Raw genomic sequence first — 109,328 nt, 5'->3', positions numbered from 1 at the left:
TTCATCGCGCCACGGGTGGCGGCGATTTGCTGCAAAATCGGCGCGCAGGGCGCACCGCTTTCCAACGCACGTTCCAGCGCCTCACATTGGCCTTTGATCCGGCGCACCCGCGCAAGAATGCGTTTCTTGTCGTCCGGATTGTTGGGCATGAGGGGCTCCCGTGTCGTATACTCGGGTATAGTATATTTTCGAGCGGTCAGCGCAACCGGAAAATACCGAAAGCCTAGCAGAGGCGGAGAAGGGCGCCGCACCTCAGAGGGTGAGGGATGCTGTTCTTTTGCGTTTGTGAAGGCGGCACAAGGGGGGCGCGGGATCAGCCAAACAAGATCAGATGCGAGCGCAAGATCGCATAGATCGTCACCGCGCCAAAGGCGGCAAAGCCCGCCATCGCCCAAAGCGTGAGCCACTTCAGCACCGGGGGCAGGGGGGCGCGCAGGCTATCCCGGCGCTTGAACGGGGCCACCGCGCCCAACCCAAGCGCGAGCGCGGTTGCGCCAAAAAGCGGGATGTAGAACGCGTAGCCAATATAGCCGTATTCGCGCTGCAAGATGCAAAACGGGCAATGGTGGTTGGGGTTTTCATAGATGTAGAGCGAAATCACCGAGATGATCGCGGTCATCGCTACGGCAAAAAAGCCCGCCCCCGCTAGCGCAAAGGCGCCATGCCCGCGCCCGGTTTTGGCGGCATAGGCGCCAAGGCCCAACACCAAAGCCTCGGCCCCCGCCAAAGCCCAAAGCGCAAGCGCCGGATCAACGGCGGCCATCTCATCGGAGAGCCCCGCATTCGCCGGGGTGAACAGCTTCGAGCAGCAAGAGGTGATCACATCGGTTTTGAGGCCAAGGTAATAGGTCAGCTCCAGCCCGCCCGCCAACAGCACCAAAGGCGCAATCGCCAGCACCAGCGCATATTTGGCGCGTGTCAGCGGATAGTCGCGGCCAAGCCGGTCCACATGGTCGATCACCAGCCAAACGGCGGCGGCAAAGAAGACCCCGATCTTGGCGTAAAGCGCGGGAAAGCCATAAGCGTTGACGTTGAGCGTGCCCACCGCGCACATCGCGCCAACGAACAGGGCCGCCATCCGGTCCGCGTTGAAAACGAAAAGAAACAGCGCCACCGCCTCGGCCAGCATCACCATGGCAAACAGGGTCGAGATGAGTTCGGTACGCCGCTCCATCACCAATTGCGCGCGGCTGCCAGAGGCCAGATCCCAGTGCCGCAACACGCGTTGCCCAAACCACGCCGCGCCTAAGGCCACCAAAATGGCAAGGGCAGAAACCAAGAGCAGCGTTAGGATGGGCGTGCGGAAGATCATCCCCGCACCTCGACCACTTGGCCATCGCGCATCTCGACCACGGCGGTCACGGCACTGGCGGCGATGATCCGCGGGTCATGGCTTGTCAGGATCACGGTTTTGCCCTCATCCCGCAGCCCGGCGACAATATCCAAAAACCGATGCGTGAGCGCGGTATCAAGGTTGGCGGTTGGCTCATCGGCAATCAGCACCGGGGCATCGTTGACCAAGGCGCGCGCAATCGCGGCGCGCTGCGTTTCGCCGCCCGACAGCACCTCAACCGGCATCAAGGCTTTCTCGGCCAGACCCAAAGCCTCAAGCCGCATCATCGCGCGGGCTTGCACGGTTTTTGGCTCTTCGCCCAAGGGGGCGGCGGGCAGCATAACATTATCCAACACGCTCAAGCCGCGAATGAGGTTGAAGCGCTGGAACACAAAACCAAATTTCACGCGCCGCAACTCGGTCAAGAACCGCTCGGGCAGGCCCGAGACCGGCTCCCCATCCAGCGTGATCCGCCCGGTGGTGGGGCGCGCCATGCAGCCCACAAGGCTCAACAGCGTGGTCTTGCCCGAACCCGAGGGGCCCATGAACACCGTCACCCCCTCGCGCGCGATATCAAGCGTGACGCTGCGCAGCGCGGCCACCTCATTCGGGCGGCCCTCGTTATAGGTTTTGGAGACATCGGAGAGAGAGATCATCGCATCACCGCATCGGGGTCGGCACTCGCCGCGCGCCACACCGGCACCACGGTCGCGGCGGCATAGGGAAGCACGGTCAAAAGGAAAAGCGTCACCAGTTGCGCGCCGTCAATCACCGGGGCAAGCGCAAAGTCCGGGTAGATCACCGCCCAGCCCTTCAGCACCGGGGCAAAGAGTGACGCGCCAAACCAAAACACATGCGCATAGGCGGCCACAGCGCCGAGCAAAAACGCGCCGACCGAGACGAGCCCGCCTTCCCAAAGCTTCATCGCAATCACATCGCGCGTATCCCAGCCGATCGCTTTCAAAATGCCAATCTCGCGCGCTTCCTCGGCAGAAAGGCCCGAGGCTTTATCGGCCGCAAAAATCGCAAAAGCGAGCATCGCCATCGCGCCAAGGGCGACCATAAGCCCCTCGCGCCAATCAAACAGCTTCATATAGGTGCGGGCAATATCATCGCGGCTGACAAAGCGTTCATCGGGCATGAGGCTCGTGGCTTTGTCGATGATCGTGGCAAGCTCATTGGCGTTGCGCACCCGCGCGGCGATATCGGTATAACCCCCTTCGGGGACCGAGAAGAAGGCGCGGAAATCGGCCTCGTTCATCAGCAAGAGATCGGCGGTCAAAAGCGCGGAATCGCTGCTGTAGATCTGTGCAATATCAAAGCGGTTCAGATCACCCTGCTTGCGGCTTAGGAACAGCGGCGCGCCCTCCCAATCGAGCCCGCGCGCGCGGGGAATGCCTTCGCCTACAATCACCTGACCGGGAGGCGGCATCTGCCCGCCATCGGGCACCATCACCGTGTAATTCGCGCCGCTGACCCGGTCGTAATAATAGCCCCAAAGCCGCCCACGCACTTTGGAGACGCCGCGAATGCTTTCCAGCTCCGCAATCCGGTCTTCAGAGATCATCCCCTGACGGCCAAGGCTCAGGTGCTGCACAATCAAATCGGGCGCACCTTCCAAAGCCGCGCTCGCCTCATGCCGCAGCGCCGAAGCGAAGAACATGGCTGAGGCAAGCAAAAACACCACGAGCGAGAACACGCCCACAAGGGCAAGGTTCTTCACCTTGCGCCGTCCCAAAGCGGCGAGCGTGTAATCGGCGAGCGCGCGCTGGCGGCGCAGCGCTTTCATTGCGTGACCTCCTGCGGCGCAAACCCAAGCTTGGCCGTGCCCCAAGGGCCAGCGGGCGGCACGAAAGAGCCCGAGGGGAAATGTTCAAAACTGCCCGGCGCATCTTGGAAGGCCGAGGCATTATCGGCCAGCGCAGGGTGGCGGGTGTAGCGCGCCTCGGTGAAAAGCGCCAAATCGCTAAGCCCCAAATCGCGCACAATCTCGCGGTTGGCGGCGATCCGGGCCGCTTCGCGTGGCGCGGTGGAAAGCGCATGCACCGCCTGCGCGGCCCCTAAGGCGAGCAATAGGCCAAGGGCCGTGAAAACCGGGGTCGAGGGGCGGCGGTAAGGGCGCGGTTGGCTCACTCGAATGCGCCTTCATCAAGCTTGAAGGGCAGATCGGGCGTGACCTCGTCAAAACGCAAAAGCCGCTGGCCCTTATGGTCGGCCATGAAATCCGTGGCATCCGCATCCGAAGCAAGCGGCACAAATTCATGCCCCATGGGCCCGAGCACATCTGACCCCACAGCATAAACCGCTTCGCGCGCATCGACGAGGGCAACCTCGTAATAATCGCTCACTCCCATGCCGGTGATTTGCTCGCGCGTGCGGCCCGTGGCGTATTTGCCGGGGTCATGCAGGAATTTGAAGAAATCCTTCGCGCCATCAAAATGGACCGCTTCGCCATCGGCAAATTGGATTGTGGCCACCCAATCGGGGTAGCGGGCGACGAACATCCCGCAAACGGGGCAGGTGTCGCGCGGGCCGGGCGGCGGCAGGTCGATCGCGGTGGCTTTGGCGCGCGCGGCACGCGGCGCAAGGGGCAGGGCGGATGCGCCCAAAAGCAGCGCCAAAGTGGTGCGGCGGTTCGGGCGAGAGATGGTGCACATACGCGTTCCTCCTGAACCGGCCACGCCCTCGCAGGCGCGGCCAGCCATGTGATGGTGTCAGTTGCCCGCGGGCATTTCCATGCCCATCTGCTTGCGTTTTTCGCCGCGCCGCTTGCGGATGGCGAGCGTGTCTTTGGCCATATCCAAATAGGCCAAAGTCAGCGCTTCTTCAAAAGTCGCGGTCTTCGCACCTTTGCTCGCCGCCTCCTCGGCTTTGGCCGCATCGGCATAGGCCCATTTGGAGACCGCCGTCATCGTGCCGGGTTTGGCCGGGTCAATCACATAGGTCATCGCGGCGGTATCGGCGAGCGGTTTCACTTCGCCCTCGGCCCCGGCATCGCCCGCATAAATCGCCTTCGGCCCCGCATCCATATTGAGCGACAGCGAGATCGCCGCGCAATGCAGCGAGCAAGTGCCATCCACCGTGTCATTGCCATAAACGATCAGGTGGCGGCTGTGCGAATACATCTGCCGCATCATCCCGCAATAGGGGCAGCGCGGGTATTTGGCGAATTCGTCGTTCAGCGGATCGGTGTCGTGTTTCAAAAACCGGGTGAGCCCGTTTTCATCGGTCCATTGCATCGGGCTGACGGGCTTTTCGCCGGGGCTCATCGCCATTTCGGCATGCGCGGCGGCGGCCCCGAGGCTCGCAAAGGCGGCACCGGTGGTGGTGGTCAAAAGAAAATCGCGACGGTTCATGGAAATCTCCAAAATTTGGCTGAAAAGCGCCCAAGGGCGCAGGGTCTGGCTGAGACAAGAAAGCCTTTGCTGCACCGGCAACGCGGGACGCTGCGCACCGGTGCAACGGGCCTTACGCGGCCGGTGGTGCGCGGATCAGGCCAGAGCGGCGCGGCGCCGCGATAATGTCAAAGGGTATAAAAAGCGCAGTTTCTGCAACGGCTTGCAGCGTGAAATTGGGTGTGGGTGCCACCGCCCCCGTGGGCGCATCAAAGCTGCACACACCCGCGCTGGAACAAACCGCGCAATCGCCGTGGCTGGTTGGGCTGGGCAGGCTTTGGCCCGGTGCGGTGACCATCTTGCCAGTGGCGGGGTCGTAAAGCGCGATCCCTTCGCCGGTGCAGATTTGCAAGAACCCAAGCCGTTCGCCGGGCGTGACCGAGCCCATCGCATGAACCGCAGAGGCGCCCAGATGTTCAGCAAAGAACACCACCTGCACCAGCATCGCCAAAACCGCGAGCGCGCGCAGCACAGGGCTGCGAGACGGGCGCGAGGGGGCATGGCGGGCAGATCTCAAAGGGGCGGTCTTTCCGGGCGGCACGGTTTCGCGGCAGGTTCACCGCAGTTGGTTAAAAAAGCAACACCCTTCGCGGGACTTGCGGCGCGAAGCTGCGACATTTTCACCGCGCTAGCCGCTGCGTCCGCGCCTTTCCTTGACCGAAATCAAATCTGCCCCTCTGGCATGCGGGCGCGGCGCAGGCTAGAGCAGGGGCAGGAGACCCCCATGACCCCCAGTTCCACCGCCGCATTTGCTGGTTTTCGTCTTGGCCTTGGCCTGATTTTGGCAATTGGCGCGCAAAACGCCTTTGTGCTGCGCCAAGGGCTGCGGCGCGAGCATGTCTTTGCGGTGGCGTTGTTTTGTGCCGCCTCGGACGCGCTTTTGATCGCGCTCGGCGTTTCTGGCATGGGGACGCTTTCCAACCTTGCGCCTTGGGTGGCGGAGGCTTTGCGCTGGGGCGGCGTAGCCTTTCTCACTTGGTATGGTATGCGTGCAGCACTGGCCGCATGGCGTGGCGGGGAACGGCTTGAGGCAGGCGCGGGCGCGGCGCCCACGTTGCGCAGCGTGATGGTAACGGTCGCCGCACTCACTTGGGCGAACCCGCATGTTTGGCTTGATACGGTGGTGCTTTTGGGCGCGGTCTCGGCGCAGTTTCCGGGGCAGGGTTTGGCCTTTGGCGCGGGGGCGGTTTGCGCCTCTTTCATCTTCTTCTTTGCGCTCGCTTATGGGGCGCGGTTGCTCGCCCCGCTTTTCGCCAAACCTATCGCTTGGCGGGTGCTTGATGCGCTTGTCGCGCTCATCATGTTTTCGGTGGCGCTGAAGCTCGCGCTTTCGCCGCTGTAACGGGCACAATCGCGCACTTGCCAAGTGCCGGGCCGCACCGCAGAAAGAGCCATGACTTCTGCCCCTGCCGCCCCCGAAAAAAACGCCATGAAACCCGCAGCCAAACCTGCCCAAGACCGCCCGCTTGCCGGGCTTTTGTGGATGCTGGGCACCACGCTAAGCTTCACGGCAGTCAATGTGATCGTGCATTACCTCGGCTCCAACCTGCCCGCGACGCAAACCTCTTTTGTACGGTTTGCTTGGGGCTGGGTTTTTGTGGCCCCGGCGCTTTGGCATATTTTGCACATGAAGCTCTCGCCCAAGGTCTGGGGGCTGTTTGGCCTGCGCGGCCTGTTGCAGGCGATTGCGGTTTTGATGTGGTTTTACGCGATGGCGCGCATTCCGATCGCCGATGTGACGGCGATTGGCTATCTCAACCCGATTGTGGTGAGCCTTGGCGGCGCGCTTTTGCTCGGCGAGGGCTTTGCCTGGCGGCGCGGTGTGGCTGTGGTGGTGGCGCTCATCGGGGCGCTGGTGATCTTGCGACCCGGCATGCGCGCGATTGAGCCGGGCCATGTGGCGCAGCTTGGCGCGGCCTTCTTCTTTGGCCTCTCCTATCTGATGATGAAGCGGCTTTCGGGCCTAGCCCCCGCCACGGTGGTGGTGGCGCTGATGACGGTGGTGGTCACGCTCTGCCTCGCGCCGCTCGCCGTGCTCAATTGGCAGCCGATGACATGGTCGGAAAACCTTTGGCTCGGCGCGACCGCCTTGTTTGCCACTTTGGGGCATTATTGCATGACCCGCGCCTTTGCCTGTGCGCCGGTCACGGTCACGCAGCCGGTGGTGTTCTTGCAACTCGTTTGGGCGTCGAGCGCGGGCTATGTGCTCTTTGGCGAGGCGCTTGATCCGTTTGTCTTCTTGGGCGCGGCGATGATCGTGGGCGCGGTGAGCTATATGGCGTGGCGCGAAGCGGTGATCAAACGGCGCAAGGCCGCCCAGCAAAGCTAAAGAAAAGGCCCCTCGCAAGGGGCCTTTGTTTTTGGTGTTGGGGTTGGCTTATTCCGCCGCCTGCGCGCCGCGCGGATCAATCAGCCGCCCAATCACCCCCTCGCGGGTGATTTTGCGGCCATCGCTCAGCGCCACGGCGGGCACATGGCGCAATAATTCCATGATCTCGATCACCGGCAGCGACGGGTCGACCGGCGCGCCCTCTGCGGTGCCGGGTTCCGCCACATCGCCCGCAGTCAGCACACCGAGCGGGTTCATATGCGCCACGAAATCCTCGACATAATCATTGACCGGGTTGGCGATGATGTCGCGCGCGGTGCCGCATTGCACGATCCGCCCGCCTTCCATCAAAGCGATCCGGTTGCCGATCTTGAACGCCTCATCCAGGTCGTGAGACACAAAAACGATGGTGCGTTTGAGCGTGGATTGCAGTTCCAAGAGCTCATCTTGCAGCTTTGCGCGAATGAGCGGATCAAGCGCCGAGAAGGGTTCATCCATCAACAAAATCGGTGCTTCGGTCGCAAAGGCGCGAGCCAAGCCGACCCGCTGCTGCATCCCGCCCGAAAGCTCGCCCACTTTGCGGTCTGCCCAGTCTTCCAAATGGACAAGCTGCAATTGCGCATCCACCCGGTCGCGCCGCTCGGCCTTAGACATGCCGCCAAGCTCAAGCCCAAGGCCCACGTTTTCACGCACGGTGCGCCACGGCAGCAGGCCAAATTGCTGAAACACCATCGCCACACGGCTCAGCCGGATGCGGCGCAAGGTTTGTGCATCGGCATGGGTGACATCAACCAGCCCATTGCCGTCGCACACCTCCACCTTACCACGGCAGACCGGGTTGAGCCCGTTCACCGCGCGCAAAAGCGTGGATTTGCCCGAGCCCGAAAGCCCCATCAGCACCAAAATCTCGCCCTCGGCCACATCAAGCGAGCAGTTATGCACGCCCAAAACTTGGCCGGTTTGCGTTTGGATCTCGCCGCGCGACTGGCCCGCATCCATCAAGGGCAAAGCCCGCGCGGGATGATCGCCAAAAACGATCGAGACATTGTCAAACCGCACCGCAACGCCTGCGGTTTTGGCGGGGGTCATTTCCATGTTCATTTCTTGCCCCCCATGCGCAGCATCCGGTCAAGGATGATGGCCACCACGACGATGATCATCCCCGCTTCAAAGCCAAGCGCGGTATTGACCGAGTTGAGCGCGCGCACCACCGGCACCCCAAGCCCGTTCGCACCCACAAGTGCGGCAATCACCACCATCGACAGCGACAGCATGATCGTTTGGTTGAGCCCCGCCATGATCTGCGGCAGCGCATAGGGAAGCTCGACCTTCCACAACACTTGGCGCGGCGTGGCACCAAAAGCGCGCGCAGCCTCCAAAAGCGCTTGCGGCGTGGTGGAGACACCAAGATGCGTAAGCCGGATCGGTGCAGGCAGCACAAAGATCACGGTCGAGATCAGCCCCGGCACCATGCCGATGCCAAAAAACACAATGGCGGGAATAAGATAGACGAAGGTGGGCAGGGTTTGCATCAGGTCCAGCACCGGCTGCATCGCCATGTAAAGGCGCGGGCGATGCGCTGCCGCAATCCCAATCGGCACGCCAACAGCCATGCAAACCACACAGGCGGAAAGCACGAGCGTGAGGCTTTCCATCGTGGGCTTCCAATAGCCTTGGTTGAGGATGTAGAGGAACCCGGCCAGAACCAACAAAACCATTTGCCACTTGCGCTGGGTGACCCATGTCAGCGCGCAAAACAGCGCGACGATCACCAGCGGCGGCGGCGTTTGAAGCAGCCACAAGATCCCGTCGATCAGGGCCTGCATCAGTGCGGAAAGCATATCGAAGAAGCCCGAGGCATTCTCCTTGAACCAGTCGAAGACGTGTTTTGCCGTCTTGCCGACCGGGAGTTTGTGGTCCGTCAGCCACTCCATGTGGGGGGAGCTCCTTGCTCTGGTGCCGTTCCCCGGGGGCTTCGGGGAACGGCTTTGTCTCTTGGCGCTTAGTTCAGCGCTTCGGTCACGGCGGCCAGCGCATCACCACCATCTTTGGTGGTCACGCCGTCAAGCCACGGGCCCAGCACATCCGGGTGCGCCGACAGCCACGCTTTGGCGGCCTCATTCGGGTCTTCGCCGTCATTGAGGATCGCGCCCATGATCTCGTTTTCCATCGCGAGCGAAAACTCAAGGTTTTCCAGAAGTTTGCCAACATTCGGGCATTCCGCCACATAGCCCGCGCGCACGTTGGTCGCGACTTCGGCCCCACCAAAGTTCGGGCCAAAGAAATCATCGCCGCCCGCCAAATAGGTCATGTCGAAATTGGCGTTCATCGGATGCGGTTCCCAGCCAAGGAAGATCACCGGCTTGCCCGCTTTATCGGCGCGCTCGACCTGCGCGAGCATCCCTTGCTCGGAGCTTTCCACCACTTCAAAGCCCTCAAGGCCAAAAGCATTGGCGGTGATCATATCCATGATCAGACGGTTGCCATCGTTGCCGGGCTCAATGCCGTAAATCTGGCCATCCAGATCATCTTTATGCGCAGCGATATCGGCAAAATCCGTGATCCCGAGCGCGGCGCCAGCGGCATTGGTGGCCAGCGTATATTTCGCGCCAACAAGGTTCGTGCGCACGGTTTCAACGCTGCCATCTTCGCGATAGGGGGCAATATCGGCCTCCATCGTCGGCATCCAGTTGCCCAAGAACACATCCACATCGCCGCCCGAAAGCGCGGTGTAGGTGACCGGCACCGAGAGCAGTTTCACATCGGTTTCATAGCCAAGCGCATCAAGCACGGTGACGGTGGCGGCGGTGGTCGCGGTGATGTCGGTCCAGCCCACATCCGAAAATACGACCTTGCCGCAATCGGCAGAGGCGGGCAGCGCGAGCGTCAGGCTTGCCGCACCAGCAAGAAGGACAGAGCGAAGGGTCATCAGGGTCTCCCATGTGTTGCCCGGTTCCGGGTCAGACGTTTTTTGTTGATTGACGAGTCAATAAACTTTCAGGTAGCTCCAGAATGCAAGAGATTTCTTTGACGGAGTCGCAAAACACATGCCGAAGCTTGGGGCAGAGCCTATTCGACGGGCAGCCTTGGTGAAAGCCACGATTGAAACCGTGGGGGAGGCCGGGTCGCTGGAGGTGACGGTCGCGCAAATCGCGCGGCGCGCGGGCATGTCTTCGGCCTTGGCGCATCATTACTTCGGTTCAAAAGAGCAAATCTTTCTGGCCGCGATGCGCGCGATTCTGACCCTTTACGGGGCCGAGGTGCGCGGCGCATTGGCCACCGCCGACACGCCCGAAAGCCGCTTGCGCGCGATTGTGGCGGGCTCTTTCGCGCAGGGCAGCTTTCGGCGCGAAACGATCTCGGCTTGGCTTAACTTCTATGTGCTCGCGCAAACCAACCCGCAGGCGCATCGGCTCTTGCGGATCTATCAGCGCCGGCTGCGCTCGAACCTGCGGCACGAATTGCGCCCGTTGGTGGGGGCGCGTGCGCAGGCCGTGGCGCGTGGCTTGGGGGCTATGATCGACGGCGTCTATATTCGTGCAGCGCTGGCTGACGATGCGCCAGACCGAGACTATGCCCTTGATATCGTGAATGAATATATCGACCGTGAACTGGAGGGGACGCCATGAAGGCCCAACCGAAAGCCAGCCATTTCATTGATGGCAAATGGCATGAAGACAGCGCAGGCGAGGTGATCGAGGTCACCTATCCCGGCACGGGCGAGGTGATTGCGCGGCTGCATGCGGCCACGCCCGCCGTGGTGGATGCGGCGATTGCTTCGGCAGAACGTGCGCAAAAAGACTGGGCGCGGATGCAGCCGGTGGAACGGGGCCGCATTTTGCGCCGCGCGGTGGATATCATCCGCGACCGGGGGGCGGAGCTTGCGCATCTTGAAACGCTCGACACCGGCAAGCCGATCCAAGAGACCGAAGTGGCCGACTGGCCCTCGGGTGCCGATGCGTTGGAATATTTCGCCGGGCTTGCGCCGACGCTAACGGGCGAGACCATCCCCTTGGGCGGCGATTTCGCCTATACGATCCGCGAGCCTTTGGGGGTTTGCGTGGGCATTGGCGCGTGGAACTACCCCAGCCAAATTGCCTGCTGGAAGGCGGCGCCGGCGCTTTCGACCGGCAATGCGATGGTGTTCAAGCCCTCCGAAATCACGCCCTTGGGGGCACTGAAACTGGCCGAGATTTTCATTGAGGCGGGCATGCCTGCGGGTGTGTTCAACGTGGTGCAGGGGCGCGGCGCGGTGGGCGCGGCGCTTTCAACTGATCCGCGCGTCGCCAAGGTCTCGCTCACCGGCTCTGTGCCGACGGGCGAAAAGGTCTATGCCGCCGCCGCGGCGGGCATGAAGCATGTGACGATGGAACTGGGCGGCAAATCACCGCTGATCATTTTCGACGATGCGGATCTGGAAAGTGCGATTGGCGCGGCGATGCTGGCGAACTTCTATTCCTCGGGCCAAATCTGTTCGAACGGCACCCGCGTCTTTGTGCAAAAGGGCATCAAAGAGCGGTTCCTCGCGCGGTTGGCCGAGCGCACCGGCACGATCCTCGCGGGCGACCCGCTCGATCCGGCCACGCAATTTGGCCCGCTGATCACTGCGGACCAGCATGTGAAGGTGATGTCTTACATTGCCAAGGGCAAGGAAGAGGGCGCGCGGCTTATTTGCGGCGGCGCGGCGGGCAATGAAGGCCCGCTGTTTGTGCAGCCCACGGTCTTTGCCGATGTTACGGATAGCATGACCATCGCGCGCGAAGAGATTTTTGGCCCGGTGATGGCGGTGCTTGATTTTGAGACCGAGGAAGAGGCGATCGCGCGCGCCAATGACACGCAATTTGGCCTCGCCGCCGGGGTCTTCACCGCAGACCTCGCGCGCGGGCATCGGGTGATTGGCCAGTTGGAGGCGGGCACCTGCTGGATCAACGCCTATAACCTGACCCCGGTCGAAATGCCCTTTGGTGCGGTTAAAGCCTCGGGCCTTGGGCGCGAAAACTCGAAAGCGGCGATCGAGCACTACACGCAGGTGAAGTCGGTCTATGTCGGCATGGGCCCGGTCGATAGCCCCTATTGAGCCAACCGCCGGGGGCTTTGCCCCGGACCCCCAGGATATTTGTCGCAAGATGAAAGAGCACGATATGGAAGCGGATTATGTGATCGTTGGGGCGGGCTCGGGCGGCTCGGCGCTGGCCTATCGGCTCTCGGAAGCGGGCAAAAAGGTGGTGATCATCGAGCATGGCGGCTCCGACTGGGGGCCATTCATCCAGATGCCTGCGGCTTTGTCTTACCCGATGAATATGGGGCTTTATGATTGGGGCATGTCCACCGAGCCGGAGCCGCATCTGGGCAACCGCCGCTTGGTCACGCCGCGCGGCAAGGTGATTGGGGGCTCCTCTTCGATCAATGGCATGGTCTATGTGCGCGGCCATGCGCGCGACTTTGACCATTGGGCGGAGCAGGGCGCAAGCGGCTGGTCCTATGCCGATGTGCTGCCCTATTTCAAACGGCAAGAAAACTGGCATGGCGAGGATGATGGCGCCGATGCGGCTTGGCGCGGCCATCAAGGCCCGCTGCATGTGTCGCGCGGGCCCCGTGAAAACGTACTGTTTGAGCATTTCATCCAAGCGGGCGCGGCAGCGGGCTACCCGGTGACGATGGATTATAACGGCGAGCAGCAAGAAGGCTTCGGCCCTATGGAGGCGACGATCTGGCAAGGGCGGCGCTGGTCCACCGCCAATGCCTATCTGCGCCCGGCGCGCAAAAACGGCAATCTTGAGATCGTGCGCGGGCTTGCGCGCAAGGTGGTGATTGAAAATGGCCGCGCCGTCGGCGTGGAATATGAGCGCAAGGGTGAAGTGAAGGTGCTGCGCGCGCGGGCCGAGGTGGTGCTGGCTGCCTCGTCGCTCAACACCCCGAAGCTCTTGATGCTTTCGGGCATTGGCGATGCCGAGCATCTCAAGGCACATGGCATTGAGGTTTTGGCCCATCGCCCCGGCGTTGGGGCGAACCTACAAGACCACCTTGAAATTTATATGCAATTTGCCGCGCGAGAGCCGGTGACCTTGTTCAAATACTGGAACCTGTGGGGCAAGATCACCGTCGGGGCGCAGTGGCTTTTCACCAAAAACGGGCTTGGTGCCTCGAACCAGTTTGAGGCTTGCGGGTTCATCCGCTCCGACAAGGGCGTTGAATATCCCGATATTCAATACCACTTCCTGCCGCTTGCCGTGCGCTATGATGGCAAGGTCGCCGCCGAGGGGCATGGCTTCCAAGTGCACACCGGGCCGATGCGGTCGAAATCGCGCGGCAAGGTCACCCTGCGCAGCGCCAACCCGGCAGACAATCCGGTCATTCGCTTCAACTATATGTCTCACCCCGATGATTGGGCCGAGTTCCGCAAAGTGGTGCGGCTCACGCGCGAGATTTTTGCCCAAGCGCCGATGCAACCGCATGTGAAGCACGAAATCCAGCCCGGCACGGATCTGCAAACGGATGAGCAGATCGACAGTTTCATTCGCGACCATGCCGAAAGCGCCTATCACCCCTGTGGCACCGCGCGGATGGGCCGGGCCGATGATCCGATGGCGGTGGTGGACCCGGAGGGCCGCGTGATTGGGGTGGAGGGGTTGCGCGTCGCTGATAGCTCGATCTTCCCGCGCATCACCAATGGAAACCTCAATGGCCCCTCGATCATGGTGGGGGAAAAGGTCGCCGACCATATTCTGGGCCGTCGTTTGCCGGCGGAAAACGTCGAACCGTGGATCAACCCGAACTGGCAAACCGCGCAGCGTTAACGCTACATCTTGCGGTTGTGTTGAGTTTGGCCACAGAATTGGCTTGCGCTGGCGCGTGGGCGCGCTAGCGTCGCGCCATGGTGAAGTGGGTTTTGATAGCACTGCTGATGGCGCAGCCCGTCGCGGCTGAGGTCGTGCAAGGGCGCGCGCGGGTGATTGATGGTGACACGCTCGCCATTGGCGCGGTGCGGGTGCGGTTGCATGGCATTGACGCGCCGGAAAAGGACCAAACCTGCCAAGATCCGGCAGGGCGCGATTGGCGCTGCGGAGCGGCGGCGACGGCGGCTTTGGAGCGGATGACCGCGCGCGGCGACACCCGCTGCGAGGGGGAAGACTATGACCGCTATGATCGGCTGATTGCCGTGTGCCGTGCGGGTGGGCGCAATCTCAATGCCGCGCTGGTGGCGGAGGGCTATGCCGAGGCCTACCGTAAATATGCGCAAGATTATGTGGGTGAAGAACAGGCCGCACGCGCCGCGCAAAAGGGCATTTGGTCCGGCGCGCATCTGAACCCTGAAGCCGCGCGGCGGCAGGCGCGGAAGGGGGCAGCACAACAGCCTCCCGGCGCGTGTTTGATCAAAGGCAATATCTCGCGGTCGGGGCGGATTTTTCACACCACCGCCTCGCGCGATTATGCTGCGACGCGGATTGATCCGTCTAAAGGCGAGCGCTGGTTTTGCACCGAGGCAGAGGCTTTGGCGGCGGGCTGGCGTCCTGTGCATCGTTAAAAATGTTCGCGCTAAACCCTGGGGTGATTTGACACGGGTCAAAGTGCGCGGCGCGGGCTGCCCCTAGGCTTTCCTCATAAACACAAGGGAAGGGGAGCCCAATGTCCAACACGCCGCATACGCTTGGCGAAGATTTTCCGTATGAAATTGATAAGGTCCACAGTTTGAAAGTGGTCAACATCCACTTTGCAAAACTGCTGGAAGACTATGACCAGGTGAACGACAAAGTGCATCGGGCGGAAACGAATGTGGAACCGCTGGAGCATTTTGCCGAAGTCCATCTACGCAAACAGCGCGCGCATATCAAGGACGAAATCGCCTATATGCTGCATCATTCCTGAGCCTGTGAAACCGCCTGAAGCCCCGGTTTCCCGGGGCTTTTTTTGTTTTAGGCCCGAAGCCCCGGTGCTTCGGGGCGTCTTCTCTCAGGCGATATCATAGGGCAGCAGGCCGCGCCGGTTTGGGTCCACCCGTAGGCGGCGTTCCAGCGGCGGGACAGAGCGTTGATGGCAATCGCGCCGCTCGCAAATCCGGCACGAAATCCCAATCGGCTGATAGGCGCGCGGGTTCGTCAGTTCCATATCATCGGCATAAACCAGACCGCGCGCGTGGCTTACCTCACAGCCCAAGCAAATCGCGTAGCGGCGCACCGGGGCGGTGAAACTGCCCCCGGTTTTAGAGACATCGCGCGCAAGGCACAGATAGCGCACGCCATCGGGCGTTTCGGCCAATTGGCGCAAGAACTTGGTCGGTGTTTCAAAGGCTTGGTGCACGTTCCACAGCGGGCAGGCGCCGCCAAAACGGGCAAATTGCAACCGCGTGGCGGAGTGGCGCTTGGTGATCGTGCCCGCCTGATCTACCCGAACGAAAAAGAACGGAATCCCCTTCGCGCCGGGGCGCTGCAGGGTGGAAAGGCGGTGCGCCACCTGTTCGATGCTCGCTCCAAACATATCGGCGAGCCGCTCCAAATCGTGCCGGGTTTCCTGCGCGGCCTCAAGGAAGGCGCGATAGGGCAAGAGCGCCGCGCCCGCGAAATAATTTGCAAGCCCGATCTTGGCGATCTGGCGCGAGGTCTCGGATTGGAAGCGCGCCAAATCAAGCGTCGCCTCCAGCAGTTCGTTTTGCGTCATCAGCGCGACTTGGTGCAAAAGCTGAAACGCCTGCGTCGCGCGGTTGGCATGGGCGGAAAGAAGGATCTTGTCACCTGCACGGCTGCGCAGCTCAGAGATAGAAGCGAATTCCACCTCGATCCCGCGCGCGGCAAGCGCGGCAATCGCGCGGGCAATCGGGTCGCCACGGCTGCCTTGGGGGCAGGCGAAATGCTCTGCCGCGCGGTCCACCGCATCAATGTAGTTGTCGCAATAGTGAAAGAAGTCACGCACTTCTTCCCAAGGGCTGACAACGGTTTGCGCGCCCTCGCGCCCCAAGGCCTCATCCAAAGAGGCAAGCCGTTCATGCGCTTGGCGGTAGGAGCGGTGCAGTTCCAAAAAGGCCCGCGCAAGCGCAGGCGCGTTGGAGGCCGCCAGTCGCAAATCCGCCAAGGGCGGTGCGCCACCATCGGCAAAGACCGGATCGGCCAAAGCCTCGCGCATGTCACTCACCAACCGCTCGGCATCGCCTGCGGAAAGTTCGGTCACATCAAGGCCGAACTCGCCCGCAAGGCCCAAGACCACCGCCGCCGAAACCGGGCGGTGGTTGTTTTCCATCTGATTGAGATAGGGCAGCGACACGCCCAGCCTGTCGGCAAAGGCCTTTTGCGTCAGCCCTAGGCGCGCGCGCGTTTCGCGCAGCTTGACGCCCGCGTAAAGTTTTTGAGTTGCCATCCGCGCCTCCCCCGCGCTTTTGCAAAGCAATTCTACGCTTTGCAAAGCCGGGGCGTCAAATGCCGAGCGCGCGACGGCGGTGCAAAACCCACAGCATCATCAGCACCGAAACGAGCGAGGAGGCGAACATGATCGCCACCAGCCGTAGAACCGAAACCTCAAGCCCGACGAAGTGGGCTGTTAGGCTTGAAAGCGCCGCGCCGCAGCCGATCGACAGTGTTGCCCCAAGGCCCGAGGCGGTGCCTGCAAGTTCGGGGCGCACCGACATCATCCCCGCATTGGCCGAGGGCAGCGCGAGCCCGTTGCCGATGCCCGTGATGGCGACGGTGGTGAAGAAGAAAAGCGGCCCCAGCCCATCGGACAGGGCGGCAATCAGCGCGAGCGCCAGCGCTGCGGTGGCAAGGGCGGTGCCCGCCAGCACCATTTTATCCATGCCCAGCCGCGTCGCAAACCGGCCCGAGACCCAATTACCGATCAGATAGCCGACGGAGGGCAGGGCGAAGTAGTAGCCAATTTCAACGGGGCTCAGGCCAAAGGCTTTCTCGCCCACCAAAGGCGCGCCGCCAAGATAGGCATAAAAGAGCCCCGCAGCGGAGGCCGCCGAAAGCGCATAGCCCCAAAACCGTTGCGAGCGAAACAGCACCGGATAGGCGTTCAATTGCGCACGAAAGCCCAGCCCGCCGCCCGCGACCGTTTCCCCCATATCGCCCCAAACGAGCCAAAACAGCCCCACGCCAGAAGCCGCAAGCACGATCATGTTGGCTTGCCAGCCAAAGGCAGCATCCAGCACGCCGCCCACCACCGGGCCGATCATCGGCACCAAAGACATGCCCATTGTGACATAGCCAATGCGCGAGGCGGCTTCTGGCCCCGGAAACATATCCCGCACCGCAGCACGCGAAATCACGAAGGTGGTGGCGACCACCGCTTGCACGAACCGCGCGGCCAAGAAGGTCTGGGCGGTGGGGGCAAAAAGCGCGGCGACCGAGGCGAGCGTGAAGATTGCCACGACCACCAGCGTCACAGGGCGGCGACCATAGCGGTCTGAAATCGGGCCAATCAAGAACTGCGCCAGCGCCGACATCGCCAAATAGGCCGAGATCGTCAGCTGCATCACGCCATAGTCCACCCCGAAATGCCGCGCCATGCCGGGCAGCGAGGGCAGAAAGATGTTGAGACTAAGCGCCGCAATCCCCGTGGACAGCACGAGGGTGACGATATGCGGGGGCGTGGAGCGGTTGAAAAAAGCCATAAGAATGCCGCTAGGGCGTGCGCGGCAATTTGTCCATTGCGGAAATGTATGCGTCACAAGATTGCCGGGCAGGGGCGCTAAAGCTGTGATATGCCCTTAAAAATGGGGATAAAGGCCGCTTTTGCGGGCAAGGCGCTGGCGGACGGAGCTTTGCAGTGTTGCAATTCGCAATCGCCGGCTTGAGAATAATTTGCAAATTTTCGGAAATCCTCTTGGTAATAATGTTGCGCTCGATTAGGTTGCAGTGAAATTCTCGGAGGGGACCGAAATGAAAGATATTTTGAGCGAGCTGGAAGCCCGCCGCGCGGACGCGCGCCTTGGAGGGGGTGAGCGTCGGATTGAAGCGCAGCACAAGAAGGGCAAGCTGACCGCGCGCGAGCGTATTGAACTGCTGCTCGACGAGGGCTCTTTCGAAGAATTCGACATGTTCAAGGCGCATCGCTGCACCGAATTTGGCATGGAGAAAGAGCATATTCCGGGCGATGGCGTGGTGACCGGCTGGGGCACCGTCAATGGCCGCATGGTCTATGTGTTTTCTCAAGACTTCACCGTCTTTGGTGGCTCGCTGTCGGAAACCCATGCCGAAAAGATCTGCAAGATCATGGATATGGCGATGCAAAACGGCGCGCCGGTGATTGGCATGAACGACTCGGGCGGCGCGCGCATCCAAGAAGGTGTGGCTTCGCTCGCGGGCTATGCCGATGTGTTCCAGCGCAATATCATGGCCTCGGGCGTGGTGCCGCAAATCTCGCTGATCATGGGGCCTTGCGCAGGTGGCGCGGTCTATAGCCCCGCGATGACCGATTTTATCTTCATGGTGCAAGACAGCTCTTACATGTTCGTCACCGGCCCCGATGTGGTGAAAACGGTGACCAATGAGATCGTCACCGCCGAACAGCTGGGCGGCGCGAGCACCCATACCAAGAAAAGCTCGGTCGCCGATGGCGCCTATGAAAACGATGTGGTGGCGATTGCCGAGACCCGCCGCCTGATCGATTTCCTGCCGCTCTCGAACCGCGAAAAAGCGCCGGTGCGGCCCTTCTTCGATTCGGTGGATCGGGTTGAGGAAAGCTTGGATACGCTGATCCCGGCGAACCCGAACATGCCCTATGACATGAAAGAGCTGATCACGAAGATCGCCGATGAGGGCGATTTCTTTGAGATCCAGCGCGATTATGCGGGCAATATCATCACCGGCTTCATCCGGATTGAAGGTCAAACCGTGGGCGTGGTGGCGAACCAGCCGATGGTTCTGGCGGGGTGCTTGGATATCGATTCCAGCCGTAAAGCCGCGCGGTTCGTGCGCTTCTGTGATGCGTTTGAAATTCCGATCCTGACGTTGGTGGACGTGCCGGGCTTCTTGCCGGGGACGGGCCAGGAATATGGCGGCGTGATCAAACACGGCGCGAAACTGCTCTTCGCCTATGGCGAAGCGACGGTGCCGAAAGTCACGGTCATCACCCGTAAAGCTTATGGCGGCGCTTATGACGTTATGGCCTCGAAACACCTGCGCGGGGATTTCAACTACGCTTGGCCGACCGCCGAGATCGCCGTGATGGGGGCCAAAGGCGCGACCGAGATCCTTTACCGCTCGGAACTGGGCGATGTGGAAAAAATCGCCGCGCGCACGAAAGATTATGAAGACCGTTTCGCCAACCCCTTCGTGGCGGCGGAGCGTGGCTTCATCGACGAGGTGATCAAACCCTCGTCGACGCGGCGTCGGGTGGCGCGTGCTTTTGCGAGCTTGCGCTCGAAAAAGCTCACCAACCCGTGGAAGAAACACGACAACATTCCGCTCTGAGGGGCGCGGAATGGGGCGTGGGGCCGGGTATCTCGTCAAAGCCTTGCATGGCGCGGCGTTTGTCGCGCTTGCCTTGGCGGCTGCCCGGCCCGTTTTAGCACAAGAGCCGATCGCGGTGCCTTCGGGCGTGGCGGTGCAGTGGTTCGAGACCTTGCGCGACACGCAAGGGCCGAACGGGCTGACAATCCGGTTTCGCTTCATCGCGCCCGATGTCGCTGGCCCGGATTATGACCCGGATCAGGCAGGCGCGGACCTTGAGGCTTTGTGTAACGGCTATGTGATCCCGCGGTTGCCCGAGATGGGCCCGCAACCCGCCGAGATCGTGCTTGATCTCGCAGACCGCGAAGTGCCGTTTGGCGAACCAAACGAGGACGCGGTGCAATTCTTTGAGGCCTATTCCGTGCAAGACGGGGCCTGTGTTTGGGAGTTCTATTGATGTACGCGCGCGCGTCACAAGGGCAGGGAGGCAGGCAAGGTGCAATGCGCCGGGCCATGGCGCTTTACGCCTTTGGCGCGCCCGAAGCTGGCCGATGCCCGCCTATTGCGTGCAACACCTTGGAAAATCCCCTCTTCTGCGGCGCCGAAAGCCGCGATACGCTGATCCATGGCAGGAATCATTTCTGCCATCACGCCATCTCGGGGGAGGCGCAGGGGAAGACCTTTGCGCATGTCCTTCGCCCGATCAGGAGAGACACATGTCGAAAAAAGCTATCCTCGCCGTTGCGCTCGTTGCTTTCGTCGCCGCTTGCGCGCCGAAGCCGGAACCGGTTGAGCCGGTCACCATCGAGCCGGTTCAAAGCGGCAAATATTGATCTGCATCGGGGGCAAGGTTCGCGCCTTGCCCCCGGCGTTGCGGGGCTGAATCGCCCCTGCGCCTTGTCGAAGGCGGCGCTGATGTGCCATGCCCCCCGCAAAGGAGGCACATCATGCTGAAACACCGTGGTTTTCCGTCCCGTCTTCCGGGCACCGACTTCCAATTCACGATCCGGCGCGCCAATAAACAGGGCGCCACCAAGATCATTCGCCGCGAACGCTACAAAGACCGCAATGCCGCCGACCGGCGCGCAGATGCGGGGTTTGTGGCCGCGCTTTGGAACCATTTTGGCGAAGACCCCTTTGAACGTGGCAATCTGGATGCCGGGCGTCTGAGCTGGCTGATTGGCCGCGAAGTGGTCTGGGCGGAAGAGCCCGCTGATCCCTCTTCCTATGATCAACTCCTGCGGTTGGACCGCAAGCGCGCTGAAGCCGCCTTTCCTGAGGTGTTTGCGGCGCCTGAGTCCTTCCAATGGGAAGATGATGACGACGAGGATTGGGACTGATGCAGGCTGCGGCGCGTGATTTTGAGCAAGATTTTGCCGATTGCGGCAAAAAAGTGCATTCGCGCTTTTGCAATCGCGCCGCGCCTTCCCAAATGAAGGAAAGAGCGGTGCGTTTCGAAGCCGCGCCGCTTTCAAAAGCCCATGCTCTTGGTCTGCGGCCTGACGTGTTGGTCGGGCCGCAGCCTTCCAAAGCCTTGGCCGATGCGCAAGGGTTCGCCTATAGCGCGATTTTTGCCACGACATGTTGCGAAAATCATTTGAGTGAGTCGCGTTCCGCGCTAGATTTGGGGCAGAATACAACCCCGAACGGAGGCAGACACTCATGCGCAAATCCCCCTTCTTCTTCGCCCTTCTTGCCGCGACCGCTTTGGCCGGCTGCATGGAAACGCAAGGCGACCGCGCCATTGCGGGCGCCGCGGCTGGTGCCGTGCTCGCTGACGCGACCGACAACAACGTGCTCGCTGGCGCGGCCATTGGTGCGCTCGCTGGTGGCGCGACCTGCAACGCCGGCATCGGCGCGCCCTGCTACTAATCTTTTTACCGCCGCGCTTTGCGCGGATCGGCCTGTTACGCGTGCCACCGGGGCGAACTGCCCCGGTGGCCGTTTTATTTTCACCAATGACACTGCCATGACCAAGGGGGGCGCGGGGAGAGACGCGCCTGGAGGAAGGGACTGACCATGTTCAAGAAAATCCTGATCGCCAACCGCGGCGAGATCGCCTGCCGCGTGATCAAATCGGCGCGCAAAATGGGCATCCAGACGGTCGCCGTCTATTCCGATGCCGATGCGCAGGCGCTGCATGTGAAGATGGCCGATGAGGCGGTGCATATCGGTCCGCCCCCCGCGAACCAATCTTATATCGTGATCGACAAGATCATGGACGCGATCCGCCAAACCGGTGCGGAAGCGGTGCACCCGGGCTATGGCTTCCTGTCCGAGCGGATGGATTTCGCCGCCGCGCTGGAAAAAGAAGGCGTGGTTTTTGTGGGCCCGCCGAGCCCCGCGATTGAGGCGATGGGCGACAAGATCACCTCGAAAAAACTCGCCCAAGAAGCGGGTGTGAACACCGTGCCGGGCTATATGGGCCTGATTGCCGATGCCGATGAGGCGGTGAAAATCTCCGATCAGATCGGCTATCCGGTGATGATCAAAGCCTCGGCGGGTGGCGGCGGCAAAGGCATGCGGATTGCGTGGAACGCGCAAGAAGCTCGCGAAGGGTTTGAAAGCTCGAAAAACGAAGCCGCAAACAGCTTTGGCGATGACCGGATTTTCATTGAGAAATTCGTCACCCAACCGCGTCACATCGAAATTCAGGTGCTTGCCGACAAACACGGCAACTGCGTCTATCTGCATGAGCGGGAATGCTCGATCCAGCGCCGCAACCAAAAGGTTATCGAAGAGGCGCCCTCGCCCTTCCTTGACCCGGAAACCCGCAAAGCTATGGGCGAGCAAGCCTGTGCGCTGGCCAAAGCCGTGGGCTATACCTCGGCGGGGACGGTGGAATTTATCGTCGATGGCGATCGCAACTTCTACTTCCTTGAAATGAACACCCGCCTTCAGGTGGAACACCCGGTGACCGAACTCATCACCGGCATCGACCTTGTGGAGCAAATGATCCGCGTCGCCGCAGGCGAGCCGCTGCCGTTCACGCAAGAGGACATCACCATCAACGGCTGGGCGATGGAAAGCCGCCTTTACGCCGAAGATCCCTATCGCAACTTCCTGCCCTCGATTGGCCGGTTGACGAAATACAAACCCCCGGTCGAAGGGCCGACGGCGGGCGAGGGGCTCGTGCGCAACGATACCGGCGTCTATGAGGGCGGCGAGATTTCGATGTTCTATGACCCGATGATCGCCAAGCTCTGCACTTGGGGCGAAACCCGCGAAGCCGCGATTGAAGAGATGCGGCTCGCGCTCGATACGTTCGAAGTGGAAGGCATTGGCCACAACCTGCCGTTCTGCGCGGCGGTGATGGACCACCCGCGCTTCGTTTCGGGCAATATCACCACCGCCTTCATCGCCGAAGAATACCCCGAGGGGTTCCACGGTGTGACCTTGGGCATCAGCATGCTGCGCCGCGTGGCCGCCGCCACCGCCGCGATGCACCGCGTCGCCGAAATTCGCCGCACCAAAATCTCGGGCACGTTGGGCAACCATGAACGCCGCGTGGGCGACAAATGGATGGTCTGCTTGCAAGGCGAATGCTTCCCGGTCACCGTCGCGGCCGACAAAAACGGCTCCTCGGTCACCTTTGACGATGATGGCGCTTGCCTGCGCGTGGAAAGCGACTGGACCCCGGGGCAATCGCTCGCCAAGCTTTCCGTGGATGGCACGCCCTTGGTGCTTAAGGTCGGCAAAATCCCGATGGGCTTCCGCATCCGCGTGCGCGGCGCCGATCTTAAGGTTTGGCTGCAAACCCCGCGTCAGCACGAGTTGGCGCAATTGATGCCCGAGAAACTGCCGCCCGATACCTCGAAAATGCTGCTCTGCCCGATGCCGGGTCTGGTGGTGAAGATCGCCGTCGAAGAGGGCGACGAGGTGCAAGAAGGCCAAGCGCTCGCCACCGTCGAAGCGATGAAGATGGAAAACATCCTGCGCGCCGAGCGTAAGGGCGTGGTGAGCAAGATCAACTGCGCCGCGGGCGACTCGCTCAAGGTCGATGATGTGATCATGGAATTTGAATAAGGGCGGGGGGAGTTTTCCCCCTGCAAGACTGTCCAATCCCGGGTGGCGGGGTCCAACCCCCGCCCAGCCCGAAGCGAGGTTCGAGATGACCGACAAGATCGAAAACTGGCGCGCACTGGCCGAAAAAGAGCTGAAGGGCCGCAGCCCCGATAGCCTGAACTGGGAAACCCTCGAGGGGATCACGGTCAAACCGCTTTATACCGAGGCCGATACGGCAGAGCTGTCGCATATGGGCACGCTGCCGGGGATTGCGCCCTTTACCCGTGGGCCGCGCGCCACGATGTATGCGGGGCGCCCGTGGACGATCCGCCAATATGCGGGCTTTTCCACCGCCGAAGAGTCAAACGCCTTCTACCGCAAGGCGCTTGCGGCGGGCCAACAGGGCGTTTCGGTGGCCTTCGACCTTGCCACCCACCGTGGCTATGACAGCGACCACCCGCGCGTGGTGGGCGATGTCGGCAAAGCCGGTGTGGCGATTGACAGCGTTGAGGATATGAAAATCCTCTTCGATGGCATTCCGCTGGAAAAGATCAGCGTTTCCATGACGATGAACGGCGCCGTCATCCCGGTGCTGGCAAACTTCATCGTCACCGGCGAGGAACAGGGCGTGGACCGCAGCCTTTTGTCGGGCACGATCCAAAACGACATCCTCAAAGAATTCATGGTGCGCAACACCTACATCTATCCGCCTGAACCGAGCATGCGGATCATCGCCGATATCATCGAATACACTTCGAAAGAGATGCCGAAGTTCAACTCGATCTCGATTTCGGGCTACCACATGCAAGAGGCGGGCGCGAACCTCGTGCAGGAGCTTGCCTATACGCTCGCCGATGGCCGCGAATATGTGCGCGCGGCCCTAGCGCGGGGCATGGATGTCGACGCGTTTGCGGGGCGCTTGAGCTTCTTCTTCGCCATTGGCATGAACTTCTTCATGGAAGCCGCCAAGCTGCGCGCCGCGCGGCTGCTGTGGCACCGCATCATGTCCGAGTTCAACCCGAAGAAACCGGGCTCGCTGATGCTGCGCACGCATTGCCAAACCTCGGGCGTGAGCTTGCAAGAGCAAGACCCCTATAACAACGTGGTCCGCACCGCCTATGAGGCGATGGCGGCAGCGCTTGGCGGCACGCAGTCTTTGCACACCAACGCGCTGGATGAAGCGATTGCCCTGCCGACAGAGTTCAGCGCCCGGATCGCGCGTAACACGCAGCTGATCTTGCAAGAAGAAACCGGCATCACCAATGTCGTCGATCCGCTGGCGGGCAGCTATTACGTTGAAAGCCTGACCGCTGAATTGGCCGAAAAAGCTTGGGCGCTGATCGAAGAGGTCGAGGCGATGGGCGGCATGACCAAGGCTGTGGCCTCCGGCATGCCGAAACTGCGGATCGAGGAATCGGCGGCCAAGCGCCAAGCGATGATCGACCGTGGCGAAGAAGTCATTGTTGGGGTGAACAAGTATCGTCTCGCCAAAGAAGAGCCGATCGACATTCTCGATATCGACAACGTTGCCGTGCGCGAGGCGCAGGTGGCGCGGCTTACGAAAATGCGCAAGACCCGTGACGAGTTGAAATGTCAGGCGGCGCTCGCCGAACTGACGCGGCGCGCGCAAGAAGGGGGCAACCTTCTGGAAGCCGCCGTCGAAGCGGCCCGCGCGCGGGCCTCGGTTGGGGAGATCTCGATAGCGATGGAAGAAATCTTTGGCCGGCACCGCGCCGAGGTGAAAACGCTCGCAGGCGTCTATGGCGCCGCCTATGAGGGCGATGCGGGCTTTGCTCAAATCCAAGCCGATGTCGATGCTTTTGCCGAGGCCGAAGGCCGCCGCCCGCGGATGTTGGTGGTGAAAATGGGCCAAGACGGGCATGACCGGGGCGCCAAAGTGATTGCTACCGCTTTCGCCGATATCGGCTTTGACGTTGATGTGGGGCCGCTCTTCCAAACGCCGGAAGAAGCCGCGCAAGACGCGATTGATAACGACGTCCATGTGGTGGGCATTTCGAGCCAAGCGGCGGGCCATAAAACGCTTGCGCCGAAGCTGATCGAAGCGCTGAAGGAAAAAGGCGCCGAGGATATCTTGGTGATCTGCGGCGGGGTGATCCCGCAGCAAGATTATGACTTCCTGAAAAAAGCGGGTGTGAAGGCGATCTTCGGGCCGGGCACCAATATCCCCGCCGCTGCGCGCGAAATCCTTGATCTGATCCGCGCCGCGCGCGCCTGATCTGGTCCCAGCCAAAAAACAAAGGGCGCTCCGAACGGGGCGCCCTTTTTCTTTTTAAGGCCCGTGGGACAGGGGTCAGCGACCCCGGCTTATTGCGCCGGTTGCGCTTGTGCCTCGGCGATCTCTTCTTTGGCTTCCTTGGTAAGCGGCGCAAAGCGCAGCACAAAGAAGCCAATCAGCGCCGAGATGAGCGAGCCTGCTAACACCCCAAGCCGCACCGCATTCATCTGTGCGTCTTCTTCAAAGTTCAGCGAACCGATGAACAGCGACATGGTGAAGCCGATCCCGGCAAGCGAGGCGATGCCGTAAAGCTGCAGCCATGTGGTGGCGGCAGGCAACCGCGCAACGCCCGATTTCACCAAAGCATAGCTCGCCCCGAAAACACCAAGCTGCTTGCCGATCACCAGACCGGCGGCAATGCCCAGCGGCAAGGGGGCGAGCAAATCACCAAGCCCGATGCCCTGAAGGCTCACGCCCGCATTCGCCAGCGCAAAAAGCGGCACGATCATAAACATCACATAGGGGTTGAGCGCATGTTCCAGCGAATGCAGCGGCGATTTCCCATAGCGGTCTTTGAGCGGAATGAAGAAGGCGGTGATCACCCCCGCCAGCGTCGCATGGACGCCCGATTTCAGCACCAAGACCCAGAGCACCGCACCCAAGATCAGCGTGGGCGCCACTCGATGCGCGCCGGTGAACAGCCGCAGCGCCATCAGCGCCATCGGAATGAGCGCAAGCGCGAGGTAAATCGGTTTCAGTTCTGCCGTGTAGAAAAGCGCAATCACGATAATCGCGCCAAGGTCATCCAAAATCGCGAGCGTGAGCAGGAACAGTTTCAGCGCGGGCGGCACCCGTTTGCCCAAAAGCGCCACGACCCCAATCGCAAAGGCAATGTCGGTCGCGGTCGGGATTGCCCAGCCCGAAACATGCGCCGGGTCAGACCAGTTGAGCGCCAAATAGATCAACGCAGGCACCGCCATCCCGCCCAAAGCGGCAACGCCCGGCAGCGCCACGTTAGAGGGGGTGCGCAATGCGCCTTGGCGGATTTCATGCTTGAGTTCCAAGCCAACGAGCAGGAAGAAAATCGCCATCAAACCATCGTTGATCCATAAGATCAGCGGTTTGGAAAGCCCGGTATCCCCCAGCGCGATGGTGAACTTGAGGTGCAAAACCTGTGTGTAAAGATCGGCGTAAGAGGAATTGGCCAGCCCCAGCGCCAGTGCCGTGGCGATCATCAAAACGATGCCGCCCGCCGCTTCATGTTGGAATAATTTCTCGATGCGGCTGAGCACGCGCTTGTCCCTCCTGTTGTCTTTGTCTTGTTGAAAAATGGGGGGAAACGCCCGCGTTTCAAGGCAAAATCGACCAAAACGCTTCGGATTGGGGGCGATTTTGCTGCATGTGCAAAGGGGCGTTTCCCCTCAGGCAGCGCGCCTGCAACAGGCAAGAATTTCCTTTATTTTTGACCTGTTCCGCAGATGCAAAAGCCGTTGCGCGGCGCTAAAGTGGCGTTATGGAGCGCAAGCCATCATTATGGGCCCGCATTGGTGAGGCCGTTTCCTCGCTTACCCGCGCCGAAGGGTTGGCGGGCATTTTTGAGCGCACGCCGCCCGAACGCTCGGTGGCCTTCACCATCGCGATCATTGCGCTTGGGGCGAAACTCTCGAAAGCCGATGGGCAAGTGACCCGTGATGAGGTCTCGGCCTTTCGCAACATTTTCCAAATCCCGCCGGGGGAAGAGGCGAATGCCGCGCGCGTCTTTGATATGGCGCGCACCGATGTGGCCGGGTTTGATGCCTATGCCCGCAAGATCGCCGATATGTTCGGGCGCGGCGATCCGATGCTGCAAGACCTGCTGGAGGGGCTTTTTGCCATTGCGATGGCCGATGGCGAATATCACGAAAACGAAGATGCCTTCCTGTCCGAGGTCGCGCGCATCTTTGGCATTGAAGATCTGCATTTCCGCTCGGTCCGGGCTGCCTTTGTGCCAGGTGCGCCGCTCGACCCTTGGTCGGTTTTGGAATTGCCGCCCGGCACCGATATCGACACGGTGAAAGCGCGCTGGAAGACGCTGGTGCGCGAGGCCCATCCCGACCGGGCGATGGCACGCGGCCTGCCGCCCGAAGCGGTGAAACTGGCCGAAGAGCGTGTTGTTGCGCTCAACGAGGCTTGGGCGCAGATCGAAAGCGCCGCCAAGCAATCGGCGCTGTGAATGCGGATTGCCACTTATAATGTGGAATGGTTCACCGCGCTCTTTGATCGGCGCGGGCGGATGCTCGACGATAGCGAGCGCTCCTCGCGCTACGGCGTGACGCGGGCGGAACAATTGGGCGCGCTGGGGATTGTGTTCACCGCGCTTGATGCCGATTGCGTGTTGATTGTTGAAGCCCCCGATAACAACACGCGGCGCAAAACCGTCCCGATGCTGGAGGCCTTTGCCGCCAAATTCGGGCTACGCCAACGCCGTGCCTTGATTGGCTTTGAAAACGACACCCAGCAAGAAATCGCGCTGCTTTATGACCCCGATGCGGTGCAAATCTACCATGACCCCAACCCCGGCACGCCGCTGGCGCCGCGCTTTGATGACAAGCTGGAGATCGACCTCGATATCGACGACACGCTCGATACGGTGACCTTTTCCAAGCCCCCCTTGGAGGCCGTGATTGAGACCCGCACGGGCGGTGCGCTGCGGCTTATTGGCGTGCATATCAAATCCAAAGCGCCGCATGGGGCGCATGATCTGGATACCCAAGTCCGCATCGCAATCGAGAACCGCCGCAAGCAATTGGCGCAATGTCTGTGGCTGCGCCGCCGGGTGGATACGCTTTTGGATGCAGGCGAAAGCCTGATGGTGCTGGGCGATTTCAACGATGGTCCGGGGCTCGATGAATATGAAAAGCTCTTTGGCCGCTCGGGGCTAGAAATCGTTTTGGGCGAAGGGCTTGCGCGCAACCGCCAGCTTTTTGACCCGCATGCGCGGCTTGGCAAAGGCCAGACCGAGGCGCAGCCTGCCTCTGCGCGGTTCTTCATTCCTGACCCGCCGCCGGGCAAGTATTTCTCGGCTATGCTGGATTACATTTTGCTCTCGCCCGATCTGCGGCAGCGCGGCCCGAAATGGCGGATTTGGCATCCGTTTGATGACCCGGCCTGCTACAGCGCGCCCGAATTGCGCGAAGCTTTGCTGCAAGCCTCAGATCATTTTCCGGTCTCGGTAGATATTGCGCTGTAACGCGCTTATATTGGCGCCATGAAACAGCGCATTCTTCTTGCAGGTGTTGCCGCTGCGGCCCTTGGGCTGGGGGGCTGGTTTGCCTTTGCCCAAGATAGCGGACCGCAAATTTTGGAGCCTCCGGGCGAAGAACTAGATCTGCCCGAACCCTCTGGCCGTGATGATATGGCGGCGGGGAAGTCGCTCGTCGAGCGGGGCGCGGAATTGTTCTTGCGCGGGCTTTTGGATGAGGTCTCTCCGCATCTTGATGAGATGCAGCAAGGCTTGGGCGAAGCGGCAGAGGCTTTGGGGCCAAAGTTGAAGCAGGTTTTGGCGCTGATCGACGATATTCGCTATTACAATGCACCTGAGCGGTTGCCGAATGGCGATATTATCATGCGTCGGGTGCCCGGTGCGCCTGAACCGCCGCCGCTTTTGGCGCCCGATGACCGCGCAAAACCGAAAACCGGTTTGCGCGCGCCGATCACCGATCTTTAAGCCACGCCCGGTTAGTCACGCCCGGTGACTTAGGCGCGGCGGCGCGAAACAAACACCGTTTCATTGGCGGCGCCCTGATGCGCGTGATGCGCGACGGTGTTGGAAACCGCAGGTTGCGACGCGGGGGCTTGCATCCCTTGTGCGCTCAGCCGGAAGGCCGAAACCGATTGCGCCAGCGCGGTGGCCTCCCCTTGCAGCGTGCGCACGGCGGCATTCGTTTGCTCGAAGACGGCGGCGTTTTGCTGCGTGGTGCGATCAAGTTCCGTGGTGGCGTTCGAAATCTCGCCAATGCCCGCGGCCGTTTCGCGCGAGGCGGTGACGATCTCGGCAATCTTTTGCGCGACATCTTCCACACCCGCCACGATATCGCGCAGGGCAGCCCCAGAATCGCGCACCAGTTCCACACCGCGCCCGACCGATTGACCTGAGCTTTCAATAAGCCCGGCAATATCGCGCGCCGCTTCCGAGGACCGCTGCGCCAGCGCGCGCACCTCGGAGGCGACAACGGCAAAGCCGCGCCCGGCCTCGCCCGCGCGGGCGGCCTCGACCCCGGCGTTCAGCGCCAGCAGGTTGGTTTGGAAGGCGATGTCGTCGATCACCTGCAAGATTTTGGCGATCGCATCGGAGGAGGTCTTGATCTCATCCATCGCGGCCTCGGCGCGCGTCACAACCTCGCGGCCATTGCCTGCTTTGGCGGAAATCTGATCCACCGCGCCACGCGCCACTTCGGCAGAGCTTGCCGCCGATTTCACCGTGGCGGACATTTGTTCAAGCGCCGAGGCGGTTTGTTCGAGCGTGGCGGCATTGCGCTCGGTGCGCCGCGCAAGGTCATCGGTCGCGCCCGAAATTTCGTTCGAGGTCACATCGACCGAGGTGGCCGAGACGGTGATATTGGTCAGCGTATCGCTCAGGCTGTCGGTCGAATGGTTCATCACCTGCGCGATTTCGGCAAAAATGCCTTGGAAGCTTGTCGGCATGCGGTAGGTAAGATCGCCCTCAGCCAGATGTTCGAGCGCGGTTTGCACCGCAGCCAGCCCATCGGCAGCGGCCTCGCCGATCCGGTTCACGCCATGGCATAGTTCGGCGAAGACACCCTCTTTGTCATCGGTGCGCAGCCGTTGCGAGAAATCCCCCTCGGCGCAGGCGGTGACAACAGCGGCAATCTCTTGCGCGGCGGCATGTTCGCGGGCTTGGCGTGCAGCGGCGTCGCGGCGCTCGGCCTCGGCGGCTTCGGCCTTGGCGCGAGCTTCGGCGGCTTCGCGGTCGGCTTGGGCTTGGCGCTCGGCGGCAGCCCGCTCGGCCTCGGCGGCTTGTTCGGCCTCAAGGCGGCGGCGTTCCAGCATTGCATCGCGGAAGGTGGTCAAAGCGGCCCCGATGGATTGCACCTCGGTCACGCGCGATTGCGGCACAGAAATTTCGGTCGTGCCCGCGGCCAAAGTGCTGACTGCCTCAGAGACAGAGCGCAGCGGCAGCGCGGTGGCGCGGTAAAGCCGCACGGCAGAGATGGTGAGCAGCAAAAGCCCCCAAAGCCCCGCTGCGGCAATGGCTCCGCCTGCGATCATTTTTTGCTTGGCAGAAATCGCGGCGATTTCAGCCCCATCGCTGGTGATCCGGCCACGCAGTTGCGCCAGCGCGGGCAGAACCGTGTGATAGGCGGTATCGCTTGCCTCGCCCATCGCGCGCAGTTTCAACGTGAGATCGGCAAATTGATGGAAGCTGGCTTGATAAGCTTCAATCTTTTTCACCGCGCGGGCGCGGTGTTGGGCCGAAGGATATTTGCTTTCGGGATAGTCGAGGAAGGTCGCCACCTCGGCATCGACCTTGCCGATGTATTTCTGATCTTGCCGCATGATGAAGTCTTTTTCATGCCGACGCAGCATCAAGAGCGTGATCTGAACCTGCGGAACCCCAAGCGTGTTCACAATCTTTTCGGCATCATGGACGGCGGCGCGCAATTCGCCCTCAAGCCCGGTTTCGACGGTCAGACCCAGCGTGCGGCGGGCCTCGGCCAGCGCAGTGAAGCTTTGGCCATAGTCGCCAAGCGGAGCTTTGACCGCGCGCGCATCCTTGGCAATATCGTCATGGCCCAAGCGTTCGGCTTGACCGGCAATGCGGTCAAGCGCGGTGCCAATTTCGTCCAGCAATTCTTGTTGCTGCCCGATCAACTCTTCTTGGCGCAATTCGCGAAACCGCGCCTCGGCATCACGCGCCGCCGCGATATTGCGTTCAACCGCGCCAAGATCATCCTTGAGCCGCGCCACCGCAGCGGCTTGGTCTTGGCCGCGCATATCGACGTAAACCATCGCGCCAAGGGCCCCGGCGACGATGATCGCACACAGGACCACGGTCAGACCCATACGGATCAGGAAAGATGAGAAGGTTCTGGTCTTGCCTTTAGTCGACATACGCACGCTCCGAAAAACTGCGGTGATCGTGCGAAAAACTCGTTAAGACCCGGTGAAGCTAGGTAAGCCTTTTTGTGCGGCAAAACCGCTTTGACGATAAAATGCGGGCTTTTTCGAAGAGATCGGCTTAACCAAGCAGGGCGCAGATCGCGCACCAGCCCAGGATTTCAGCGCATTGCTGCGCCGCGCCAAGCACATCGCCGGTTTGTCCGCCCAAGCGCTGCATGGCGAGACGTGCCACGGCGAGCGCGGCGAGCGTTTCCGCCAGCACGATGGCAAAGAGCGGTAGCCCCAAGAGGAGCGGCCCGGCGATCCCAAGCGCCATCGCCCCCGCAAGCACCACCGGCGTCACACCCGTGGCGCGGTGGCCCATGCCATTGTCGCGCGCGGTGGGCATGGTGGCCATCAAGGCGACCGAGGTCACGCGGGTGCTCATCGCCAAGCCAATCAACGCGGCGCTTGCAACAATGGGGCTAAATCCGGCAAGGAAAGCAAGCGCTTGCCAGCGCAGCCCAAGGCTAAAGACGAGTGCCGCCACACCATAGGTGCCAATGCGGCTGTCGCGCATGATCTCTAGCCGCCGCTCGCGGGTAAAGCCGCCCCAAAAGCCATCGGCACAATCGGCAAGGCCGTCTTCATGCAGTGCGCCGGTCATCATCACCTGCGCGCCAAGCGCAAGCCCCGCCGCGACGCTGGGCGGCACCCCAAAAGCGAGTGCAAGGGCCAGAACGGCTGAGGCCAAAACCCCCAGCACCAGCCCGGCCAGCGGGAAGGCCCAAGCGGCCTCCCCCAATCTTGGCGCCGGGTCGGGCAGGCGGGGGGCGGGCAGGCGCGTAAGCAACACCACCGCCAAAAGCGCCTCGGTCGCGCGGGCGCGCAGCCAGCCCGGTTTTGCCTGCCCTTGCTCGGTCATCAGCCTTCGCTCACGCCAGCTTCGGCAAAGGTCGCCATGCCGTTGTGGCATTCAAGCGCCGCACGCACGACCCCAAGCGCGAGCGCCGCGCCAGTGCCTTCGCCTAGGCGCATATCCATTTGCATCAGCGCGCGTTTGCCCATCGCTTCCAGCATCAGGCGGTGGCCCGGTTCGGCCGAGGAATGGCCCACAACGCAGTGGTCCAGCAGGCGCGGGTCCACTTTGTAAAGCGTGCCCGCCGCCGAGGTGCAGATGAAGCCATCCAAAATCACCGGGATGCGCGCCGCACGCGCGCCCAAAATAGCCCCGCACATCGCGGCCTGTTCACGGCCCCCCAGCGCGGCCAGCGTTTCCATGCCGCCAAGGCCCGAATGCAGCGCCAAGCCTTTGTCCACGACGGCGATTTTGCGTTTGATCCCCTCGGCATCCGAGCCGGTGCCGGGGCCAACCCAATCCACCGCCGGGCCACCAAAGACTGCCGCCGCGAGGGCGGCCGCAATGGTCGAGTTGCCCACGCCCATTTCGCCAATGATCAGCGCATCGGCATCGGTATCAACCGAGGCAAAGCCCACATTGAGAGCGGCAATCGTTTCCGCCTCGGTCATCGCCGGGGCGGTGGTGAAATCTTGGGTCGGGCGGTCGAGGTCGAGTTTGACCACTTTGAGCTCTGCCCCCGCCGCGCGGCACAGCTGGTTGATGCCCGCGCCACCGGCCTCAAAGTTGGCGACCATTTGCACGGTCACTTCTTGCGGGAAGGGGGCCACACCATGCACGCAAATGCCGTGGTTGCCGGCAAACACAATGCCTTGCGCTTTCTTGATCTCGGGGCGCACGGTGCCGCGCCACGCCGCCCAATGCAGCGCGAGTTCTTCCAGACGGCCCAGCGAGCCTTGCGGTTTGGTCAGGCTGTCTTGGCGGGCCTGCGCTTCGGCCCGGATGGCCTCATCGGCGGCGGGCAGACGGTCGGCCAGCGTGGCAAATTCGGCAAAAGATTCAAACGGCTGCATCGTGGCTCACTTCACTTTCATTGGCAGGCCCGCAACGGTGAAGATGACCTCATCCGCCGCTGCTGCGACCCATTGGTTAAGATATCCCGCCGCATCGCGGAAGTCTCGGGCAAGGCGGTTGTCGGGCACGATGCCCAGCCCCACCTCATTGGTTACAAACACGACCGGAGACGCCAGATCGGGCAGCGTTGCAACGAGTGCCTTTGCCGCAGTTTCCCAATCTTTCTCGCCCAGCATCAAATTGGTGAGCCACAGCGTCAGGCAATCCACCAAGCGCGGGGCGGTGTCCGTTTCGCGCAAAACTTTCACAAGATCGAGAGGTTCGGCATGGGTGACCCATTCTGGGCCGCGCCGGGCCTGATGCGCGGCGATCCGGGCTTCCATTTCGTCATCCCATGCCTGCGCGGTGGCGATGTAATGCGCGGGCGTTCCCATTTCGAGTGTGCGCGCCTCGGCATAAGTGCTTTTGCCCGAGCGCGCGCCGCCGGTCACCAGAAGGATGCGTGCCATGGGAAGCCTTGCCTCTTGTTCCTTGCGCGGCAACAAAGCAGAAAGGGCGGCGAGTTTGAAGGAGAAATGCGACCATGGGGGCGAACGCTGCGACGGAGCTTTTGCTGATCCGCCATGCGCCTGCGGCCAATGGCGGCTGTTTGGCTGGGCGGCGCGATGTGCCCGCCGATTTGCCAGAGGAAGCCGTGATCGCGGCCACCGTCGCGGCGCTTGGCGAGGAGGTGCAATTGGTGGCGAGCCCCGCGCTGCGGTGTCAGCAAACCGCGGCGGCGCTTTTTCCAAACACCACACCCAGCTTTGACGAGCGGCTTTGGGAGCAAGATTTTGGCGCTTGGGAAGGCGTGCCGTTCAAAGACCTGCCCGATATTGGCCAAATGACGCGGGAGGCTTTGGCGCATCACCGCCCGCCGGGGGGGGAAAGTTTCGCCGATCAATGCGCGCGCGTGCATCCGGCGCTGACCGATCTGGCGGGGCAGGGTGGGCGGATTGCCGTTGTCGCCCATGCCGGTGTGGTGCGCGCGGCGCTTTCACTGGCGATGGGGCATCTCGCCTCTGGCCTTGCCTTTGATGTCTCGCCGTTTTCCGTCACCAAGTTGTTGGCTTTGCCGAATGGGCATTGGGTCATTTCCAACGTCAACCGGACCTTTGGATGAGACCGGCCCTGCACCTTCCGGGCCATTTTGGCGAATGGCTGCAAGGGCGGCTTGGTCCCGATGGGCCGGTGGTGCTGGTGACGGTCGCCGCGCCCGAACTGGGGCTAGAGGCGTTTTACCACCCCCGGCGCGGGCTTTCGGTGCAAGGCGCAGGGCTCAGCCCAGAACGCGCGCGACGGTTTCTGGCGCGGTTGGGGCTAAAGCTACAGGGCCAAGTCGTTTTGCGCCCCTGCGTGGCACCGGGCCTTGGCACGGGGGTTTCCACCGCCTCGCTTGTTGCCCTTGCGCATCTGGCCGGATGGGAAGGCCCGCCCGAGGTTTTGGCGCAGGCCTGCATCGCGGCGGAGGGGGCGAGCGATCCGACCATGTTCGCCGCGCCGGATCGGCTGCTGTGGGCCTCGCGGCAGGGGCAGGGGCTTGGCACGCTGCCCAGACTGCCGCGCTATGAGATTTTGGGCGGGTTTTGCGGTGGCCCCGCGCGGACGGTGGCGGCGGATACCCGCTTTGCCGATATTGCCGACCTTGTTGCGCGCTGGCAAAGGGCCGAAGATTTGGCGAGTTTTGCCGCGCTTGCGTCCGAAAGTGCCGCGCGCTGCACGGCGTTGCGCGGGCCCGCGGGCGAAGATGTCTCTGCGCTGGTCGCAAAGCTCGGCGCGCTTGGCTGGATGCGCGCGCATACCGGCGCGGCGCGGGGGCTGATTTTCGCGCCGGGCACCGTGCCCGCGGGGGCCGAGGCGGTGCTGCGCGGCGCAGGCTGGCGCGGGGTCTTGCGCCTGCAGGGGGGAGAGAGATGAACTTTGCCGCAATGATGCTTGTCGCCATCGCGCTCGACCTCGCGCTTGGCTGGCCTGCGGTGCTGTATAACCGCATCGGCCATCCGGTCACTTGGATCGGCGCGCTGATCACGCGGCTTGATAAGGCGTGGAACACGGGCGCGCAGCGCAAGGCCAAAGGCGTGGCGGCGGCGGCGGTGGTGATTTTGCTTACCTGGGCAATAGCACATATTTGTCAAAGCCTTCTGCCGCAAAGTTGGGTTGGCATTGTGATCGGTGGTGTGCTGGCTTGGCCGCTGGTTGCGTTGCGTTCCATGCATGATCATGTGGCCGCTGTCGCCAAACCGCTTTTGGTGGGCGATCTCGCGGGCGCGCGCCACGCGGTTTCGATGATCGTGGGGCGCGATCCCGCGCAGTTGGATGAGGCGGGGGTGGCGCGTGCTGCCCTTGAAAGCTTGGCCGAGAACAGCTCGGACGGGATCATCGCGCCCTTGTTTTGGGGCTGCGTGGCAGGGCTGCCGGGCATTGCCGCCTATAAGGCGATCAACACGCTCGATTCGATGATCGGCCATCGCACGCCGCGCCATGAAGAGTTTGGTTGGGCCTCTGCCAATATCGACGACATGGTGAACCTGATCCCCGCGCGGCTGACAGGGGTGCTGTTTGGCGTCGCTTCGGGCAAGCGCGCGGCGCAGGCGCTTGATATCATGCAACGCGATGCCCGCGCGCATCGCTCCCCCAATGCGGGCTGGCCCGAGGCGGCCATGGCCGGGGCGCTCGATATTCGCCTGTCTGGCCCGCGCATCTATGGGGACCGCGTGACCGAGGAGCCGTGGCTTAATGGCGCGGCCCCCGACCCCAGCCCCGAAACGCTGGCGCGGGGTCTTGCACTTTACATCCGTGCCATGGCAGGGGCGGGGGCACTGATTGCCCTTGCGGCACTGCTTTGGAGGTTTGCGTGAGCCAAGATCAGGCGCGCGATCACGGCGGCAATATCGATGCCGCCAAGGCCCGCTTTGGCGGGGCGGATTGGATCGACTTGTCCACCGGCATCAACCGCGTGCCCTATCCGCTGTGCGATCTGCCCGGCGAGGTCTGGACGGGCCTGCCTACCGCCACGCAAAAAGCCGCGCTGATCACCGCCGCGCAACGGGCCTTTGACACCACGGCCCCCGGCGTGGCGCTTGCAGGTGCGCAACAGGCCATTCAACTGGTGCCGCGCCTCACCGCGCCGGGCCATGCCAAGGTTTTGGCCCCCACCTATAACGAACATGCGGGCGCCTTGCGCGGCGCGGGCTGGAAGGTGACAGAAGTCCCCCGGTTTGAAGACTTGGCGGGCGCTGACCTTGCCGTGGTCGTCAACCCCAACAACCCCGATGGCCGGGTGATCGCGCCCGAGGCCTTGCAGGCACTTTCGCCAAAAGTGGGGCGGCTTATCGTCGATGAAAGCTTTGCCGATGCGACGCCCGAAATCTCGCTGGTCGATCAAGCGGGCGGCAATCTGATCGTGCTGCGCTCGTTCGGTAAGTTCTATGGGCTCGCCGGGTTGCGGCTTGGCTTTGCCTTTGGCGCGGCCGAGACCATCGCGGAACTGTCCGATATGGCGGGGCCGTGGCCCGTTTCGGGCCCTGCGCTCGAAATTGGCGCGCACGTGCTGGCAGACACCGCTTGGGCCGCGGCCACCACCGCGCGGCTTGGCGAAGAAGTCGTGCAAATTGATGCACTTGCCAAAGCGGCGGGGTGGGCGCTGATCGGCGGCACGGCGCTCTTTCGCACCTTTGCCACGCCCGACGCGGTGGCCGCGCAAGAAAAGCTTGCCCGCGCGCAAATCTGGAGCCGCATCTTCCCCTATTCGCAACACTGGCTGCGGCTGGGCCTGCCCGGCTCCGCCGCCGAATGGACCCGACTGGAAAAGGTTTTAACCGATGGACTTTGACCAACCCCACCGCGATGCCCTGCAAGAGGTTTTGCGCTGGCGCCGCGATGTGCGCCATTTCCGCCCCGATCCGATCTCTGAAGAGGTGATCGACCGTTTGCGCGCCACGATGGATATGGCGCCGTCTGTTGGCAATGCGCGCCCGTGGCGGGTGTTGCGCATCGACAGCCCCGAGATCCGCGCCAAGGTGCTGGCCAATTTCAATGCCGCGCGCGACGCGGCGGGCGGGGCCTATGAAGGCGATCAGGCGGAGGCTTACGCGAAACTGAAGCTGCAAGGCATCGACCAAGCGCCGCTGCAACTCGCCGTCTTCACTCACCGCGACCCGCAAGCGGGCCACGGGCTGGGCCGCGCCTCGATGCCGGTAACGCTGCAACAATCCACCGCAATGGCGATCCATACGCTGTGGCTGGCGGCACGTGCGGAAAACCTTGGCCTTGGCATGGTTTCGGTGCTGGACCCGAAAGCGGTGGAAGAATTGCTTGAAACCCCGCCCGAATGGGAATTCACCGCGTGGCTGTGCATCGGCACGCCCGAGTTCACCGATGACACGCCGCTTCTGCACCGCGCGGGCTGGCAAGAAAACCTGCCCACCGATTGGGAAGTGCGCTAAGGCGCAAAAGGCCGCGCCTGATCCAAAGGGCGCGGCTTTCGCTTGCGGCGGGTTACCGCGCCAAGGCCAAGAGCCCCTCTACATCCAGATGCTCTTCCATATGGTCGGCGAGCGCTTCCAACGTGGCCTCCACCCCGACCGCATGGCTTTGGCCCGAGGCGGCAATGCCAAGGCCCTGCAAAAACGCGGCGCGGAAGGCATCGGCAGAAAACATCCCGTGCAAATAGCTGCCCGTTATCCTGCCATTGGCCGAAATCGCACCCTCTGCCTGGCCCTCAATCCGCGCAAAGGGGCGGGCGCGGTCCGCGCCCTCGGTCTTGCCAATGTGAATCTCATAGCCTTCAACATCAAGCCCGGTGGGCGCATGGGTGGCGCGGGTGCGGGTCAGGCGCTTGTCGGGGGTCATCACCGTGTCGACGTCCAACAGCCCCAGCCCCGGCGTGGTGCCCGGCGCGCCTTCAATGCCATCGGGGTCGGCGACCGAGCGGCCCAGCATCTGATAGCCACCACAAATGCCCAGCACATGACCGCCGCGCCGCACATGCGCTTGCAGGTCAATGTCCCAGCCCTGATCGCGTAAAAACGCCAGATCGCCGCGCGTGGATTTGGAGCCGGGGACTATCACCAGCTTCGCCTCGCAAGGGATCGGCTGGCCCGGCGTGACCATCACCAAATCCACCCCCGGCTCGGCGGCAAGCGGGTCAAGGTCATCAAAATTCGCAATCCGCGAGAGCGCAAGGCAGGCGATCACGGTACCCCCCGATGTGCGCCCCGAGCCAAGATCCAGCGCATCTTCGGCAGGCAGCAAATGCGCTTGGCGAAACCACGGCAAGGTGCCAAAGCCGTGCCAGCCGGTGCGGGCTTCGATGAGCCGATAGCCATCGTCAAACAGCGATACATCGCCCCGGAACTTATTGATCAGAAAACCAGAAATCATCGCGGCATCGTCTGGATCCAGCACCGCTTGCGTGCCGATGATCTGCGCAATCACACCGCCCCGGTCAATATCGCCCGCCAGCACCACCGGCACATTGGCCGCGCGCGCAAAGCCCATATTGGCGATATCGCCTTGGCGCAGGTTGACCTCCGCCGGGCTGCCCGCGCCTTCGACGATCACCAGATCATGGCTGGCTTTCAGCCGCTCAAAACTCTCCAGCACAGCGCCCATTAGCTGCGGTTTGAGCCCCGCATAATCGCGCGCCTTGGTGGTTGTGAGCCGCTTGCCTTGCACCACGACCTGCGCGCCCACATCAGTCTCGGGCTTGAGCAAGATCGGGTTCATATCGACCATCGGTTCGAGCCCGCAAGCGAGCGCCTGAAGCGCCTGCGCACGGCCAATCTCGCCCCCATCCGCCGTCACGGCGGCATTGTTGGACATATTTTGCGGCTTGAACGGCGCAACCTTCAGCCCCCGCCGCTTTGCCGCGCGGCACAACCCCGCCACCAGCATCGACTTGCCGACGTTTGAGCCAGCGCCTTGGATCATCAGGGATTTCATGCCCGGCCTCCGGTTGTGTTGTACGTTTGGGAGCCTCCGGCGGAGGTATTTTGTGCCAAGAAGAAAGGGGCGCGGCAAATATTATAGCGGCGCTGCGCCTTGGGCCGCCGCAGCGGGGAAGACGCAGCGCTTTCTCCTTGGGCGGTCATCGGGACCTCTCCCTGTACCGCAGTCAAAGCCTCACAAAGCAAGGTTAACGACTCCTTAACGTGCCCGTTTCTTCTTGGCCGAAATACCTCGGGGGTCTGGGGGCCGCGCCCCCAGCCGTTGCCTTAAAACTCCACGCCCGCTTGCCCTTTGATGCCCGAGCGGAACGGGTGTTTGATCTGCCCCATCTCGGTCACCAGATCGGCCAGCTCTATCAACTCGGGCGCGGCATTGCGGCCCGTCAGCACGACATGGGTCATTTCGGGTTTTTCGTCGCGCAAGAAGGCAAGCACCTCGTCGCGGTCAAGATAATCATAGCGCAGCGCGATATTGATCTCGTCCAAAAGCACCATGCGGATCTCGGGGTTGCGGATCAGCTCTTTCGCCTTTTCCCACCCCGCTTTTGCCGCCGCCACATCGCGTTCGCGGTCTTGGGTTTCCCAAGTGAAACCCTCGCCCATCGCGTAGAACTGGCACAGATCGCCAAAATGGGTGGTCAGCAAGCGCCGCTCGCCCGTGTCCCAAGCGCCTTTGATGAATTGCACTACCGCGCAGGGCATTTCATGCGCGATGCAGCGCAGAATCATCCCAAAACCAGAGGAGCTTTTGCCCTTGCCAGAGCCGGTATGGACGATGATCAGCCCCTTTTCGCCGGACTTGCCCGCCATGATCTTATCGCGTGCGGCCTTTTTCTTCGCCATCTTCGTGGCATGCCGGGCCAGATCGTCGGGTTTCTCTTCCGGGGCGCTGTCGTTTTCAGACGTCATCGGGGCGGTCCTCGCGCTTGACAATGGCAGGCGTCTCGCCCACTCAGGGGCGGCGCTGGTTTCTGTCCTATGACAGGCGAAGAGGGAATGCGACAGGGTTTGCGACTGAAACAGTCAAAAACACGAAACGCAGCCGCCCCCGCGACCGTGACCGGAGAGGGCGCCCCGCACCACTGGCAAAAGCCGGGAAGGGGGGGCGACCGTGGGGTTTAGGCCTCGCATCCGCAAGCCGGGAGACCTGCCAGCGTATGTGTTTCGGGCGGACGGGGTGTGCCGCGACCGGGAGGGGCTTCATGCCCGTCTTCGGCCCCGCCCCCAAACCCATTAAGGAGGGGTGATGGCCACCACGCTGCACGTTTGCACCACTTGCCGCCGCGCAGGTGTTGAGCCCGAAGGCGAGGCCCGCCCCGGCGCGCTTTTGCACGCTGCGCTTACCGATCTGCCTTGCCCCGAGGGGGTTACGGTGGTGCCGGTTGAATGCCTATCGGCCTGCACACAGGGTTGTTCGGTGGCGCTTTCGGCCCCCGGTAAATGGTCCTACGTCTATGGCCGCATGGGCCCCGAAGATGCCGCGACCATTTTGGAAGGCGCAGCGCTTTACGCGCAAAGCGCCGATGGCCTCGTGCCGTGGCGCGCGCGGCCCGAAATTTTCCGCAAGCAAAGCCTTGCCCGTATTCCCCCGCAAGATCTGCCCGTTCAGGAGTAAGCCATGTCGGACCTCGTCAAAATTCCCGTCACTGTGATCACCGGCTTTCTGGGCGCGGGCAAAACCACGCTGATCCGCCATCTGATGGCGAACCCGCAGGGCCGCACGCTCGCGGTGTTGGTCAATGAATTTGGCACCGTGGGGGTGGATGGGGACATTCTGCGCCAATGCGCCGATGAAAACTGCCCCGATGAGAACATTGTCGAACTGGCCAATGGCTGCATCTGCTGCACCGTGGCGGATGATTTCATCCCGACGATTGAGGCGCTGATGGCGCGGCCCAATCGCCCCGATCATATCTTGATCGAAACCTCGGGCCTTGCGCTGCCCAAGCCGCTTTTGAAAGCCTTTGACTGGCCCGCGATCCGCTCGAAAATTACCGTTGATGGTGTGATTGCCGTGGCGGATGCCGAGGCCGTGGCGGCGGGCCGTTTTGCGCCCGATGAGGCGGCGGTGGATGCGCAGCGCCAAGCCGATGACAGCATCGACCATGAAACGCCGCTTTCGGAAGTGTTTGAAGATCAGATCGCTTGTGCGGATTTGGTGCTTTTGTCGAAAGCCGATCTCGCGGGCGAGGCAGGCTTGGCCGCCGCGCGCGCGGTGATTGAGGCCGAAGCCCCGCGCAAGCTGCCGATCTTGCCGATGGTCGAGGGCACGATTGACCCGGCGGTGGTCTTGGGCATTGGCGCGGCGGCGGAAGATGATCTGGCCGCGCGGCCAAGCCACCATGATGGGGCCGATGATCACGAGCATGATGATTTTGAAACTGTGGTGATTGAGCTGCCCGAAATCACCGACCCGGCGGCGCTGGTGGCGGCGATTGAACGCTTGGCAACTGAGCAAAACATTTTGCGCGTCAAAGGCCATGTCGCGGTGGCGGGCAAGCCGATGCGTTTGCTCGTTCAGGCGGTGGGCGCGCGCGTGCGCCATCAATATGACCAGCCTTGGGGCGACCGCGCCCGCCGCTCCGCGCTTGTGGTCATTGCCGAGCATGATGATGTGAATGAAGCCGCGATCCGCGACGTGCTGCTTTCCGGGGTGTCTGCCTGATGCATGTCGTCTTCCGCGAAAGCCACGGGCTTGAGGAAACCGAGGTGCCGACCGATCTTGGTCAGCGCCCGGCGGACCTTGTGGCGCTGTCTTTCTCTGACAGCGACCTTGGCGCTTTCGCGGCGGGCTGGAAACGGGCGGGCGGCAAACTGCCGACGCTGCGGTTGGCAAACCTTGTGGCGCTGCGCCACCCGGTTTCGGTCGATACTTATGTGGAAAATACACTCTCCGGAGCCAAGGGCATTTTGATCCGCCTGATCGGCGGAGAGGCGTATTGGCCCTATGGGCTGGCCTCGGTGCAAGACTTGTGCCGCCGCAAGGGGATCGCTTTGGCGGTGCTGCCCGCGGATGGGCGCGAGGATGAACGGCTCGATGCGCTCTCGACCCTGCCGGTCTCGACGCTGCGGCGGCTCAAAGAGCTTTGCGATGCGGGCGGCGCGGTGGCCGCACAAGCGGCGCTGTCGCAACTCGCGCTGGCCTCGGGCCTTTATGCGCCGCCGGTGCCGGGCGATAAGCGGCTGCCCGATTGGGGGTTTTATGATCCGGCCAAGGGCGTGATCGCCGCGCCTGAGGGCGAGGGGCCCTTGGCGCTGGTGTCGTTTTATCGCTCCTATCTGACCTCGGCTGATACCGCGCCGGTGGATGCGCTGATCGAAGGGCTGCGCGCGCGCGGCTTTGCGGCTTACGGGCTTTTTGCGGCGTCGTTAAAGGCCGAGGGCTTGGGCGATGCTGTGCAAGCCCGGCTTGACGGGCACGCCCCGGCGCTGATCGTCAATGCCACCGCCTTTTCGGCGCAGGGTACAGATGGCACCACGCCCTTTGACCGCTATGGCGTGCCGGTTTTCCAAGTCGCCCTTTCGACCGCGCGCAAACGCGATTGGGCGGAGGCCGAGCGGGGCCTTTCGCCAGCGGATTTGGCGATGCATGTGGTGCTACCCGAGGTGGATGGGCGGCTTTTCGCGGGGGTTGTGTCTTTCAAGGCCCCCGAACCGCGCGACCCGGATTTGGAATATGCCCGCTTTGCCCACCGTGCCGATGCAGGCCGCATCACCGCGGCGCTCGACCGGATCACGGGCTGGCATGAACTTGCCCAAACCCCGGTGGCGCAGCGGCGCTTGGCGGTGGTGCTCTCGACCTATCCGGGCCGGGATTGGCAGATGGCTCATGCGGTGGGGCTGGATGCTTTGGCCTCGACCGAAGGTTTGTTGAGCCAATTGGCCGATGAAGGTTATGGGGTCAGCGCGGGCGCTCCGGTAGAAAGCCTGACCGCTGCGCGCCACGCTTGGCCTTTGGCTGAGTATTTGGCGGCGCTTGAAACCTTGCCCGAACAATTGCGCGAAGACCTGGCCGAGGCTTGGGGCGCGCCGGAAGATGACCCCGCCTTCCAAGACGGGGCCTTCCATTTTGCTGCGTTGCAGCGGGGTGCCGCATGGGTGGCGCTGCAGCCCGAGCGTGGTGCGGTCACCACCCGCGATGACGATTATCACGACCTGAGCCGCACCCCGCGCCACGCCTATGTGGCGTTTTATCTGTGGCTGCGCGCGCAAGGCGTGCAGGCGCTGTGCCATATGGGTGCGCATGGCACGCTGGAATGGTTGCCGGGCAAAGCGGTGGCTTTGTCAGAAACCTGCTGGCCCGAGGCGCTTTGGACCCGGCCCGTCATTTACCCGTTCATCGTCAATGATCCCGGCGAGGCGGCGCAGGCCAAGCGCCGTTTGGGCGCGGTGACGCTGGGCCACCTTCCGCCGCCACTCGCCCAAGCCGCCGTGCCCGAGGGGATGACGCGGCTCGAACGGCTTTTGGATGAATATTCCACCGCCGACGGGCTCGACCCCGCGCGTCGCGACCGGCTGATTGCCGATATTCGCGATGAGGCGCGGGCTTCCGGGGTAGAGGATGATCTGGGCATCCCGTCAGAGGCATCGGCGGCAGAAGCGATCACCCGGATCGACCGCTTTGTCTGCGACATCAAAGAAAGCCAGTTTGGCGATGGGCTGCATGTGCTGGGGCAGGGCGCTTGTGGGGCCGAGGAACGCGCGGGGCTGACGGCGGCGCTTTCGGGCGCGCGCGTCGTCCCCGGCCCCTCGGGCAGCCCCGCGCGGGGGCGCGCCGATGTGCTGCCCACCGGGCGCAATCTTTTTGCGGTGGATCCGCGCGCCGTGCCCTCGCGCGCCGCTCATGCCCAAGGGGTGAAACTGGCCGAGGAATTGCTGCGCAAGCACCTGCAAGATCAAGGCGATTGGCCCAAAGGGCTGGTGATTGACCTTTGGGGCAGCGCCACCATGCGCACTGCAGGCGAGGAATTCGCAATGGCGCTGCATCTCGCGGGGCTGAAGCCCGTGTGGGACGAGGGCGCGGCCCGTGTTTCAGGTGTTGAGGTCATTCCGCTCGCGCTTTTGGGGCGACCGCGCATTGATGTGACGCTACGCGTCTCCGGCCTTTTCCGCGATATCTTTCCGGGTTTGGCCCAGCTTTTTGAAACCGGGGCCGAGGCTTTGGCTTTGCGCGAAGAAAGTGTGGACGATAACCCCTATGCCCGCCCCGCGCCGCGGGTTTTTGGGCCACGGCCCGGCCAATATGGGCTCGGTATGGGCGAAGCGCTTGACCATTTCACGCCCGAAGCCCGCGCTGCAGCGGGTGAGGCATGGCTCAATGCCTCCTCCTACGCGATTGATAAAAAGGGTGAAATCCGCGCGGACCGGGCCGGGCTTGAGGCGCGCCTGATGGGGGCGGATAGCTTTGTGCATGCGCAAGACCTGCCAGAGTCAGATGTGCTCTTGGCCGCCGATTACGCCGCGCATGAGGCAGGCTTTGCCGCGGCCCTTGCCCGCCTTGGGGCGGAAGCGCCCGCACTTTACCACCTCGACGCCACGGACCCCGCGCGCCCACGGGCCCGCACTTTGCCCGAAGAAATTGCCCGCGTCGTGCGCGCCCGCGCCACCAACCCGGCTTGGGTCTCTGGCATGATGCGGCACGGCTTTCGCGGTGGGGCCGAGATTGCGGCAACGCTTGATCACATGGCCGCTTTCGCGCATCTGGCCCAAGTCGTGCCCGCGCATCTCTTTGACCTTTATCATGAGGCCACTTTGGGCGACGAGGCCGTGGTCGATTTTCTTGAAACCGCCAACCCGCAGGCGCTCGCCGCGATGCGCGACCTTTTCCGCCGTTTGGCCGAGGCCGGGCTGTGGCAGACCCGGCGCAATTCCATTGCCGCAAGCCTTGAAGAACGGCTATGAGCGCACAACCCTTTTCGGAGACCCGCAATGCCCTATGAGTATGAGAAGGACGGCGCGAAGATTTACGTGCAATCCTTCGCCACGATCCGCGCAGAGGCCGATCTGGCCCGTTTCACCCCCGAAGAAGAGGTGGTCGCAGTGCGGATGATCCATGCGGCGGGCATGGTGGGGCTAGAAAAACACGTCCAATTCGCGCCGGGCATGGCGATTGCGGCGCGGGCTGCGCTTGAGGCGGGCGCGCCGATCCTGTGCGATGCGCGCATGGTGAGCGAGGGGATCACCCGCGCGCGTCTGCCGGCAAACAACGAAGTGATCTGCACGCTGCAAGACCCGCGCGTGCCGGAGATGGCGAAAGAGATGGGCAACACCCGCTCCGCCGCCGCGTTGGAATTGTGGCGGCCCAAACTGGCTGGCGCGGTGGTGGCAATTGGCAATGCGCCGACCGCTTTGTTTCACCTGCTCAACATGCTTGAAGACCCCGATTGCCCGCGTCCGGCCGCGATCATTGGCTGCCCCGTGGGCTTTATTGGCGCGGCGGAATCGAAAGCTGCGCTGGCCGAGGCGAACCCGGTGCCATGGGTCGTGGTGGAGGGGCGCTTGGGCGGCTCTGCCATTACCGTTGCGGCGGTCAATGCGCTTGCCTGTCGGAAGGAATAATCATGGGGCGGATCATCTGCGCAGGGCTTGGCCCGGGCGACCCAGACCTCATTTCGGTCAAATCAGACCGCGCCATTCGCGGCGCCAGCGATATTGCCTATTTCCGCAAAGCCGGTCGCGCGGGCCAAGCGCGGCGCATTGTCGAAGGCATGCTTTCCCCGCAAGTCACTGAACACGCGATGGAATATCCGGTCACGACCGAGCTTCCCTTTGACAGCCCCGGCTATATTACCGCGCTGGCGGACTTCTACGATGACTGGGCGTCGCGGCTTCTTGAACTTACGAAAACCCGCGACATCGTGGTGCTGTGCGAAGGCGACCCCTTCTTCTATGGTTCGTTCATGCACCTTTACACCCGCCTGTTGGGCAAGGTGGAGGTTGAAGTGATCCCCGGTATTCCGGGCATGGTCGGCTGTTGGACAGCAACGGGCGAACCGATCACTTGGGGCGATGATGTGTTGACCGTTTTGGCCGGCACTTTGCCCGAGGAAGAACTGGCTCGCCACATGGCCGCGACAGATGCGCTGGTGGTGATGAAAACCGGGCGCAACCTGCCCAAAATCAAGCGCGCGCTGGCGGCGGTGGGCAAGCTAGAGGCTGCATGGCTTGTTGAACGCGGCACCATGCCCGACCAGCGCCTTGCGCAGCTGACCGAGGTGGAAGAAAACGACTGCCCCTATTTCGCGATCGTGCTGGTGCACGGGCAGGGGCGGCGGCCTGAGAAAGGAACCCCGGAATGAGCGGTTGGGTTGTGGTCGCGGGGCTTGGCCCCGGCAAAGAGACACTGGTCACGCCCGAGGTGACGGCGGCGGTCGATCAGGCCACCGATATTGTGGGCTATATTCCCTATGTCGCGCGCATCGCCCCGCGCGAAGGGCTGACGCTGCACGCCTCGGACAACCGGGTTGAACTTGATCGTGCCCGCCATGCCCTTGAAATGGCACGCGATGGGAAGCGCGTGGTGATTGTTTCGTCTGGCGATCCGGGCGTCTTTGCGATGGCGTCTGCTTTGTTTGAGGCTTACGAGGCGCATCCCGAATTTGCCGAGATCGAGATCCGCATCTTGCCCGGTATTACGGCCATGCTGGCAGCGGCAGCGGCGGCGGGTGCGCCCTTGGGGCATGATTTCTGCGCGATCAACCTCAGCGATAACCTCAAACCGTTTGAACTGGTCGAACATCGTCTGCGCCATGCCGCGCGCGGCGATTTTGCGATGGCGTTTTACAACCCGCGCTCGAAATCGCGTCCGCATCAGTTCACCCGCGTGCTTGAAGTGCTGCGCGAGGAATGTGAGCCCGAGCGGTTGATCTTGTTTGCCCGTGCGGTCTCCACGCCCGAGCAGCGGATCAACACCGTTACTTTGGCCGAGGCCACGCCGGAAATGGCCGATATGCGCACCGTGGTGCTGGTGGGCAATTCCACCACCCGCCGCGTGGGGCCGTGGGTCTATACTCCGCGCGGCGTCGCGCCGTGATCTGCGAGCCAGTGCAGCACCCCGTCGAGCGTGTCGCGGATGCTGCGCTGCGGCACATGCGGCCGATCAATCAAAATCACCGGAATCTGCAGCGCGCGGGCGGCGATCAGTTTCGCCTCCGCCCCTGCGCCCCCGGCGTTTTTCGCCACGATATGGGTGATACTTTCGCTGCGCAGCAATTCTGTATCCCCTTGAACATCAAAGGGGCCGCGCGCCACCACAGCCCGCGCATTTTGCAAGGGCAGCATTTCGCCCGGCGGGTCCACCAAGCGCAGCAAATAGAAATGCTGCGGCGCGGCGTTAAACGCGGCGAGGTTCTGCTTTCCTATCGCCAAGAACACCCGCGCGGGATCATGCGGCAGTGCAGCAATCGCGCCCTCAAGGTCGGGGACGTGGGTCCAAGCATCGGCGGGTTGGGCGGTCCAAGGCGCGCGTTCAAAGGCGCACAGCGGCACCCCGGTTTGGGCGCAAGCGGCCACGGCATTGGTGCTCATTTGCGCGGCGAACGGGTGCGTGGCGTCAATCACATGGGTGATGTTTTCAGCTTTCAGAAAAGCGCAAAGGCCCTCCACCCCGCCAAACCCGCCCACCCGTGTGGGCAGGGGTTGCGGCACGGGTTTGTAGGTGCGCCCAGCATAGGAAAACACCGCGTCAAACCCTTGGTCTACAAGGGTTTTGGCCAATCGGCTGGCTTCCGTGGTGCCGCCCAGCAAAAGGAGGCGTGTCATGTCTGATCCTTGGCTTTCGATCATTGGTTTGGGCGAAGATGGCCTTGATGGGCTGCCCTTGGCAAGCCGGGAAGCGCTCAATGACGCGCAACTGATCTTTGGCGGGCCGCGGCATTTGGCGCTGGTGGGCGCGGGGGATCGCGGGCGGCCTTGGCCCGTGCCCTTTGACATTGCGCCGGTGCTCGCCGCGCGCGGCACGCCTGCGGTGGTGCTGGCCTCTGGCGATCCGTTTTGGTGCGGCGCGGGGGCGAGCCTCGCGGCAAAGCTCGCGGCGCATGAATGGCGCGCGATCCCGGCGCCCGGCGTCGTGTCGCTTCTGTGTTCGCGGCTCGGCTGGCGGGGCGAAAGCGTCACGGCGATGGGCCTTCATGCCGCGCCCTTCACCCGGTTGCGCCCCGAACTGGCGCGCGGCGCGCAGATCATTGTGACGATGCGCGATGGCGCGGCGGTGGGGGAACTTGCCGCTTGGCTCACGGCCCACAGCTATGGCGCGGTGCGGATGGTTGTGGCGGAAAACTTGGGCGGCCCGCAAGAGAGGCTGCGCAACATCGCCGCGCAAGACTATGACCTCAAAGAGGTTTCCGCTTTGGTGGCGGTTGCGCTTGATGGTGCGGACCTTGCCTCAGAGGTGGGGCTTTCGCGCGTGCCGGGGCGGCTAGAAAGTGCTTTTCAACATGACGGCCAAATCACCAAATCCCCGTTTCGCGCGCTCACGCTCGCAGCGCTTGCGCCCCGCAAGGGGGAGCTTTTGTGGGATATTGGTGGCGGTTCGGGTTCTGTCTCAGTGGAATGGTGCTTGGCCGGGGGGCGGGCGCTGACCATCGAGCCGCGCGCGGACCGGATTGGAAACATCAAAGCCAATATCGCGGGCTTCGGCCTTGGCGCGCAGATGCGGGCCATTCATGGCAGCGCGCCCGATGCTTTGGACGGTTTGCCGCTGCCGGATGCCGTTTTCATCGGCGGCGGCGGGTCAGAGGCGCTTTACACCCGGTTGTGGGAGCTTTTGCCCGAAGGCACCCGGCTCGTGGCGAATGGGGTGACGCTGGAAACCGAAAGCCTGCTCGCCAGCTTGCACGCGCGCCACGGCGGTAGCTTGATGCGGGTCGACATCGCCCAATCCGAGCCCTTGGGGCGGATGCGCGGTTGGTCGGCCTCGCGCCCGCAGGTGCAATGGAGTGTGGTGCGGTGAGGGTCGCGGGCCTTGGCTTTCGCAAGGGCACGGTGGATTTCACGGCGGCGCTTTTGGCCGCCGGTCCGGTGGATGCCCTTGCAACCGCCGCGGAAAAGGCCCAAGAGCTTGCCGCCGCCCTGCCGGGGCAGCGCGTGATCGGGGTTGAGGTGCGCGGGGTCGAAACGCCCACGCAATCGCCCCGCGTTCTGGCGCTGATGGGCACAGGATCGGTGGCCGAAGCGGCGGCACTGCGGGCCGCAGGGCGCGGCGCGCGGCTGGAAGGGCCAAGACAGGTGATCGGCGGGGTAACGCTTGCCGTGGCTGAAGGAGAGGGCGAATGACGGTGCATTTCATCGGCGCGGGGCCGGGCGCAGCAGATTTGATCACTTTGCGCGGGCGCGATCTGATCGCCTCTTGCCCGGTGTGCCTTTATGCGGGCAGCCTTGTGCCGCTTGCGCTTTTGAGCCACTGCCCGGATGGCGCGAAAATCGTCAACACCGCGCCGCTCAGCCTTGATGAGATCATCGCCGAAATTCAGGCCGCGCATGAGGCGGGCCAAGATGTCGCCCGGCTCCATTCGGGTGATTTGTCGGTCTGGTCGGCGATGGGCGAGCAGCTGCGCCGGTTGCGCGCGCTTGGTATTCCTTATGATGTGACGCCGGGTGTGCCCTCGTTTGCGGCGGCGGCGGCGACTTTGGGTGCGGAACTCACCCTGCCGGGCGTGGCGCAATCTGTCATTCTGACCCGCACCTCTGGCCGCGCCTCGGCCATGCCCGAGGGTGAGACGCTGGAAAACTTCGCCCGCACCGGCGCGGTTTTGGCCATTCACCTCTCGGTCCATGTCCTTGAAGATGTGGTGGAAAAGCTTACCCCCTATTACGGGTCAGATTGCCCGGTGGCGGTGGTGTGGCGCGCAAGTTGGCCCGATCAGCGGGTAGTGCGCGCAACCCTTGGCAGCCTGCAAACGGCGGTGGGGGCCGAGATGGAGCGCACCGCTCTGATCATGGTGGGCCGCTCGCTCGATACCGAAGAGTTTGACGAAAGCCGCCTTTACGCGGGCGATTATGACCGCCGCTACCGCCCGGTTGGGACCGAGCCGCGCTTCCCGGAGGGCACGGAATGAGCGGTTACGTCTCTTTTGTGTCCTCTGGCCCCGGCGATCCGGAACTGCTGACGTTGAAGGCGGCTGACCGGCTTGCCAAGGCGGATGTGGTGCTTTTCGATGACCTGTCTGCCGGGCCGATCTTGGGCCATGCGCGCGAAGGCGCGGAACTGATCGCTGTTGGCAAACGCGCGGGGCGGCCCTCGCCCAAGCAAGACCATGTGAGCCGTTTGCTCGTCGATCATGCGCTGACCGGGCAAAAGGTTGTGCGGCTGAAATCGGGTGACTCTGGCCTTTTTGGGCGGCTGGAAGAGGAACTGGTCGCGCTGCAAGAGGCGGGTATCTCTTATGAAATCATCCCCGGTGTGCCTTCGGCCTGTGCGGCGGCGGCGGCGGCGGGGATGCCGCTCACGCGCCGCCTCACCGCGCGGCGGGTGCAATTTGTGACCGGCGCCGATGTGACGGGGGATCTGCCCGAAACGCTCAATTGGGCGGCTTTGGCCGACCCGGCGGCGACCACGGTTGTCTTTATGGGCAAGCGCACCTTCCCAAAGCTCGCGGCAGATTTGGTCGCGCATGGGCTTTCGCCGGACACGCCCACGCTTTTGGCCGAAGCCGTGGGGCACCCCGAACAAAGCCTGCACCGCTCCACCATCGCCAAGCTTGCGGCGGAGCTGGCCGAGGCACGCTCAAACCACCCCGCGCTGATCCTTTACGGCCCGCTTTACGACCCGGAGGGCTAAGATGATCGAGCTTACGCTGATTGGCATCGGCACCGGCAATCCGGCCCATGTCACGCTGCAAGCGATTGCCGCGATGAATGCCGCCGATCTGATCTTGATCCCGCTTAAAGGGGCCGACAAATCCGACCTTGCGGGCCTGCGCCGCGCGATTTGTGCCACCCATATCACCAACCTCGCCACCAAAGTGGTGGAGTTCGACCTGCCCGTGCGCGATGCAGCAAACCCGTCTTACCGCAAAGGCGTGGATGATTGGCATGATGCGATTGCGGAGGCGTGGCTTGTCCAGATCACCGCGCAATGCCCTGATCTAAATGGCAAAGTCGCGCTTTTGGTTTGGGGGGACCCGGCGCTTTATGACAGCACCTTGCGCATCGCCGCGCGGCTGGAAAAACGCATCGCGCTGACCACCAAGGTCATTCCCGGCATTACTGCGATTCAGGCGCTTTGTGCAGCTCATGCGATCCCGCTGAATGACATTGGCGCGCCCTTTGTCATCACCACCGGGCGGCAAATCCGCGACCACGGCTGGCCCGCTGCCGCCGATACGGTTGTGGTGATGCTCGATGGCGAATGTTCGTTCCAAAGCCTTGATCCGCAGGGCATTTCGATCTGGTGGGGCGGCTGTGTCGCGATGCCCGAAGAGGTGCTGGTGGCGGGGCCTTTGGCCGAGGTGACGGAGCAAATTCTGGCCACCCGCGCGGCCCTGCGTGCAACCCACGGTTGGGTCATGGATATTTACCTGATGCGCCGCAGCCTTTGACGCAGGCGCAAGGGTTGACAGTTTGGTGACAGGGGGGATACTTCCCCCGATGGTTCCCAACGGGATGGGATTAATAGGGAACACGGTGAGGATTACCCATCAGGGGCCAAATCCGTGACTGCCCCCGCAACTGTGAGCGGCGAGACCCGGTCGTATGCCACTGACTGCCCTGTCCACGGGGAGCACCAGTCGGGAAGGTGACCGGTTCCGTGACCCGCAAGTCAGGAGACCTGCCATCGCTCGAGCGTCGCAAGCCTTCCCGGGGCGGGGTGCCCCCGGCCTTCGAAAAGCGGCGCGTCTGAAGTGGAAGGACGTTTTACATGCATATTATGGAGGGGTATCTCCCCGCTTCCCATGCCATTGGATGGTATGCGGTTTCCGCCCCGTTTTTTGTCGCGGGGGCGTTGAAAATTCGCAAAATCGTGGCCGAGCGGCCTGAGGCGCGGATGACGCTGGCTGCCTCTGGCGCTTTTGCCTTTGTGCTTTCGGCGCTGAAAATCCCCTCGGTGACGGGCTCGTGTTCGCACCCAACCGGCACCGGGCTTGGCGCGATTATCTTTGGCCCCTCGGTGATGGCGGTTTTGGGTGTGATTGTGCTGTTGTTCCAAGCGCTTCTTTTGGCGCATGGCGGGCTGACCACGCTGGGTGCCAATGCGTTTTCGATGGCGATTGTCGGCCCTTGGGTTGCTTGGGGGATTTGGAAGCTGGGCCGGGGCGTGGGCCTCTCGGTCGCTTTCAGCGTCTTCTTCGCGGCGATGCTGGGCGATTTGGCCACCTATGTCACCACCGCGCTGCAGCTGGCGTTGGCCTATCCGGACCCGGTCTCTGGCTTTATCGGGGCGGCCGTGAAATTCGGCTCGATCTTTGCCTTCACGCAAGTGCCGCTCGCCATTGTCGAAGGCTTGCTGACCGTGATCGTGATGGATGCGCTGGCGGGCAAAGTGCCCGATGATCAAAAGCTGCGCATCTTGGCCGGGGAGGCGCGCTGATGGGCAAGAACCGGACCTTGTGGCTGTTGTTGGCCGTTGTCGTTTTGGCGGTTGTGCCGCTTTTGATGGGCGGCGAATTTGGCGGGGCCGATGGGGCTGCTGCTGAATTGATTGAGGCAGAAAACCCCGGTTTCGTGCCTTGGGCGAACCCGCTTTGGGAACCGCCCAGCGGCGAAATCGAAAGCCTGCTTTTCGCCCTGCAAGCGGCGATTGGCGCGTTTGTCATTGGCTATGTCGTTGGCCGTCGGCATGAACGCGCCAAAACCACGCAAAAGCCGGAAGGGCGCGCCGTCAGCGACGCCGCGTGAAGAACGGAAACAGCCTGAATGTCGATTGCCTCTCTTGACCGGATCGCCTCTACGGGGCGCTGGCGCAACCGCCCCTTGGCAGAGAAGGCACTGATCGGCCTTGGCTTTTTGATCTTGGCGGTGACCTTGCCCCCGTGGCCGGGGGCCGTTTTCGTGACGGCGGCGATGCTCGCCGTCACCTTTGGGCTGGCACGGGTGTCGTTTAAGCTTTGGCTCGCCATTGCCGCGCTGCCCTTGGGCTTTTTGATCCCCGGATCGCTTGTTCTTTTGGTGCAACTTGGCCCCGAGGGCATTGGCCTTGCGCCGGAGGGCGCGCAAGAGGCCGTGCTTTTGGTACTGCGCGCGCTGGCCGCCACCACCTGCTTGATTTTCCTTGCCACCACCACGCCCGCCGCCGATCTTGTCGCCGGGTTGCGCCGGGTCGGCCTGCCGTCTGAAATCGTTGAAATTGCGCTTTTGATGTATCGCTTCGTCTTCATTCTCGCCGAAGAGGCCGCCGTCATGACCGTGGCGCAACGCGCCCGTTTGGGCCATTCCACCCGCGCGCGCTGGCTGCGCTCCACCGGCCAAGTGATCGCCGCCCTTTTGCCGCGCGCGATGGCACGGGCGCGGCGGCTTGAGGTCGGGCTGGCCGCGCGCGGCTGGCAAGGGGAGATGCGGGTGCTAAGCGACCGCGCGAGCGCCTCTTGGGCGAGCTTGGGCGCGATCTTGGCCGCGCAAGCCGCTGTTGCCATGTTGGGGATGCTGCTGTGACCGCCATCCTGTCTGCCGAGGCTTTGCGCTACGCCTTTCCGGGCGATGTGACGGCGCTGGATGGGCTGAGCCTCTCTGTCGCGGCGGGCGAAAGCCTCGCGATTTTGGGCCCGAATGGTGCTGGCAAATCCACGCTGTTGCTGCACCTTAACGGCAGTTTGCGCCCGCAAAGCGGGCAGGTGCTGTTGGGGGGCGCTCCGGTCGGCTATTCCCGCAAGGCGCTCACCGAATGGCGTCGCCGCGTCGCGCTTGTGTTGCAAGATGCCGATGATCAGCTTTTCGCCGCGACGGTGTTTGAAGATGTCTCCTTCGGCCCGCTGAACCTTGGGCTGAGCGCGGCGGAGGCCCGCGCGCGGGTTGAAGAAGCGCTTGAAATGCTGTCGATCTCTGATCTGCGCGACCGACCCACGCATATGCTTTCGGGCGGGCAAAAACGGCGCGTGGCGATTGCGGGTGCGGTGGCGATGCGCCCCGAAGTGCTTTTGCTGGATGAACCCACGGCGGGGCTTGATGAGGCGGGCTCGGCGCAGCTGATCGCGCTGTTGCAAGGGCTGATGGCGCGCGGCATGACGCTTGTGTTTTCCACCCATGACGTGGAGCTGGCCTGTGCTTTGGCGAGCCGGGTCGCGCTTTTCCGTGCGGGCCAAGTGGTGGGGCAGGGCGTGGCCAGTGATATTTTGAGCGACCGTGCAGCACTCACCCAAGTGGGGCTTGCCCCGCCGCTTTTGTATGACCTCGCCCTGCGCGCGCGGGATTTGGGGCTGCTCGATCCAACCGCCGCGCTTCCCCGCACCCGCGCGGCGTTTGAGGCGCTGATGCAGGGCTGGGCAAAGCGGTGAGCCCCGCGCGACCACGCTTGCCCGCCCCGTTCCTTGCGCTACTCTAGCCCGGCCATGACCCACACGCCCACGCCCGCCGATTTGCCCTCTCATACCTCTGTGCTGGTGGTCGGCGCGGGGCTTGCTGGGCTCTGCGCGGCGATAGAAGCGCGTCAGGTCGGGGCCGCGGTGCTGGTGGTCGATGCCGCGCCGCCGGAACGGCTCGGCGGCAATGCCCGGCATGGCCGCAACATCCGCGTCGCGAATGACGTTGAAACGCCCTTCCAGCGCGATGCGTATCCCGCGGCCGAATATGCTGCCGATCTGGCCCGCATCGGCTGCCCCGATCCCGCGCTTGCCACCGCTTTGGCCGAGGGCTCGGCGGAGCTTGCGCCTTGGCTGCAAGCCCAAGGCGTGCGGCTCGAGCCTTGGGCCGAGGGTCATCTGCCCTATTCGCGCCGCACGGTGTTTTTGCGCGGTGGGGGGCAGGCTTTGGTCAATGCGCTTTTGCGCCGTGCGGCGGGGCTCGGTGTGCTGATCCGCCCGCTATGTGAGGTCGCCACGCTCGACCCCGCGCTGTTGGACCCTGCCGCCAAGGGGCCGTTTTCGCTCGAAATCCGCACCGGAACGGGGCCGCATGGCCTCACCGCAGATACGGTCATTTTGGCGAGCGGCGGCACCGGGGCGGATCTTGTAGACCCCGCCGCCAACCGGGGCACGCCCGAGCAATTGGGCGCGCCGCTCCGCTGGGCGCTCGCGCAGGGTGCCAAAGACGCCGGCACGCCCGGTGATGGCCATGTGGTGGCGGTGGATGCCCGCGCCGCGCGCCATGACGCCGGGATCGTGAGCCGCGTTGATGGCATGCATCTGGGCATTGTCGTCGGCGCAGACGGGAAGCGTTTTTATGACGAGGCGCGGGTCACCACCCCAGCGCGCCATTCGGTGATGGCCCGCGCGATGGTCGCCCGCCCCGATCCGCGCGCTTGGATCATTTTGGGCGAAGTGGCGCTGGCCGATCTGCCGCCGGTTTTGCTGCCCCCGCTCAAAGCCGAAACGCCCGATGCTTTGGCACAGCTTTGCGGCCTTGATCCACAGGCGCTTACCGCCATGCTTTCCGCCCCCAGTGACCCGCCGCGTTCGGCCCCGGTGACGCTCGCGCCGCCCTATTATGCGATCCCGGTGGTGCCGGGGATCGGTTTTACCCGCTACGGGCTGGCGATCGACCCGCAGGGCCGGGTGATCTGCGCCAATGGCACGCCCGCGCCGCGGTTTTTTGCCGTGGGAACAATCTCTTGTGGGGCGGTGTTGGGGGCGGGCTATCTTTCTGGGGCGGGGCTTTCGCTCGCCGCTGTTTTTGGGCGCTTGGCCGGGCAAGCGGCGGCGGCTTTGGTCCCGCCTGCCTCCGCCGCGCCGCAACCCTTGCCCAAGCTGCCGCCCCCCGCCGCGCGTGTGGCTTTGGAGGCGCGGGGGGAGGCGCAACGCGCGCTCAACATCTGTAACACCTGCGGTTTTTGCACCGGGCTTTGCGCGGTCTTTCCCGCCGCGCAGCGCCGCCCCGCCCTTGCGCCCGGCGATCTGCGCCATTTGGCGCATCTGTGCCATGATTGCCGCTCTTGCGCCTATGATTGCCAATATGCCCCCCCGCATGATCTCGCGGTAAACCTGCCCGCCACTTTGGCCGCCGCGCGGCGGGTGGAATACAAAGGTGAGGGGCGCGGGGCCGAGGTTTTGTTCTGGGCGTTGACCCTTGGCCTGCCGCTCTTGGCGCTGATCTTTTTGCCGTGGGCGGCGCTTTTTGGCACGCATCAGGGGGAGTTTTACACGGTGTTGCCGCATAGGCTGATGGCGGGCGGCGCGGGGGCGGTGTTTGGCTGGGCGGGCCTCGCATTGCTCGCCCGCTTCGTGCTTTACTGGCGTGCGATCCGGGGGCCGGGGGCGCCCGTTACTTGGGCGGCGTTGAAGGCCGGTCTGCGCGACGCGCTCTCCTTGCGCAATCTGGGCGATTGTGAGACCCGCACGGGCTCGGCGGGGCAGGGGCGTCGCGTCGCGCATCACCTGCTGGCGGGGGGCTTTTTGCTCACCTTCCTTGCCACGGTGGCGGGGTATATTTTGCATTTAGCAGGCCATCCCGCGCCCTATCCGGTGGTGAGTGTGCCGGTCATTTTGGGGGCCTCGGGGGGGGTGGCTATGCTCTCGGGGCTTGGCCATTTGCACGCCATGCGCCGCAGGCTTGACCCGGTTCCCACACATCCTGCGATGGCGCGGGCCGATGGGTTTGCGCGCGTCCAACTCGCCACCCTTGCGGGCACCGGGCTTTTGCTTCTGGCGCTACGCGACACGCCGCTGATGGGGCTTTTGCTCGCGCTGCATCTGGGCGCGGTGGCGGGCTTTGCGTTGCTGTTGCCCTTTGGCAAATTGGCGCATGGCGGCTTTCGCACGCTCTCGCTGATCCGCCATGCCGCGGAGGAAGCGGTGCAGCTTGACAAAAGCCGCCGCCCCAAGCGATGACGCGCCATGTCTGAGCTTTCCCATGGGCCGAAGGGCCTTGCCATCGCCGCCCCCGCCTCTGGCTCGGGCAAAACAACGCTGACGCTGGGCCTTTTGGGGGCGCTTCGGGCGCGCGGGCGCGTGGTGCAGCCGTTCAAAAACGGCCCCGACTATATTGACCCCGCCTTTCATGCCGTGGCGGCGGGGCGGGCGAGTTTCAACCTTGATGGTTGGGCGATGGGCACGGGCCTTTTGGGCGCGATTGCGGCGCAGGCCGCTGGGGCTGACCTTGTTATTTTTGAAGGCGCGATGGGCCTTTACGATGGCCCGCCCGATCCGGGCCGCAATGGCCGTGGCTCAAGCGCCGAACTCGCCAAACGCTATGGCTGGCCGGTGGTGCTGGTGCTTGATACCAAGGGGCAGGGGCAATCGGCGGCGGCGACCGCGCTTGGCTTTGCCCGCCACCCCGATGCGCCGCCTTTCGCGGGCGTGATCGTGAACAATGTGGCGAGCCCGCGGCACGAAGGCATGATCCGGGCCGAGATGGCGCGGCTTGGCCTGCCGGTTTTGGGCGCGCTGCCGCGCAACCCAGACATGGTTCTGCCCGAGCGCCACCTTGGCCTTGTCCAAGCGGGCGAGCAGGCAGAATTGGCTCAGGTGCTTGAAAAACTCGCCACCTTTGTGGCTACCAATGTGGATTTGGATGCGCTGGAAGCGGCGGCCAGCGCCGCGCCGCCGCCCGCACCGGGGGCTTGGCCCAAACCACCCGCGCAGCGTATTGCGCTCGCCCGGGATGTCGCCTTTTCCTTTGCCTATCCGCATATGTTGGAGGGCTGGAGCCGCGCCGGGGTGGAGCTGCTTCCCTTCTCCCCGCTCGCTGATGAAGCTCCCGACCCGAGCGCCGATCTGGTCTGGCTGCCCGGCGGTTACCCCGAACTGCATGCGGGCAAGCTTGCGGCGGCAAACACCTTTCTGACCGGACTACGGAATTTCGCAGCGCAAAAGCCGGTGCATGGCGAATGCGGCGGCTACATGGTGCTGGGCGAAGCGCTCGTGGATAAAGAGGGTGTGCGCCACCGAATGGCGGGGCTTTTGGGGTTGGTGACGAGCTATGCCAAACGCCGCCTACATTTGGGCTATCGCGCGGCCACGCTGGCTGCCCCAATGCCGGGCCACGCCGCTGGCACGGCGCTTTGGGGGCATGAGTTCCATTACTCAACGATTTTGGAGCAGCCCGACGCCCCCTTGGCCGAGGTGCGCGATGCGGCGGGGAATGTGGTGCCCGAGACCGGCTCTGTGCGCGGCCATGTCAGCGGCAGTTTCTTCCACCTGATCGCGGATTAAGGGCTGGTGCGGTGACCAGTCGAGCCGCGCCTTAGTTCTGCGCCAAGCGCCCTTCCTCTGCTGCGCGGAACCAGTCGCGGATCGCGGCGCGGTCTTCGGGCTCCATGAAATTGGCGCTGCCGGGCGGCATCGCATCTGTTAGCCCCGCGAAAATATAAATCTCTTCGGCGTGGTTCGCGACCGCCTCGGGTGTATCGAGCAAAAGCCCGCGGGGCGCAGTGGCAAAGCCCTCCCACGCCGGTTCGGCGGTGTGGCACATCGAACAATGCGCGCTGACAAGATCCGCCGCCTCTTCAAAGCCCTCTGCCATCGCATAACGCTCCCCCCGCGTGGTCAGCGCGGCGGTCTCTTCCGCCACCACATCGCGTTGGGTTGAGAGCCAGACACAGGCGGCAAACAGCACCAGCGTTGCCGGAATGGTCCAATAGGGGCTGCCCTTGCCCGCATGGCGGGAGTTGAACCAATGCCGGATCGTGATCCCCATCAAGAACACAAGCGTGGCAATCACCCAGTTCCATTCCCCCGAGAAAGCCAGCGGGTAATGGTTTGACAGCATGAAGAAAATCACCGGCAGGGTGAGGTAGTTGTTATGGGTGGAGCGCAGTTTCGCAATCCGGCCAAATTCCGGGTCGGGGGTGCGGCCGGCCTTGAGGTCGGCCACCACGATCTTTTGGTTCGGGATGATCACGAAAAACACATTCGCGGTCATGATCGTGGCGGTGTAAGCGCCCAGATGCAGGAAGGTGGCGCGGTCGGTGAAGACGTGGTTGTAGCCCCATGCCATTGCGGTCAGCGCAAGCAGCAAGAGCGCCATGAAGGCAGCGGGGTAATGGCCGAGTTTCGATTTGCAGGCCCGGTCATAGATCAGCCAGCCGATGGTGAGCGAGGCGGCAGAAATTGCCATTGCCTGCCACGGCGCAAGGTCCAATTTCAGCGGATCAATCAAGAAAATATCGGCGCGATACCAATAGACCATCATCAGCATCGCCGCGCCGGAAAGCCATGTCGCGTAGCTTTCCCATTTGAACCAGATCAGATGCTCGGGCATCCGCTCGGGCGCGACCAGATATTTCTGGATGTGGTAGAAGCCCCCGCCATGCACCTGCCATTCTTCGCCTGCTGCACCGGGCGGCAGATCGGGCGCCTTGCGCAGGCCCAGGTCAAGCGCGATGAAGTAAAACGACGAGCCGATCCAGGCGATGACAGTGATGATGTGGAACCAACGCATCGCGAAGGATGCCCAGTCCCACAAAAGGGCGGTGTCGAGCATTCTTTTTCTCCTTTTGCGGTAACGCTAGCGGGGCTCTCGCGCGGCCTCCAGCACAAAATCCGGGCAACTGCCACTTGGGGTTGCATCTGCCTGTTTTTGCGTCTTTTCTGTGCGCGAAATGCTGCGGAATGGATCGCGGCAGGAAGAAGGAAGACCGAGATGCAAACGCTGCAAATTGAAGAGCTCACCGCCGAGGCATTTGCGCCTTATGGCGATGTGATCGAAGTGGCGGGGCCGCCCACCAAGCTGATCAATGGCGGGATGTGTGGGCGCCATGATGATATGGCGCGGCTTGATTTCGACCCGAGCGAAGGCGGGCGCGGCGGCATTTCGCTCTTTGATGCAAAGGCGCGTGCGTTGCCGCATGTGGTGGATTTGGTCGAGCGCCATCCGTTGGGCTCGCAAGCTTTCTTGCCGCTTGATGGGGTGCCGTTTTTGGTTTGCGTGGCCGAGGATGAGGGCGGCAAGCCGGTGCGTCTGCGCGCGTTCATGACCAAGCCGGGGCAGGGGGTGAACCTGTTGCGCAATGTTTGGCATGGGGTGCTGGCGCCGATGGGCGCGCCGGGCCGCTATGCGGTGGTGGACCGGATCGGCCCCGGCGTGAACCTAGAGGAATATCCGCTTGATCCGCCGTTTGTGGTGGAAGAGTAAGCTTTCGACCCTGTGGCCCGGCGCTCCGCCGGGCCATTACACCTCAGCCCCAGCCGATCCAAACGGCGAGGTGATAGGTGATAAAGGCCGCCACCCAAGCCAGCCCGAACATGTAGGCGAGTGACACCCAGACCCATTTGCCCGAGCCGGTTTCGCGCCGGATCACGGCCAAGGTGGAGAGGCACTGCGGCGCAAAGATGAACCACACCAAGAAGGCGAGCGCCGTGGCCAAGCTCCATTGGCTGGCGAGAAGCGTGGCGAGGGCCGCCTCGCCGCCCTCAGCCCCACCGGCCACCGAATAGACGGTGGCCAAGCCCGCCACGGCAATTTCACGCGCCGCCATCGCCGGGATCAGCGCCACCGAGATTTGCCAGTTAAACCCGATGGGCGACAGAACCGGCTCGATGAATTGGCCGATTTTCGCAGCGAAGCTGTAAAGGATTGCGGGTTCGGTGGCCCCTTCCGGCGCTTGCGGAAAGGTCGCCAAGACCCAGATCAGCACCGTCATCGCAAAGATCGTCGTGCCCGCGCGCTTGAGGAAAGACGAGGCGCGCACCCAAAGCGCGAAGCCCACCGAACGCGGCCGCGGGATTTTGTAATCGGGCAGATCCAGCATGAAGGGCGGAGAAGCTTCACGCCGCGCAAACAGGAACTTTGCGACCGCCGAAACGGCCAGCGCCGAAACAATGCCCGCCGCATAAAGGCCAAACATCACAAGCCCTTGCAGGTTGATGATGCCCGCCACTTGCTTGGCCGGAATGAAGGCCGAGACAATCAGCGTATAAACCGGAATGCGGGCCGAACAGGTCATCAGCGGCGCGACAAGGATTGTGGTGATCCGGTCGCGCGGATTGTCGATCACCCGCGTCGCCATAATACCGGGAATGGCGCAGGCGAAGGAGGACAAAAGCGGAATGAAGGCGCGCCCATGCAGCCCCGCGCCGCCCATGATCCGATCCATCAAGAAGGCCGCGCGGGCCATATAGCCCAAATCTTCCAAGAGCAGGATGAAGAAGAACAAGATCACGATCTGCGGCAAGAAGATCAAAACGCCGCCCACGCCGCCGATGACGGCATCGGTGAGGAAGCTTTGCACCAACCCCTCGGGGATGTGGCCCGTGATAAACTCTGCCGCCGCGCCAAAGCCGCCGTCGATCATATCCATGAACGGCGCGGCGCCCGCAAAGACCGCCTGAAACATCACGAACAACAGCACGAGCAAGAAACCCAAGCCCATCACTGGGTGCAACAGCAGCCGGTCAATGCGGTGGGTCAGCGTGTCATGTTCGGGCGGATGGCTCACCGCATGGTCAATCAGCCGGTCGGCGGCGCGATGGCTCAGCCGCAAATCTGCCGCATCAGGCGGCGCCCACATATTCGGCCCCGGTTCGGGGATGCCTTGGGCAAGCGTGCTGTCTAGCTGGGAAAGCAGCGCCTCCAGCCCGCCCTTGCGCACGGCGGTGGAGGTGGTGACGGGCACGCCCAAATCTTCAGAGAGCGTGGCGGTATCAATCTCGATCTTCCGGTGCCGGGCGATGTCGATCATGTTCAAAACCACGATCATCGGCAGGCCGGTGGCGACCAGTTCCATCGCCAGCCGCAGCCCGGCGCGCGGCGCGACCGAATCCACCACCACCAGCATCAGTTCCGGCGCGGGTTCCTCGGGGTGATGGTTCAACACCACATCCCGGGTGACAATCTCATCGGGTGAGCGCGCGCGCAGGCTATAGGTGCCCGGCAAATCGGTCAGCGCGATGGTGTTCCCGCCGGGGGTGGTGAAATTCCCCACCTTCCGCTCGACCGTCACGCCCGCATAATTGCCCACCTTTTGGCGCGAGCCGGTAAGCGCGTTGAAAAGCGCCGTCTTGCCACAGTTGGGCGGGCCGACGAGTGCCAGACGGAAGGGGGCGGAACGGGGCGGCTCGGACATGCGGATCAGGAAACGAGGATCGCCATGGCCTCGCGGCGGCGCAATGCAACGGTGGTGCCATTGACGCGCACGGCAATCGGGTCGCGCCCAAAGAGCCCCTCGTGCAAGATCGTCACTTTCGCGCCTTCAACAAAGCCCAACTCAATCAGGCGGCGTTCCATTTCATCGGCGGGCAGGCAGGCGGAATGTTCAGTGGCCAGAATGTGGAACACATGGCCTGAAAAGCCGCGATGCAGCGTACCCAAAGGTTGATGCTCGGCCAACGGTGCCTGCGTGGCATGGGGCAGATCGGGCGAAAGCATCATTGGTGTCGCTCCTTCGCGGGCGAGTCGGACCAATTCCGGCTCGGCATGGGCTCATACTGTCAATTCCGACTGGAATGGTCAAGTTAGGTGCCCCCCGCTTGGCCTTAATCTTGCGCGACCTGTGGCCGCAAGTAAATGCCCCGCAGGCAAAGCTTTTCGTTGTGCGACCATTGGGCCTTCTGCGGTGCAGCATTTTTAGGCAGCCCCGCAACGCCCTGCGCAAACACGGAAGGAATGAACAGCAAACGGCCCCGCGCAAAGCACGGGGCCGTAGGGGCCGGGGTCTGAGGATGGAGGAAGATCAGAGCCCCAGATATTCCCCCATCACCACGCGCGACCCGCGCGCCCAGATGCTGTTCAGCGCTTTGGTGAAGCTTTCCACCACCGCCGGGTTGCTGCCCAAAGCGCCATAGATGTCTTCCATCTCGAGCCAAGCGGCGGGGCGCTCTTTCGCTTCATGGCTCACGGTAACCAAACGGTCCCAATTCGGGTCATTGGGGGCGATCACCGCACCGCTTTCCGATGTGCCGAAGCAATAGCGGCACCACAGCGCGGAGAGCAGAATAAGCCCCTCCGCCGGTGCGCCCGCCGCGACGCGATCCGCGATCGAGGGGATGATGAACTTCGGCTGCCGGTTCGAGCCATCCAAGCAAAGTCGGCGTACCGTATCGGCCACCTCGGGGTTTGAGAACCGCTCGACGATCAGCGCTTTATAATCGCCCAAATCTTGCCCCGGCACCGGCGGCACAATCGGCAGAACCTCGGCGCTGAGCACACGATTGAGGAAGGCGCGGATCAGATCATCTTCCATCGCCTCATGCACGAAGTGGATATCCGCTAGGCCACCGGGGTAAGCAATGATCGCATGCCCACCATTCAGGATGCGTATCTTCATCGTCTCGAATTTATCGACATGCGGGGTGAAGGTTACGCCCACCTTTTCCAAAGCGGGGCGGCCTGCGGGGAAATTGTCTTCCACCACCCATTGGCGGAACGGCTCGCATGTGACGGGGGCTTTGTCGTTCAGCCCCATCTCCGCGGCCATCGCAATTTCGCGCGCGCCGGTGGCGGGGGTGATGCGGTCCACCATCGAATTGGGGAAAGCCACGGTCGCGGCGATCCAATCGGCCAATTCCGGGTCAGACAGGCGGCAAAGACCCACCACCGCATCGCGGGTGACATGGCCGTTATGGGGAACGTTGTCGCAACACATCACGGTGAAGGGGGCAACGCCTGCCGCGCGGCGCGCTTTCAGCGCGGCAATGATCGCGCCAAAGGCGGTATTGGGCGCGGCGGGATTTTCCGCATCGGCGCGAATGTCGGGATGCTCGGGGCTGAAAGTGCCGGTCTTCGGGTCGATGTAATAGCCGCCCTCGGTCACGGTCAGGCTCACAATCCGGATATTGGGCTGGCGCATCGCCTCGATCAGCGCAGCATTGCCTGCCTGCACCTCGATAAAGCCGATCATCGCGCCAATGACGCGGGCACTATGCGCACCCGGCGCAAGTTCGATGACGGACGACAGGCAATCTTGCGCCAAAAGCGTGTCGCGCATAGCGGCGTCGGGCGCACGCACGCCCGCGCCCAAAATCGCCCAATCATGGCCTTCGCCAAGGGCAAAAAGGTCATCAAGATAAACCGCCTGATGCGCGCGGTGGAAATTGCCCAGCCCAATATGAACAATGCCGGGCGTGAGCTTGGACCGGTCATAGCCCGGTGCGGCAACGGTTTTGGGCAACGATGCGAGAGTAGCGTTTGAAAGGGTCATGTCTCAGCTCATCCAGTTTCCGCCATCGACATTGTAAGTCTGGGCGACGATGTAATCGGCCTCGGGGCTGGCAAGAAAAATCGCCATGCCGGTGAGGTCTTGCGCGGTGCCCATACGGCCAAAGGGGACGGCGGCGCCGACCTCTTTTTTCTTTTGGCCGGGGGCCTTCATTTCATATTTGGCAAAGAAGGCATCGACGCCGTCCCAATGTTCGCCATCGACCACGCCGGGGGCGATGGCATTGACGTTGATGCCATGCGAAATCAGGTTCAGCCCCGCCGATTGGGTGAGGCTGATGATGGCGGCTTTGGAGGCGCAATAGACCGCCACCAAGCTTTCGCCGCGCCGCCCGGCTTGGCTCGCCATATTGATGATCTTGCCGCCGCGCCCTTGCGCGATCATTTCGCGCGCCGCCGCTTGCAAGGTGAACAGCGTGCCCGAGACGTTGATCGCGAAGACGCGGTCATAATCGGCGCGGGTGATCTCGTCGATGGGGGCGGCGGTGAAGGTCGCGGCGTTGTTGATCAGAATGTCGATCCCGCCACCCGCGCGCATAAAGGCCATCGCGGCCTCAATGCTGGTTTGATCGGTGACATCCAATGCCACCGCCTCACAGCCAAGCTCCGCCGCCGTGGCGCGCGCGCCTGCGATGTTGATATCGCCAATCACCACCTCGGCCCCCTCGCGCAGGTAAGCCTCTGCGAAGGCGCGGCCAATGCCGCGTGCGGCCCCGGTGATCAGCGCGCGTTTGCCAGCGAGCCTCATGTCAGCGCCCACCCCTGTTGGTCGAAGCGGTGCAGTTGCGCCATGTCGGGGCTGAGGAACACCGTGTCACCGTGGTGCAGATCGACCTCGCCGCCCGCGCGGACGTTCAACACCCCATATTCGGTGGTGACATGCAGGAAGGTGTCCGAGCCAAGGTGTTCAGACACGCCCACCGTGCCCTGCCACGCGCCTTCGGTGGTCGAAACCTTGATATGTTCGGGGCGGATGCCAATCGCATGAGCGCCATGTTTCGCGGCCTCGGCCCCTTCGATGAAGTTCATCTTGGGGGAGCCAATGAAGCCTGCCACAAAGCGGTTGCGCGGGGTGCGGTAAAGCTCCAGCGGGCTGCCCACTTGCTCGATCCGGCCCGCTTGCAACACCACAATCTTGTCGGCCATGGTCATGGCTTCAACCTGGTCATGGGTCACATAGATCATCGTCGTTTTCAGCGATTGATGCAGTTCGGAGATCTCAAGCCGCATGTTCACGCGCAGCGCGGCATCGAGGTTGGACAGCGGCTCATCGAACAAGAACGCCTCGGGGTTGCGCACGATGGCGCGGCCAATGGCAACCCGCTGACGCTGTCCGCCCGACAATTGCCCCGGACGCCGGTCCAGATAATTGGCGAGGTTCAGCACCTTGGCAGCGGCTTGCACCTTGGCCTCAATTTCCTCAGGCGGGAGCTTGGCCATTTTCAAAGGGAAGGCGATGTTCTTCTTCACCGTCATATGCGGGTAAAGCGCATAGGACTGAAACACCATCGCCAAGCCGCGCTCGGCGGGGGCAGCCTCGGTCGCATTGCGGCCATCAATTTCGACCACCCCGCCCGAGACATCTTCAAGCCCGGCAATCAACCGCAGCAGCGTGGATTTTCCGCAGCCCGAGGGGCCCACAAAAACGACAAACTCGCCGTCGTTGATATGCAGGTCGATGGGCGGAATAACCTCGACCTCGCCAAAGCGTTTGGTCACGCCCTTGAGAATGATTTCACCCATGTGGGGCTCCTTACTTGACGGCGCCGAAGGTCAGGCCACGCACCAACTGCTTTTGGCTAAACCAGCCAAGGATCAGAATGGGGGCGATGGCGAGCGTCGAGGCGGCAGAGAGTTTCGCGTAGAACAGCCCCTCGGGGCTGGAATAGCTGGCGATAAAGGCGGTGAGCGGCGCGGCTTTGGCGGCGGTGAGGTTCAGCGTCCAAAACGCCTCGTTCCACGCCAAGATGATGTTCAAAAGCAGCGTCGAGGCAATGCCGGGCACGGCCATTGGGGTGAGCACATGAATGAGCTCATCTTTTAGCGTCGCCCCATCCATCCGCGCGGCTTCCAGAATTTCGCCCGGAATTTCGCGGAAATAGGTGTAGAGCATCCACACCACGATCGGCAGGTTCATCAGCATCAAGACCACAACCAGCCCGATGCGGGTGTCCAAAAGCCCCAGATCGCGGAAGATCAGGTAGATCGGCACAAGCACACCCACGGCGGGCATCATCTTGGTCGAAAGCATCCACATCAACAGATCTTTGGTGCGGCGCCCCGGCACGAAGGCCATCGCCCAAGCGGCGGGGATGGCGATCACAAGGGCCAAGAGCGTGGAGCCAAGCGAGATCACCACCGAGTTCCAGAAATGCCCAAAGTAGTTGGAGCGCTCTTGCACGGTCTCATAGCTTTCGAGCGTGAAAGGCGTGGTGAGCACGGTCAGCGGGCTTGCAATCGCATTGCCCTCAGATTTTAAGCTCAAGATCGCGGTCCACAGGATCGGGAAGAAGATCGCGAGCCCAATCGTCCAAGCAATTACGGTGACAAGAGCCTTGCGGCGGGGGGATACGGCGCGGGCCATCGGTTACGCCTCCAAGTTCTTGCCGATCATCCGCATCAGGAAGATCGCAACGATATTGGCCAAGATCACGGCAATGATGCCGCCCGCCGCACCGGTGCCCACGTCATATTGCAAGAGCGACTGGATATAGACGAGGTAGGTGAGCGTGGTCGAAGCCGTGCCCGGGCCGCCATTGGTGGTGACCAAAATCTCCGCAAAGGTGGAAAGCAGGAAGATCGTCTGGATCAGCACGACCACGGTGATCGCGCGCGCCAAATGCGGCAACATCACATGGACAAAGCGCGCAATCGGGCCTGCACCATCCATTTCGGCGGCTTCCAATTGCTCGCTATCGAGCGATTGCAGCGCGGTAAGCAAGATCAGCGTCGCAAAGGGCAGCCATTGCCACGAAACGATCAAGATGATCGAGGCGAGCGGCGATTGTGACAGAAAATCATAAGGTTGCAGGCCAACGCTTTTGGCCAAATGGGCAAAGACGCCGTTCACCGGGTTCATGAACATGTTCTTCCACACCAAGGCCGAAACCGTGGGCATGACGAAGAAGGGCGCAATCACCAAAACCCGCACCACGCCTTGGCCCCAAAACGGTTGGTCCAAAAGCAGGGCAAGCAACAGCCCCCCCAAGGTGGTGATCGTCAGCACACCCAGTACAAGGGCGAGCGTGTTGAAGATCGCCGCGCCAAAGGCGGGGTCGGTCAGGAAGTAGGTGTAGTTGTCAAAGCCGGTGAAGCTTTCCATCCCCGGCATCAAAAGGTTGTAGCGCTGTAACGAGAACCACAGCGTCATGCCCAGCGGGATAATCATCCAGCCCAGCAGCAATAAAACAGCGGGCGAGATCATCAGACGGGCAGCGGTGCGCGAGGCTTGGGTCGACATTGTCGGGCTCCGGCTGGCGGGGGCGCAGGCACATGAAAAGCGCGGGCGCCTTGATCGGAAACGGGGGGCGGCGGATGCGCCGCAATCGGTCGAAAGGGGGCGGCCCGCAGGCCGCCCAAGTGGCCTTCATGCGGCAGGTCGGGAGCCTGCCTGCATGTGAGCGACGGGGGACCGGGAGGCCCCCCTGGGAAGTGCCATTACTTGATGTAACCGGCCTTTTTCATCTCGCGCGTGGTCAGCGCTTGCGCGGCGGCAAGGGCATCATCGGCGGAGGTGGTGCCCGCAAGGGCGGCCGAGAATTGCTGGCCAACGGCGGTGCCGATGCCTTGGAATTCCGGGATCGCCACGAATTGCACGCCGACATAGGGCACCGGGTCAACCGTCGGGTTGGTCGGGTCCGCCGCATTGATCGAGTTCAGCGTCATCGCCGCGAACGGCACTTTTTGATACTCGGGGTTTTCATAAAGCGAGGTGCGGGTGCCCGGCGGCACGTTCGCCCAACCCTCATGCTCGGCCACAAGCGCGGTGTAGTCTTTCGAGGTTGCCCATTCGACAAAGGTCTTCGCGGCTTCGGCTTTTTGCGTGCCTGCCGGGATCGCAAGGTTCCACGCCCAGAGCCAGTTGCCGTGTTTGGCAATGCCCGCCTTGTTCGGCGCCAGCGCAAAGCCCACACGGTCCGCAACGGTGCTGTCATTGGGGTTGGTCACGAAAGACGCGGCCACGGTCGCATCAATCCACATGCCGCAATGGCCTTGTTGGAACAGCGCAAGGTTCTCGTTGAAGCCATTGTTCGACGCGCCGGGCGGGCCGTAATTGGTCATCATGTCGAGATAGTCGGTGAGGGTTTCTTTCCACGTCGCGCCGTCAAACTGCGGGTTCCACTCCATGTCGAACCATTTCGCGCCGTAGCTATTGGCCATCGCGCTCAGGAACGCCATGTTTTCGCCCCAGCCCGCTTTGCCACGCAGGCAGATGCCGTAAATCTCGTTGTCGCGGTCGGTCATCGCCGCAGCAGCGGCTTTGACATCGTCCCAAGTGGGCTCGGCCGGCATGGTCAGCCCCGCCGCTTCCATCAGATCGGTGCGATACATGATCATCGAGCTTTCGCCGTAGAACGGCGCGGCATAAAGCTTGCCATCCACTGTCAGACCGCCGCGGATCGCGGGTAGCAAGTCGTCGACATCGTAGGCGGCATCAAATTCGAGCGGCAGGAGCCAGCCTTGTTTGCCCCAGATCGGCGCTTCATAGGTGCCGATCGTCATCACGTCATATTGCCCGCCCTTGGTGGCAATGTCTGTCGTAACCTTTTGGCGTAGAACGTTTTCTTCCAACGTGACCCAGTCAACTTTGATGTCGGGGTGCTTGGCGTAGAAGTCGTCCATCAGGCCCTGCATGCGGACCATATCGCCATTGTTGACGGTGGCAACGGTGATCGTGGTTTCGGCCAGCGCGGCAGTCGCCAACGCCGACAGAGCACAGGCGCCCATCAGCGCCCGGATCTTGGTGTTCATGGTTCTCCTCCCAGAGTTTGAGCAAATGCCCAACCAGTGAGTAAATGTTCACTTACGGGCGGCACTCTGTCAATCGTGAAAATTCAGGCTAGGCGAAAGAAGGTTTACGATCTGTTAACATTCATGAATGACGTGTGAACGACGCCGCTTTCGCGGCACCGAGCAGGCGCAGCATTTGTGAGGTGGGGCGTTTGGGTGGGGTCTAGCCCAGCAGCGCGCGGGCGGTCGATTCGTCGGTCACCAGCCCGTTGATCAGTTGCCCTTTGAGCGCGGCTTGCATCGCTTGCAGCTTGGATTTGCCCGCCGCAATGCCGATCACCGGCTTTTCGCGCCCCGCTGGAATGCGGAAGGAGCCAATCAACCGGGTTGTTTCAGTGTCGATATAGCGTCCCTCGGCATCAATCACGCCGCCGACAATCTCACCCGCTGCCCCGGCAGCCTGCAGGTCATCGAGCTGTGCGCGGGTGATGAACCCATCTTTGTAAAGTGGCGCTTCCTCGTTGATTTGACCAATGCCGACAAAGGTTACATCGGCTTGTTCGGCCAATTGCATCACCGCTTGCACCGGGCGCAACGCATTGAACAGCGCGCGTTCGGCGGCGGTGTCGGTGATCACCGGCACCAGCATCGGGTAATGGGGCAATTGCAGCTTATCGGCCATGCGCATAATCACGTCATAAAAGCTGGCCGAGCCATCGGGCGCGATGTTGGAAATGAGCGAAACGATCCGGTGCTGGGCATGGGGCGTGCGCATCACCTCGGAGGCCATCGCCGAAAGCGCGCGCCCGGTGCCGAAGGCAATGATCAGCGGCTCCGCCTCGGCTAAATAGCGTTCGAGCAATTGCGCGGCGGCGGGCGCGGTGGCATGCGCGGTGTCCACGCCCTCGGGCAGGGCAGGGACCACGCGCGCCAGTTGCAGATCAAACCGCCTCACAAGCGCGGCCTCTAGGTCCAGACAGGCAGAGATCTTATGCTCAAGCCGCACATGTACCAGCCCGTCCGCCATGGCTTTTGCCACCAGCCGTTGCGCGCGTTGGCGCGACACGCCCAGCTCAGCGGCGACTTGGTCTTGGGTCAAACCGCCAACGTAATAGAGCCAGCCTGCGCGGGCGGCCTCATCTTGCGGGGTGGGGTCGGGCTCTGCCATCACTGCCATCCTTGCGCCTAGCGCCCCGCCAGCAGGGTCTCGAATTGGCTGAAATCATCGAAGCTGAGCGCGGGGCGCGCATCTTCGGGCGGGATCAGGTCTTGGCCCGCCAAATGGCTGCCGCCGGTGAAGCGCCAAACCTCCATCCCCGCCGCCAGCCCCGCGCGAATGCCATTGAGGCTGTCTTCAATCACCAAACAGCGCGCAGGATCGGCCCCCATCTCTTGCGCGGCAAGAAAGAACAGATCCGGCGCGGGCTTGCCGTTTTGCACTTGGCTGGCGGTGTAAAGCCTTGGCCCAACGCGCCCGGTCAGCCCCGCAATTTCCAGCGAGCGTTCGGCGCGCGGGCGGGAGGACGATGTCGCCACGCACCACGGCAGGCTAATCCGGTCCAGCAGCGCCACCACACCGGGCATCACCTGCATGTCGCGTTCAAAGGCGGCAAGCAGCCGCTCGCGGTAGCGCGCTTCAAATTCCTCGGGCAGATCAAGGCCGAACTCGAGCCGCACCTGTTTGAGCACAGTGGGATAAGATCGGCCCAGAAAATGGCGCGCCACATAATCGAGATCGATCTCGACGCCATTCAGCGCGAGTTCCGCGATTAGCATCTGTGCCGAGATGATCTCACTATCGATCAAAACCCCGTCACAATCAAAAATCACCAGATCGAACATGGCGGCCTCCTCAAAGCACCCTAACCTCAAGCGCTACGCCAGAAAAGAGGGTGGGTGATTGCGCTAGCAGATAATAAATCAACTAGATTTATCTATTGACCCTGCCTGCGACTCGCGCCACTCTCACCGCGACCCCTTGAGGAGGGGGTCATGTGATAACGGGAGGAGATACCGTGATGATGCGCAAAGCAGCCCTTTTGGGCGCTTCGGTTCTGGCGTTTACGGCCCTTGCGGGCGCGGCTTCGGCTGAGGTGAGCGCCTGCTTGATCACCAAGACCGACACCAACCCCTTCTTCGTAAAGATGAAGGAAGGCGCGACGGCCAAGGCCGAGGAAATGGGCATCCAGCTCTCGACCTATGCAGGCAAAATTGATGGCGATGTCGAAACCCAGATCGCGGCGGTGGAAAGCTGCATCGCGGGCGGCGCCAAGGGCATTTTGATCACGCCCTCCGACAGCCGCGCTTTGGCGCCGGTGGTGGGGCAGGCGCGTGACGCGGGGCTTTTGGTGATTGCGCTCGACACGCCCTTTGAGCCCGCCGACACGGCCGACGCCACCTTTGCCACCGACAACTTCTTGGCGGGCGAGCTGATCGGCAAATGGGCCGCGGCCAAGATGGGCGATACTTCCGGCGCGAAGATCGCGCTTTTGGACCTCAACCCCTCTGAAGTTTCGGTTGATTACCTGCGCGACCAAGGCTTCCTGACCGGCTTTGGCGTCGATGTGAAAGACCCCAAAGATATCGGCGACGAAGACGATCCGCGCATCGTTGGCAATGATGTCACGAACGGCAACGAAGAAGGTGGCCGGACCGCGATGGAAAACCTGCTGCAAAAAGACAGCGGCGTGAATGTCGTCTACACGATCAACGAACCCGCTGCGGCGGGCGCTTATGAGGCGCTCAAAGCGGTTGGGCTGGAAAGCCAAGCGATGATCGTTTCGGTGGATGGTGGCTGCCCGGGCGTGCAAAACGTGGCCGATGGGGTGATCGGCGCGACCTCAATGCAATTCCCGCTTCTGATGGCCTCCAAAGGGGTTGAGGCGATTGCCGCCTTTGCCGCCGATGGCACCAAGCCGCAAAACTCCGAAGGGCTCGACTTCTTCAACACCGGCGTGACGCTGGTGACCGATGAGCCGGTTGAGGGCGTGCCCTCGATCACCTCAGAAGAAGCGCTGCATCAGTGCTGGGGCTGATCTAGCCCAAAATTGACCAAGAGAGGCGGTTTCCGCCTCTCTTTTCGCATCAGCAGGCACGGGAGGGGTGGCGCATGAGCGAGACGGGGAGCCCAAAGGGGCAAGAGTTCGAGCATATACTCGGCCAAAGCGACAAGCGCGTCGCGCAGTTTGATGATCGACCGAAGGGCTTGGTCGAAAAGCTGCAACATATGCTGCATGGCAATCCAACGCTGGTGCCGGTGATCGTGCTGGTTGCGGCAATTGTGGTCTTTGGCCTTGTCGCCGGGGATCGGTTCTTCTCGCCCTTCAACCTGTCGCTGATCTTGCAGCAGGTCTCGATCATCGGGATTTTGGCCGCCGCGCAATCGCTTATCGTGCTCACCGCCGGGATCGACCTTTCCGTCGCGGCGATCATGGTGCTGATGTCGGTGATCGCGGGCAATCTCGCCGTTTATATGGGCGTGCCGCCGATTCTGGCGCTGGCCGTGGCCTTTGCGGGCGGCACCGGCGCGGGGCTGATGAACGGCTTCCTTGTGACCAAAGTGAAACTGCCGCCCTTCATCACCACGCTCGGCACATGGTCGATTTTCTATGCGCTGAACCTCTGGCTTTCGGGCGCGCAATCCATCCGCAGCCAAGACATCGACAAAAACGCACCGCTTCTCAAATTCTGGGGGGAAGGGTTCGCCTTCTTTGGCGCCAAGGTCACCTATGGCTCGCTTTTGATGATCGCGGTCTTCTTGGGCCTTTGGTACATGCTCAACAAAACCGCTTGGGGCCGCCATGTCTATGCCGTGGGCGATGACAAGGAAGCGGCCGAACTGGCGGGCATTCAGGCTGACCGGGTGCTGCTCTCGGTCTATGGGATGGCGGGGCTTGTCTGCGCCGTCGCCGCCTGGGCCGCGATTGGCCGCGTTGGCTCGATCTCGCCGCAATCCTTCTATGAGGGCAATCTGCAATCCATCACCGCCGTTGTGGTGGGGGGGATTTCGCTTTTCGGCGGGCGCGGCTCCATTCTCGGGGCGCTCTTTGGGGCGCTTATTGTGGGCGTGTTTCAATCGGGCCTGCGGCTCGCGAATGTGGATGTGCTTTGGCAGGTCTTCGCGATTGGCTGGCTGATCATCATCGCGGTCGCCATCGACCAATGGATCCGGAAGGTGTCGAAATGAGCATGCAACCCATTCTCTCGGCTCGTGGCCTCGTGAAACGCTATGGCAAAGTGACCGCGCTCGACCATGCCGATTTTGAGCTTTATCCGGGCGAAATTCTGGCCGTAATTGGCGATAATGGCGCGGGCAAATCCACCTTGATCAAGGCGCTTTGCGGCGCGGTGCAGCCCGATGCGGGTGAGATTTTCCTTGATGGAAAGCCCGTTCATTTTGCGTCCCCGATGCAGGCGCAAGAGGCAGGGATTGCCACGGTCTATCAAACCCTGGCCCTGTCGCCCGCGCTGTCGATTGTGGACAATATGTTCATGGGGCGGGAAATCCGCAAACCCGGTATTGCGGGCTCGGTTTTCCGCGCGCTCGATCATGGCGCGATGCGCGACTTCGCGCGCGAGAAACTTTCCGAACTTGGCCTGATGACCATTCAAAACATCGACCAAACGGTGGAAACGCTTTCGGGCGGGCAGCGCCAAGGCGTGGCGGTGGCGCGTGCCGCGGCTTTTGGCTCCAAGGTGATCATTCTCGATGAACCCACCGCCGCGCTCGGCGTCAAGGAAAGCCGCCGGGTGTTGGAGTTGATCTTGGATGTGAAGGCGCGCGGTATTCCGATCATCCTGATCTCGCACAATATGCCCCATGTGTTTGAAGTGGCTGACCGCATCCATGTGCACCGCCTTGGGCGTCGCCTGTGTGTGATCGACCCAAAGACGCATTCAATGTCCGATGCGGTGGCCTATATGACCGGGGCGAAAGCGCCCGAGGGCATGGAAGCCGCCTAAACGATCAAACCCGGCGCGCCCCACTCACGGAACTTGCGCAAAGGGTGAGGCCCGGGGTCGCCCCCGGGCCTTTGGTCTTGCCCGAAGCCTACCTTCCGGTCCAATCTTGCGCCAAAGAACTGCAGGAGGCAGGGGGGGAAGAATGAAACTGGTTCGTTATGGCGAAAAAGGCTTTGAAAAGCCGGGGCTTTTGCACACCGATGGCACGTTGCGCGACCTAAGCCGGGTGGTGCGCGATATTGATGGCGCAGCGCTTTGTGATGCGGGGCTGTCGCGGCTGGAATGGGTCGATGCCGCGATGCTGCCGATTGTGCCCGAAGGCGTGCGTTTGGGGGCCCCCGTCGCCAATGTTGGCAAGCTGATTGCGGTCGGTCTGAACTACGCCGATCACGCCGCCGAGTCTGGCATGGATGTGCCGCCCGAGCCGGTGTTGTTCATGAAAGCGACCTCGGCGATTTCCGGCCCCGATGACCCGATCGAATTGCCGCGCGGCTCCACCAAGCTGGATTGGGAGGTGGAACTGGCCTTTGTGATTGGCACGCGCGCGAAATACGTCCCCCTCGAGAGCGCGATGGATCATGTGGCGGGCTATATGATCTGCAATGATGTGTCGGAGCGCAGCTTCCAAATTGAACATGCGGGCCAATGGGTCAAAGGCAAAAGCCATGACAGCTTTGCCCCTCTTGGCCCGTGGTTGGTGACGAAGGAAGAGGTGCCCGATCCGCAAAACCTGTCGCTTTGGCTGGATGTGAATGGCTCTCGTCGCCAAAACGGCTCGACCGCGACAATGGTCTATGGGGTCGCTTATCTGGTGCATTACATTAGCCAATTCATGACGCTGGAGCCGGGCGATATCATCACCACCGGCACGCCGCCGGGTGTGGGCATGGGGATGGACCCGCCGCAATTCCTGTGGGAGGGCGATACGGTCGATCTGGGGGTTGAGGGGCTGGGCCAACAGCATCAGCGCGTGGTGCTGGTGTGACACCGGCCGAGGTCTACACCCAACTCGCGGCAGGCGATGCGGCGCGGCGCACGGACTTTACGCTTGCGAAGCGCCGCGCGGTTTTGGCGAAACTTGCCGCCGAATTGCGCGCGCGCGAAAGCGAGATCATGGCCGCTTTGGCCGCCGATCTTGGCAAGCCGCCGGTTGAGGTGCGGATCTCGGAAATCATCCCCATCCTGTCGGAAATCCGGCACACGTCCAAACATCTGAAGCGCTGGGCCAAGCCACGCCGGGTTTGGCCCACGCTTTCCATGCTGGGCACACGCGGTACGATCCGGCCCGAGCCCAAGGGCACGGTGCTGATCATCGCGCCGTGGAACTATCCGCTGTGCCTCGCGCTTGGCCCGTTGGTCTCAGCGATTGCGGCGGGCAATGCGGCGGTGATCAAACCCTCCGAACTCGCGCCCGCCACCTCGGCGCTGATCGCCCAAATCGCCGCTGCCGCGCTGCCTTCTGACCTTGTGGCGGTGGTGGAAGGGGGTGTGGAGGTGTCGACCGAGCTTCTTGCCCAGCCCTTTGACCACATCTTCTTTACCGGCTCGCCCGCTGTGGGGCGCGTGGTGATGGCGGCGGCGGCAAAAACGTTGGCCTCTGTCACGCTGGAATTGGGGGGCAAATCTCCGGTCATTCTTGGCTCCGGCGCAAATCTACAAAAAGCCGCGCGGATGGTGGCTTGGGGCAAGTTCCAAAACGCGGGCCAAACCTGCATCGCGCCCGATCATGTCTATGTGCCGCGCGGAGATCAGGCAGCTTTCACCCAAGCCCTGCGCGCCGAAATCGCCAAGATGTATGGCGCCACGCCCGAAACCTCGCGCAGCTTCGCGCGGCTGATTGGGGCGCGCCATTTCACCCGGCTCAAGGGCTTGCTGGATGAGGCGCTGGCCAAAGGCGCGACCCTTATCACTGGCGGCGTGGCGGAAGAGGCCGCGCGCTACCTTGCCCCCACGGTGTTGACCGATGTTCCGGGCGAGGCCGCGCTCATGCGCGAAGAGATTTTCGGCCCGGTGCTTCCGGTGATTGCCTATGACGATCTGGAGACGGTGCTGGCCGAAATTGAGGCTGGGGAAAAGCCGCTCGCGCTTTACCTCTTCACCAAGGACCGCACCTTGATCAACCGCATCAGCGCCGCCACCACCTCTGGCGGGGTGGGGGTGAATGTGACGCTTGCGCATTTCCTGCACCTCAACCTGCCCTTTGGCGGGGTGGGCAATTCGGGCCTAGGGGCGGCGCATGGGCGCTGGGGCTTTGCCGCTTTCAGCCATGAAAAGCCGATCTTGGAAAACCGCTTTGCGGTTCTGGACCCGTTGATGCCGCCCTATACAAAAATGAGCGCGCGGCTTGCCAAAGCGGTGCAAAAGCTGGTGGGCTAAGCCTTAGGGTAAAGGCGCGAAAGGGTTTGTTTACCAAGCGCGATTAGGGTTTGGGAAACAGCCTCCCCAAGCCCTGAATGACCCTCACCATCTACGCCATCGACAATCAGTTTGCGGCTGCCACGGGCTCCAACATCGGCTCGGGGGCGGGCACGTCTACCTTTGACTATCCGCCGAACTCGTCAAAGGATTTGGTGATCTCCTCGCAAGAGGGCGATCCCTCCCCCTATATCTTTTCGCCGGGCGATACCTATACCATCACCTTTGCGGGCAATGGCGGCGATACGATCGAAAACGCCACAATCATCCGTTCCGATTTCATCGACCTCAATGGCGACAGTGGCTATGCGGTGGTGTTTGAGGGGCTTGATAGCCATGGCGATCTGATCCAACTCGTTTGGACCCCGGATTTTGATTTGGAAACATGGTATTGGGATAATTTTGACTCAGGCAATCCGCCCGGGTTTTATACCACGGACCAATCCCCAACCACCTATCAGATGCCCTGCTTTGATGCCCGCACACGGGTGCAAACGCCCGAAGGTGAGCGCGCCATCGCCTGCCTACGCCCCGGTGATGTGGTGGACACGCGCGACAACGGCCCGCAAGCTTTACGCTGGATCGGGCGGTTTGATGTGGCGGGCGTTGGGCGCTCGATGCCGGTCTGGTTTGAAACGGGCGTTTTGGGCAATACCCGGCCTTTGCTGCTCAGCCGCCAGCATCGGGTGCTGCTTACCGACCCGCAGGGGGAAGAGGTGCTGGTGCCCGCCGCCGCGCTGCTCAACGGGGCCACGGTGCGGCTGCAACCGCTCGACCGGATCGCCTATGTGCATCTGCTGTTTGAGCGCCATGAGATCATTTTGGCCGAGGGTTGTGCCTGCGAAACGCTGCTGCTCAAGCGTACCACGGCGGGGTATTTGGCCGATCAGCATATTCCCGGCCTGCCGCAAGCGATGGGCGGGCTGGCGCAAACCCCGGCGCGGCCCATTTTGACGACGCGGGCTGGCGAACAGCTTTGGGCGCGGATACAAAAAGCCACGGGGCGCAAGCGGGCAATGTTTGGCAAGCGGGGCCGTTCGCAAGCCGCGATCTTCACCTTTGTGCCCTGCACCACAGGCGCGCACGCCAATTGCCGCGCGGTAGAGGCCGAAGACCCCGCGCCGGTCTGAGTGCTGACCCACGATGCCCTGATGGCACGCCCTTAACCTCGCGTCCCTGCGCGCTGCTGCCCCCTTGCTCCCGCGCACATTTCGGCTCACACCGGGGCAAACGCGGGGAGGCGGGGATGAGTGAGGCAAAGGCGTCAGGCGGCTGGAAGCTTTGGGCAGTGCTGGCGCTGCCGCCGCTGTTCTGGGCGGGCAATTTCATCGTGGCGCGCTATTCGCGCGGCGAATGGCCCCCCGTCAGCCTTGCCTATGGTCGCTGGGTGATTGCGCTGATCGCGCTTTTGCCCTTTGCTTGGCCACATCTCAAACGCGATTGGCCGCTTTATAAACGCTACTTCTGGCGCATCGTCGGGCTTTCTGTGCCCGGCGTTGTGGCCTTTAACACGCTGATTTATTGGGGCTTGCAGACAACGCCTGCCACCAACGGGATGCTGCTCAATTCCTCGATCCCGCTGTTGATCTTGCTCATCGGCGCGCTTTTCTGGGGGCAGCGCTTGGGGCTGTGGCAGGTCTTGGGCCTGATTGTCTCCACGCTGGGCGTGGCGGTGGTGATCTTGCAAGGCTCGCTCGCCCGCGCGCTGGCGCTTGATTTCGCGCAGGGCGACTTGATCATTTTTACCGCGATGATCGCTTGGGCCTTTTACACGATGGGGCTGAAGCTCTTCCCGCCAGAGGTGAACCGGATTGGTCTTTTGGCGGTGCAGATCATCCTTGCACTACCGATGCTTGCGCCGTTCTTGGCGCTGGAGCTTTGGCTCGGCTATCGGCCGATCTTCACCCCGGCTTCGATTGCCTCGCTCGCCTATATCGGCATTGTGCCCTCGGTTCTGGCCTATCTCTTTTATACGCGTGCGGTGGTGCTGGCGGGGCCTGCGCGGGCAGGGCAGTTCATTCACCTGATCCCGGTTTACGGCGCGATCTTGTCGGCGGCCTTCCTGCATGAGCCGCTGCATCTTTACCACGCGGCGGGCTTTGGGCTGATTTTGGGGGGCATTTTGCTCGCCGCCCAAGGCAATCGCGCCGCTGCCAAAGGGTGATTTTGCTTGCACGCGGCGCGCTTTCCCCTATAAGGCCCCATCTTCCGCGCTGATATGAACCGGCGCAGCCTCTCGTGGTGGGTGGCGGAAGGTTACATCCACCGTTGAAGCCGCCTAGTGAAAACAGGAGCCTACATGCCGCTTTACGAGCATGTCCTCATTGCGCGTCAGGATCTGTCCAACGCGCAGGCCGAAGGTCTTTTGGAACATTTTTCCGCCGTGATCGGTGACAACGGGGGCAAAGTCCTCGGCACCGAATACTGGGGCGTGAAAACCATGGCCTACAAGATCAACAAAAACCGCAAAGGCCACTATGGCTTCATGCGGACCGAATCGCCCTCGGGCGCCGTGCAGGAAATGGAGCGTCTCGCCCGTCTGCACGACGACGTGATGCGTGTTCTGACCGTGAAGGTCGACGCCCATGACGAAGGCCCCTCGGTGCAGATGCAAAAACGTGACGAGCGCGAAGAACGCGGCCCCCGTGGCGACCGCGGCCCGCGTCCCGAACGTCGTTGATCGCAGGAGTTTGACCCATGGCTAGCAAACCGTTTTTCCGTCGCCGCAAGGTCTGCCCGTTCTCGGGCGAGAACGCGCCGAAGATCGACTACAAAGACACCCGTCTTCTGCAGCGCTACATCTCTGAGCGTGGCAAGATCGTCCCCGCCCGCATCACCGCCGTTTCGGCCAAGAAACAGCGCGAGCTTGCGCGTGCCATCAAGCGCGCCCGTTTCCTCGCCCTGCTTCCCTATGCCGTGAAGTAAGGAGACAGAGCAATGCAAGTCATCCTTCTGGAACGCGTGGCCAAACTTGGCCAAATGGGCGATGTCGTGAAAGTGCGCGACGGGTATGCCCGCAACTTCCTGCTGCCCCAAGGCAAAGCGCTGCGCGCCAACGAAGCCAACATCAAAAGCTTCGAAGAGCGTAAAGCCCAGCTTGAGGCCCGCAACCTTGAGACCAAAGCCGAAGCGCAAGCTCTGGCCGAGAAACTCGACGGTCAGCAGTTCATCGTGATCCGCTCGGCGTCCGACGCCGGTGCGCTTTATGGTTCGGTCACCACCCGTGACGCCGCCGAAGCGGCCACCACGGGCGGCTTCTCGATCGACAAGCGCCAAGTGGTGCTGAAAGCCCCGATCAAAGACCTCGGCCTGCATGACGTGCACGTTGTGCTGCACCCGGAAGTCGAAGCGACCATCGTCATCAACGTGGCGCGCTCGATGGAAGAAGCCGAAATCCAAGCTTCGGGCAAATCGATCCAAGAACTCGCCGCAGAAGCCGAAGCGGCTGCCGAGTTCGAGATTGCCGAACTGTTCGACGAAGTGGGCGCTGCGGCGGCCGACGACGACGAATAAGAAATCTATCTCCGATCTCGGAGGTGACGAGCCGCGCCCTTTGGGGCGCGGTTTTGTTTTGGGATGGTGCCACAAAAGGGTAGGGGCCGAGCGCCGGGTGGGCGACAAAGCTCTGAATGAGGCACTTTATCGTGTCAGGTCTTGCCAGCCCCGTTTCGCGCGAAACGCCGCAAAGCGCCCGCCCGAGGGGGCGGTCGGGCGCTGCCCGGGCCGCTAAAGCGGCTGCTCCGGGCAAGGTTCTTACGTCGGCAAAATCGCCATCGGCGTGGCCTTCATCGCGCTTGCGAGCGAGGCAAAGCGCGCCTCGGCCACTTCGCCAAACAGCCCCGCGCCGCGCTTGGTCAGATGCAGCTCGATGGTGTTGGTCTTTTCGTTATAGCTCAACTCGCCCGCATCGCCCGGATCATGGATCGCGAACATCGCGCCAAAGCGCATCGCCTTGCCCAAGATCTCGGCCTCGCGCAATTGCTCGGGTGGCAGCAGATCAAAGAGCGGCGTGAACCGGCTGCCGGAGCGCGAGTTCTTGTAGCGGTGCAACAGTGCCCCCCCCAAAAACACCCGCTCCGGGTGGCTTAGCGCCGCCATATTGGCGCGAGTGACATTGTCAAAACACGCCTCGGCCCGGTAGTCGGGATGGGTGCGCCAAGTTGTGTCATGCAGCAAACAGGCCGCGCGCATCAGCCGGTAGCGCGCGGGGGAGACCTCGCCAAAAAGCGGCTCGATGAAGGCATGCAGCTTTTTACCAAAGCCCGGCAGCCGCGATTGCCCTCGTTCGGCATGGCGGCAGGCTTCAATCAGCGGGTCGCGCGCGCGCAGCTTGTCGGGCATCTGCTCATAGAGAAGCCCTTCGCGGATACCGTAGGAGGAAACGTCAATTTCCTTCGGCTGGAAGGTTTCGATCAATTCGCGCAGCACGAGGGATGCCAGCGGCACCAGTTCCATCCGCGCTTGCGAGGTGCCAGTTTTCGCGCGCAGATCCGCCAAGTCTTGCTTGCCGATCCAATCGAGCGTTTTGAGAACGCTGTCGGGCTCCATCCGGTATTCATGCAGCACCAAAAGCGGGTATTTGTTGCGCTCCATATCAAGACGCGCAATCGCCCGCCACGAGCCGCCCACCAGATAAAGCCGGTCGTGATCCGTGCCGAGCTTCTTCGCCAGCCGCTCCACATGGGCGCGGATATGGGCGACTTGCTCTTTTTTACCGCCCTCGATCTGTTGCAGCCGGAACGGCCCCAAAGGCGAGGTGTCGCGCTTGCCCACTTTGCGCCCGCCCAAAACGGCGAGTTCCATCGAGTTGCCGCCAATGTCGGAAATCAGGCCCTGCGCCTCGGGCCAGCCCAACAGCACGCCTTGCGCCGAAAGCCGCGCCTCTTCGGTGCCGTCAATCACATGTAGCCGCAGCCCAGTTTCGCGCTCCACCTGGCGCTGAAACTCGGGGCCGTCTTTGGCATCGCGCACCGCCGCCGTGGCGACGCAGGTGAGCGGGCCAATATCCATCCCCTTGGCCAGCAACGAAAACCGCTTGAGCGCGATCAGCGCGCGTTCGCGGCCCTTGGGGTTCAGCATCCCGGTTTCGGCAAGCTCTTTGCCCAGCCCCGCCATCACCTTTTCATTGAAGAAATAGGCCGGGCTGCGGGCGGCGCCGTCAAACACCACCATTCGAACCGAGTTGGAGCCAACATCAACCACCCCCACCCGCGACACGGCGCGGGCTGAAGGGTCATCGAACAAAGGCTTTCCAAATGGGTCCCAATCCTCGGCGTCCTCATGCAGGGGAGTGGTCTTTGGGTTCATCGGGCAGCCTTCCGAGTCGATCCGTCCTAAGCGTGATCACGGTATCCTGTGTTCGGGTCCATGGGCAAGCACCGGCACATCTTTTGCGCCCGCCGTGCCACGCCCCGAAAGCGAGGGGTTTTCCATGAAGAACTTGTGGCAGGAGAAAAGTTCCTTGCCCTCGGGCAGGGCGCGGATAAAGCGGCCATCGGGGCCAAGCACCCAGCTTTGCGCGGTATCGGCCATGTTCGCCGCCATGATCTGGCCGACGATCTGCGCTTTCACCGTGTCGTTTTTCGCCTCAACCAGCGTTTCGACGCGCCGCGTGAGGTTCCGGCCCATCCAGTCGGCAGAGGAGAAAAACACCCGTGCCCCTTCTGAGGGCAGACCATGGCCATTGCCAAAGCAGACAATCCGCGAATGTTCCAAGAACCGCCCGACAATGGATTTGACGCGGATGTTTTCGCTCAGCCCTTTGATGCCGGGGCGCACACCGCAGATGCCGCGCACCACGAGCGAGATTTCCACCCCCGCTTGGCTTGCCGCATAAAGCGCATCAATCACATCGGCATCAATCAGCGAGTTGACCTTGGCCCAAATCTCCGCAGGCCGCCCGGCTTTGGCATGCTCTGCCTCGGCGGCGATCATTTCCAGAAGCTTGGGTTTGAGCGAGGTGGGAGAGATCGACAAATTCTCCAACCCCTCGGGCTGCACATAGCCCGACAGATAGTTGAAGACCTTGGTGGCATCGCGCCCCAAGCTCGCATCGCAAGTGAAAAAGCTCAAATCGGTGTAAATCCGCGCCGTGATCGGGTGATAGTTCCCGGTCCCATAGTGGGTATAGGTGACAAGGTTCTCGCCCTCGCGCCGCACCACGGTGGAGATTTTCGCGTGCGTTTTCAGGTGCATGAAGCCGTAAACGACATGCGCGCCAGCGCGTTCCAGCCGCCGCGATTGGCGAATGTTGGCGGCCTCGTCAAAGCGGGCCTTGAGTTCGACAAGGGCCGTGACCGATTTGCCGTTTTCCGCCGCCTCGCAAAGCGCATCCACGACGGGGCTGTCTTTCGAGGTGCGGTAAAGCGTTTGCTTGATTGCCAGAACATTGGGGTCATTGGCCGCTTGCGTCAGGAAGCGAATGACCATGTCAAAGGTTTCATAGGGGTGGTGCAGCAGCATGTCCTTATGCCGAATGGCCGAGAACATATCGCCGTCATGGTCTTGCACCCGTTCGGGCACGCGCGGCACAAACGGCGGCCAAAGCAGATCGGGGCGGTTATCCAGCACCAGTTCTTTCAGATCGGCGACCCCCAAGAGCCCCTTCACCTCGACCACCTCATCGGGGGCGACGTGCAATTCTTCCATGATCAGGCGGCGCAAAGCGCTTGGCGCACCGGTGGTGATTTTGAGCCGGATCACTTGGCCGCGACGGCGCCGTTTCAGCGCGGTTTCAAACTCGCGCACAAGGTCTTCGGCTTCGTCTTCGACCTCAAGGTCGCTGTCGCGCAGCACCCGGAACGCGCAATGCCCGGTTTCGGTGTAGCGCGGAAACAGCATATCGAGGTGCAACAGCAGCAATTCTTCCAGCGGCAGGAAGCGTGCCTCGCCGGGCAGGCGGATGAACCGGTCGATCTGCTGCGGGATCGGCAAAAGCGCCTGCATCCGCCGTTTGTCGGCGGTGCGTTCCAACTCCAGCGCCAAGCAAAAGCCGGTGTTGGGGATGAAGGGGAAGGGGTGCGCAGGGTCAATGGCGAGCGGCGACAGCACCGGGAACACTTTCGACAGGAAGTATTCCGCCAAGAAGCTGCGATCTTCGGCGGTGATCGAGGAGCGCGACAGCAGATGGATGCCGGTTTCTTCCATCTCGCGGCGCAGCGTGTTCCACGTGGATTGCTGCGTTTCCATCAGCGCGCGGGCATCGGCGTTGATCAGCGTCAGCTGTTCAGCAGGGGTCAGCCCATCATCCGAGGGCACGGCATTGCGTTCGCGCACAAGCTCCATCAGGCCGGCCACGCGCACGGTGTAAAACTCGTCGAGGTTGGTGGCCGAGATAGAAAGAAACCGCAGCCGCTCCAGCAGTGGTACGCGCTGGTTCGCCGCCTCTTCCAGCACCCGCCAGTTGAAGGCGAGCCAGCTCAACTCTCGGTTGAAGAAGCGCTTCGGCCCAGCCAGATCCTCCTCGGGAAGTTCATGCGGGACGGGAAAGGGGGCGGTGAGGAAATCTGCCTGTGTCATGGAGCGCTTATGCTTCTGTTATGTGATGGAATTGTGACAGTTTAGGTGCGCTCAACGTAACGTGTCTAGCACTTCAGCAGCCATGGTCCGGGTGATCGGCTTGCGCTCGGCCAAAGCGCGCGCATCGAGCGCCGCCACCAAGGCCCGCGCCGTGCCCAAAGAGCGCTCCATACGCGGCACAAGCCAACTCACCAAAGTGGGCGGCACGATCAATTGCCGGTCGGAGAAAAGCTTGCCCAGAACCGCGCCCAAAAGCACATCATCGGGCGGTGCGATATGCACTGCCGTGGTGGCCTCAAGGCGGCTTTTGAGGTCGGGCAGACGCAGGTGCCAATCGCGCGGCGGGCAATCGGCGGTGAAGAGCACCAAGCCCCCCTCGGCGGCGATCAGGTTCACCAGATGAAACGCCGCTTCTTCGGCAGCCGGGTCGCCGCCCATATGCTGGGCATCTTCCACCACCACCGCGCGCAGCGCGGCCAGCCGTTCCGCCCCGGCATCGGTCAGTGCGCGCGCATCAATGATTTCGGCCTTGTGATCCTCGGCCCAGATCGCTGCCAGATGGGTCTTGCCCGCGCCTTCGGGGCCCACCAAGAGCATCCGGCCTGCGGGCCAATGCTCAGGCGTATCAAGGGCTGCCAGTGCCAGCGCATTGGCGCCTGCCACGAAGAAATCTTCGCGTCCCCGGGCTTGCCGCACCGGTAGGTCGAATGCCATTTGCCGCCCCATCTTAGGCCTCATCCTCGGGGGTTTCGGTTGCATCTGAAAGGGTGCTGGGGGTGTCTTCGTCTTGCCATTCAAGGCCGCGGTAAAGCCGCCCCTCGCGGTAATGCTCCAGCGCAAAGCGGACCAGAACCCCGATCATCGCGGCAAGCGGAACCGCCACCAGCATGCCCACAAAGCCAAACAGCGTGCCAAAGGCCGACAGCGCAAAGATCAGCCACAGCGGGTGCAGCCCGACCGAACTGCCGACCAGCCGCGGGGTGATGATATTGCCCTCTAGGAATTGGCCGACGGCAAAAATGCCCGCGACAATCCCGATCGAGAACCATTCCCCCCAAAACTGATAAAGCGCGAGCCCAATGGCGAGCACGCCGCCCACCAGCGCGCCGACATAGGGGATGAAGGTCAGCATGCCCGCGACCGCCCCGGCCAGCAGGCCAAAGGTCAACCCCGCCGCCATCAGCGCCACGCCATAGAAGGTGGCCAAGATCAAACAAACCGAGATTTGCCCGCGCACAAAGCCCGAAAGCACCTTGTCGATTTGGCGGGCCAGTTCGCGGATCGTGGGCGCATGATCGCGCGGCAACAGCGCATCGACCTTGGCGACCATATTGTCCCAATCCAACAGCATGTAAAATGCCACGACCGGCACGACGACAATGAAGACCAGCGCATTGACGACGCTCATCGCCGAGGAAAGCAGCGTTTGCGCCAGTTCCGCCCCGCGCGCCTTGATCGCATTGCCAACGCCCGCCAAGGCCTCGTTCGTGGCCGAGCCCGGCTCCATCAGCGAGGGGAAATGCGTGGTCAGAAAGGCTTGCAACCGCGCGGCAATTTCGGGCGCGGTTTCCACAAGCCCGGTCAACTGGCGCACCAGCGTGGGCAAAATGGCGAGCCCAATCACGACAAAGGCAGAGGTGGCGATAAAGGCAATGGTGGCCGTCGCCACCGCCCGGCTTGCGCCTGCGCGCTCTAGCCGGTCGGCCAGCGGATCAAGGAAGTAGGCAATGGCGCCGCCCACCAAGAAGGGCAGGATCACATCGCCCAACCCCCAAAGCACCACCACAAGCGCGCCCATGGCGACGCCCCAATAGGTAACCTGTTGCCGCACCGGCAAAGCCATGAACTTCTCCCCACAATCCTTTGGACAAGATCGCGTTTTTGGCTTGCGGTTTCAAGTTTTTCTGCGTGCGCAGCAAAATTGTAACGCGTGTGTGACGCGCGTCATTGGGTGGCGTTGGGGCCCCTAAAGCCGTGGATTATTCCACGATTTCCGGGGCGATGGTCATTTCCGCTTGCTTCGGCCCCGGGTAACGGAACACGATGCGTTTGAGCGGGGGCGGCGACATCCGTTCCAGCAAGCGGAACTTCACGGCGAATCCCTCTGCCTCCAGATAGGCCATCACTTCGGCCCCATCTTCGGGGGTGCCGCCGATCTGGCGTAACTCCACAATCCGCACACCGCGCAGATGGTGGCGCATCGCGTTGTAATCTGCCTCGGTCAGAAAGGTGCCGGGCATCGGAAGGGCAAATGCATCGCTCATACCTATAAGCATGATCAGCCTCGCCGCGAGCGCAAGCGCGAAAATGCGCGCATGGTTTCACAATGCGCGGCGGCTTGCTCAAATCGGGGGCGACAGGCGCCCCCTTGCCGATTGAAGCCGCGTTTCATCGTCGCGCCCGCCATTATTCGGCCGGTTCGGGCACGCGCACCTGCGTCAGTTTGCCCTGAAACCGTGCATCGCCAACATGAAACGCGCCGCTGCCATTCCAATTGGCATCAACGGTGAATTCGCCAAAGAACGGCGCAAGATAGGCGCGGTCGCGCGGCCCGCGCGCGGTGACGACGACCTGACCTTGAAGCCCCCCCAGCAGCCCCAAGGCGCCACGCTCGGGCGAAAGCTCCATCACCCCTTTGGCGTGGCCATTGAATTCTTGCGGTGTATTGACCCGTGTGCGCATCAGCCCATGCAGGCTGGCATCCAGCAGGCGTGTTTCAGGATTGACGGCCAGTTCGATGGAAAGCGTAGCCGCCCCGGCGCGGGCAGTTTCGAAATCCAACCGGACGATATAGAGACCTTGGGGCATTGGGGGTGACCTTTCTTGGCGCGGTATGTGCGTGACTCGGAAAAAGGCGCGGACCGAGCGGCCGGTCCAACGCGGGCTCTCGCACGTTGGGCCGATGGATGCGCAGGAAGGCCGGGGCCGCACACCCGGTGGCAGGGCGGCAGCGAGGACGCAGGCAAGCGGCGAAACGTCGCACAACTATAAGCTGAGTCGCGCAAATCGCCTAGCGGTTTTGCGCAGGCCGCTCAGTCGAGATCGAGCCAAAGCGCGCCATTTCGGTACCCGCCGCGGATCAATTTGCCCGGTGACAGCTGATCGGGAAACGCCTCGGCCCAATCGCGAAACCGATCATTGCTGACGATCCGGGCGCCCATATCTTGGGCTGCAGCGAGCAGGGTCGGGTCTGCGGGCTGGCCTTTGGGCACCACCAGCACCTGCGCTTTGGGTAGACCGATCCGGCGTGCAAGCACAGCATCATCTTGGTAGCGGCCGCCGAGCTTGTAGCCCGCATTGGCATCAAACACGACGCCGGCGCGGAACCCGGCGGCTTGCAACCGCGCCACGAGCTCGACCACCGGCTCCAGCGCGGGGGTGTTATCGCGCCAATGCATCACGTTGGAGCCGTCAATCAAGATCGTGGGGCGCTTTCGGTCGCGCCGCCAGCGCCGCAGCTCCAAGATTGAATAGACTAAGGCCAGACCAAGCAGGAACGGCAAGCTTTCAAAAAAGAGATCCATGGGCTTCCTTGATGAGACTTCGGCAAAGACATTGGGCAGAATGTCAGGTTTGCCGGGGAGGGGGGAAGGCGGCGGATCGCCCGGCCTCTGGTCTTTCGCCCCATCTTGCCCCGCGCCCCGGTTTCCGCTAGCCCCATTGGCAACGAACTCACCGAAACTCTGCCAGAGGCCCGCCCATGCGCCTGTCCCGCTACTTCCTCCCCGTTCTCAAGGAAAACCCCGCCGAGGCGCAGATTGTCAGCCACCGGCTGATGCTGCGCGCTGGTATGATTAAGCAGCAGGCGGCGGGGATTTATTCTTGGCTGCCCTTGGGCTTCAAAGTGCTCAAACGCATTGAGCAGATCGTGCATGAAGAGCAAATTCGCGCCGGGCACATTCCGCTGCTGATGCCGACGCTGCAACCGGCTGATCTGTGGCGCGAGTCGGGCCGCTATGACGATTACGGCCAAGAGATGCTGCGCATCAAAGACCGCCATGATCGCGATATGCTTTACGGGCCCACCAACGAAGAGATGATCACCGACATCTTCCGCGCCCATGTCAGTTCTTACAAAGAACTGCCGCTGACGCTTTACCACATCCAGTGGAAATTCCGCGACGAGGTGCGCCCGCGCTTTGGCGTGATGCGGGGCCGCGAGTTCTATATGAAAGATGGCTATAGCTTCGACCTTACCCGCGAAGACGCGCTGCATGCCTACAACCGCCATATGGTCAGCTACCTGCGCACCTATGAGCGGATGGGCCTGACCGCGATCCCGATGCGCGCAGCCTCGGGCCCGATTGGCGGCGACAACACCCATGAATTCTTGGTGCTTGCCCAAACCGGCGAAAGCGAAGTCTTCTACGATGCGAAAGTGCCGGACCTGAAACTGGGCGACCGCGAAGTGGATTATGATGACCGCGATGCAGTGGCGGCGATCTGCGACGAGTTCACCACGCTTTACGCCCGCACCGATGAAACCCATGACGAGGCGGTCTTTAACGAGATCCCGGAAGAGCGTCGCTGCGTGGGCCGTGGCATTGAAGTTGGCCAAATCTTCTACTTCGGCACCAAATATTCCGAAGCGATGGGCGCGACCGTTTCCACCCCCGATGGCACCCGCGTGCCGGTGGAAATGGGCTCGCACGGGATTGGCGTGTCGCGTCTGCTTGGCGCGCTGATCGAAGCGAACCATGACGATAAAGGCATCATCTGGCCCGAGGGCGTGACGCCGTTCCATTGCGGCATCGTCAACCTCAAACAAGGCGATGCGGCGACCGACAGTGCCTGTAACGCGCTTTACAAAGCGCTTACCGAAAAAGGTCTTGAGCCGCTTTATGACGACCGCGAAGAACGCGCCGGTGCGAAATTCGCCACCATGGATCTGATCGGCTTGCCGTGGCGCATCACTGTGGGCCCGCGCGGGCTTGGCAATGGTGTGGTCGAGCTGACCTCGCGCCGCAGCGGCGAAAGTGAAGAGATGTCGCTGGAGGCGGCAGTGGCGCGCGTGGCCGAGATTTACGCAAATCACTAAGGTTTTCGCCCTTTCGGGCGGGTGTTTGGGGCGCGTGCGGGCAACCGTGCGCGCCTTTTTCGTTCACGTTCAGGCACGATTAGTTGACTGGGTTTGAGCCATTTTTCCCGTTTGGGAACATTGATTTAGCGCGCGTGCAGCCAATCTTTCACGGGCAGACAAACACTCTGTCTGAAGGAAGACTGATATGGAAAAACTCGCTCTTGTGGCCGCTGCGGCGGCTGGTTTTGCTGCACCTGCTTTTGCGGGTGGTTTGAATACGCCCGTGGTTGAAGCGGCTCCCACCGCGCCCGCGCCCTTTGTGGCCTCGACCGGGAAATGGGATGGCTTTTATGGCGGGGTTACCGCTGGGTCGGTGACCGGTGGCCGCGCGACCTATAAAAACGCTACTGCGCCCGATACCTCCGATAGCCTTGGCAGCGGCAGCTATGGGGTCTTTGGCGGCTACAACCTGCAACGCGGGTCGCTGGTCTATGGCGGCGAACTTGCGCTGCAAGCGGCGGATGTCGACACAGACAATGGCCCTGCGCATTTCAACAACCTGCTTGATGTGAAGGCGCGCCTTGGCTGGGCCTATGGCGATGCGCTGCCCTATGCCTTTGTGGGTTATTCGCGCGGGCAGTGGAACAATGGTGACGGCCAAACCAATGACGACGCCGATGGCGTGAACTACGGGCTTGGCGTGGATTACGCGGTGAACGATCAATGGCAGGTCGGGGCCGAATTTATCCGCCGCGAACTGGACACCGATTTCAACGGCACCGCGAACAGCGTGGAGCAAAACTTCAACGCGGTTCAACTGCGTGCGGCTTACCGCTTCTGATAGGCGTCCTCCTGAACACACGCCCTCCTGCGCCCCCGCTGGTCTGCCCGGCGGGGGCGTTTGCATTTGCGATCCTGCGCGATTTGGGGCCTTGCGCCTTTGCCACAGGCGCAGTTCTTGACAGTTTCACTCTATCGGCGCATAGCAGCCAAGATACATAACCCGCAACCGGGCGTTCCGTGGGCGCCAAACTGACGAGGAGGACATATGTCCCAGGTCACTCTTTCTTTCCCCGATGGCAATAAACGCGACTATCCGGCTGGTGTGACAGCGGCGGAAGTGGCGGCGTCCATTTCCAATTCGCTCGCCAAGGCGGCGATCTCGGCGCAGCTTGATGATGCGCATTGGGATTTGCAGTGGCCGATCACCAAAGACGCGCGCATCTCCATCAATACGATGAAAGACCCGGTGCCGGCGCTCGAACTCATTCGCCATGACCTCGCCCATATCATGGCGCGCGCGGTGCAAGAGATTTGGCCCGATGTGAAAGTGACCATTGGCCCGGTGCGCGATGCGGGCTGGTTTTATGACTTCGACCGCGAAGAGCCCTTTACCCCCGAAGATCTGGGCGAGATCGAAGCGCGGATGAAGAAGATCATCAATGCGCGCGAGCCGGTGAAAACCGAAGTGTGGTCGCGCGAGGCGGCGCTCAAGCATTACGAAGAAACGAACGAGCCTTATAAGGTCGAACTCGTCAACCGCATCCCCGAAGACCAAGACCTGCGCATGTATTGGCACGGGTCTTGGCAAGACCTGTGCCGCGGCCCGCACCTGCAACATACCGGGCAAGTGCCTGCGGATGCGTTCAAGCTGACCCATGTGGCGGGCGCTTACTGGCTGGGTGATAGCACGCGCCCGATGCTGCAACGCATCTATGGCATTGCCTTCCGGTCGCGCGACGACCTCAAAGCGCATATGACGATGCTGGAAGAGGCCGCGAAACGCGACCACCGCAAGCTCGGCAAAGAGATGGACCTCTTCCATATGCAAGAAGAGGCGCCGGGGCAGGTATTCTGGCACCCGAATGGCTGGACCATCTACACCCAGCTGCAAGATTATATGCGCCGTCGTCAGCGCGCCGATGGCTATGTCGAAGTGAACACGCCGCAAGTGGTGAACCGCAAGCTGTGGGAAGCCTCGGGCCACTGGGATAACTACCGCGAAAACATGTTCATCGTTGAGGTGGACGAGGATGGCGCGCGCGAAAAGGTCATCAACGCGCTCAAGCCGATGAACTGCCCCTGCCACGTGCAAATCTTCAACCACGGGCTCAAGTCCTACCGCGATCTGCCGCTGCGGATGGCGGAATTTGGCTCCTGTGCGCGGTATGAACCCTCGGGCGCGCTGCATGGCATCATGCGGGTGCGCGGCTTCACCCAAGATGACGCGCATATCTTCTGCACCGAAGAGCAGATCGAAGCCGAAACGAAGAAGTTCATCGACTTCCTTGCCGCGATTTATTCCGATCTTGGCTTTGACAAATGGCGCATCAAACTTTCGACCCGCCCCGATAAGCGGATCGGCTCGGAAGAAAGCTGGGATCATGCCGAGGCGGCGCTGGCCAATGCGGTGACCGCTGCGGGCTATGAGTATGAAATCTTCCCGGGCGAGGGGGCCTTCTATGGTCCGAAGCTTGAATTCGTGCTGACCGATGCGATTGGCCGGGATTGGCAATGCGGGACGCTGCAAGTGGACCCGAACCTGCCCGAACGGTTGGATGCGCATTACATCGGGGCCGATGGGGCCAAGCATCGCCCGATCATGCTGCACCGCGCTTGCCTCGGCTCGTTCGAGCGGTTCATCGGCATGTTGATCGAGAACTTCGCAGGCAAGATGCCACTGTGGTTGGCGCCGCGGCAGGTGGTGGTCGCCTCGATTGTTTCGGAAGCCGATGATTATGTGGAAGAAGTGGCGGCTAAGTTGATCGAAGCGGGGATTCGCGCCGAATGCGATACCCGCAATGAAAAGATCAACTACAAGGTGCGCGAGCATAGCCTTGGCAAAGTGCCCTATATCTTTGCGATCGGCATGAAAGAGGTGGAAAACCGGACCGTCTCGGTGCGCCGTTTGGGCGATAACCGCACCGAAACCGTGGCGCTTGACGAGATCATCGCGACCCTTACCACCGAGGCAACGCCGCCTGATTTGCGCTGAAAAAGGGCAATGAATTTTTTTCTGGCAGCGGGGGGCACATGTCCCCCGCTACTTTTTTGAACGCTTGATCTTTTTGGGGCAGGAACTCGCCCCTTGGTTGCGCAAATGTTGTGCAATTAACCGCCTCCTCGCGCTGAACCTCCTGTGAAACAAGGCAAATTGGACAAATTGACGCAAGGTCTTGAACCCCGGCCTGCGGCGCTTTGACCGTTGCTTTTTGGGGCACGTGTGGCAGGCTTCCCCTCGCGTGGGCAAACTCTTTCTACCGCTCCCTCCTGGGGCAGCCGGGGAATTGAAAGTCAGGGCTGCACGTCTTGCGGCAATGAAGCCGCGGGATCACTACGAGGAGAGAAATATGGCTACCGGAACCGTGAAATGGTTCAACACCACCAAGGGCTACGGCTTTATCGCCCCCGATGGCGGCGGCAAGGACGTTTTCGTTCATATCTCGGCGGTTGAACGCGCCGGGTTGAAGTCGCTTAGCGATAACCAGAAGATCAGCTTCGAACTGATCTCGGGCCGCGATGGCCGCTCGTCGGCCGGTGAGCTCAAACTGCTCTGAACGACGGGTAGTGTCGTCGAAGGCCCGCGGCGCCCACGCGGGCTCTTCTTTTAGCTATTCGTTTGTTCCTTTAGAGGCTTGACCGGGCCCTGCCGGTCGGCCTCACCTCAATCTTCCAAATCACCCGGGCTCAGCCCAAGCGCGGTTGCCAGCGTGGCCATTTGCGCAGGCGAAAGCGCCTGTTGGCGCGCTTCGGCGGCGGTGATGGTTTGCGCCGAAATCCCAGAAATCTCGGCCAGATCTTGCACACTAAAGCGCGCGGCGCGGCGCCATGCCATGAGCGGAGAGGCCCCGGCATTCAGCCAAGCCACTTGGGTCCAGTAATCCGGTTCTGCACCGGTGCGGGCTGCCGTATTGCTCAGGCGCTCTTTCAAAGCGGTCATCGTGCCTCCTGCACGTCCCCGACTTGGCGCAGGGATCATGGCTCTATCATGCTCTCACTCAGCCTATGATAGAGTTAAGACCGTCTCGAAATTTGTTGGAATCACGGCATTTTCAAGGTTAACGAAGCCTTGCCGTGATGCCGATATTGGGGCCGTTTTAGCCGCCCAGTTGTGCGGCTTGGGTGTCTTTTGTCCAGCCCAGCGTGAGCCCATTGCCGCGAATGACCGGGCGTTTCATCAAGGTGGGATAGGCGGCAATCAGCGCGGCCACGGGCTGCGCGCGCTCATCATCGGACAGCTTGCGCCATGTCATCGAGGCGCGGTTCACCAGCTTCTCGCCAAAGGCGGCCTCAAACTCGGCAATTTCTTCGGGGCTGAGCGGTTCGGCGCGCACATCGCGCAGCACGGGCGCTTTGCCTGCCTCGGTCAGCGCAGCCAGCGCCTTTTGCACCGTGCCGCAGGTCTTGATGCCATAAACGATCATGTCGCCTCCACCAATTGTCCGTCTTCAAGCCGCAACACACGGTCCATCCGCGCGGCAAGCTCTAGGTTATGCGTCGCAATCAGCGCCGAAAGCCCGGTGGCGCGCACCAGTTCCATCAGCGCGTCAAAGACCGTGTCCGAGGTCGCCGGGTCAAGGTTGCCCGTCGGCTCGTCCGCCAGCATCAGGGCAGGGGCATTGGCCAGCGCCCGGCAAAAGGCCACCCGCTGCTGCTCACCGCCCGACATTTCGGAGGGCCGATGGCTTGCCCGTTCGGCCAGCCCCACGCGGGCCAGCAAATCGCGCGCGCGTGCCTCCGCCGCCTTGCGCGGGCTGGCATTGGCCAGTTGCGGCAGCACGATGTTTTCCAGCGCGGTGAATTCGGGGAGCAGGTGGTGGAATTGATAGACGAAGCCAAGCGCTTGCCGCCGCGCCGCAGTGCGCGCGCCATCTTTTGCCCCGGTCATGTCTTGGCCATTCACGATCACCCGGCCCGCATCGGGCGTGTCGAGCAAACCAGCAATATGCAAAAGCGTGGATTTCCCGGCACCAGAGGGGGCCACAAGTGCCAACACCTGTCCGCGCGGGATCGTGAGGTTCGCGCCACGCAGAACCATGATCTCGTTGGGCTTGCCGCGATTATAGCCCTTTTCCAGCCCTTCGAGCCGCAACACCTCATTCATAGCGCAGCGCCTCCACCGGGTTCAGCCTTGCAGCGCGGCGCGCCGGGAAGATGGTCACAATGAAGCTCAGCCCCAAAGCCAGCCCCACGGCGCGGCCCACATCATAGGCTTGCAGCTTCGCGGGCAGTTCATAAATGCCGCGAATGGACGGATCCCACGCGCCGCCACCGCTGATCCAGTTCACCGCCGACATGATGCCATCAATATTGAGCGCCAAAAGCACCCCCAGCCCCACGCCAAGTGCTGTGCCAATCACCCCGGTAAACGCACCACAGAGGAAGAAGACGCGCATCACCGCGCCCTCGGTCAGCCCCATCGTGCGCAAAATGCCAATGTCGCGGCCCTTGTTTTTGACCAGCATGATCAGGCCCGATGTGATGTTCATCGTCGCGATCAAGACCAGCACCGACAAGATCACGAACATCACATTGTCTTCCATCGTCAGCGCGCGCAGGAAACTGCTCGAGGCATCGCGCCAACTCCATAGCATCGTGCCTGTGCCGCCCGCTTGCAGCAATTGCAGCGTGTAGTCATCCACCTCTTCAGGATCGGTGACCATCACCTCAATCTCATCGGCGCCGCCTTCACGGTTAAAATAGCTCTGCGCCTCGGCAAAGGGCATATAGATCCGCGTGCGGTCAATGTCCCAGCGCCCGGCGGTGAAGATATAGACGATCTGATAGGCATTGACGCGGGGGCTGGTGCCAAAGGGCGTTTTCACCCCATTGGGGGAAATGAGCTTGACCGTATCGCCTACCGTCACGCCCAATTCGCGCGCAAGCTCCGAGCCCATGGCAATGCCTTGCCCAAAGCTCTCAATATCGCCCTCGGCCTCAGCCGAATGTGCAACGCGGGGGATAGTTTCAAGATTTTCGCGTGTGATCCCATAGACTTCGGCCACATTGGCGCGCTCGCCCCAGGTTGCCATCACTTGGCCACGAATAAGTGGTGCGGCGCGGGTCACGCCGGGAATGGCGGCAATCCTTTCGGCGCGCGCGGCATAATCGGACATCAGATTGGAATAGATGCCGGTGCCGGGTTCGACCTCCATCTGCGCGGAATAAACCGTCACATGGGCGTTTGAGCCCAAGATCGTATCGACAAATTCAGCGCGAAAGCCGGCGCGCACGGCCAGCGTGATGATCAGCGCCGCAACGCCGAGCATGATCCCGATGAGGGAAATCCATGTCATTACGGACACCCCGCCTTCGGCGCGGCGGGCGCGCAAATAGCGCCAAGCGATCAGGAATTCAAAGCCGGAAAACGGCGCGGTGCTCTTGGCCATGCAGGGCGCTCCCAAAGGTCGGCGCAAGGTGGCGGCGGGCGGGGCAAAGGTCAAGGGCGGTGGTGGCGCGGGCCGATAAAACCGGCGCGAGTGGGGCAGGGGATGTAGAGCCATCGCATGCCGCGACCCGGCGCGTGAAAGCGCGCTTGCAGGCGGATCAGGATTTCATGAACGCGGAGCAGACCAAGCTTTTGGGCTTCGACTTTGTTGAATTATCCCGGGGGGAGGCTGCAAAGCAGACGGGGGGCAGAGCCCCCCGCGCGGTTGATCTTTGCGCTTGCGCGCCGGGCGTCCGAGCGCCTCTTACCCCATGCGTTCCGAGGTGTAGCCGCCGGGCGAGGCCGGGAAGACGACCGTCTTGTTGCCGTTGATGAAGGTGCGGTGTTGCACGTGGGCGTGGATGGCGCGGGCCAGCACCAGCGCCTCAACATCGCGGCCAAGGCTCACGTAATCTTCGGGGCTTTGTGCATGGGTGATGCGGACGGTCTCTTGCTCGATGATCGGGCCTTCATCAAGGTCGGCCGTCACATAGTGCGAGGTCGCGCCAATCAGCTTCACGCCGCGCTCATAGGCTTGCTTGTAGGGATTCGCGCCTTTGAACGAGGGCAGGAAGGAATGGTGGATGTTGATGATCTTGCCCGACATCTTCTGGCACAGCTGATCCGACAGGATCTGCATATAGCGCGCCAGCACCACGAGTTCCGCGCCCGATTCCTCGACCACTTCCATCAGCCGGGCTTCGGCTTCCGGTTTGTTGGCCTTGGTCACTTTGATGTGGTGGAAGGGGATGTCATTGTTCACCACGACCTTTTGATAGGTCATGTGGTTCGATACCACGCCCACGATCTCGATCGGCAGCGCGCCAATGCGCCAGCGATAGAGCAGGTCGTTCAGGCAGTGCCCGAAGTTCGACACCATCAAGAGAACCTTCATCTTGTCGGTGGCGTCGCGCATGCCCCAGTCCATTTTGAACTCGGCCGCAACCGGCTCAAAGCCTTTTTGCAGCGTTGCCAGATCGGAGCCGGTTTCCGAGTTGAAGCTCACGCGCATGAAGAACTGACCGGTCGCCAGATCGTCGAACTGGCTCGAATCGGTGATATTGCAGCCGTTGTCGGCAAGGTAGTTGGCGATTGTGGCCACGATCCCGCGGGTCGTGGGGCAGTTCACCGTCAGCACGTAGTCGGTCATTGAGGCTCCCTTTCGTCGCCCCCCGGGCTGCGGGGGCGTTGCAAGCATATTCACCGCAGATTGCGAAACCTCCAGCCGGGATGCGACGACGCGCAAGCAAAAAACGTCAGGCACAATGTCGCAATTGCGATCGGTGTTTCCGATCGTGGACCTCGCGCAGGGTTGGCTGCGGGAAAGCCGCGGGATCGCGTTCTGTGCCACGACATTGCCGCTTGTGCATGATAAAGAGCGCCACAAAGCGAAGACTGGGGAGAGCATGAGCAAAAGGGCGCTGCGGTTGCTGGTGATGCTGTGCGCGCTTGGCACTGGGGTGCCCGCGCAGGCGGATATTTTGGTGATGGGCGATTCGCTTTTGGCGGTGAACGGGTTGCAGGGCAAATCCGTCGCCAAGGAATTGCGCCGCCTTTTGCCCGGTGAACATGTGCGCGACCGCTCCAAAATGGGGGCCAGCTACCTTTACCCGCTGCCCGTCACGGGCGCGATGGGGATGAGCATTCCCAAACAATACCGGCAGGGCAACTGGGATTGGGTCGTCTTGAACGGGGGCGGCAATGATGTGCTGTGGAATTGCGGCTGCGGCCCCTGCACCCGTTTTTTGGACAAGCTGATCACCCACGATGGCATGGGGGGCGCGATTGCCGATCAGGTGCGCGCTTTGCGGGCCAGCGGCGCGCGGGTGGTCTTTGTGGGCTATTTGCGCTCGAACGGGTTTGACAGCCCGGTCGATAAATGCGGCCCCACCGGCGATGAGATGGACCGCCGCATTGGGCGGCTTGCCAAAGCCGATCCGGGGGTGGAGTTTGTGCCGCTCGCCGATTTGGTGCCGGAGGGTGACATCAGTTTTTATGCGCCCGACCGCATCCATCCCTCGCCCAAAGGCTCTGCGGCAATTGCCGCGCGGATTGCGAAAGTGATTGCGCCGTGAAGCATGACAAGGCTGCGGTTGCGCTCTGCGCCTTTCTGGGCTTTGCGCAGCCTGTACAGGCCGATCAGGCCAGTTTGGCGGCAGAAATCGCGGCATTGGGCACACGGGAACCGCCGCACCCGACAATTCATGGGCGGGCTGCATGTGACTGAGGATTTCCAGATCGCCCTGGGCATCGCCTCGAACAAGCTCTTGCTCAACGCCTATGTGGCCTCTGAATCGCAGCTCAAGCGCGCTTCGCGTGAGGTGATGGCCGCTGACTTCCGCCCGATCAATACGGTTCAAGTGTCGAACGGGATGGGCCTCGATAAGGTCAACGAAGCGGGTGAGTTCACGCGCGGCACGATTGCCGAGGCGGGCGAAGCCTTTGCGGTGGAAACCTATGGCAAAGTGTTCGCGCTGACCCGGCAAGCCTTCGTCAATGATGACCTTGGCGTTTTGAGCAACACGGCGCGCATTCAAGGCACCGGGGCGGCGCTGACCGAGGCGAAGCTGTTCGCCTCGTTGCTCGAAAAGAACGCGGGCCTTGGGCCGACGATGCAGGACGGCAAGACGCTGTTCCATGCCGATCACGGCAACATTGCCGCGAGTGGGAGAGCGCCGAATGTCACGTCGCTGACCGAGGCGCGCACGGCCCTGCGTCGGCAAAAGGGGCTTTCGGGCGAGGCGATCCAAGTGCAACCGGCCTTCCTGATTGTGCCGCCCGAGCTGGAAACCGTCGCGCAACAGCTCGTTGCCGCGATCAACGCTTCGAGCGTGGATCAAGTGAACCCGTTCGCGGAAAAGCTCGATGTGCTGGTTGATGCGAACCTGAAAAGCGCGACGCGCTGGTATCTGTCCGCCGCGCCGGGTGTGCCCGATGGCATGTTGCACGCGTATCTGGACGGGGCGAGAGGGCCGCAAATCTTCACCCGCGAGGGCTTCGACGTGGATTCGATGGAATTCAAGGTCCGGCTCGATTTCGGCTGCGGCTTCGCGGATCACCGCGCTTGGTTCATGAACCCCGGCGAGTAACCGGGCGCAGGTTATCGCAGCGCGCGGTTGCCGAACGAATGGTCAGGATGGGACCGCCTTTTTCTCCTGTGTAAGGCCGCCATCCCCGTTAGCCGGTGAGTGGGTAAACCCCGGCGGAATCGCGGCCTTTAGCCGATGGCGACGGCGGTTCAACGAAGCGGCTTCACCTTGGGGTGGGGCCGCTTTCAGTTTTAACGCCATGCAGCTGTGGACGTCTCGTCGAAATGAACCGTTACTCTGTAAATGGGGGGGCCCCTAGAGCGCTGTGCGAGGCTCCCATAGTATGCAATGAGGCTTCCGCTTGATTTAATGCTCCAGTGATCTGAGCCACTAGCGTTGTGATCCAGTCATCTGACTGCATTATGAGAGATTTGCGCTCAATCATCATGATGTGGGCTTTCCTCCAGTCCCTAAGGCTTAGGTGATGAGATTCGTGAATGCATTTCCAGTGTTCACGGGCTTGCGACCGAAGGGCATCAATATTGGTCAGGCTTGATCGCAACTGAGAAAATGCCTCCGTCTCCAATAGGTTGCTGTCGATCAAAGTGGCTCGTCTTTCAAGATCTGCGAGTGCTTGTGCAGTCTTCGCCCGACGTCTTTGTAGGATTATCTCAATTTCTGCATTTAATGTGGAGGTTTTCTCTTTGCACGCTTCTATTTGCTTGGCGTTGTCGGAGAAAATATCGAGCATCTTGCTTAAAAACGGAAAGTATTCAATCATTTGGTCTGGCCTCTTCATAAACACACTACACTGTCCCGCTGCCATTCTCGGGGATGCACTCACTACCCTACGCCTTAATTGCAGACCTGATCACGGCAACTGTGCCTTCTCGAAAAGCCTCGCCCCCCTTTCGGGCGCGGTGTTCAATCTTCTTTCCGGTCCTTCCGGCTCGCCTCGGGGGCGTCTGCGTTTTCTTTCGCCCAAGGCCCGAAGGACAAGTCCAGCCATTCGGTGAGGCGCACAACAGAGACATGAAAGCGCGGATCGCCGAAGTATTCCTTCGCTATATCATGCCCTGCAAGTTCTAGGCCGAATTTCTCACGAATGTAGCGCAGCACAAGCCCGAACTCTTCGGCGAAGCGACCGTTCGCCCGCTTCGGATCGAAGCTGACAGCTGCGGCAATCGCCATGCTGAAATCTTCATGTTCCCCGAAGGGCTGGGGATACTTCTCTTCGAGGGTGGCAACGATTTCGGCATTCATGCTGCGGTTGTTGGCATCTGCCGCAACTTTGATCCGGTCGCGCATCCCATCGGGAAGGCGAATGATGAACTTGTCACTGTCTCGATTTGTCGGAATCGCCATGGTCACCCCTTTTCGTGGCACCGTGCCACAGGTTTGCGCTTGACGAAATGCGGGCACGGTGCCACTACTGGGGCACGGTGCCATGATGAGGTGAGCGAATGACATACGACCGTAAGCCGATGCAGCTCCGCCTGCCGCCCGAGCTGAAAGACTGGATCAAGGAACAGGCCGAGTGCAACGGACGCTCGCAAAATTCCGAAGTTGTCCAAGTGATCCGGGCCGCGAAGACCCGCACCGAAGAAGCCGCCGCTTAACAAGAGATCATAGAATGAACGCACATAACCCCACTTCGGGGAACACCACCGGCTTGCCCGGTGAAACCCTTTCTGAAATCCATGATTGTCTTACGCTCGCCCTCGACGCGACCGAGCGCCGATCAGGCTACACCCGCACAGAACGCGAGGCGCGGAGCTACATGCGCACAGCCCTGCGGCGCACCTGCAAGCTGATGGAGGGGCGGGCATGAAACGCCGAGACTTCTTCTTCTCTGCCCCTGCGCTGGCCCTTGCGCCGCTTGGCGCGCTTGCACTGGCCTCGCCCGCGATCGCGCAGACCATGACGCGCGAAGAACAGATCGAGCACCACAAGGCCGAGCTGTTCCGTCTCTATGCCGAAACCGTTCCCGAGGGCACAGTGTTGCGGAGCCTCATGATGGATTGCGAGCCGGGCACACGGCAGTTTGTATCCATGATCGCCAGTGGCGCCGATCAACATTGGCAAAATGATCCGTTTTGGCACTTCTCGACACTGGAAAACGAATGGGAATACTGCGAGGTTCGCGCATGATGGCAGCGCGTCCTGTGCCCTGAGAGAAAGTGCAATGGGCGCTCGAAATACTCCGAACTAGTCCAAGCGATCCGGGCCGCGAAGGCCCGCTCCGAAGAAGCCACTTCCTAACATAAAGAAACAGCACCATGCCCACACATAACCCCGCTTTGGGGAACGCTCCCGGCTTGTCCCGGGATTTGACGCGCGAGTTTGCATCCCTGCAAGATGATCTACTGACCCTTTCGGGGCTTATCGAGGCGATGGATCAACTCACCTCGCACATCAAGAACGGCGGGGACTCGCTCTTTGCGGTCATTGCCGCTGCCAAGCCGATTGCAAAGGGCGCGGTGCAGCGCGGTGAAGCAATCTGGGGGGGCCTGTGATGATGGCAGAGCGCGCCCTGTGCCCCGAAACCAATGGTCCGAGCCAAACCGAGAATCGCGCCTATCTGGCAACCGCGATCATCACCACTTGCCGCCTTGCGCTCGAAAATGAATCAAGCTGCCTTGATGATCGGACCGCGCGCGAACGGGTGGCCAGCACGCTAGAGTTTGCTGAACACCTTATGATGTTGATCGGGGACTCGGCCGCGCCGCTTGGGGTGGGGTGAACTCTGCCTAAAATAAAGATGCGACCAAGGTTTGCATCTTGACCGCGCTTGCTGCCGCGCGCAATGTTGCGACCAAAGTTTGCATCCCTTGGAGAGTGAAAAATGCGACAAGCCCAAATGCTGAAAATTTCCGGTGGAACGCGGGGGGAACTCGACGGCAGCCGTCGCCGTGGGGTCCTGCCGTTCGGTGGGGGGCCCTTCTTCAACAAAGAAGAAGAGATCATGGCGCAATGGGAAGACTTCACCATGCGTGATGCGCTCATGTTTCGCTGCTTCACGGACCTCACCCGCTCTGGCCTGAAAGGGGCCGTTGCGCGCGATATGGTCGGCAACGGTTTCCATCGGATCGAAAATGGCCGGATCGACATGCACGAAGGTCAGGCAATCATTATGCAGCCCGCGCGCGGTATCTTCGACGACTGGGACGATGCAATCCTGATCGCCCGCGAAGTGTATACAGCCGACTATGTGGCAGAGTTTAAGACCGGGCTCAATTTTTCCGCGACTTGGTGGGGCGGCACGAAAGAAGAAATCGAGAGCGCGATTGCTTTTGCGAATGCCCGTGAAACCGTCTCGCACCGCGAGACGCTCTCGGTCCACTATTACAACGTGAGCAAGGCGCGGGCAGAAGTGATTGCCGCCGCGCGCGCGCTTGAGCTGCCCGAACTTGAAGACGTGAAGGGACGCTGAACATGGCCGGGGCGCTGCACATCAATGGGCTGATCGGTGAGGGCGAGAACACGACCGCCAGCGTCGGGCGCTTCCTCGAAGCGAACCCCGGCGCGGCGCTGATTGTCGTCAATTCACCGGGGGGCGATGCGCACGAGGGGGCCGGGATCATGGCCCTTGTGCAAGATCACGGGCGCGTCACCGCTCAAGTGGTTGGGCTTGCCGCTTCCGCTGCCTCGCTGGTTGTGGTCGCTGCGAACCATGTTCAGATGCATTCCGCCGCGCACATCATGATTCATGAGCCTGCCGCGCTGACCTTTGGCACGGCGGGCGAGTTGCGCGGCGAAGCCGACACGCTCGACAAGCTGACGAGCACTTATGCCGAGGCTTATTCCCGGGCCACGGGGCAGCCGGTCGCGCGCATTCGCGCGTGGATGGCCGAAGAAACTTGGCTGACTGCCGAGGAAGCTTTGGCGCTGAATTTCTGCGACGAGATCACCGGGCCGAGCGAGCGCGCCCGCCCGGTGGCCGCATTCGATTACACCCGTTTTAACGCGGCCCCTCGCTCGCTGGTCAAGATGGCGAAGTCGAAGGGCTGGGCGCAAAAGGTAGAGGCTTAACACTCAATGACCGCGCGAACCCCCTTCAAACTCGCACTGAAAGCGCAAGAGGCCGCGAAGGCCCTTTCGTTGACGCTGCCTGAGTTCGAAGGGTTGGTTGCCGCTGGCAGCCTGCCGGGGCCGGTGTTTCTTGCGCCCGGGGTGCCGCGTTGGAGCTGTGCCGATCTGGAAGCCGTTTTGAAGGGTGAATGCGTTCAGGGGGATAATTTCGAGATATGAAAAAGCCTGATCTTCCTTTCCTTGAGGCCAAGCCCACTAAAGCTAATCCGAAATACTTCTATTTCAGGAAAGACAATGTGCGCCATCGCCTTCCTGACAATCCCGACACGGAAGAATTTTCCCGCGAATACTGGGCGTGCCGAAGCGGCAAGCGCAATGCCCCGCCGAAGACGACTTGGGATAAGCTGATTGTGAGCTACTACCAATCGCCCGGGTTTCGGGCTTTGAGCAAGAACACCCAAGCGAACTATCGGCGGCACTGCGAGGCGATCCGCGAGAAGAACGGCGCAAAGGACATGCGGACCTTTCGGCGCAAGGATGCGCTGATGGTGCAAACGGCTTTGCAGGACACATGGTCAAAAGCGAATGAGCGTATCGCGGTGCTGTCGATCCTCTGCCGCCATGCTGTTGATCTGGAGTGGATCGAGCGCAACCCTGTCGAAGATATTCCAAAGCTGAAAGGTGGCGAATATTCCGCTTGGCCCGAAGAAAAGCTGCGCGCCTATGAACGCCATTGCGATGAACATGGTCTGACGACCGCCCGCACCATTTATGAGCTGGCGATTGGCACGGGGCAGCGCATCGGTGATTGCGTGGCGATGGAATGGGCCGACTTTGACGGCGAATTCATGCGCGTCGTGCAGGAAAAGACCGGTGCAAAGATCGAGGTGTATTGCCCTGAACGGTTGCGGGCTTATCTGGGCGCTCTACCCAAGAAGGGGCGGCATATCCTCGCCAAGAATCTTACACAGCACATCGGAAAGCGGCAGGCACAGCGCGAAGCCGAGCAAGTGCGTGAGAAAATCGGCGCGAAGGATGGCGCCGAGCGACTTGTGCAGCACGGTTGGCGCTACACGGCAGCGAAGGAACTGGCCGAGGCCGGGTGTTCGGATGCGCAAATTCAGGCGGTCACCGGGCACAAAACGGTGAGCATGGTGCAGAAATACCGAGCGCAAGCGAGTCAGAAGCGGGCTTCGAAAGAGGCGCAGCAGCGCCGCGAACAGAACAAGCACAGAACGTGAATGTGCGAAAAGAACTGCGAAAACCTATCGGGGAATGGTCGGGGAAAATCGAGAAATGACGAAAAACCCTAGTAAAATCAGTATGGTGCGGGTGAAGGGACTCGAACCCCCACGCCAAAGGCGCCAGAACCTAAATCTGGTGCGTCTACCAGTTCCGCCACACCCGCATAGGCGGCCTTTTAGCAATCTCGTTGAGCAATGAACAGGGGGCGGTTTGCGAATTCGAAAGATTGTCGTGGCAGAAACAATGGATGAAAGAACCGCGCAATGTTCACAATCTCGCCCCTTTTGCATGGTCTGATCAAGGCATGGCAAAGGATCGGGGCAGAGGATCGGGGCCGTTATGAAACGTCATCATGCAATTGGATGGGTCGCTTTGCTGGGGCTGGGGGTAAGCCTCGCCACGCCAGCGGTGCCGTTTCAAGGCGATGAAGACAGCGATCCGGTCGTGACATTGCTGGATGGGCGGCAGGTGCGCAGCGCTGCGCTCGATTGTTTCGATCTGCAAATCCACACCCAGATCGAGGCGGAGCGGCTCAAAGCCACCAATCTACGCGCCTCCTCGAACGTCACCTCCGAAGCTCCTGTTTTCGCACCTCTTTATGCGGCACGCTGCAACAAGTGATGCGTTCTTGCCAAGGGCTGCGCGAATTTCACGGCAGTTAACCTTTTCGCTCGCCAGCCTGTCCCCAATCGCCTAGTCTTTTTGCCAGAGCCGCAAAGGCCACGAGCAAAGAGCAGGATCACCCGATGGACAGGCAGGCCACGGGGCGCAGCAGCGGGGGGCAGCCCCCGGTGAACCTATCGCCCGTATTCACACTCGACACCCATCTTGAAGCAGGGCCGGGGCAGGGCCGCGCGGGCTGTGCGCTTGGGGCGCAAGTGGCAACGATGGACGGGCTTTTGCCGGTAGAATACCTCAGCCTTGGCGATCGGATTATCACCCGGTCCGGCGCGCGGGTGCTGCGAGGCATTTCCTCGGTGCCTTTGATTTCCAACCTTGTGCGGGTCGCGCCCGGCGCGCTTGGCCATGATCGGCCCGGCAAGGCGCTGGTTTTGGGCGCGGGGACAGAGGTGCTGGTGCGCGATTGGCGCGCGCAGGTGCTGTTTGGTGCGGATCAAGCTTTGGTGCCGGTGGCGCGGCTGGTGGATGGGCAGTTCATCACCCGTGTCACGGGGCAAAAGACCCGGCTTTTCACCCTGCATTTTGACGCGTCCGAGGTGGTTTATGCCGATGGTGTCGAAATTGGCTGCAAGCCTTTGGCGGTGAAAGTTTAAACGCCGATTTCGCGCAACACGGCCGGCAGTGCTTCGGGCAGGTCTTCGGCAATCAGGCCGGGGCCGAATTGGCGCGCGCAGGCGGCGTGCAACCATGTGCCGGTGCAGGCGGCTTCATAGGCACTAAAGCCGCGCGCCATCAGCCCGGCAATCAGCCCCGCCAAAACATCGCCCGCGCCCGCAGTGGCGAGCCACGGCGCGGCCAGTTCTCCGCTCGCGTCATGCAGGGCGGCCGATCCGTTTTGATCGGCGATGGTGGTTTGCGCGCCCTTCAAGAGCACGGTGCAGCCCGCGCGGGCGGCGGCTTGGCGGGTGGCGTCACGCTTTTCTATCTCGCCCGCTTCCAGTGCTTCGGCCAGATCGGGGAAAAGGCGGCGAAACTCGCCCAAATGCGGGGTAAGCACCACGTTTTCATGCGTGGCGTTGAACAGCAATTCTGGTTCGCGCTCAAAAGCGGAAAGCGCATCGGCATCAAGCACCGTGGCGCGCTTGCCCCAAAGGGCTGCGGGCACCATTTCTTGGGCGCGTGGCAGGCCGAGCCCAGGCCCAAGGCAAAGTGCAGTCAGGCGCGTGTCTGAAAACAGGCCGCGCAGGGTGTAAGCATCGGGCAGGGCGATCAGCATCACCGCGTTCAGATGCGCGGCATTTTCCGCCAAAGACACCTGCGGGCAAGCGAGCGTCACCAGCCCCGCGCCGACCCGCAGCCCCGCGCGGGCCGCAAGCCGTGCCGCCCCACCGCGCCCAAGCCCACCGGCCAGCACCAGCAAATGGCCGTGGCTATATTTATGCCCTGCAACCCCTTTGGAAAGCGCCGCGCGGCGCGTCTCGGTTAGGGTGATGTGCTCGGTCATAGCGGGCTCCGGTCGAAATTTTGCTTAGCTTGGCAGGTTTTACCCAAAAGGCCATGATGAAAAGATGAACTAAAGCCCGAGCGGCACCACAATCACCGGCACGCCGCGCGCGCGAAGATGCGCATGGGCGGGTTTGAGCGCGTGAAACGTGACCACCAGCGAGGTGGGCGCGGTGGGCCAATCCATCGTGTCGGGGCGGGCATCGGCATCGCGGCCCGAGGGCAGATCGACCGACAGCACCGGGGCTTGGGTGCGGCTGATTGCGGCAAAGATTGTGTCAAAGCCGGTCAGTGGGCGCGAAAGCCCAATCCCAAACAGCGCGTCGACAATCAGATCGGGCGTGCCGAAATCGGGCTTGGCGGGCAGGGGATTGACCCGCCCGATTTTGCACCAACGGTCGTGGTTGGCGCGCGCGTCGGGGGGCAGATGCTCGGCCCCGCCGTAAAGATAAAGTGCCACCCGCCAGCCGCGTTTGCGGAGTTGGCGCGCAACAACGAAGCCGTCGCCGCCATTATTGCCCGGTCCGCATAAAATGACGGCACGCGGCGCGGTGCCGGGGCGTGCAAGCTCCGGCCAAGCGGCGAGGATGGCGGTGACAAGGCCGGTTCCGGCGCGCTCCATCAACTCCAAACCGGTGACAGAGCCCGTCCCGATTGCCGTTGCTTCCATGGCGCGCATTTGGGCGCTTGTGATGATTTGCGGCTGTTTCTCATTCATCCCGTTTACAAACTGCCCGAAAAATGCGCTAAACGCTTAAACCCTGACCGCGTTTTCGGGAATCCCCGAGCGCACTGCCCTAGGCGAAAGCTAGCCGATTGCGGGGCGGCGTGGAAAGTGGTCAGAGAGGTGCGGCAAGAACGAAAGGGGGAGTCGGCGCATGAAAAAGGTCGAAGCGATCATCAAGCCGTTCAAGCTCGATGAAGTGAAAGAAGCGCTTCAGGAAGCGGGTATCCAAGGGCTTAGCGTGATCGAGGTGAAAGGCTTCGGGCGGCAAAAAGGCCATACCGAGCTTTACCGTGGCGCCGAATATGTCGTCGATTTCCTGCCCAAGGTGAAAATCGAGATGGTGTTGCCTGATGAGATGGTCGACACCGCCATCGAAGCCATTGTCGGCGCCGCGCGCACCGAAAAAATCGGCGACGGTAAGATTTTCGTCTCCCCCGTGGAACAGGCGATCCGTATCCGCACCGGCGAGACCGGCGAAGACGCGGTTTAACGCTTTGTAAGAATTCGGACTTTTGGTCCGGAAACCCATGCTCAACGAAAGGGTAGTCAATATGAGCGCAGTCAATAAGGCTCTCGAACTGATGAAGGCCGAGGAAGTCGAATATGTCGACGTCCGCTTCACCGACCCGCGCGGCAAACTCCAGCACGTGACGCTGGTGGCCGATCTGGTCGATGAAGACTTCTTCGAAGAAGGCTTCATGTTCGACGGTTCGTCGATTGCTGGCTGGAAGTCGATCGACCAGTCGGACATGAAACTGATCCCGGATGCGGGCTCGGTCTACATCGACCCGTTCTACGCTGAAAAAACCATGTGCGTGCACTGCAACGTGGTTGAGCCCGACACCGGCGAAGCCTACTCGCGCGACCCGCGCGGCACCGCTGCGAAAGCCGAAGCTTACCTGAAAGCCTCGGGCATCGGCGATGCGGCCTACTTCGGCCCGGAAGCTGAATTCTTCATCTTCGACGACGTGCGCTTCTCGGTCACGCCGCAAAAAGTGGCTTACTCGGTTGATGCCGAAGCCGCCGCTTGGAACACCGATGCGGAAATCGAGATGGGCAACCTCGCCCACCGCGCTGGCCACAAAGGCGGCTACTTCCCGGTCAACCCGACCGACGAAGCCCAAGACCTGCGCTCGGAAATGCTTTCGACCATGAAACGCATGGGTATGAAAGTTGACAAGCACCACCATGAAGTGGCGACCTGCCAACACGAGCTGGGTATGATCTTCGGTGGTCTCGTCGAGCAAGCCGACAACATCCAGAAATACAAATACGTGATCCACAACGTGGCCCACGCCTACGGCAAAACCGTGACCTTCATGCCGAAGCCGATCAAAGGCGACAACGGCTCGGGGATGCACGTGAACATGTCGATCTGGAAAGACGGCAAGCCGCTCTTCGCTGGCGACAAATATGCTGACCTGTCGCAAGAAGCGCTCTACTTCATCGGTGGCGTGCTGAAACATGCGAAAGCGCTGAACGCGCTGACCAACCCGTCGACCAACTCGTACAAACGTCTGATCCCGGGCTTCGAAGCCCCGGTTCTGCGTGCCTTCTCGGCGCGTAACCGTTCGGGCTGCGTGCGTATTCCGTGGACCGAATCGCCGAAAGCGAAACGTGTGGAAGCCCGCTTCCCCGATCCGTCGGCGAACCCGTATCTGTGCTTCGCGGCCCTGCTGATGGCTGGCCTCGACGGCATCAAAAACAAAATCGACCCGGGCCCGGCGTCGGACAAAGACCTCTACGATCTGCCGGCCGAAGAACTGGCTGCGATCCCGACCGTCTGTGGTTCGCTGCGTGAAGCTCTGGAAGCGCTCGAAGCCGATCACGAGTTCCTGCTCGCCGGCGACGTGTTCACCAAAGACCAACTCGAAGGCTACATGGCCCTCAAGTGGGAAGAAGTGTACGCCTACGAGCACACCCCCCACCCGGTCGAATACCAACTCTACTACTCCTGCTAATCTTAGCCGGAGCGGTTACGGAAGGGCGCCCATTGGGGCGCCCTT

The 109,328-nt window shown here is 62.1% G+C and carries 117 protein-coding genes, 1 tRNA gene and 2 riboswitches (1 of these 120 cut by a window edge); of the genes, 68 read left to right on the top strand and 50 right to left on the bottom strand.

The window, feature by feature from the left end; all coding sequences use genetic code 11:
• The 8 genes from CRO18_RS05865 to CRO18_RS05830 form a co-directional block, all read right to left on the bottom strand.
• A protein-coding gene (locus tag CRO18_RS05865) for a metal/formaldehyde-sensitive transcriptional repressor (protein WP_097081395.1) crosses the window boundary here: on the bottom strand, window positions 1-149 show its 5' portion. It extends 118 nt beyond the left edge of the window; only the first 149 of its 267 coding nucleotides appear in the window; it begins with the start codon at window positions 147-149; its stop codon lies beyond the left edge, outside the window.
• Window positions 150-313: 164 nt separating this feature from the next.
• A complete protein-coding gene (locus CRO18_RS05860) occupies window positions 314-1,312 on the bottom strand; it encodes a hypothetical protein (protein ID WP_097081394.1) in 999 nt (332 codons plus the stop codon).
• Entirely contained in the window at window positions 1,309-1,989 is a 681-nt protein-coding gene (locus CRO18_RS05855; RefSeq protein WP_097081393.1) for an ABC transporter ATP-binding protein, read from the bottom strand. The genes CRO18_RS05860 and CRO18_RS05855 overlap by 4 nt, the downstream gene beginning before the upstream one ends.
• The gene (locus CRO18_RS05850; RefSeq protein WP_097081392.1) at window positions 1,986-3,122 is read right to left on the bottom strand and encodes an ABC transporter permease; all 1,137 of its coding nucleotides are present in this window, start codon (window positions 3,120-3,122) and stop codon (window positions 1,986-1,988) included. Before CRO18_RS05850 ends, CRO18_RS05855 begins: the two co-directional genes overlap by 4 nt.
• Window positions 3,119-3,466: a hypothetical protein gene (locus CRO18_RS05845; protein WP_097081391.1), complete on the bottom strand. Its 348-nt coding sequence runs from the start codon at window positions 3,464-3,466 to the stop codon at window positions 3,119-3,121. Before CRO18_RS05845 ends, CRO18_RS05850 begins: the two co-directional genes overlap by 4 nt.
• The gene (locus tag CRO18_RS05840) at window positions 3,463-3,990 is read right to left on the bottom strand and encodes a nitrous oxide reductase accessory protein NosL (RefSeq protein WP_097081390.1); all 528 of its coding nucleotides are present in this window, start codon (window positions 3,988-3,990) and stop codon (window positions 3,463-3,465) included. The genes CRO18_RS05845 and CRO18_RS05840 overlap by 4 nt, the downstream gene beginning before the upstream one ends.
• Window positions 3,991-4,047: 57 nt before the next feature.
• On the bottom strand, window positions 4,048-4,689 hold the full coding sequence (locus CRO18_RS05835; protein WP_143128599.1) for a nitrous oxide reductase accessory protein NosL: 642 nt from the start codon (window positions 4,687-4,689) through the stop codon (window positions 4,048-4,050).
• Between the two features lie 112 nt (window positions 4,690-4,801).
• Entirely contained in the window at window positions 4,802-5,200 is a 399-nt protein-coding gene (locus tag CRO18_RS05830; RefSeq protein ID WP_170952566.1) for a hypothetical protein, read from the bottom strand.
• Window positions 5,201-5,452: 252 nt separating this feature from the next.
• Between CRO18_RS05830 and CRO18_RS05825 the strand changes: the two genes are divergently transcribed.
• On the top strand, window positions 5,453-6,070 hold the full coding sequence (locus CRO18_RS05825; protein ID WP_076483236.1) for a LysE/ArgO family amino acid transporter: 618 nt from the start codon (window positions 5,453-5,455) through the stop codon (window positions 6,068-6,070).
• Between the two features lie 51 nt (window positions 6,071-6,121).
• Window positions 6,122-7,057 carry a DMT family transporter gene (locus CRO18_RS05820; protein ID WP_249275995.1) on the top strand — a complete coding sequence of 312 codons (936 nt, stop codon included), beginning with the start codon at window positions 6,122-6,124 and terminating at the stop codon, window positions 7,055-7,057.
• A 48-nt stretch (window positions 7,058-7,105) separates the two neighbouring features.
• Here the strand turns inward: CRO18_RS05820 and choV are convergent, their stop codons facing one another.
• The 3 genes from choV to CRO18_RS05805 form a co-directional block, all read right to left on the bottom strand.
• A complete protein-coding gene (gene choV / locus CRO18_RS05815; protein WP_097081566.1) occupies window positions 7,106-8,146 on the bottom strand; it encodes a choline ABC transporter ATP-binding protein in 1,041 nt (346 codons plus the stop codon).
• An 8-nt stretch (window positions 8,147-8,154) separates the two neighbouring features.
• Window positions 8,155-8,991, bottom strand: a complete 837-nt coding sequence (gene choW, locus CRO18_RS05810) for a choline ABC transporter permease subunit (RefSeq protein WP_076483237.1) — start codon at window positions 8,989-8,991, stop codon at window positions 8,155-8,157.
• A gap of 68 nt (window positions 8,992-9,059) precedes the next feature.
• A complete protein-coding gene (locus CRO18_RS05805) occupies window positions 9,060-9,986 on the bottom strand; it encodes a choline ABC transporter substrate-binding protein (RefSeq protein WP_097081387.1) in 927 nt (308 codons plus the stop codon).
• A 118-nt stretch (window positions 9,987-10,104) separates the two neighbouring features.
• Here CRO18_RS05805 and betI point away from each other — a divergent pair, with 118 nt between their 5' ends.
• From betI to CRO18_RS05780, 5 genes are all read left to right on the top strand, one after another.
• A complete protein-coding gene (gene betI, locus CRO18_RS05800; protein WP_076483239.1) occupies window positions 10,105-10,686 on the top strand; it encodes a choline-responsive transcriptional repressor BetI in 582 nt (193 codons plus the stop codon).
• Window positions 10,683-12,134 carry a betaine-aldehyde dehydrogenase gene (gene betB, locus CRO18_RS05795; RefSeq protein WP_097081386.1) on the top strand — a complete coding sequence of 484 codons (1,452 nt, stop codon included), beginning with the start codon at window positions 10,683-10,685 and terminating at the stop codon, window positions 12,132-12,134. The genes betI and betB overlap by 4 nt, the downstream gene beginning before the upstream one ends.
• Before the next feature lie 64 nt (window positions 12,135-12,198).
• Window positions 12,199-13,854 (top strand): choline dehydrogenase, encoded by a 1,656-nt coding sequence (betA, locus tag CRO18_RS05790; RefSeq protein ID WP_097081385.1) that lies wholly within the window; start codon window positions 12,199-12,201, stop codon window positions 13,852-13,854.
• Window positions 13,855-13,931: 77 nt separating this feature from the next.
• A complete protein-coding gene (locus CRO18_RS05785; protein WP_076483242.1) occupies window positions 13,932-14,582 on the top strand; it encodes a thermonuclease family protein in 651 nt (216 codons plus the stop codon).
• 101 nt (window positions 14,583-14,683) lie between these two features.
• Entirely contained in the window at window positions 14,684-14,923 is a 240-nt protein-coding gene (locus CRO18_RS05780) for a YdcH family protein (RefSeq protein WP_076483243.1), read from the top strand.
• 84 nt (window positions 14,924-15,007) lie between these two features.
• Here the strand turns inward: CRO18_RS05780 and CRO18_RS05775 are convergent, their stop codons facing one another.
• Together CRO18_RS05775 and CRO18_RS05770 are read right to left on the bottom strand one after the other, a co-directional pair.
• Window positions 15,008-16,405: a short-chain fatty acyl-CoA regulator family protein gene (locus CRO18_RS05775; RefSeq protein WP_097081565.1), complete on the bottom strand. Its 1,398-nt coding sequence runs from the start codon at window positions 16,403-16,405 to the stop codon at window positions 15,008-15,010.
• A gap of 55 nt (window positions 16,406-16,460) precedes the next feature.
• Window positions 16,461-17,657: a multidrug effflux MFS transporter gene (locus CRO18_RS05770; protein ID WP_097081384.1), complete on the bottom strand. Its 1,197-nt coding sequence runs from the start codon at window positions 17,655-17,657 to the stop codon at window positions 16,461-16,463.
• A gap of 268 nt (window positions 17,658-17,925) precedes the next feature.
• Here CRO18_RS05770 and CRO18_RS05765 point away from each other — a divergent pair, with 268 nt between their 5' ends.
• Entirely contained in the window at window positions 17,926-19,458 is a 1,533-nt protein-coding gene (locus tag CRO18_RS05765) for an acyl-CoA carboxylase subunit beta (protein WP_076483245.1), read from the top strand.
• 10 nt (window positions 19,459-19,468) lie between these two features.
• Window positions 19,469-19,894, top strand: a complete 426-nt coding sequence (locus CRO18_RS05760; RefSeq protein WP_097081383.1) for a DUF6497 family protein — start codon at window positions 19,469-19,471, stop codon at window positions 19,892-19,894.
• A 14-nt stretch (window positions 19,895-19,908) separates the two neighbouring features.
• On the opposite strand, the gene CRO18_RS18765 is transcribed toward CRO18_RS05760, so the two are convergent.
• Complete coding sequence (locus CRO18_RS18765) at window positions 19,909-20,085, bottom strand: hypothetical protein (protein ID WP_170952565.1); 177 nt, start codon at window positions 20,083-20,085, stop codon at window positions 19,909-19,911.
• A gap of 299 nt (window positions 20,086-20,384) precedes the next feature.
• On the opposite strand from CRO18_RS18765, the gene CRO18_RS05745 reads away from it, so the two are divergent.
• The 4 genes from CRO18_RS05745 to scpA all read left to right on the top strand — a co-directional run bounded on the left by CRO18_RS05745 (window position 20,385) and on the right by scpA (window position 25,678).
• Window positions 20,385-20,777, top strand: coding sequence for a hypothetical protein (locus tag CRO18_RS05745; RefSeq protein WP_076483246.1), 393 nt, complete (start codon window positions 20,385-20,387; stop codon window positions 20,775-20,777).
• Window positions 20,778-21,099: 322 nt separating this feature from the next.
• Entirely contained in the window at window positions 21,100-21,309 is a 210-nt protein-coding gene (locus tag CRO18_RS05740; protein ID WP_076483247.1) for a lipoprotein, read from the top strand.
• A 147-nt stretch (window positions 21,310-21,456) separates the two neighbouring features.
• The gene (locus CRO18_RS05735) at window positions 21,457-23,463 is read left to right on the top strand and encodes an acetyl/propionyl/methylcrotonyl-CoA carboxylase subunit alpha (protein ID WP_076483248.1); all 2,007 of its coding nucleotides are present in this window, start codon (window positions 21,457-21,459) and stop codon (window positions 23,461-23,463) included.
• An 85-nt stretch (window positions 23,464-23,548) separates the two neighbouring features.
• A complete protein-coding gene (scpA, locus tag CRO18_RS05730) occupies window positions 23,549-25,678 on the top strand; it encodes a methylmalonyl-CoA mutase (protein WP_076483249.1) in 2,130 nt (709 codons plus the stop codon).
• Window positions 25,679-25,767: 89 nt separating this feature from the next.
• Here scpA and nhaA read toward each other — a convergent pair whose 3' ends face one another.
• A complete protein-coding gene (gene nhaA, locus CRO18_RS05725) occupies window positions 25,768-26,970 on the bottom strand; it encodes a Na+/H+ antiporter NhaA (RefSeq protein WP_097081380.1) in 1,203 nt (400 codons plus the stop codon).
• Window positions 26,971-27,191: 221 nt separating this feature from the next.
• On the opposite strand from nhaA, the gene CRO18_RS05720 reads away from it, so the two are divergent.
• Genes CRO18_RS05720 through CRO18_RS05710 form a run of 3 tightly spaced genes read left to right on the top strand, consistent with a single transcriptional unit; the run spans window position 27,192 to window position 29,384 of the window.
• A complete protein-coding gene (locus CRO18_RS05720) occupies window positions 27,192-27,890 on the top strand; it encodes a TerB family tellurite resistance protein (protein WP_076483251.1) in 699 nt (232 codons plus the stop codon).
• Window positions 27,891-28,907: an endonuclease/exonuclease/phosphatase family protein gene (locus CRO18_RS05715; RefSeq protein WP_097081379.1), complete on the top strand. Its 1,017-nt coding sequence runs from the start codon at window positions 27,891-27,893 to the stop codon at window positions 28,905-28,907.
• An 18-nt stretch (window positions 28,908-28,925) separates the two neighbouring features.
• A complete protein-coding gene (locus CRO18_RS05710) occupies window positions 28,926-29,384 on the top strand; it encodes a hypothetical protein (protein ID WP_076483253.1) in 459 nt (152 codons plus the stop codon).
• Window positions 29,385-29,413: 29 nt separating this feature from the next.
• Here CRO18_RS05710 and CRO18_RS05705 read toward each other — a convergent pair whose 3' ends face one another.
• The 4 genes from CRO18_RS05705 to cobU form a co-directional block, all read right to left on the bottom strand.
• A complete protein-coding gene (locus CRO18_RS05705) occupies window positions 29,414-31,789 on the bottom strand; it encodes a methyl-accepting chemotaxis protein (RefSeq protein WP_102026114.1) in 2,376 nt (791 codons plus the stop codon).
• 127 nt (window positions 31,790-31,916) lie between these two features.
• A complete protein-coding gene (gene cobS / locus CRO18_RS05700) occupies window positions 31,917-32,702 on the bottom strand; it encodes an adenosylcobinamide-GDP ribazoletransferase (RefSeq protein WP_097081377.1) in 786 nt (261 codons plus the stop codon).
• Window positions 32,702-33,709, bottom strand: a complete 1,008-nt coding sequence (cobT, locus tag CRO18_RS05695) for a nicotinate-nucleotide--dimethylbenzimidazole phosphoribosyltransferase (RefSeq protein WP_076483256.1) — start codon at window positions 33,707-33,709, stop codon at window positions 32,702-32,704. The genes cobS and cobT overlap by 1 nt, the downstream gene beginning before the upstream one ends.
• A 6-nt stretch (window positions 33,710-33,715) precedes the next feature.
• Window positions 33,716-34,219: a bifunctional adenosylcobinamide kinase/adenosylcobinamide-phosphate guanylyltransferase gene (gene cobU, locus CRO18_RS05690; RefSeq protein ID WP_097081376.1), complete on the bottom strand. Its 504-nt coding sequence runs from the start codon at window positions 34,217-34,219 to the stop codon at window positions 33,716-33,718.
• Between the two features lie 74 nt (window positions 34,220-34,293).
• Here cobU and CRO18_RS05685 point away from each other — a divergent pair, with 74 nt between their 5' ends.
• Genes CRO18_RS05685 through bluB form a run of 5 tightly spaced genes read left to right on the top strand, consistent with a single transcriptional unit; the run spans window position 34,294 to window position 38,194 of the window.
• Window positions 34,294-34,872 (top strand): histidine phosphatase family protein, encoded by a 579-nt coding sequence (locus CRO18_RS05685; RefSeq protein WP_097081375.1) that lies wholly within the window; start codon window positions 34,294-34,296, stop codon window positions 34,870-34,872.
• A complete protein-coding gene (locus tag CRO18_RS05680; protein ID WP_097081374.1) occupies window positions 34,869-35,666 on the top strand; it encodes a propanediol utilization protein in 798 nt (265 codons plus the stop codon). Before CRO18_RS05685 ends, CRO18_RS05680 begins: the two co-directional genes overlap by 4 nt.
• Complete coding sequence (cbiB, locus tag CRO18_RS05675) at window positions 35,663-36,607, top strand: adenosylcobinamide-phosphate synthase CbiB (protein ID WP_097081373.1); 945 nt, start codon at window positions 35,663-35,665, stop codon at window positions 36,605-36,607. Before CRO18_RS05680 ends, cbiB begins: the two co-directional genes overlap by 4 nt.
• Window positions 36,604-37,581 (top strand): threonine-phosphate decarboxylase CobD, encoded by a 978-nt coding sequence (cobD, locus tag CRO18_RS05670; RefSeq protein WP_097081564.1) that lies wholly within the window; start codon window positions 36,604-36,606, stop codon window positions 37,579-37,581. Before cbiB ends, cobD begins: the two co-directional genes overlap by 4 nt.
• Window positions 37,571-38,194, top strand: a complete 624-nt coding sequence (gene bluB / locus CRO18_RS05665) for a 5,6-dimethylbenzimidazole synthase (RefSeq protein WP_076483261.1) — start codon at window positions 37,571-37,573, stop codon at window positions 38,192-38,194. The genes cobD and bluB overlap by 11 nt, the downstream gene beginning before the upstream one ends.
• Window positions 38,195-38,246: 52 nt before the next feature.
• Here the strand turns inward: bluB and CRO18_RS05660 are convergent, their stop codons facing one another.
• Together CRO18_RS05660 and cobO are read right to left on the bottom strand one after the other, a co-directional pair.
• Entirely contained in the window at window positions 38,247-39,692 is a 1,446-nt protein-coding gene (locus CRO18_RS05660; protein ID WP_097081372.1) for a cobyric acid synthase, read from the bottom strand.
• Between the two features lie 272 nt (window positions 39,693-39,964).
• Window positions 39,965-40,606, bottom strand: a complete 642-nt coding sequence (cobO, locus tag CRO18_RS05655) for a cob(I)yrinic acid a,c-diamide adenosyltransferase (RefSeq protein WP_076483263.1) — start codon at window positions 40,604-40,606, stop codon at window positions 39,965-39,967.
• A 39-nt stretch (window positions 40,607-40,645) separates the two neighbouring features.
• A riboswitch (cobalamin riboswitch) is annotated at window positions 40,646-40,867 on the top strand.
• A gap of 76 nt (window positions 40,868-40,943) precedes the next feature.
• On the opposite strand from cobO, the gene CRO18_RS05650 reads away from it, so the two are divergent.
• The 6 genes from CRO18_RS05650 to cobJ are packed head-to-tail and all read left to right on the top strand — an operon-like array spanning window position 40,944 to window position 47,729.
• The gene (locus CRO18_RS05650) at window positions 40,944-41,312 is read left to right on the top strand and encodes a DUF1636 domain-containing protein (RefSeq protein WP_097081371.1); all 369 of its coding nucleotides are present in this window, start codon (window positions 40,944-40,946) and stop codon (window positions 41,310-41,312) included.
• Between the two features lie 3 nt (window positions 41,313-41,315).
• Window positions 41,316-42,362 carry a cobalamin biosynthesis protein CobW gene (cobW, locus tag CRO18_RS05645; RefSeq protein ID WP_097081370.1) on the top strand — a complete coding sequence of 349 codons (1,047 nt, stop codon included), beginning with the start codon at window positions 41,316-41,318 and terminating at the stop codon, window positions 42,360-42,362.
• Window positions 42,362-45,598 (top strand): cobaltochelatase subunit CobN, encoded by a 3,237-nt coding sequence (cobN, locus tag CRO18_RS05640; protein WP_097081369.1) that lies wholly within the window; start codon window positions 42,362-42,364, stop codon window positions 45,596-45,598. The genes cobW and cobN overlap by 1 nt, the downstream gene beginning before the upstream one ends.
• A 27-nt stretch (window positions 45,599-45,625) precedes the next feature.
• Complete coding sequence (locus CRO18_RS05635) at window positions 45,626-46,255, top strand: precorrin-8X methylmutase (RefSeq protein WP_076483267.1); 630 nt, start codon at window positions 45,626-45,628, stop codon at window positions 46,253-46,255.
• Between the two features lie 2 nt (window positions 46,256-46,257).
• Entirely contained in the window at window positions 46,258-46,995 is a 738-nt protein-coding gene (locus CRO18_RS05630) for a precorrin-2 C(20)-methyltransferase (RefSeq protein WP_170952564.1), read from the top strand.
• Window positions 46,992-47,729: a precorrin-3B C(17)-methyltransferase gene (gene cobJ, locus CRO18_RS05625; RefSeq protein WP_097081368.1), complete on the top strand. Its 738-nt coding sequence runs from the start codon at window positions 46,992-46,994 to the stop codon at window positions 47,727-47,729. Before CRO18_RS05630 ends, cobJ begins: the two co-directional genes overlap by 4 nt.
• Here the strand turns inward: cobJ and CRO18_RS05620 are convergent.
• A complete protein-coding gene (locus tag CRO18_RS05620; protein WP_097081367.1) occupies window positions 47,702-48,457 on the bottom strand; it encodes a cobalt-precorrin-6A reductase in 756 nt (251 codons plus the stop codon). The two genes, cobJ and CRO18_RS05620, sit on opposite strands and share 28 nt — an antisense overlap.
• Here CRO18_RS05620 and cbiE point away from each other — a divergent pair.
• From cbiE to CRO18_RS05565, 11 genes are all read left to right on the top strand, one after another.
• Window positions 48,456-49,646, top strand: a complete 1,191-nt coding sequence (cbiE, locus tag CRO18_RS05615) for a precorrin-6y C5,15-methyltransferase (decarboxylating) subunit CbiE (RefSeq protein WP_097081366.1) — start codon at window positions 48,456-48,458, stop codon at window positions 49,644-49,646. The genes CRO18_RS05620 and cbiE overlap by 2 nt on opposite strands.
• A complete protein-coding gene (locus CRO18_RS05610) occupies window positions 49,628-49,969 on the top strand; it encodes a cobalamin biosynthesis protein (protein ID WP_076483271.1) in 342 nt (113 codons plus the stop codon). The genes cbiE and CRO18_RS05610 overlap by 19 nt, the downstream gene beginning before the upstream one ends.
• A complete protein-coding gene (gene cobM, locus CRO18_RS05605) occupies window positions 49,966-50,751 on the top strand; it encodes a precorrin-4 C(11)-methyltransferase (RefSeq protein WP_097081365.1) in 786 nt (261 codons plus the stop codon). Before CRO18_RS05610 ends, cobM begins: the two co-directional genes overlap by 4 nt.
• A complete protein-coding gene (gene cobA / locus CRO18_RS05600; protein WP_097081364.1) occupies window positions 50,748-51,473 on the top strand; it encodes a uroporphyrinogen-III C-methyltransferase in 726 nt (241 codons plus the stop codon). Before cobM ends, cobA begins: the two co-directional genes overlap by 4 nt.
• Window position 51,474: 1 nt before the next feature.
• Entirely contained in the window at window positions 51,475-52,233 is a 759-nt protein-coding gene (gene cobF / locus CRO18_RS05595) for a precorrin-6A synthase (deacetylating) (protein ID WP_097081363.1), read from the top strand.
• 33 nt (window positions 52,234-52,266) lie between these two features.
• Window positions 52,267-52,486: riboswitch (cobalamin riboswitch) on the top strand.
• 67 nt (window positions 52,487-52,553) lie between these two features.
• Window positions 52,554-53,222: an energy-coupling factor ABC transporter permease gene (locus CRO18_RS05590; RefSeq protein ID WP_097081362.1), complete on the top strand. Its 669-nt coding sequence runs from the start codon at window positions 52,554-52,556 to the stop codon at window positions 53,220-53,222.
• A complete protein-coding gene (locus CRO18_RS05585) occupies window positions 53,222-53,530 on the top strand; it encodes an energy-coupling factor ABC transporter substrate-binding protein (RefSeq protein WP_097081361.1) in 309 nt (102 codons plus the stop codon). The genes CRO18_RS05590 and CRO18_RS05585 overlap by 1 nt, the downstream gene beginning before the upstream one ends.
• Before the next feature lie 18 nt (window positions 53,531-53,548).
• Window positions 53,549-54,283 (top strand): cobalt ECF transporter T component CbiQ, encoded by a 735-nt coding sequence (cbiQ, locus tag CRO18_RS05580; RefSeq protein ID WP_097081360.1) that lies wholly within the window; start codon window positions 53,549-53,551, stop codon window positions 54,281-54,283.
• A complete protein-coding gene (locus CRO18_RS05575) occupies window positions 54,280-55,122 on the top strand; it encodes an energy-coupling factor ABC transporter ATP-binding protein (RefSeq protein ID WP_097081359.1) in 843 nt (280 codons plus the stop codon). Before cbiQ ends, CRO18_RS05575 begins: the two co-directional genes overlap by 4 nt.
• Window positions 55,123-55,176: 54 nt before the next feature.
• The gene (gene tcuA, locus CRO18_RS05570) at window positions 55,177-57,609 is read left to right on the top strand and encodes an FAD-dependent tricarballylate dehydrogenase TcuA (protein ID WP_097081358.1); all 2,433 of its coding nucleotides are present in this window, start codon (window positions 55,177-55,179) and stop codon (window positions 57,607-57,609) included.
• Window positions 57,610-57,615: 6 nt separating this feature from the next.
• Window positions 57,616-58,932, top strand: coding sequence for a cobyrinate a,c-diamide synthase (locus CRO18_RS05565; protein WP_097081357.1), 1,317 nt, complete (start codon window positions 57,616-57,618; stop codon window positions 58,930-58,932).
• A gap of 31 nt (window positions 58,933-58,963) precedes the next feature.
• Here the strand turns inward: CRO18_RS05565 and CRO18_RS05560 are convergent, their stop codons facing one another.
• Entirely contained in the window at window positions 58,964-60,202 is a 1,239-nt protein-coding gene (locus CRO18_RS05560; protein ID WP_097081356.1) for a urate hydroxylase PuuD, read from the bottom strand.
• Between the two features lie 159 nt (window positions 60,203-60,361).
• Between CRO18_RS05560 and CRO18_RS05555 the strand changes: the two genes are divergently transcribed.
• Window positions 60,362-60,853, top strand: a complete 492-nt coding sequence (locus CRO18_RS05555) for an ureidoglycolate lyase (protein WP_097081355.1) — start codon at window positions 60,362-60,364, stop codon at window positions 60,851-60,853.
• A gap of 43 nt (window positions 60,854-60,896) precedes the next feature.
• Here the strand turns inward: CRO18_RS05555 and CRO18_RS05550 are convergent, their stop codons facing one another.
• From CRO18_RS05550 to CRO18_RS05505, 10 genes are all read right to left on the bottom strand, one after another.
• Window positions 60,897-62,783 carry a ferrous iron transporter B gene (locus CRO18_RS05550; protein WP_097081354.1) on the bottom strand — a complete coding sequence of 629 codons (1,887 nt, stop codon included), beginning with the start codon at window positions 62,781-62,783 and terminating at the stop codon, window positions 60,897-60,899.
• Between the two features lie 5 nt (window positions 62,784-62,788).
• Window positions 62,789-63,088 (bottom strand): ferrous iron transport protein A, encoded by a 300-nt coding sequence (locus tag CRO18_RS05545; protein ID WP_097081353.1) that lies wholly within the window; start codon window positions 63,086-63,088, stop codon window positions 62,789-62,791.
• A 301-nt stretch (window positions 63,089-63,389) separates the two neighbouring features.
• Window positions 63,390-64,826, bottom strand: a complete 1,437-nt coding sequence (locus tag CRO18_RS05540; protein ID WP_170952585.1) for a mannitol dehydrogenase family protein — start codon at window positions 64,824-64,826, stop codon at window positions 63,390-63,392.
• Between the two features lie 33 nt (window positions 64,827-64,859).
• On the bottom strand, window positions 64,860-65,621 hold the full coding sequence (locus tag CRO18_RS05535; protein WP_097081351.1) for an L-iditol 2-dehydrogenase: 762 nt from the start codon (window positions 65,619-65,621) through the stop codon (window positions 64,860-64,862).
• Window positions 65,618-66,616, bottom strand: coding sequence for an ABC transporter ATP-binding protein (locus CRO18_RS05530; protein ID WP_097081350.1), 999 nt, complete (start codon window positions 66,614-66,616; stop codon window positions 65,618-65,620). The genes CRO18_RS05535 and CRO18_RS05530 overlap by 4 nt, the downstream gene beginning before the upstream one ends.
• A 10-nt stretch (window positions 66,617-66,626) precedes the next feature.
• On the bottom strand, window positions 66,627-67,457 hold the full coding sequence (locus CRO18_RS05525) for a carbohydrate ABC transporter permease (RefSeq protein ID WP_097081349.1): 831 nt from the start codon (window positions 67,455-67,457) through the stop codon (window positions 66,627-66,629).
• 3 nt (window positions 67,458-67,460) lie between these two features.
• Window positions 67,461-68,333, bottom strand: a complete 873-nt coding sequence (locus tag CRO18_RS05520) for a carbohydrate ABC transporter permease (protein ID WP_097081348.1) — start codon at window positions 68,331-68,333, stop codon at window positions 67,461-67,463.
• 197 nt (window positions 68,334-68,530) lie between these two features.
• On the bottom strand, window positions 68,531-69,844 hold the full coding sequence (locus CRO18_RS05515) for a sugar ABC transporter substrate-binding protein (protein WP_097081347.1): 1,314 nt from the start codon (window positions 69,842-69,844) through the stop codon (window positions 68,531-68,533).
• A 202-nt stretch (window positions 69,845-70,046) separates the two neighbouring features.
• Window positions 70,047-70,991, bottom strand: a complete 945-nt coding sequence (locus CRO18_RS05510; protein WP_097081346.1) for a sugar-binding transcriptional regulator — start codon at window positions 70,989-70,991, stop codon at window positions 70,047-70,049.
• A 17-nt stretch (window positions 70,992-71,008) separates the two neighbouring features.
• Window positions 71,009-71,665 carry an HAD family hydrolase gene (locus CRO18_RS05505; protein WP_076483290.1) on the bottom strand — a complete coding sequence of 219 codons (657 nt, stop codon included), beginning with the start codon at window positions 71,663-71,665 and terminating at the stop codon, window positions 71,009-71,011.
• Between the two features lie 179 nt (window positions 71,666-71,844).
• Here CRO18_RS05505 and CRO18_RS05500 point away from each other — a divergent pair, with 179 nt between their 5' ends.
• The 10 genes from CRO18_RS05500 to rplI all read left to right on the top strand — a co-directional run bounded on the left by CRO18_RS05500 (window position 71,845) and on the right by rplI (window position 80,713).
• On the top strand, window positions 71,845-72,858 hold the full coding sequence (locus tag CRO18_RS05500) for a sugar ABC transporter substrate-binding protein (RefSeq protein WP_076483577.1): 1,014 nt from the start codon (window positions 71,845-71,847) through the stop codon (window positions 72,856-72,858).
• 74 nt (window positions 72,859-72,932) lie between these two features.
• A complete protein-coding gene (locus tag CRO18_RS05495; RefSeq protein ID WP_097081345.1) occupies window positions 72,933-74,009 on the top strand; it encodes an ABC transporter permease in 1,077 nt (358 codons plus the stop codon).
• Between the two features lie 2 nt (window positions 74,010-74,011).
• The gene (locus tag CRO18_RS05490; protein ID WP_212710067.1) at window positions 74,012-74,785 is read left to right on the top strand and encodes an ATP-binding cassette domain-containing protein; all 774 of its coding nucleotides are present in this window, start codon (window positions 74,012-74,014) and stop codon (window positions 74,783-74,785) included.
• A 142-nt stretch (window positions 74,786-74,927) separates the two neighbouring features.
• On the top strand, window positions 74,928-75,770 hold the full coding sequence (locus CRO18_RS05485) for a fumarylacetoacetate hydrolase family protein (RefSeq protein ID WP_097081343.1): 843 nt from the start codon (window positions 74,928-74,930) through the stop codon (window positions 75,768-75,770).
• Complete coding sequence (locus CRO18_RS05480; protein ID WP_097081342.1) at window positions 75,767-77,161, top strand: aldehyde dehydrogenase family protein; 1,395 nt, start codon at window positions 75,767-75,769, stop codon at window positions 77,159-77,161. The genes CRO18_RS05485 and CRO18_RS05480 overlap by 4 nt, the downstream gene beginning before the upstream one ends.
• Window positions 77,162-77,238: 77 nt before the next feature.
• On the top strand, window positions 77,239-78,330 hold the full coding sequence (locus CRO18_RS05475; protein ID WP_097081341.1) for a Hint domain-containing protein: 1,092 nt from the start codon (window positions 77,239-77,241) through the stop codon (window positions 78,328-78,330).
• Window positions 78,331-78,446: 116 nt separating this feature from the next.
• Window positions 78,447-79,364, top strand: a complete 918-nt coding sequence (locus CRO18_RS05470) for a DMT family transporter (RefSeq protein WP_076483296.1) — start codon at window positions 78,447-78,449, stop codon at window positions 79,362-79,364.
• Window positions 79,365-79,499: 135 nt separating this feature from the next.
• Entirely contained in the window at window positions 79,500-79,880 is a 381-nt protein-coding gene (gene rpsF / locus CRO18_RS05465) for a 30S ribosomal protein S6 (protein WP_076483297.1), read from the top strand.
• Between the two features lie 17 nt (window positions 79,881-79,897).
• Window positions 79,898-80,125, top strand: a complete 228-nt coding sequence (gene rpsR, locus CRO18_RS05460; RefSeq protein WP_076483298.1) for a 30S ribosomal protein S18 — start codon at window positions 79,898-79,900, stop codon at window positions 80,123-80,125.
• Between the two features lie 12 nt (window positions 80,126-80,137).
• A complete protein-coding gene (rplI, locus tag CRO18_RS05455; protein ID WP_076483299.1) occupies window positions 80,138-80,713 on the top strand; it encodes a 50S ribosomal protein L9 in 576 nt (191 codons plus the stop codon).
• Window positions 80,714-80,953: 240 nt separating this feature from the next.
• Here rplI and CRO18_RS05450 read toward each other — a convergent pair whose 3' ends face one another.
• The 7 genes from CRO18_RS05450 to CRO18_RS05420 form a co-directional block, all read right to left on the bottom strand.
• Window positions 80,954-82,507, bottom strand: coding sequence for a Ppx/GppA family phosphatase (locus tag CRO18_RS05450; protein WP_097081340.1), 1,554 nt, complete (start codon window positions 82,505-82,507; stop codon window positions 80,954-80,956).
• 36 nt (window positions 82,508-82,543) lie between these two features.
• A complete protein-coding gene (locus CRO18_RS05445) occupies window positions 82,544-84,718 on the bottom strand; it encodes an RNA degradosome polyphosphate kinase (RefSeq protein ID WP_097081339.1) in 2,175 nt (724 codons plus the stop codon).
• Window positions 84,719-84,769: 51 nt separating this feature from the next.
• On the bottom strand, window positions 84,770-85,444 hold the full coding sequence (locus CRO18_RS05440; RefSeq protein WP_097081338.1) for a DnaA ATPase domain-containing protein: 675 nt from the start codon (window positions 85,442-85,444) through the stop codon (window positions 84,770-84,772).
• A 1-nt stretch (window position 85,445) separates the two neighbouring features.
• On the bottom strand, window positions 85,446-86,561 hold the full coding sequence (locus tag CRO18_RS05435; RefSeq protein WP_097081337.1) for an AI-2E family transporter: 1,116 nt from the start codon (window positions 86,559-86,561) through the stop codon (window positions 85,446-85,448).
• 136 nt (window positions 86,562-86,697) lie between these two features.
• A complete protein-coding gene (locus tag CRO18_RS05430; protein WP_076483304.1) occupies window positions 86,698-86,982 on the bottom strand; it encodes a hypothetical protein in 285 nt (94 codons plus the stop codon).
• A gap of 142 nt (window positions 86,983-87,124) precedes the next feature.
• Window positions 87,125-87,526 carry a hypothetical protein gene (locus CRO18_RS05425; protein ID WP_076483305.1) on the bottom strand — a complete coding sequence of 134 codons (402 nt, stop codon included), beginning with the start codon at window positions 87,524-87,526 and terminating at the stop codon, window positions 87,125-87,127.
• Window positions 87,527-87,750: 224 nt separating this feature from the next.
• Window positions 87,751-88,242 carry a hypothetical protein gene (locus CRO18_RS05420; RefSeq protein WP_097081336.1) on the bottom strand — a complete coding sequence of 164 codons (492 nt, stop codon included), beginning with the start codon at window positions 88,240-88,242 and terminating at the stop codon, window positions 87,751-87,753.
• A 176-nt stretch (window positions 88,243-88,418) separates the two neighbouring features.
• Between CRO18_RS05420 and proS the strand changes: the two genes are divergently transcribed.
• The 4 genes from proS (at window position 88,419) to CRO18_RS05400 (ending at window position 93,295) form a co-directional block, all read left to right on the top strand.
• Entirely contained in the window at window positions 88,419-89,756 is a 1,338-nt protein-coding gene (proS, locus tag CRO18_RS05415) for a proline--tRNA ligase (RefSeq protein ID WP_097081335.1), read from the top strand.
• A 187-nt stretch (window positions 89,757-89,943) separates the two neighbouring features.
• On the top strand, window positions 89,944-90,579 hold the full coding sequence (locus CRO18_RS05410) for an outer membrane protein (RefSeq protein WP_097081334.1): 636 nt from the start codon (window positions 89,944-89,946) through the stop codon (window positions 90,577-90,579).
• A gap of 207 nt (window positions 90,580-90,786) precedes the next feature.
• Window positions 90,787-92,733, top strand: coding sequence for a threonine--tRNA ligase (gene thrS / locus CRO18_RS05405; protein WP_097081333.1), 1,947 nt, complete (start codon window positions 90,787-90,789; stop codon window positions 92,731-92,733).
• A gap of 355 nt (window positions 92,734-93,088) precedes the next feature.
• Entirely contained in the window at window positions 93,089-93,295 is a 207-nt protein-coding gene (locus CRO18_RS05400) for a cold-shock protein (RefSeq protein ID WP_076483310.1), read from the top strand.
• Window positions 93,296-93,402: 107 nt separating this feature from the next.
• Here the strand turns inward: CRO18_RS05400 and CRO18_RS05395 are convergent, their stop codons facing one another.
• The 5 genes from CRO18_RS05395 to purU all read right to left on the bottom strand — a co-directional run bounded on the left by CRO18_RS05395 (window position 93,403) and on the right by purU (window position 97,315).
• A complete protein-coding gene (locus CRO18_RS05395; protein ID WP_076483311.1) occupies window positions 93,403-93,678 on the bottom strand; it encodes a helix-turn-helix domain-containing protein in 276 nt (91 codons plus the stop codon).
• Window positions 93,679-93,835: 157 nt separating this feature from the next.
• Window positions 93,836-94,162: an arsenate reductase family protein gene (locus CRO18_RS05390; RefSeq protein WP_097081332.1), complete on the bottom strand. Its 327-nt coding sequence runs from the start codon at window positions 94,160-94,162 to the stop codon at window positions 93,836-93,838.
• Window positions 94,159-94,842: an ABC transporter ATP-binding protein gene (locus CRO18_RS05385; protein WP_097081331.1), complete on the bottom strand. Its 684-nt coding sequence runs from the start codon at window positions 94,840-94,842 to the stop codon at window positions 94,159-94,161. The genes CRO18_RS05390 and CRO18_RS05385 overlap by 4 nt, the downstream gene beginning before the upstream one ends.
• Window positions 94,835-96,127: a lipoprotein-releasing ABC transporter permease subunit gene (locus CRO18_RS05380; RefSeq protein ID WP_097081330.1), complete on the bottom strand. Its 1,293-nt coding sequence runs from the start codon at window positions 96,125-96,127 to the stop codon at window positions 94,835-94,837. The genes CRO18_RS05385 and CRO18_RS05380 overlap by 8 nt, the downstream gene beginning before the upstream one ends.
• Before the next feature lie 303 nt (window positions 96,128-96,430).
• Window positions 96,431-97,315 (bottom strand): formyltetrahydrofolate deformylase, encoded by an 885-nt coding sequence (gene purU, locus CRO18_RS05375; protein WP_076483315.1) that lies wholly within the window; start codon window positions 97,313-97,315, stop codon window positions 96,431-96,433.
• A gap of 256 nt (window positions 97,316-97,571) precedes the next feature.
• On the opposite strand from purU, the gene CRO18_RS05370 reads away from it, so the two are divergent.
• Both CRO18_RS05370 and CRO18_RS05365 read left to right on the top strand, forming a co-directional pair.
• Window positions 97,572-98,240, top strand: a complete 669-nt coding sequence (locus CRO18_RS05370; RefSeq protein ID WP_097081561.1) for an SGNH/GDSL hydrolase family protein — start codon at window positions 97,572-97,574, stop codon at window positions 98,238-98,240.
• A gap of 129 nt (window positions 98,241-98,369) precedes the next feature.
• Window positions 98,370-99,254 carry a Mu-like prophage major head subunit gpT family protein gene (locus tag CRO18_RS05365; protein WP_170952563.1) on the top strand — a complete coding sequence of 295 codons (885 nt, stop codon included), beginning with the start codon at window positions 98,370-98,372 and terminating at the stop codon, window positions 99,252-99,254.
• Window positions 99,255-99,486: 232 nt separating this feature from the next.
• Here CRO18_RS05365 and CRO18_RS05360 read toward each other — a convergent pair whose 3' ends face one another.
• A complete protein-coding gene (locus tag CRO18_RS05360) occupies window positions 99,487-99,975 on the bottom strand; it encodes a hypothetical protein (RefSeq protein ID WP_097081328.1) in 489 nt (162 codons plus the stop codon).
• A 143-nt stretch (window positions 99,976-100,118) separates the two neighbouring features.
• On the bottom strand, window positions 100,119-100,559 hold the full coding sequence (locus CRO18_RS05355) for an Arc family DNA-binding protein (RefSeq protein WP_097081327.1): 441 nt from the start codon (window positions 100,557-100,559) through the stop codon (window positions 100,119-100,121).
• Window positions 100,560-100,657: 98 nt separating this feature from the next.
• On the opposite strand from CRO18_RS05355, the gene CRO18_RS05350 reads away from it, so the two are divergent.
• From CRO18_RS05350 to CRO18_RS05310, 9 genes are all read left to right on the top strand, one after another.
• Window positions 100,658-100,813 (top strand): Arc family DNA-binding protein, encoded by a 156-nt coding sequence (locus CRO18_RS05350; protein WP_097081326.1) that lies wholly within the window; start codon window positions 100,658-100,660, stop codon window positions 100,811-100,813.
• A 14-nt stretch (window positions 100,814-100,827) separates the two neighbouring features.
• The gene (locus CRO18_RS05345) at window positions 100,828-101,025 is read left to right on the top strand and encodes a hypothetical protein (RefSeq protein ID WP_097081325.1); all 198 of its coding nucleotides are present in this window, start codon (window positions 100,828-100,830) and stop codon (window positions 101,023-101,025) included.
• Window positions 101,022-101,345 carry a hypothetical protein gene (locus CRO18_RS05340; RefSeq protein WP_097081324.1) on the top strand — a complete coding sequence of 108 codons (324 nt, stop codon included), beginning with the start codon at window positions 101,022-101,024 and terminating at the stop codon, window positions 101,343-101,345. The genes CRO18_RS05345 and CRO18_RS05340 overlap by 4 nt, the downstream gene beginning before the upstream one ends.
• A 167-nt stretch (window positions 101,346-101,512) precedes the next feature.
• Complete coding sequence (locus tag CRO18_RS05335) at window positions 101,513-101,710, top strand: hypothetical protein (protein ID WP_212710053.1); 198 nt, start codon at window positions 101,513-101,515, stop codon at window positions 101,708-101,710.
• Window positions 101,711-101,712: 2 nt separating this feature from the next.
• Entirely contained in the window at window positions 101,713-101,937 is a 225-nt protein-coding gene (locus tag CRO18_RS05330) for a hypothetical protein (RefSeq protein WP_170952561.1), read from the top strand.
• Window positions 101,938-102,039: 102 nt separating this feature from the next.
• The gene (locus tag CRO18_RS05325) at window positions 102,040-102,627 is read left to right on the top strand and encodes a hypothetical protein (RefSeq protein WP_143128598.1); all 588 of its coding nucleotides are present in this window, start codon (window positions 102,040-102,042) and stop codon (window positions 102,625-102,627) included.
• A gap of 2 nt (window positions 102,628-102,629) precedes the next feature.
• Entirely contained in the window at window positions 102,630-103,226 is a 597-nt protein-coding gene (locus CRO18_RS05320) for a head maturation protease, ClpP-related (RefSeq protein ID WP_097081320.1), read from the top strand.
• Window positions 103,227-103,232: 6 nt separating this feature from the next.
• Window positions 103,233-103,445, top strand: coding sequence for a hypothetical protein (locus CRO18_RS05315; RefSeq protein WP_097081319.1), 213 nt, complete (start codon window positions 103,233-103,235; stop codon window positions 103,443-103,445).
• A 224-nt stretch (window positions 103,446-103,669) separates the two neighbouring features.
• A complete protein-coding gene (locus tag CRO18_RS05310) occupies window positions 103,670-104,467 on the top strand; it encodes a tyrosine-type recombinase/integrase (RefSeq protein WP_249275994.1) in 798 nt (265 codons plus the stop codon).
• 83 nt (window positions 104,468-104,550) lie between these two features.
• Here CRO18_RS05310 and CRO18_RS05305 read toward each other — a convergent pair.
• Window positions 104,551-104,634 (bottom strand) — tRNA-Leu (locus CRO18_RS05305).
• Window positions 104,635-104,810: 176 nt separating this feature from the next.
• On the opposite strand from CRO18_RS05305, the gene CRO18_RS05300 reads away from it, so the two are divergent.
• Both CRO18_RS05300 and CRO18_RS05295 read left to right on the top strand, forming a co-directional pair.
• On the top strand, window positions 104,811-105,092 hold the full coding sequence (locus tag CRO18_RS05300; protein ID WP_097081317.1) for a hypothetical protein: 282 nt from the start codon (window positions 104,811-104,813) through the stop codon (window positions 105,090-105,092).
• 125 nt (window positions 105,093-105,217) lie between these two features.
• On the top strand, window positions 105,218-105,745 hold the full coding sequence (locus CRO18_RS05295; RefSeq protein ID WP_097081316.1) for a Hint domain-containing protein: 528 nt from the start codon (window positions 105,218-105,220) through the stop codon (window positions 105,743-105,745).
• On the opposite strand, the gene CRO18_RS19205 is transcribed toward CRO18_RS05295, so the two are convergent.
• Both CRO18_RS19205 and CRO18_RS19200 read right to left on the bottom strand, forming a co-directional pair.
• Complete coding sequence (locus CRO18_RS19205) at window positions 105,742-106,596, bottom strand: NAD(P)H-hydrate dehydratase (RefSeq protein ID WP_349290219.1); 855 nt, start codon at window positions 106,594-106,596, stop codon at window positions 105,742-105,744. The two genes, CRO18_RS05295 and CRO18_RS19205, sit on opposite strands and share 4 nt — an antisense overlap.
• A 69-nt stretch (window positions 106,597-106,665) precedes the next feature.
• Window positions 106,666-107,313 carry an NAD(P)H-hydrate epimerase gene (locus CRO18_RS19200; RefSeq protein ID WP_349290218.1) on the bottom strand — a complete coding sequence of 216 codons (648 nt, stop codon included), beginning with the start codon at window positions 107,311-107,313 and terminating at the stop codon, window positions 106,666-106,668.
• A gap of 160 nt (window positions 107,314-107,473) precedes the next feature.
• Between CRO18_RS19200 and CRO18_RS05285 the strand changes: the two genes are divergently transcribed.
• Together CRO18_RS05285 and glnA are read left to right on the top strand one after the other, a co-directional pair.
• On the top strand, window positions 107,474-107,812 hold the full coding sequence (locus CRO18_RS05285) for a P-II family nitrogen regulator (protein ID WP_076483322.1): 339 nt from the start codon (window positions 107,474-107,476) through the stop codon (window positions 107,810-107,812).
• A 61-nt stretch (window positions 107,813-107,873) separates the two neighbouring features.
• Window positions 107,874-109,283 (top strand): type I glutamate--ammonia ligase, encoded by a 1,410-nt coding sequence (gene glnA, locus CRO18_RS05280; protein WP_097081315.1) that lies wholly within the window; start codon window positions 107,874-107,876, stop codon window positions 109,281-109,283.
• Window positions 109,284-109,328 lie beyond the last annotated feature (45 nt).

Origin of the sequence: Rhodobacter sp. JA431, from assembly GCF_900217725.1 — a bacterium.
In the GTDB taxonomy this organism is placed as follows: domain Bacteria; phylum Pseudomonadota; class Alphaproteobacteria; order Rhodobacterales; family Rhodobacteraceae; genus Rhodobacter; species Rhodobacter aestuarii.
This window is presented reverse-complemented; position numbering and strand designations above follow the sequence as displayed.

Excerpts from the sequence above, each read along its gene's own strand:
- CRO18_RS05860 (WP_097081394.1), bottom strand. The coding sequence starts at position 1,312 with ATGATCTTCCGCACGCCCATCCTAACGCTGCTCTTGGTTTCTGCCCTT.
- CRO18_RS05855 (WP_097081393.1), bottom strand. The coding sequence starts at position 1,989 with ATGATCTCTCTCTCCGATGTCTCCAAAACCTATAACGAGGGCCGCCCG.
- CRO18_RS05850 (WP_097081392.1), bottom strand. The coding sequence starts at position 3,122 with ATGAAAGCGCTGCGCCGCCAGCGCGCGCTCGCCGATTACACGCTCGCC.
- CRO18_RS05840 (WP_097081390.1), bottom strand. The coding sequence starts at position 3,990 with ATGTGCACCATCTCTCGCCCGAACCGCCGCACCACTTTGGCGCTGCTT.
- CRO18_RS05835 (WP_143128599.1), bottom strand. The coding sequence starts at position 4,689 with ATGAACCGTCGCGATTTTCTTTTGACCACCACCACCGGTGCCGCCTTT.
- CRO18_RS05825 (WP_076483236.1), top strand. The coding sequence starts at position 5,453 with ATGACCCCCAGTTCCACCGCCGCATTTGCTGGTTTTCGTCTTGGCCTT.
- CRO18_RS05820 (WP_249275995.1), top strand. The coding sequence starts at position 6,122 with ATGACTTCTGCCCCTGCCGCCCCCGAAAAAAACGCCATGAAACCCGCA.
- choV (WP_097081566.1), bottom strand. The coding sequence starts at position 8,146 with ATGACCCCCGCCAAAACCGCAGGCGTTGCGGTGCGGTTTGACAATGTC.
- choW (WP_076483237.1), bottom strand. The coding sequence starts at position 8,991 with ATGGAGTGGCTGACGGACCACAAACTCCCGGTCGGCAAGACGGCAAAA.
- CRO18_RS05805 (WP_097081387.1), bottom strand. The coding sequence starts at position 9,986 with ATGACCCTTCGCTCTGTCCTTCTTGCTGGTGCGGCAAGCCTGACGCTC.
- betI (WP_076483239.1), top strand. The coding sequence starts at position 10,105 with ATGCCGAAGCTTGGGGCAGAGCCTATTCGACGGGCAGCCTTGGTGAAA.
- betB (WP_097081386.1), top strand. The coding sequence starts at position 10,683 with ATGAAGGCCCAACCGAAAGCCAGCCATTTCATTGATGGCAAATGGCAT.
- betA (WP_097081385.1), top strand. The coding sequence starts at position 12,199 with ATGGAAGCGGATTATGTGATCGTTGGGGCGGGCTCGGGCGGCTCGGCG.
- CRO18_RS05785 (WP_076483242.1), top strand. The coding sequence starts at position 13,932 with ATGGTGAAGTGGGTTTTGATAGCACTGCTGATGGCGCAGCCCGTCGCG.
- CRO18_RS05780 (WP_076483243.1), top strand. The coding sequence starts at position 14,684 with ATGTCCAACACGCCGCATACGCTTGGCGAAGATTTTCCGTATGAAATT.
- CRO18_RS05775 (WP_097081565.1), bottom strand. The coding sequence starts at position 16,405 with ATGGCAACTCAAAAACTTTACGCGGGCGTCAAGCTGCGCGAAACGCGC.
- CRO18_RS05770 (WP_097081384.1), bottom strand. The coding sequence starts at position 17,657 with ATGGCTTTTTTCAACCGCTCCACGCCCCCGCATATCGTCACCCTCGTG.
- CRO18_RS05765 (WP_076483245.1), top strand. The coding sequence starts at position 17,926 with ATGAAAGATATTTTGAGCGAGCTGGAAGCCCGCCGCGCGGACGCGCGC.
- CRO18_RS05760 (WP_097081383.1), top strand. The coding sequence starts at position 19,469 with ATGGGGCGTGGGGCCGGGTATCTCGTCAAAGCCTTGCATGGCGCGGCG.
- CRO18_RS18765 (WP_170952565.1), bottom strand. The coding sequence starts at position 20,085 with ATGGCAGAAATGATTCCTGCCATGGATCAGCGTATCGCGGCTTTCGGC.
- CRO18_RS05745 (WP_076483246.1), top strand. The coding sequence starts at position 20,385 with ATGCTGAAACACCGTGGTTTTCCGTCCCGTCTTCCGGGCACCGACTTC.
- CRO18_RS05740 (WP_076483247.1), top strand. The coding sequence starts at position 21,100 with ATGCGCAAATCCCCCTTCTTCTTCGCCCTTCTTGCCGCGACCGCTTTG.
- CRO18_RS05735 (WP_076483248.1), top strand. The coding sequence starts at position 21,457 with ATGTTCAAGAAAATCCTGATCGCCAACCGCGGCGAGATCGCCTGCCGC.
- scpA (WP_076483249.1), top strand. The coding sequence starts at position 23,549 with ATGACCGACAAGATCGAAAACTGGCGCGCACTGGCCGAAAAAGAGCTG.
- CRO18_RS05720 (WP_076483251.1), top strand. The coding sequence starts at position 27,192 with ATGGAGCGCAAGCCATCATTATGGGCCCGCATTGGTGAGGCCGTTTCC.
- CRO18_RS05715 (WP_097081379.1), top strand. The coding sequence starts at position 27,891 with ATGCGGATTGCCACTTATAATGTGGAATGGTTCACCGCGCTCTTTGAT.
- CRO18_RS05710 (WP_076483253.1), top strand. The coding sequence starts at position 28,926 with ATGAAACAGCGCATTCTTCTTGCAGGTGTTGCCGCTGCGGCCCTTGGG.
- CRO18_RS05705 (WP_102026114.1), bottom strand. The coding sequence starts at position 31,789 with ATGTCGACTAAAGGCAAGACCAGAACCTTCTCATCTTTCCTGATCCGT.
- cobS (WP_097081377.1), bottom strand. The coding sequence starts at position 32,702 with ATGACCGAGCAAGGGCAGGCAAAACCGGGCTGGCTGCGCGCCCGCGCG.
- cobT (WP_076483256.1), bottom strand. The coding sequence starts at position 33,709 with ATGCAGCCGTTTGAATCTTTTGCCGAATTTGCCACGCTGGCCGACCGT.
- cobU (WP_097081376.1), bottom strand. The coding sequence starts at position 34,219 with ATGGCACGCATCCTTCTGGTGACCGGCGGCGCGCGCTCGGGCAAAAGC.
- CRO18_RS05685 (WP_097081375.1), top strand. The coding sequence starts at position 34,294 with ATGGGGGCGAACGCTGCGACGGAGCTTTTGCTGATCCGCCATGCGCCT.
- CRO18_RS05680 (WP_097081374.1), top strand. The coding sequence starts at position 34,869 with ATGAGACCGGCCCTGCACCTTCCGGGCCATTTTGGCGAATGGCTGCAA.
- cbiB (WP_097081373.1), top strand. The coding sequence starts at position 35,663 with ATGAACTTTGCCGCAATGATGCTTGTCGCCATCGCGCTCGACCTCGCG.
- bluB (WP_076483261.1), top strand. The coding sequence starts at position 37,571 with ATGGACTTTGACCAACCCCACCGCGATGCCCTGCAAGAGGTTTTGCGC.
- CRO18_RS05660 (WP_097081372.1), bottom strand. The coding sequence starts at position 39,692 with ATGAAATCCCTGATGATCCAAGGCGCTGGCTCAAACGTCGGCAAGTCG.
- cobO (WP_076483263.1), bottom strand. The coding sequence starts at position 40,606 with ATGACGTCTGAAAACGACAGCGCCCCGGAAGAGAAACCCGACGATCTG.
- CRO18_RS05650 (WP_097081371.1), top strand. The coding sequence starts at position 40,944 with ATGGCCACCACGCTGCACGTTTGCACCACTTGCCGCCGCGCAGGTGTT.
- cobW (WP_097081370.1), top strand. The coding sequence starts at position 41,316 with ATGTCGGACCTCGTCAAAATTCCCGTCACTGTGATCACCGGCTTTCTG.
- cobN (WP_097081369.1), top strand. The coding sequence starts at position 42,362 with ATGCATGTCGTCTTCCGCGAAAGCCACGGGCTTGAGGAAACCGAGGTG.
- CRO18_RS05635 (WP_076483267.1), top strand. The coding sequence starts at position 45,626 with ATGCCCTATGAGTATGAGAAGGACGGCGCGAAGATTTACGTGCAATCC.
- CRO18_RS05630 (WP_170952564.1), top strand. The coding sequence starts at position 46,258 with ATGGGGCGGATCATCTGCGCAGGGCTTGGCCCGGGCGACCCAGACCTC.
- cobJ (WP_097081368.1), top strand. The coding sequence starts at position 46,992 with ATGAGCGGTTGGGTTGTGGTCGCGGGGCTTGGCCCCGGCAAAGAGACA.
- cbiE (WP_097081366.1), top strand. The coding sequence starts at position 48,456 with ATGTCTGATCCTTGGCTTTCGATCATTGGTTTGGGCGAAGATGGCCTT.
- CRO18_RS05620 (WP_097081367.1), bottom strand. The coding sequence starts at position 48,457 with ATGACACGCCTCCTTTTGCTGGGCGGCACCACGGAAGCCAGCCGATTG.
- CRO18_RS05610 (WP_076483271.1), top strand. The coding sequence starts at position 49,628 with ATGGAGTGTGGTGCGGTGAGGGTCGCGGGCCTTGGCTTTCGCAAGGGC.
- cobM (WP_097081365.1), top strand. The coding sequence starts at position 49,966 with ATGACGGTGCATTTCATCGGCGCGGGGCCGGGCGCAGCAGATTTGATC.
- cobA (WP_097081364.1), top strand. The coding sequence starts at position 50,748 with ATGAGCGGTTACGTCTCTTTTGTGTCCTCTGGCCCCGGCGATCCGGAA.
- cobF (WP_097081363.1), top strand. The coding sequence starts at position 51,475 with ATGATCGAGCTTACGCTGATTGGCATCGGCACCGGCAATCCGGCCCAT.
- CRO18_RS05590 (WP_097081362.1), top strand. The coding sequence starts at position 52,554 with ATGCATATTATGGAGGGGTATCTCCCCGCTTCCCATGCCATTGGATGG.
- CRO18_RS05585 (WP_097081361.1), top strand. The coding sequence starts at position 53,222 with ATGGGCAAGAACCGGACCTTGTGGCTGTTGTTGGCCGTTGTCGTTTTG.
- cbiQ (WP_097081360.1), top strand. The coding sequence starts at position 53,549 with ATGTCGATTGCCTCTCTTGACCGGATCGCCTCTACGGGGCGCTGGCGC.
- tcuA (WP_097081358.1), top strand. The coding sequence starts at position 55,177 with ATGACCCACACGCCCACGCCCGCCGATTTGCCCTCTCATACCTCTGTG.
- CRO18_RS05565 (WP_097081357.1), top strand. The coding sequence starts at position 57,616 with ATGTCTGAGCTTTCCCATGGGCCGAAGGGCCTTGCCATCGCCGCCCCC.
- CRO18_RS05560 (WP_097081356.1), bottom strand. The coding sequence starts at position 60,202 with ATGCTCGACACCGCCCTTTTGTGGGACTGGGCATCCTTCGCGATGCGT.
- CRO18_RS05555 (WP_097081355.1), top strand. The coding sequence starts at position 60,362 with ATGCAAACGCTGCAAATTGAAGAGCTCACCGCCGAGGCATTTGCGCCT.
- CRO18_RS05550 (WP_097081354.1), bottom strand. The coding sequence starts at position 62,783 with ATGTCCGAGCCGCCCCGTTCCGCCCCCTTCCGTCTGGCACTCGTCGGC.
- CRO18_RS05545 (WP_097081353.1), bottom strand. The coding sequence starts at position 63,088 with ATGATGCTTTCGCCCGATCTGCCCCATGCCACGCAGGCACCGTTGGCC.
- CRO18_RS05535 (WP_097081351.1), bottom strand. The coding sequence starts at position 65,621 with ATGAGGCTCGCTGGCAAACGCGCGCTGATCACCGGGGCCGCACGCGGC.
- CRO18_RS05530 (WP_097081350.1), bottom strand. The coding sequence starts at position 66,616 with ATGGGTGAAATCATTCTCAAGGGCGTGACCAAACGCTTTGGCGAGGTC.
- CRO18_RS05525 (WP_097081349.1), bottom strand. The coding sequence starts at position 67,457 with ATGGCCCGCGCCGTATCCCCCCGCCGCAAGGCTCTTGTCACCGTAATT.
- CRO18_RS05520 (WP_097081348.1), bottom strand. The coding sequence starts at position 68,333 with ATGTCGACCCAAGCCTCGCGCACCGCTGCCCGTCTGATGATCTCGCCC.
- CRO18_RS05515 (WP_097081347.1), bottom strand. The coding sequence starts at position 69,844 with ATGAACACCAAGATCCGGGCGCTGATGGGCGCCTGTGCTCTGTCGGCG.
- CRO18_RS05510 (WP_097081346.1), bottom strand. The coding sequence starts at position 70,991 with ATGGCAGAGCCCGACCCCACCCCGCAAGATGAGGCCGCCCGCGCAGGC.
- CRO18_RS05505 (WP_076483290.1), bottom strand. The coding sequence starts at position 71,665 with ATGTTCGATCTGGTGATTTTTGATTGTGACGGGGTTTTGATCGATAGT.
- CRO18_RS05500 (WP_076483577.1), top strand. The coding sequence starts at position 71,845 with ATGCGCAAAGCAGCCCTTTTGGGCGCTTCGGTTCTGGCGTTTACGGCC.
- CRO18_RS05495 (WP_097081345.1), top strand. The coding sequence starts at position 72,933 with ATGAGCGAGACGGGGAGCCCAAAGGGGCAAGAGTTCGAGCATATACTC.
- CRO18_RS05490 (WP_212710067.1), top strand. The coding sequence starts at position 74,012 with ATGCAACCCATTCTCTCGGCTCGTGGCCTCGTGAAACGCTATGGCAAA.
- CRO18_RS05485 (WP_097081343.1), top strand. The coding sequence starts at position 74,928 with ATGAAACTGGTTCGTTATGGCGAAAAAGGCTTTGAAAAGCCGGGGCTT.
- CRO18_RS05475 (WP_097081341.1), top strand. The coding sequence starts at position 77,239 with ATGACCCTCACCATCTACGCCATCGACAATCAGTTTGCGGCTGCCACG.
- CRO18_RS05470 (WP_076483296.1), top strand. The coding sequence starts at position 78,447 with ATGAGTGAGGCAAAGGCGTCAGGCGGCTGGAAGCTTTGGGCAGTGCTG.
- rpsF (WP_076483297.1), top strand. The coding sequence starts at position 79,500 with ATGCCGCTTTACGAGCATGTCCTCATTGCGCGTCAGGATCTGTCCAAC.
- rpsR (WP_076483298.1), top strand. The coding sequence starts at position 79,898 with ATGGCTAGCAAACCGTTTTTCCGTCGCCGCAAGGTCTGCCCGTTCTCG.
- rplI (WP_076483299.1), top strand. The coding sequence starts at position 80,138 with ATGCAAGTCATCCTTCTGGAACGCGTGGCCAAACTTGGCCAAATGGGC.
- CRO18_RS05450 (WP_097081340.1), bottom strand. The coding sequence starts at position 82,507 with ATGAACCCAAAGACCACTCCCCTGCATGAGGACGCCGAGGATTGGGAC.
- CRO18_RS05445 (WP_097081339.1), bottom strand. The coding sequence starts at position 84,718 with ATGACACAGGCAGATTTCCTCACCGCCCCCTTTCCCGTCCCGCATGAA.
- CRO18_RS05440 (WP_097081338.1), bottom strand. The coding sequence starts at position 85,444 with ATGGGGCGGCAAATGGCATTCGACCTACCGGTGCGGCAAGCCCGGGGA.
- CRO18_RS05435 (WP_097081337.1), bottom strand. The coding sequence starts at position 86,561 with ATGGCTTTGCCGGTGCGGCAACAGGTTACCTATTGGGGCGTCGCCATG.
- CRO18_RS05430 (WP_076483304.1), bottom strand. The coding sequence starts at position 86,982 with ATGAGCGATGCATTTGCCCTTCCGATGCCCGGCACCTTTCTGACCGAG.
- CRO18_RS05425 (WP_076483305.1), bottom strand. The coding sequence starts at position 87,526 with ATGCCCCAAGGTCTCTATATCGTCCGGTTGGATTTCGAAACTGCCCGC.
- CRO18_RS05420 (WP_097081336.1), bottom strand. The coding sequence starts at position 88,242 with ATGGATCTCTTTTTTGAAAGCTTGCCGTTCCTGCTTGGTCTGGCCTTA.
- proS (WP_097081335.1), top strand. The coding sequence starts at position 88,419 with ATGCGCCTGTCCCGCTACTTCCTCCCCGTTCTCAAGGAAAACCCCGCC.
- CRO18_RS05410 (WP_097081334.1), top strand. The coding sequence starts at position 89,944 with ATGGAAAAACTCGCTCTTGTGGCCGCTGCGGCGGCTGGTTTTGCTGCA.
- thrS (WP_097081333.1), top strand. The coding sequence starts at position 90,787 with ATGTCCCAGGTCACTCTTTCTTTCCCCGATGGCAATAAACGCGACTAT.
- CRO18_RS05400 (WP_076483310.1), top strand. The coding sequence starts at position 93,089 with ATGGCTACCGGAACCGTGAAATGGTTCAACACCACCAAGGGCTACGGC.
- CRO18_RS05395 (WP_076483311.1), bottom strand. The coding sequence starts at position 93,678 with ATGACCGCTTTGAAAGAGCGCCTGAGCAATACGGCAGCCCGCACCGGT.
- CRO18_RS05390 (WP_097081332.1), bottom strand. The coding sequence starts at position 94,162 with ATGATCGTTTATGGCATCAAGACCTGCGGCACGGTGCAAAAGGCGCTG.
- CRO18_RS05385 (WP_097081331.1), bottom strand. The coding sequence starts at position 94,842 with ATGAATGAGGTGTTGCGGCTCGAAGGGCTGGAAAAGGGCTATAATCGC.
- CRO18_RS05380 (WP_097081330.1), bottom strand. The coding sequence starts at position 96,127 with ATGGCCAAGAGCACCGCGCCGTTTTCCGGCTTTGAATTCCTGATCGCT.
- purU (WP_076483315.1), bottom strand. The coding sequence starts at position 97,315 with ATGACCGACTACGTGCTGACGGTGAACTGCCCCACGACCCGCGGGATC.
- CRO18_RS05370 (WP_097081561.1), top strand. The coding sequence starts at position 97,572 with ATGAGCAAAAGGGCGCTGCGGTTGCTGGTGATGCTGTGCGCGCTTGGC.
- CRO18_RS05365 (WP_170952563.1), top strand. The coding sequence starts at position 98,370 with ATGGGCGGGCTGCATGTGACTGAGGATTTCCAGATCGCCCTGGGCATC.
- CRO18_RS05360 (WP_097081328.1), bottom strand. The coding sequence starts at position 99,975 with ATGATTGAATACTTTCCGTTTTTAAGCAAGATGCTCGATATTTTCTCC.
- CRO18_RS05355 (WP_097081327.1), bottom strand. The coding sequence starts at position 100,559 with ATGGCGATTCCGACAAATCGAGACAGTGACAAGTTCATCATTCGCCTT.
- CRO18_RS05350 (WP_097081326.1), top strand. The coding sequence starts at position 100,658 with ATGACATACGACCGTAAGCCGATGCAGCTCCGCCTGCCGCCCGAGCTG.
- CRO18_RS05345 (WP_097081325.1), top strand. The coding sequence starts at position 100,828 with ATGAACGCACATAACCCCACTTCGGGGAACACCACCGGCTTGCCCGGT.
- CRO18_RS05340 (WP_097081324.1), top strand. The coding sequence starts at position 101,022 with ATGAAACGCCGAGACTTCTTCTTCTCTGCCCCTGCGCTGGCCCTTGCG.
- CRO18_RS05330 (WP_170952561.1), top strand. The coding sequence starts at position 101,713 with ATGGCAGAGCGCGCCCTGTGCCCCGAAACCAATGGTCCGAGCCAAACC.
- CRO18_RS05325 (WP_143128598.1), top strand. The coding sequence starts at position 102,040 with ATGCGACAAGCCCAAATGCTGAAAATTTCCGGTGGAACGCGGGGGGAA.
- CRO18_RS05320 (WP_097081320.1), top strand. The coding sequence starts at position 102,630 with ATGGCCGGGGCGCTGCACATCAATGGGCTGATCGGTGAGGGCGAGAAC.
- CRO18_RS05315 (WP_097081319.1), top strand. The coding sequence starts at position 103,233 with ATGACCGCGCGAACCCCCTTCAAACTCGCACTGAAAGCGCAAGAGGCC.
- CRO18_RS05300 (WP_097081317.1), top strand. The coding sequence starts at position 104,811 with ATGAAACGTCATCATGCAATTGGATGGGTCGCTTTGCTGGGGCTGGGG.
- CRO18_RS05295 (WP_097081316.1), top strand. The coding sequence starts at position 105,218 with ATGGACAGGCAGGCCACGGGGCGCAGCAGCGGGGGGCAGCCCCCGGTG.
- CRO18_RS19205 (WP_349290219.1), bottom strand. The coding sequence starts at position 106,596 with ATGACCGAGCACATCACCCTAACCGAGACGCGCCGCGCGGCGCTTTCC.
- CRO18_RS19200 (WP_349290218.1), bottom strand. The coding sequence starts at position 107,313 with ATGAATGAGAAACAGCCGCAAATCATCACAAGCGCCCAAATGCGCGCC.
- CRO18_RS05285 (WP_076483322.1), top strand. The coding sequence starts at position 107,474 with ATGAAAAAGGTCGAAGCGATCATCAAGCCGTTCAAGCTCGATGAAGTG.
- glnA (WP_097081315.1), top strand. The coding sequence starts at position 107,874 with ATGAGCGCAGTCAATAAGGCTCTCGAACTGATGAAGGCCGAGGAAGTC.